This is a genomic window from Fundidesulfovibrio magnetotacticus, assembly GCF_013019105.1.
In the GTDB taxonomy this organism is placed as follows: domain Bacteria; phylum Desulfobacterota; class Desulfovibrionia; order Desulfovibrionales; family Desulfovibrionaceae; genus Fundidesulfovibrio; species Fundidesulfovibrio magnetotacticus.
Genome location: NZ_BLTE01000003.1, coordinates 113,873 through 226,151 on the forward strand (window position 1 = coordinate 113,873; position 112,279 = coordinate 226,151).

General features: G+C 66.9%; 99 protein-coding genes (2 of these 99 cut by a window edge). 40 read left to right on the forward strand and 59 right to left on the reverse strand.

What is annotated here, in order from left to right; all coding sequences use genetic code 11:
- A protein-coding gene (locus NNJEOMEG_RS04855) for a CobD/CbiB family cobalamin biosynthesis protein (protein ID WP_173081877.1) crosses the window boundary here: on the forward strand, positions 1 to 384 show its final stretch. 711 nt of this gene lie to the left of the window's left edge; the window shows 384 of its 1,095 coding nt (coding positions 712–1,095); the start codon falls outside the window, past its left edge; the stop codon is at positions 382 to 384.
- 90 nt (positions 385 to 474) lie between these two features.
- The gene (locus tag NNJEOMEG_RS04860; protein WP_173081879.1) at positions 475 to 684 is read left to right on the forward strand and encodes a cold-shock protein; all 210 of its coding nucleotides are present in this window, start codon (positions 475 to 477) and stop codon (positions 682 to 684) included.
- Between the two features lie 145 nt (positions 685 to 829).
- Here NNJEOMEG_RS04860 and proC read toward each other — a convergent pair whose 3' ends face one another.
- From proC to NNJEOMEG_RS04890, 6 genes are all read right to left on the reverse strand, one after another.
- On the reverse strand, positions 830 to 1,627 hold the full coding sequence (gene proC / locus NNJEOMEG_RS04865; RefSeq protein WP_173081881.1) for a pyrroline-5-carboxylate reductase: 798 nt from the start codon (positions 1,625 to 1,627) through the stop codon (positions 830 to 832).
- A 4-nt stretch (positions 1,628 to 1,631) separates the two neighbouring features.
- A complete protein-coding gene (ndk, locus tag NNJEOMEG_RS04870) occupies positions 1,632 to 2,048 on the reverse strand; it encodes a nucleoside-diphosphate kinase (protein WP_173081883.1) in 417 nt (138 codons plus the stop codon).
- A gap of 146 nt (positions 2,049 to 2,194) precedes the next feature.
- Positions 2,195 to 2,989 (reverse strand): ABC transporter ATP-binding protein, encoded by a 795-nt coding sequence (locus tag NNJEOMEG_RS04875; protein WP_173081885.1) that lies wholly within the window; start codon positions 2,987 to 2,989, stop codon positions 2,195 to 2,197.
- On the reverse strand, positions 2,989 to 3,885 hold the full coding sequence (locus NNJEOMEG_RS04880) for an ABC transporter permease (protein WP_173081887.1): 897 nt from the start codon (positions 3,883 to 3,885) through the stop codon (positions 2,989 to 2,991). The genes NNJEOMEG_RS04875 and NNJEOMEG_RS04880 overlap by 1 nt, the downstream gene beginning before the upstream one ends.
- Positions 3,886 to 4,008: 123 nt before the next feature.
- Entirely contained in the window at positions 4,009 to 5,220 is a 1,212-nt protein-coding gene (locus NNJEOMEG_RS04885) for a hypothetical protein (protein WP_173081889.1), read from the reverse strand.
- 155 nt (positions 5,221 to 5,375) lie between these two features.
- Positions 5,376 to 6,326, reverse strand: coding sequence for an ABC transporter substrate-binding protein (locus NNJEOMEG_RS04890; RefSeq protein WP_173081891.1), 951 nt, complete (start codon positions 6,324 to 6,326; stop codon positions 5,376 to 5,378).
- A 152-nt stretch (positions 6,327 to 6,478) separates the two neighbouring features.
- Between NNJEOMEG_RS04890 and NNJEOMEG_RS04895 the strand changes: the two genes are divergently transcribed.
- A complete protein-coding gene (locus tag NNJEOMEG_RS04895; protein ID WP_173081893.1) occupies positions 6,479 to 7,420 on the forward strand; it encodes a magnesium transporter CorA family protein in 942 nt (313 codons plus the stop codon).
- Between the two features lie 134 nt (positions 7,421 to 7,554).
- Here NNJEOMEG_RS04895 and NNJEOMEG_RS04900 read toward each other — a convergent pair whose 3' ends face one another.
- The 11 genes from NNJEOMEG_RS04900 to queF all read right to left on the reverse strand — a co-directional run bounded on the left by NNJEOMEG_RS04900 (position 7,555) and on the right by queF (position 16,885).
- Entirely contained in the window at positions 7,555 to 8,292 is a 738-nt protein-coding gene (locus tag NNJEOMEG_RS04900; RefSeq protein ID WP_173081895.1) for a substrate-binding periplasmic protein, read from the reverse strand.
- Between the two features lie 180 nt (positions 8,293 to 8,472).
- Positions 8,473 to 8,868 carry a hypothetical protein gene (locus NNJEOMEG_RS04905; RefSeq protein WP_173081897.1) on the reverse strand — a complete coding sequence of 132 codons (396 nt, stop codon included), beginning with the start codon at positions 8,866 to 8,868 and terminating at the stop codon, positions 8,473 to 8,475.
- 91 nt (positions 8,869 to 8,959) lie between these two features.
- A complete protein-coding gene (locus NNJEOMEG_RS04910) occupies positions 8,960 to 10,186 on the reverse strand; it encodes a bifunctional nucleoside/nucleotide kinase/histidine phosphatase family protein (protein ID WP_173081899.1) in 1,227 nt (408 codons plus the stop codon).
- 4 nt (positions 10,187 to 10,190) lie between these two features.
- Entirely contained in the window at positions 10,191 to 11,117 is a 927-nt protein-coding gene (epsC, locus tag NNJEOMEG_RS04915; RefSeq protein WP_235956839.1) for a serine O-acetyltransferase EpsC, read from the reverse strand.
- The gene (gene cysK, locus NNJEOMEG_RS04920) at positions 11,114 to 12,052 is read right to left on the reverse strand and encodes a cysteine synthase A (RefSeq protein ID WP_173081901.1); all 939 of its coding nucleotides are present in this window, start codon (positions 12,050 to 12,052) and stop codon (positions 11,114 to 11,116) included. The genes epsC and cysK overlap by 4 nt, the downstream gene beginning before the upstream one ends.
- Positions 12,053 to 12,054: 2 nt before the next feature.
- Positions 12,055 to 12,183, reverse strand: coding sequence for a hypothetical protein (locus NNJEOMEG_RS20905; RefSeq protein WP_268885676.1), 129 nt, complete (start codon positions 12,181 to 12,183; stop codon positions 12,055 to 12,057).
- A gap of 4 nt (positions 12,184 to 12,187) precedes the next feature.
- On the reverse strand, positions 12,188 to 12,982 hold the full coding sequence (locus NNJEOMEG_RS04925) for a DUF1847 domain-containing protein (RefSeq protein ID WP_173081903.1): 795 nt from the start codon (positions 12,980 to 12,982) through the stop codon (positions 12,188 to 12,190).
- 76 nt (positions 12,983 to 13,058) lie between these two features.
- Positions 13,059 to 14,243: a cysteine desulfurase NifS gene (gene nifS, locus NNJEOMEG_RS04930; protein WP_173081905.1), complete on the reverse strand. Its 1,185-nt coding sequence runs from the start codon at positions 14,241 to 14,243 to the stop codon at positions 13,059 to 13,061.
- A gap of 1 nt (position 14,244) precedes the next feature.
- Positions 14,245 to 15,093: a Fe-S cluster assembly protein NifU gene (nifU, locus tag NNJEOMEG_RS04935; RefSeq protein ID WP_173081907.1), complete on the reverse strand. Its 849-nt coding sequence runs from the start codon at positions 15,091 to 15,093 to the stop codon at positions 14,245 to 14,247.
- A 186-nt stretch (positions 15,094 to 15,279) separates the two neighbouring features.
- Positions 15,280 to 16,260 (reverse strand): hypothetical protein, encoded by a 981-nt coding sequence (locus tag NNJEOMEG_RS04940; protein ID WP_173081909.1) that lies wholly within the window; start codon positions 16,258 to 16,260, stop codon positions 15,280 to 15,282.
- Positions 16,261 to 16,468: 208 nt separating this feature from the next.
- Positions 16,469 to 16,885: a preQ(1) synthase gene (gene queF, locus NNJEOMEG_RS04945; protein WP_173081911.1), complete on the reverse strand. Its 417-nt coding sequence runs from the start codon at positions 16,883 to 16,885 to the stop codon at positions 16,469 to 16,471.
- Between the two features lie 93 nt (positions 16,886 to 16,978).
- Here queF and NNJEOMEG_RS04950 point away from each other — a divergent pair, with 93 nt between their 5' ends.
- Both NNJEOMEG_RS04950 and queC read left to right on the forward strand, forming a co-directional pair.
- Positions 16,979 to 17,617, forward strand: a complete 639-nt coding sequence (locus NNJEOMEG_RS04950; RefSeq protein WP_173081913.1) for a 7-carboxy-7-deazaguanine synthase QueE — start codon at positions 16,979 to 16,981, stop codon at positions 17,615 to 17,617.
- A 237-nt stretch (positions 17,618 to 17,854) separates the two neighbouring features.
- A complete protein-coding gene (gene queC, locus NNJEOMEG_RS04955) occupies positions 17,855 to 18,541 on the forward strand; it encodes a 7-cyano-7-deazaguanine synthase QueC (protein WP_173081915.1) in 687 nt (228 codons plus the stop codon).
- 23 nt (positions 18,542 to 18,564) lie between these two features.
- Here queC and NNJEOMEG_RS04960 read toward each other — a convergent pair whose 3' ends face one another.
- Positions 18,565 to 20,124 (reverse strand): P-loop ATPase, Sll1717 family, encoded by a 1,560-nt coding sequence (locus tag NNJEOMEG_RS04960; protein WP_173081917.1) that lies wholly within the window; start codon positions 20,122 to 20,124, stop codon positions 18,565 to 18,567.
- Positions 20,125 to 20,849: 725 nt separating this feature from the next.
- Between NNJEOMEG_RS04960 and NNJEOMEG_RS04965 the strand changes: the two genes are divergently transcribed.
- Genes NNJEOMEG_RS04965 through NNJEOMEG_RS04975 form a run of 3 tightly spaced genes read left to right on the forward strand, consistent with a single transcriptional unit; the run spans position 20,850 to position 23,874 of the window.
- Entirely contained in the window at positions 20,850 to 21,722 is an 873-nt protein-coding gene (locus NNJEOMEG_RS04965; RefSeq protein ID WP_173081919.1) for a hypothetical protein, read from the forward strand.
- 29 nt (positions 21,723 to 21,751) lie between these two features.
- Entirely contained in the window at positions 21,752 to 22,849 is a 1,098-nt protein-coding gene (locus tag NNJEOMEG_RS04970) for a linear amide C-N hydrolase (RefSeq protein WP_173081921.1), read from the forward strand.
- Between the two features lie 47 nt (positions 22,850 to 22,896).
- Positions 22,897 to 23,874, forward strand: coding sequence for a SphA family protein (locus NNJEOMEG_RS04975; protein WP_173081923.1), 978 nt, complete (start codon positions 22,897 to 22,899; stop codon positions 23,872 to 23,874).
- An 81-nt stretch (positions 23,875 to 23,955) separates the two neighbouring features.
- Here the strand turns inward: NNJEOMEG_RS04975 and NNJEOMEG_RS04980 are convergent, their stop codons facing one another.
- From NNJEOMEG_RS04980 to miaB, 8 genes are all read right to left on the reverse strand, one after another.
- Complete coding sequence (locus tag NNJEOMEG_RS04980) at positions 23,956 to 24,753, reverse strand: hypothetical protein (RefSeq protein WP_173081925.1); 798 nt, start codon at positions 24,751 to 24,753, stop codon at positions 23,956 to 23,958.
- A complete protein-coding gene (locus NNJEOMEG_RS04985; protein WP_173081927.1) occupies positions 24,750 to 26,393 on the reverse strand; it encodes a sensor domain-containing diguanylate cyclase in 1,644 nt (547 codons plus the stop codon). Before NNJEOMEG_RS04985 ends, NNJEOMEG_RS04980 begins: the two co-directional genes overlap by 4 nt.
- 159 nt (positions 26,394 to 26,552) lie before the next feature.
- Positions 26,553 to 27,308, reverse strand: coding sequence for a hypothetical protein (locus NNJEOMEG_RS04990; RefSeq protein ID WP_173081929.1), 756 nt, complete (start codon positions 27,306 to 27,308; stop codon positions 26,553 to 26,555).
- On the reverse strand, positions 27,305 to 28,342 hold the full coding sequence (gene gluQRS / locus NNJEOMEG_RS04995) for a tRNA glutamyl-Q(34) synthetase GluQRS (protein WP_235956840.1): 1,038 nt from the start codon (positions 28,340 to 28,342) through the stop codon (positions 27,305 to 27,307). The genes NNJEOMEG_RS04990 and gluQRS overlap by 4 nt, the downstream gene beginning before the upstream one ends.
- Positions 28,339 to 29,112 (reverse strand): M15 family metallopeptidase, encoded by a 774-nt coding sequence (locus tag NNJEOMEG_RS05000; protein ID WP_173081931.1) that lies wholly within the window; start codon positions 29,110 to 29,112, stop codon positions 28,339 to 28,341. Before NNJEOMEG_RS05000 ends, gluQRS begins: the two co-directional genes overlap by 4 nt.
- Positions 29,109 to 29,792, reverse strand: a complete 684-nt coding sequence (locus NNJEOMEG_RS05005) for a histidinol phosphate phosphatase domain-containing protein (RefSeq protein WP_173081932.1) — start codon at positions 29,790 to 29,792, stop codon at positions 29,109 to 29,111. Before NNJEOMEG_RS05005 ends, NNJEOMEG_RS05000 begins: the two co-directional genes overlap by 4 nt.
- A 7-nt stretch (positions 29,793 to 29,799) precedes the next feature.
- Entirely contained in the window at positions 29,800 to 30,285 is a 486-nt protein-coding gene (locus NNJEOMEG_RS05010; RefSeq protein WP_173081934.1) for a bifunctional nuclease family protein, read from the reverse strand.
- On the reverse strand, positions 30,282 to 31,613 hold the full coding sequence (gene miaB, locus NNJEOMEG_RS05015; protein WP_173081936.1) for a tRNA (N6-isopentenyl adenosine(37)-C2)-methylthiotransferase MiaB: 1,332 nt from the start codon (positions 31,611 to 31,613) through the stop codon (positions 30,282 to 30,284). Before miaB ends, NNJEOMEG_RS05010 begins: the two co-directional genes overlap by 4 nt.
- A 142-nt stretch (positions 31,614 to 31,755) precedes the next feature.
- Here miaB and NNJEOMEG_RS05020 point away from each other — a divergent pair, with 142 nt between their 5' ends.
- Positions 31,756 to 32,427: a DUF47 domain-containing protein gene (locus NNJEOMEG_RS05020; protein WP_173081938.1), complete on the forward strand. Its 672-nt coding sequence runs from the start codon at positions 31,756 to 31,758 to the stop codon at positions 32,425 to 32,427.
- A gap of 176 nt (positions 32,428 to 32,603) precedes the next feature.
- Here NNJEOMEG_RS05020 and NNJEOMEG_RS05025 read toward each other — a convergent pair whose 3' ends face one another.
- The 8 genes from NNJEOMEG_RS05025 to NNJEOMEG_RS05060 form a co-directional block, all read right to left on the reverse strand.
- On the reverse strand, positions 32,604 to 33,611 hold the full coding sequence (locus tag NNJEOMEG_RS05025; protein WP_173081940.1) for an inorganic phosphate transporter: 1,008 nt from the start codon (positions 33,609 to 33,611) through the stop codon (positions 32,604 to 32,606).
- Positions 33,604 to 34,242: a DUF47 domain-containing protein gene (locus NNJEOMEG_RS05030; RefSeq protein WP_173081942.1), complete on the reverse strand. Its 639-nt coding sequence runs from the start codon at positions 34,240 to 34,242 to the stop codon at positions 33,604 to 33,606. Before NNJEOMEG_RS05030 ends, NNJEOMEG_RS05025 begins: the two co-directional genes overlap by 8 nt.
- Positions 34,243 to 34,260: 18 nt before the next feature.
- Positions 34,261 to 35,598, reverse strand: a complete 1,338-nt coding sequence (locus tag NNJEOMEG_RS05035) for a histidine kinase dimerization/phospho-acceptor domain-containing protein (protein ID WP_173081944.1) — start codon at positions 35,596 to 35,598, stop codon at positions 34,261 to 34,263.
- Positions 35,599 to 35,750: 152 nt separating this feature from the next.
- Positions 35,751 to 36,413 (reverse strand): adenylyl-sulfate kinase, encoded by a 663-nt coding sequence (locus NNJEOMEG_RS05040; protein WP_173081946.1) that lies wholly within the window; start codon positions 36,411 to 36,413, stop codon positions 35,751 to 35,753.
- The gene (locus tag NNJEOMEG_RS05045) at positions 36,410 to 37,534 is read right to left on the reverse strand and encodes a phosphotransferase family protein (protein ID WP_173081948.1); all 1,125 of its coding nucleotides are present in this window, start codon (positions 37,532 to 37,534) and stop codon (positions 36,410 to 36,412) included. Before NNJEOMEG_RS05045 ends, NNJEOMEG_RS05040 begins: the two co-directional genes overlap by 4 nt.
- Before the next feature lie 65 nt (positions 37,535 to 37,599).
- Positions 37,600 to 38,535, reverse strand: a complete 936-nt coding sequence (locus NNJEOMEG_RS05050) for a carbohydrate kinase family protein (protein WP_173081950.1) — start codon at positions 38,533 to 38,535, stop codon at positions 37,600 to 37,602.
- On the reverse strand, positions 38,535 to 38,882 hold the full coding sequence (gene cutA / locus NNJEOMEG_RS05055) for a divalent-cation tolerance protein CutA (protein WP_235956841.1): 348 nt from the start codon (positions 38,880 to 38,882) through the stop codon (positions 38,535 to 38,537). The genes NNJEOMEG_RS05050 and cutA overlap by 1 nt, the downstream gene beginning before the upstream one ends.
- Positions 38,873 to 39,148: a hypothetical protein gene (locus NNJEOMEG_RS05060; protein WP_173081952.1), complete on the reverse strand. Its 276-nt coding sequence runs from the start codon at positions 39,146 to 39,148 to the stop codon at positions 38,873 to 38,875. The genes cutA and NNJEOMEG_RS05060 overlap by 10 nt, the downstream gene beginning before the upstream one ends.
- Before the next feature lie 108 nt (positions 39,149 to 39,256).
- On the opposite strand from NNJEOMEG_RS05060, the gene NNJEOMEG_RS05065 reads away from it, so the two are divergent.
- From NNJEOMEG_RS05065 to NNJEOMEG_RS05080, 4 genes are all read left to right on the forward strand, one after another.
- Complete coding sequence (locus NNJEOMEG_RS05065) at positions 39,257 to 39,904, forward strand: endonuclease III domain-containing protein (protein WP_173081954.1); 648 nt, start codon at positions 39,257 to 39,259, stop codon at positions 39,902 to 39,904.
- Positions 39,871 to 40,914: a murein hydrolase activator EnvC family protein gene (locus NNJEOMEG_RS05070; protein WP_173081956.1), complete on the forward strand. Its 1,044-nt coding sequence runs from the start codon at positions 39,871 to 39,873 to the stop codon at positions 40,912 to 40,914. The genes NNJEOMEG_RS05065 and NNJEOMEG_RS05070 overlap by 34 nt, the downstream gene beginning before the upstream one ends.
- A gap of 73 nt (positions 40,915 to 40,987) precedes the next feature.
- On the forward strand, positions 40,988 to 42,286 hold the full coding sequence (locus NNJEOMEG_RS05075) for a S41 family peptidase (RefSeq protein ID WP_173081957.1): 1,299 nt from the start codon (positions 40,988 to 40,990) through the stop codon (positions 42,284 to 42,286).
- A gap of 1 nt (position 42,287) precedes the next feature.
- Positions 42,288 to 43,214: a divergent polysaccharide deacetylase family protein gene (locus NNJEOMEG_RS05080; protein WP_173081958.1), complete on the forward strand. Its 927-nt coding sequence runs from the start codon at positions 42,288 to 42,290 to the stop codon at positions 43,212 to 43,214.
- 750 nt (positions 43,215 to 43,964) lie between these two features.
- Here NNJEOMEG_RS05080 and NNJEOMEG_RS05085 read toward each other — a convergent pair.
- The gene (locus NNJEOMEG_RS05085) at positions 43,965 to 45,404 is read right to left on the reverse strand and encodes an outer membrane homotrimeric porin (RefSeq protein ID WP_173082194.1); all 1,440 of its coding nucleotides are present in this window, start codon (positions 45,402 to 45,404) and stop codon (positions 43,965 to 43,967) included.
- A gap of 701 nt (positions 45,405 to 46,105) precedes the next feature.
- A complete protein-coding gene (locus NNJEOMEG_RS05090) occupies positions 46,106 to 46,828 on the reverse strand; it encodes a carbonic anhydrase (protein ID WP_173081959.1) in 723 nt (240 codons plus the stop codon).
- 261 nt (positions 46,829 to 47,089) lie between these two features.
- Here NNJEOMEG_RS05090 and NNJEOMEG_RS05095 point away from each other — a divergent pair, with 261 nt between their 5' ends.
- Positions 47,090 to 47,320, forward strand: coding sequence for a hypothetical protein (locus NNJEOMEG_RS05095; RefSeq protein ID WP_173081960.1), 231 nt, complete (start codon positions 47,090 to 47,092; stop codon positions 47,318 to 47,320).
- A 106-nt stretch (positions 47,321 to 47,426) separates the two neighbouring features.
- Here NNJEOMEG_RS05095 and NNJEOMEG_RS05100 read toward each other — a convergent pair whose 3' ends face one another.
- From NNJEOMEG_RS05100 to NNJEOMEG_RS05110, 3 genes are all read right to left on the reverse strand, one after another.
- Positions 47,427 to 50,570, reverse strand: a complete 3,144-nt coding sequence (locus NNJEOMEG_RS05100; RefSeq protein WP_173081961.1) for an efflux RND transporter permease subunit — start codon at positions 50,568 to 50,570, stop codon at positions 47,427 to 47,429.
- A gap of 9 nt (positions 50,571 to 50,579) precedes the next feature.
- A complete protein-coding gene (locus NNJEOMEG_RS05105) occupies positions 50,580 to 51,704 on the reverse strand; it encodes an efflux RND transporter periplasmic adaptor subunit (RefSeq protein WP_173081962.1) in 1,125 nt (374 codons plus the stop codon).
- 104 nt (positions 51,705 to 51,808) lie between these two features.
- On the reverse strand, positions 51,809 to 53,395 hold the full coding sequence (locus tag NNJEOMEG_RS05110; RefSeq protein ID WP_173081964.1) for an efflux transporter outer membrane subunit: 1,587 nt from the start codon (positions 53,393 to 53,395) through the stop codon (positions 51,809 to 51,811).
- A 164-nt stretch (positions 53,396 to 53,559) separates the two neighbouring features.
- Between NNJEOMEG_RS05110 and NNJEOMEG_RS05115 the strand changes: the two genes are divergently transcribed.
- From NNJEOMEG_RS05115 to NNJEOMEG_RS05135, 5 genes are all read left to right on the forward strand, one after another.
- Complete coding sequence (locus NNJEOMEG_RS05115) at positions 53,560 to 54,399, forward strand: hypothetical protein (RefSeq protein ID WP_173081966.1); 840 nt, start codon at positions 53,560 to 53,562, stop codon at positions 54,397 to 54,399.
- Positions 54,400 to 54,458: 59 nt separating this feature from the next.
- The gene (locus tag NNJEOMEG_RS05120) at positions 54,459 to 55,226 is read left to right on the forward strand and encodes a LytR/AlgR family response regulator transcription factor (RefSeq protein WP_173081968.1); all 768 of its coding nucleotides are present in this window, start codon (positions 54,459 to 54,461) and stop codon (positions 55,224 to 55,226) included.
- Entirely contained in the window at positions 55,223 to 56,935 is a 1,713-nt protein-coding gene (locus tag NNJEOMEG_RS05125) for a LytS/YhcK type 5TM receptor domain-containing protein (protein WP_235956842.1), read from the forward strand. The genes NNJEOMEG_RS05120 and NNJEOMEG_RS05125 overlap by 4 nt, the downstream gene beginning before the upstream one ends.
- A 135-nt stretch (positions 56,936 to 57,070) precedes the next feature.
- Positions 57,071 to 58,882 (forward strand): carbon starvation CstA family protein, encoded by a 1,812-nt coding sequence (locus NNJEOMEG_RS05130; protein ID WP_173081970.1) that lies wholly within the window; start codon positions 57,071 to 57,073, stop codon positions 58,880 to 58,882.
- A gap of 528 nt (positions 58,883 to 59,410) precedes the next feature.
- Positions 59,411 to 59,866: a DUF805 domain-containing protein gene (locus tag NNJEOMEG_RS05135; protein ID WP_173081972.1), complete on the forward strand. Its 456-nt coding sequence runs from the start codon at positions 59,411 to 59,413 to the stop codon at positions 59,864 to 59,866.
- Positions 59,867 to 60,201: 335 nt separating this feature from the next.
- Here the strand turns inward: NNJEOMEG_RS05135 and NNJEOMEG_RS05140 are convergent, their stop codons facing one another.
- From NNJEOMEG_RS05140 to NNJEOMEG_RS05165, 6 genes are all read right to left on the reverse strand, one after another.
- Positions 60,202 to 62,373 carry a malate synthase G gene (locus NNJEOMEG_RS05140; protein WP_173081974.1) on the reverse strand — a complete coding sequence of 724 codons (2,172 nt, stop codon included), beginning with the start codon at positions 62,371 to 62,373 and terminating at the stop codon, positions 60,202 to 60,204.
- A complete protein-coding gene (locus NNJEOMEG_RS05145; RefSeq protein ID WP_173081976.1) occupies positions 62,370 to 63,197 on the reverse strand; it encodes an IclR family transcriptional regulator in 828 nt (275 codons plus the stop codon). Before NNJEOMEG_RS05145 ends, NNJEOMEG_RS05140 begins: the two co-directional genes overlap by 4 nt.
- A 164-nt stretch (positions 63,198 to 63,361) precedes the next feature.
- Positions 63,362 to 66,736, reverse strand: coding sequence for a PAS domain S-box protein (locus NNJEOMEG_RS05150; RefSeq protein WP_173081978.1), 3,375 nt, complete (start codon positions 66,734 to 66,736; stop codon positions 63,362 to 63,364).
- The gene (locus NNJEOMEG_RS05155; RefSeq protein WP_173081980.1) at positions 66,733 to 69,246 is read right to left on the reverse strand and encodes a transporter substrate-binding domain-containing protein; all 2,514 of its coding nucleotides are present in this window, start codon (positions 69,244 to 69,246) and stop codon (positions 66,733 to 66,735) included. The genes NNJEOMEG_RS05150 and NNJEOMEG_RS05155 overlap by 4 nt, the downstream gene beginning before the upstream one ends.
- A 71-nt stretch (positions 69,247 to 69,317) precedes the next feature.
- Complete coding sequence (locus tag NNJEOMEG_RS05160) at positions 69,318 to 69,713, reverse strand: response regulator (protein ID WP_173081982.1); 396 nt, start codon at positions 69,711 to 69,713, stop codon at positions 69,318 to 69,320.
- Positions 69,714 to 69,717: 4 nt separating this feature from the next.
- Positions 69,718 to 72,051, reverse strand: a complete 2,334-nt coding sequence (locus NNJEOMEG_RS05165) for an ATP-binding protein (RefSeq protein ID WP_173081984.1) — start codon at positions 72,049 to 72,051, stop codon at positions 69,718 to 69,720.
- 76 nt (positions 72,052 to 72,127) lie between these two features.
- Between NNJEOMEG_RS05165 and NNJEOMEG_RS05170 the strand changes: the two genes are divergently transcribed.
- Both NNJEOMEG_RS05170 and phoU read left to right on the forward strand, forming a co-directional pair.
- Positions 72,128 to 72,877: a hypothetical protein gene (locus tag NNJEOMEG_RS05170; RefSeq protein ID WP_173081986.1), complete on the forward strand. Its 750-nt coding sequence runs from the start codon at positions 72,128 to 72,130 to the stop codon at positions 72,875 to 72,877.
- Between the two features lie 32 nt (positions 72,878 to 72,909).
- Entirely contained in the window at positions 72,910 to 73,575 is a 666-nt protein-coding gene (gene phoU, locus NNJEOMEG_RS05175; protein ID WP_173081988.1) for a phosphate signaling complex protein PhoU, read from the forward strand.
- A 3-nt stretch (positions 73,576 to 73,578) separates the two neighbouring features.
- Here the strand turns inward: phoU and NNJEOMEG_RS05180 are convergent, their stop codons facing one another.
- On the reverse strand, positions 73,579 to 74,676 hold the full coding sequence (locus tag NNJEOMEG_RS05180) for a DUF362 domain-containing protein (RefSeq protein ID WP_173081990.1): 1,098 nt from the start codon (positions 74,674 to 74,676) through the stop codon (positions 73,579 to 73,581).
- 177 nt (positions 74,677 to 74,853) lie between these two features.
- Here NNJEOMEG_RS05180 and buk point away from each other — a divergent pair, with 177 nt between their 5' ends.
- Together buk and NNJEOMEG_RS05190 are read left to right on the forward strand one after the other, a co-directional pair.
- Positions 74,854 to 75,933 (forward strand): butyrate kinase, encoded by a 1,080-nt coding sequence (buk, locus tag NNJEOMEG_RS05185; protein ID WP_173081992.1) that lies wholly within the window; start codon positions 74,854 to 74,856, stop codon positions 75,931 to 75,933.
- Between the two features lie 70 nt (positions 75,934 to 76,003).
- Positions 76,004 to 77,272 carry a hypothetical protein gene (locus NNJEOMEG_RS05190; RefSeq protein ID WP_173081994.1) on the forward strand — a complete coding sequence of 423 codons (1,269 nt, stop codon included), beginning with the start codon at positions 76,004 to 76,006 and terminating at the stop codon, positions 77,270 to 77,272.
- A 12-nt stretch (positions 77,273 to 77,284) separates the two neighbouring features.
- Here NNJEOMEG_RS05190 and NNJEOMEG_RS05195 read toward each other — a convergent pair whose 3' ends face one another.
- The 3 genes from NNJEOMEG_RS05195 to NNJEOMEG_RS05205 form a co-directional block, all read right to left on the reverse strand.
- Complete coding sequence (locus tag NNJEOMEG_RS05195; protein WP_173081996.1) at positions 77,285 to 77,899, reverse strand: PM0109 family protein; 615 nt, start codon at positions 77,897 to 77,899, stop codon at positions 77,285 to 77,287.
- Complete coding sequence (locus NNJEOMEG_RS05200; protein ID WP_173081998.1) at positions 77,896 to 78,732, reverse strand: hypothetical protein; 837 nt, start codon at positions 78,730 to 78,732, stop codon at positions 77,896 to 77,898. Before NNJEOMEG_RS05200 ends, NNJEOMEG_RS05195 begins: the two co-directional genes overlap by 4 nt.
- Positions 78,733 to 79,069: 337 nt before the next feature.
- The gene (locus NNJEOMEG_RS05205; protein WP_173082000.1) at positions 79,070 to 80,995 is read right to left on the reverse strand and encodes a DEAD/DEAH box helicase; all 1,926 of its coding nucleotides are present in this window, start codon (positions 80,993 to 80,995) and stop codon (positions 79,070 to 79,072) included.
- A 39-nt stretch (positions 80,996 to 81,034) separates the two neighbouring features.
- Between NNJEOMEG_RS05205 and NNJEOMEG_RS20310 the strand changes: the two genes are divergently transcribed.
- The 5 genes from NNJEOMEG_RS20310 to NNJEOMEG_RS05230 all read left to right on the forward strand — a co-directional run bounded on the left by NNJEOMEG_RS20310 (position 81,035) and on the right by NNJEOMEG_RS05230 (position 86,932).
- Positions 81,035 to 81,523, forward strand: coding sequence for a type II toxin-antitoxin system HicB family antitoxin (locus tag NNJEOMEG_RS20310; RefSeq protein ID WP_217270480.1), 489 nt, complete (start codon positions 81,035 to 81,037; stop codon positions 81,521 to 81,523).
- Positions 81,520 to 81,705, forward strand: a complete 186-nt coding sequence (locus NNJEOMEG_RS05215) for an addiction module toxin, HicA family (RefSeq protein ID WP_173082002.1) — start codon at positions 81,520 to 81,522, stop codon at positions 81,703 to 81,705. The genes NNJEOMEG_RS20310 and NNJEOMEG_RS05215 overlap by 4 nt, the downstream gene beginning before the upstream one ends.
- A 108-nt stretch (positions 81,706 to 81,813) precedes the next feature.
- Entirely contained in the window at positions 81,814 to 82,440 is a 627-nt protein-coding gene (gene upp, locus NNJEOMEG_RS05220) for a uracil phosphoribosyltransferase (RefSeq protein WP_173082004.1), read from the forward strand.
- A 15-nt stretch (positions 82,441 to 82,455) separates the two neighbouring features.
- The gene (locus tag NNJEOMEG_RS05225) at positions 82,456 to 83,706 is read left to right on the forward strand and encodes a uracil-xanthine permease family protein (RefSeq protein WP_173082007.1); all 1,251 of its coding nucleotides are present in this window, start codon (positions 82,456 to 82,458) and stop codon (positions 83,704 to 83,706) included.
- A 295-nt stretch (positions 83,707 to 84,001) separates the two neighbouring features.
- Positions 84,002 to 86,932 (forward strand): response regulator, encoded by a 2,931-nt coding sequence (locus tag NNJEOMEG_RS05230; RefSeq protein WP_173082008.1) that lies wholly within the window; start codon positions 84,002 to 84,004, stop codon positions 86,930 to 86,932.
- 402 nt (positions 86,933 to 87,334) lie between these two features.
- On the opposite strand, the gene NNJEOMEG_RS05235 is transcribed toward NNJEOMEG_RS05230, so the two are convergent.
- Together NNJEOMEG_RS05235 and gpt are read right to left on the reverse strand one after the other, a co-directional pair.
- Positions 87,335 to 87,826, reverse strand: coding sequence for a DinB family protein (locus NNJEOMEG_RS05235; protein WP_173082009.1), 492 nt, complete (start codon positions 87,824 to 87,826; stop codon positions 87,335 to 87,337).
- Between the two features lie 141 nt (positions 87,827 to 87,967).
- A complete protein-coding gene (gpt, locus tag NNJEOMEG_RS05240) occupies positions 87,968 to 88,462 on the reverse strand; it encodes a xanthine phosphoribosyltransferase (protein ID WP_173082010.1) in 495 nt (164 codons plus the stop codon).
- A gap of 317 nt (positions 88,463 to 88,779) precedes the next feature.
- Between gpt and NNJEOMEG_RS05245 the strand changes: the two genes are divergently transcribed.
- Complete coding sequence (locus NNJEOMEG_RS05245; RefSeq protein ID WP_217270481.1) at positions 88,780 to 90,078, forward strand: EAL and HDOD domain-containing protein; 1,299 nt, start codon at positions 88,780 to 88,782, stop codon at positions 90,076 to 90,078.
- Positions 90,079 to 90,227: 149 nt separating this feature from the next.
- On the opposite strand, the gene NNJEOMEG_RS05250 is transcribed toward NNJEOMEG_RS05245, so the two are convergent.
- The 6 genes from NNJEOMEG_RS05250 to NNJEOMEG_RS05275 all read right to left on the reverse strand — a co-directional run bounded on the left by NNJEOMEG_RS05250 (position 90,228) and on the right by NNJEOMEG_RS05275 (position 96,573).
- Positions 90,228 to 91,652, reverse strand: coding sequence for a sigma-54-dependent transcriptional regulator (locus NNJEOMEG_RS05250; protein ID WP_173082012.1), 1,425 nt, complete (start codon positions 91,650 to 91,652; stop codon positions 90,228 to 90,230).
- Positions 91,645 to 94,029 (reverse strand): c-type heme family protein, encoded by a 2,385-nt coding sequence (locus NNJEOMEG_RS05255; protein ID WP_173082013.1) that lies wholly within the window; start codon positions 94,027 to 94,029, stop codon positions 91,645 to 91,647. Before NNJEOMEG_RS05255 ends, NNJEOMEG_RS05250 begins: the two co-directional genes overlap by 8 nt.
- A 137-nt stretch (positions 94,030 to 94,166) precedes the next feature.
- Positions 94,167 to 94,610: a universal stress protein gene (locus NNJEOMEG_RS05260; RefSeq protein WP_173082014.1), complete on the reverse strand. Its 444-nt coding sequence runs from the start codon at positions 94,608 to 94,610 to the stop codon at positions 94,167 to 94,169.
- The gene (locus NNJEOMEG_RS05265; RefSeq protein ID WP_173082015.1) at positions 94,610 to 95,008 is read right to left on the reverse strand and encodes a biotin/lipoyl-binding protein; all 399 of its coding nucleotides are present in this window, start codon (positions 95,006 to 95,008) and stop codon (positions 94,610 to 94,612) included. The genes NNJEOMEG_RS05260 and NNJEOMEG_RS05265 overlap by 1 nt, the downstream gene beginning before the upstream one ends.
- A gap of 13 nt (positions 95,009 to 95,021) precedes the next feature.
- Positions 95,022 to 96,137: a YeiH family protein gene (locus tag NNJEOMEG_RS05270; RefSeq protein WP_173082017.1), complete on the reverse strand. Its 1,116-nt coding sequence runs from the start codon at positions 96,135 to 96,137 to the stop codon at positions 95,022 to 95,024.
- Between the two features lie 13 nt (positions 96,138 to 96,150).
- Positions 96,151 to 96,573: a universal stress protein gene (locus NNJEOMEG_RS05275; protein ID WP_173082019.1), complete on the reverse strand. Its 423-nt coding sequence runs from the start codon at positions 96,571 to 96,573 to the stop codon at positions 96,151 to 96,153.
- Between the two features lie 351 nt (positions 96,574 to 96,924).
- On the opposite strand from NNJEOMEG_RS05275, the gene NNJEOMEG_RS05280 reads away from it, so the two are divergent.
- The 7 genes from NNJEOMEG_RS05280 (at position 96,925) to NNJEOMEG_RS05310 (ending at position 106,688) form a co-directional block, all read left to right on the forward strand.
- Positions 96,925 to 99,762, forward strand: coding sequence for a bifunctional diguanylate cyclase/phosphodiesterase (locus tag NNJEOMEG_RS05280; RefSeq protein ID WP_173082021.1), 2,838 nt, complete (start codon positions 96,925 to 96,927; stop codon positions 99,760 to 99,762).
- A gap of 171 nt (positions 99,763 to 99,933) precedes the next feature.
- Positions 99,934 to 100,386, forward strand: a complete 453-nt coding sequence (locus NNJEOMEG_RS05285) for a CreA family protein (RefSeq protein WP_173082023.1) — start codon at positions 99,934 to 99,936, stop codon at positions 100,384 to 100,386.
- 421 nt (positions 100,387 to 100,807) lie between these two features.
- Complete coding sequence (locus NNJEOMEG_RS05290) at positions 100,808 to 102,358, forward strand: ABC transporter substrate-binding protein (RefSeq protein ID WP_173082025.1); 1,551 nt, start codon at positions 100,808 to 100,810, stop codon at positions 102,356 to 102,358.
- A gap of 428 nt (positions 102,359 to 102,786) precedes the next feature.
- Positions 102,787 to 103,764, forward strand: coding sequence for an ABC transporter permease (locus tag NNJEOMEG_RS05295; protein ID WP_173082027.1), 978 nt, complete (start codon positions 102,787 to 102,789; stop codon positions 103,762 to 103,764).
- A 1-nt stretch (position 103,765) separates the two neighbouring features.
- On the forward strand, positions 103,766 to 104,698 hold the full coding sequence (locus NNJEOMEG_RS05300; protein ID WP_173082029.1) for an ABC transporter permease: 933 nt from the start codon (positions 103,766 to 103,768) through the stop codon (positions 104,696 to 104,698).
- A gap of 5 nt (positions 104,699 to 104,703) precedes the next feature.
- Entirely contained in the window at positions 104,704 to 105,684 is a 981-nt protein-coding gene (locus NNJEOMEG_RS05305) for an ABC transporter ATP-binding protein (RefSeq protein ID WP_173082031.1), read from the forward strand.
- Positions 105,681 to 106,688 carry an ABC transporter ATP-binding protein gene (locus NNJEOMEG_RS05310; RefSeq protein WP_173082033.1) on the forward strand — a complete coding sequence of 336 codons (1,008 nt, stop codon included), beginning with the start codon at positions 105,681 to 105,683 and terminating at the stop codon, positions 106,686 to 106,688. The genes NNJEOMEG_RS05305 and NNJEOMEG_RS05310 overlap by 4 nt, the downstream gene beginning before the upstream one ends.
- A 127-nt stretch (positions 106,689 to 106,815) precedes the next feature.
- On the opposite strand, the gene NNJEOMEG_RS05315 is transcribed toward NNJEOMEG_RS05310, so the two are convergent.
- Both NNJEOMEG_RS05315 and NNJEOMEG_RS05320 read right to left on the reverse strand, forming a co-directional pair.
- Entirely contained in the window at positions 106,816 to 108,081 is a 1,266-nt protein-coding gene (locus tag NNJEOMEG_RS05315; protein WP_173082035.1) for an EAL and HDOD domain-containing protein, read from the reverse strand.
- Positions 108,082 to 108,216: 135 nt separating this feature from the next.
- Entirely contained in the window at positions 108,217 to 109,284 is a 1,068-nt protein-coding gene (locus NNJEOMEG_RS05320) for a M20 family metallopeptidase (protein ID WP_173082037.1), read from the reverse strand.
- 224 nt (positions 109,285 to 109,508) lie between these two features.
- Here NNJEOMEG_RS05320 and NNJEOMEG_RS05325 point away from each other — a divergent pair, with 224 nt between their 5' ends.
- From NNJEOMEG_RS05325 to NNJEOMEG_RS05340, 4 genes are all read left to right on the forward strand, one after another.
- Entirely contained in the window at positions 109,509 to 110,012 is a 504-nt protein-coding gene (locus tag NNJEOMEG_RS05325; RefSeq protein WP_173082039.1) for a hypothetical protein, read from the forward strand.
- A 138-nt stretch (positions 110,013 to 110,150) separates the two neighbouring features.
- On the forward strand, positions 110,151 to 110,633 hold the full coding sequence (gene greA, locus NNJEOMEG_RS05330; protein WP_173082041.1) for a transcription elongation factor GreA: 483 nt from the start codon (positions 110,151 to 110,153) through the stop codon (positions 110,631 to 110,633).
- A gap of 260 nt (positions 110,634 to 110,893) precedes the next feature.
- Entirely contained in the window at positions 110,894 to 111,682 is a 789-nt protein-coding gene (locus NNJEOMEG_RS05335) for an amino acid ABC transporter substrate-binding protein (RefSeq protein ID WP_173082043.1), read from the forward strand.
- 286 nt (positions 111,683 to 111,968) lie between these two features.
- A protein-coding gene (locus tag NNJEOMEG_RS05340; protein WP_173082045.1) for an amino acid ABC transporter permease crosses the window boundary here: on the forward strand, positions 111,969 to 112,279 show its 5' end (the start). It continues 739 nt past the right edge of the window; only the first 311 of its 1,050 coding nucleotides appear in the window; the start codon lies at positions 111,969 to 111,971; the stop codon falls past the right edge of the window.

Here is a 112,279-nt window from a genome sequence, read left to right on the forward strand (position 1 = left end):
CGCTTCAAGGACCTGGGCTGGGCAGGCGCGCGCGCCGACGATCTGCTGGCCTTCGTGCCCGCTCGGCTCTCCGCCGGGCTCCTGCTGGTGTGCGGCGCGGCCATGGGGCTACGCTGGGCGGACGCCCTGCGCCACACGCGGCGGGATGCGGCGCGCATGCAAAGCCCCAACGCGGGCTGGCCCATGGCCGCCTCCGCCTGGCTGTGCGGGGCCGCCATGGGAGGGCCGGCGGTTTATCATGGCAGGCTTGTTATCAAGCCGATACTGGGCCTGCATGGTAGCAATTGGGACGCTGATCGCGCCGCAACGCTCATTACACTCGTGAAACGGGCGGGATTCTGCATGCTTGTTTCATGGGTTATGATCACCCTCCTCCTTTCATGAGTTTTTTCGTGTAACCCTACTCTTGCAAAAAGAGGATATCCTGTGCAATAGGTACAGAAGGGATCAAGAGTTTTAAGGGAGGGCAGATTTATGGCACTCGAAGGTACCGTGAAGTGGTTTAGCGACAAAAAGGGCTACGGCTTCATCACCCGCGAGGGGGAGGATGACATTTTCGTCCACTACTCGTCCATCCAGGGCGACGGCTTCCGCACCCTGCGCGAAGGCGAGAAGGTGGAGTTCGAGATGGTCACCGGCGAGCGGGGCATGAAAGCGACCAATGTCGTGAAGGCCGATTCCTGATCGGAACGGCCGCGAGGAAAACGGGGAAACCCCGCCGGAGGCGACTCCGGCGGGGTTTTTTTGTTGTCCGGCGTGTCCCCCCCCCCGCGGCGGGGACGTTTGCTGGGGCAGGTGCCGCGCGTCGTGCGCGGCCCTGCGGCGGTTGCTATCTGCCCAGCTCTTCGCTGCGCTTTTTGGCCTTGTCCACGGCGTCCAGGATGGAGGCGCGCACGGCCATGCGGTCCATGTGGGCCAGGGCCGCGATGGTGGTTCCCGCGGGGGAGGTGACCATCTCGCGCAGGATGCTCGGATGGGTCATGCTTTCGCGGGCAAGGCGCAGGGAGCCTTCGAAGAGCTCCGCAACGATGGAGGCGGACTGGGGCCGCGAGAGCCCCGCGTGCACGCTGGCCTCGATGAGCGCCTCCATGAAGTAGAACACGTAGGCAGGTCCGGAGCCCGCCACGGCGGTAAAGGCGTCGAAGGCCTTCTCTTCGAGCACGTGGACGCTGCCCACGGTCCCGAAGATGCGCTGCACCATCTGCTTCTGTTGGGCGGTGAGGTGCGGGTGGTCCAGGCACACGGCCGAGACGCCGCCGCCTACCAGGGCAGGGGTGTTGGGCATCACGCGGACCACGGGGCAGGCTTCGCCGCTCCAGGCCGTGAGCTGGGCCGTGGTCACCCCCGCCGCGATGGAGATCAGGCACTTGTCCGCCGTGAGGGCGGGGTGGATGTCGGTGAGCACCGCCTTCATCTGCTGGGGCTTGACGCAGAGCACCACGTAGTCGGCCTGTGCCACCGCGTCGTGCATGGTGTCGGCCGCGCCCAGGGCGCACTGGGCGCACAGGGCGTTCAACTTCTCGCGATCCAGGTCGAACCCGGCGAGGCGGATGCCTTCCGCGCCGGAGAGGCCCTTGATCAGGGCCGCGCCCATGTTGCCCGTGCCGATGAAGGAGATGGCGGCCATGGCCTTAGCCCACCATTTCCATGGCGTTGAAGAAGAAGGAGATCTCGAAGGCGGCGGTCTCGGGCGCATCGGAGCCGTGTACGGAGTTTTCCTGCTTGGAAACGGCGAACACCTTGCGGATGGTGCCTTCGGCGGCCTGGGTGGGGTCGGTGGCCCCCATGAGCTCGCGGTAGCGCTTGATGGCGTCGTCGCCGGCCAGCACCACGGCCACGATGGGGCCGGAGGCCATGTATTCGGTAAGCTCCCCGAAGAAGGGGCGCTCGCGGTGCACGTGGTAGAATCCTTCGGCCTGGCGCTTGTCGAGCTGGAGCATCTTGAGGGCCATCACCTTGAGGCCGGCCTTTTCGACCATGAAAAGGATCGAGCCGATCAGGTTGCGGCGCACGGCGTCGGGCTTGATGAGGCAGAGAGTCAGTTCCATCGGGACCTTCCTGGGTTGGAGGTTCGCTTCGTCCAACCCCTGGTCCGGGACGCCCGTCCCACGCGGACGGAAGCCCTGCGGCCCCCCACCGGGGCCTTGCCCGACGCGCCGGGCACACCCCTGCCCGAATGCGCGCGCCCGGCCGGTCAGACCAGGAGCATCTTGTCCGAGGAGAACGCCTCGCCCTTGAGGGTGTAGAAGCGTTCCAGCAAGTCCTCAACGTTGAAGCGGCTTTTCTCCTCGCCCGCGATGTCCAGGATCACGCGTCCCTGGTGCATCATGATCAGGCGGTTGCCCAGCCGCAGGGCCTGGTTCATGTTGTGCGTGACCATGAGCGTGGTCAGTCCGTGATCGCGCACGAGGCGTTCGGTGAGCTCCAGCACCTGGGCTGCGGTCTTGGGGTCCAGGGCGGCGGTGTGCTCGTCCAGCAGGAGGATGTCCGGGCGCACCATGGTGGCCATGACCATGGTCAGCGACTGGCGCTGCCCGCCCGAGAGCAGGCCAACCTTGTCGGTGAGGCGGTTTTCCAGGCCCAGGCCGATCTCGGCCAGGAGTTCTTGGAAGCGCTGCCGGTCGCGGGATTTCACTCCGGGGACCAGCCTGCGCGCGCGTCCGCGCCGGTCGGCCAGGGCCAGGTTCTCCTCGATGGAGAGCGAGGCCGCCGAGCCCATGAGCGGGTCCTGGAAGACGCGGCCGATGTGGCTGGCGCGCCGGTGTTCGGGCCAGGAGGTGATGTCCCGGCCTTTGAGGGTGATGGCGCCGTGGTCGGGCAGGAAGGCCCCGGCCACGCAGTTGAGCGTGGTGGACTTGCCCGCGCCGTTGGAGCCGATCACGGTGATGAAGTCGCCCTCGGCGATGTCCAGGTTCACGCCGTCGAGGGCCAGCACCTCGCTGACGGTCCCCTTGTGGAAGCGTTTGGTGATGTCCTTGAGGGCGAGCATCAGGCCCCCGTCATGCGGGAGACGGCCCGCCGGAACCTGGGGAAGGTGAGCGCCGCCACCACCACCAGGGCCGTGATGAGGTTCAGGTCGCTGGGGGCGAAGGAGAAGGAGCCCACCTTGAGCGACAAAGCCAGGGCGATGGCCAGGCGGTAGGCCACGGAGCCCAGCACGGCGGCCAGGATCATGCGGCCCACGCGGCCCTTGCCCAGGAGCGTCTCGCCGATGATCACCGAGGCCAGCCCCGCCACGATGGTGCCCACGCCCATGTTCACGTCGGCGGAGCCCTGGTTCTGGGCCACCAGCGCGCCGCACAAGGCCACCATGGCGTTGGAGAGGCCCACGCCCAGCACGATCATGTTGCCGGTGTTCACGCCCAGGGCGGTGATCATGCGCGGGTTGTCGCCCGTGGCCAACATGGCCTGGCCCAGTTCCGTGCGGGTGAACCAGACCATTGCCAGGGCGGCCAGGGTGGTAGCGGCCGCGAAGAGCAGCGGGGCGGCCATCCAGGAGGGCATGCCCAGCGCGGCCAGGGGGTCTAGCACGGTGGGCTTGCCCAGCAGGGTGAAGTTGGGTTTGCCCATGATGCGGATGTTGATGGAATACAGGGCGATCATCACCAGGATGGAGGAGAGCAGGTGCAGGATGCGCAGGCGGGTGTTGAGAAGCCCCGTGACGGCTCCCGCGCAGAACCCGGCCAGCGTGGCGGGCACGAGCGAGAGGAAGGGGTCGAGCCCCGCGCCGATGCACACCGAGGAGACGGCCGCTCCCAGCGGGAGGGAGCCGTCCACGGTGAGGTCCGGGAAGTCCAGGATGCGGAAGGTGAGGTACACCCCCAGCACCATGAGCCCGAACACGAAGCCCTGTTCGAGCGCGCCGATGAATGCGTAGAAAGACATGGGGTCGGTCTCCGGGTTCGGCCGGTGTGGCCTCGAAAACCCCGGAGAAATGCACCGAAACGGCAGGAAAGTAAAGCGGGGCGGCGTGGAAAGCCCGGTTCTCCGGGCGCCCCGGCGGCAGGGTCAGGGGATGAGAGCCCTGAGAGCGTTCTGGAACTTGTCTCCGGCCAGGCCGCAGAGGGTCCCAAGGATCAGAGCGCTGCGCCAGTTCAGGCCCATGGTGATCTTGTCTTTGAAGCTGGTGTACTCGTAGACATTGAAAACGATGAACGCCAGAAGCATGGATGTGAGAAGCATGGTGGCATTGGTCGTCAATTCGACGGTGTTCGCCGAGAGCAGGGCAGCACAACTCTGGAGGACCTCCCGGAGAGCAACGAACGACTTCTCTTTGATGAACAGGCCTGCTGCGCTGAAGAGAACGGCCATCAAGGAGAGGACCAGAGGCACCGGGCTGATGATGGCCCCGGTTTCGCAATAGACCCGTTTAGCGGCGAATTTCTTGAGCTTTTTCACGCGCATTTCGTCGTCCAGCGGCTCCTCCCTGCAGGTGTCGGGAGCGGGGTCCGCCGGATCTGTCTTTGGCGACGGTGGTGAGGGCGTTTCCTGCTGCCCTGCCGCCTCGGTTGCGGGCTCTTCAGGAGCGGGGGCGTCCGGGCGTGGCGAGTCGCCGAGGGTGTCCTCCACGTACAGGCAGGTCACCCCCAGCAATTCCTGACGGGACTCGAACGGGTTGCGGCGGAAAAGGACGTGGATGGCCTGCGTGTGTTCCTTGCCCGGATCGATCCGGAAGATGGGTTTCATCTGGCGGGCGATGTACTTTTCCGTTTCTCCAAGTTCCTCGATGGCTTTTGCCAACACCGTCATCGAGGGCGTCAGGCATTTCACCTTGTCGCAGGCCGCAACCTCCTCTGCCAGGAGCTTGTAGATTGTCAACGCTGAATCATAGCCTGTGATGCAGATGTCCGGAAGGCAATCCTTGCGAAAGAGTGTTTCGATTTTGCGGAAACATATAGGAGTGTCGAATATTATGCTGTTGTTAGAGGTTTTGTTGATATAATCGATGTGTTTGAAAAGGAGTTTGGACGTAGAGGCGACGTAGGCCAGCAGGCGCTTCTGCTTGTCCTGGGCTGCGAGATAGAATGCGTCTCGCTTGTTGTCGATAACCGTGGCCTTTTTGGAGTGTCCATGTTGGATTCTGTAAACGAGGACAGGCTTTTCACAGTTATTCTTCAGAGTGAGCCTGAATATGCGTAACGATCTGCGGATGTCCGTTTCCACGTCCTGAGCGGAGATGTCCAGTGCGCCTGTCGGAAGAGGCATTTTTTCGGTAGGCATTCCGAACCGCCTTTTCATGGTTTGATCGTTTCGTCTATGACATCTCGGTAGAGTCTTGGTAACGGGAAGTCAAGGGTCGGGATGGTGTATTCCGATAAAAAAGCCCGGGAAGCTCTCGCTCCCCGGGCTTGAAGGCTCTGGGCCTGGAAAAAAAACTACTCGTACTTCTTCACGGCCTTGGCGACCACGTCGGCGGGCACTTCCACGCCCTGCGCCTTGGCGGCCTTGAGGTTCAGGTGCACGTCCAGGTTCGTCAGCGATTCCACGGGAACCTCGGCGGGCTTGGCCCCGTCCAGCACCTTGCGGGCCAGGCGCGCCGTCTGTTTGCCCATGGCGTAGTAGTCCACGGCCAGGGCCGCCACCGCACCCTTGGCCACGGACTCGTTGTCCGAGCTGAACAGGGGCAGCTTGTTCTCCTCGCAGACCTTCACCAGCGACTCGAAGGCGCTCACCACGGTGTTGTCCAGGGGCACGTAGACGGCGTCCACCTTGCCCACGAGGCTCTTGGCGGCCTGGAACACGCCGCCGGAGTTGGTCACCGTGGCTTCCACCACGGCGAGGCCCAGCTTCGCGGCGGCAGCCTTGGCCGCCTCCACCTGGCTCACGGAGTTGGCCTCGCCCGCATTGTACACGATGCCCAGGCGCGCGGCCTTGGGGACCAGCGTCTTGATGAGCTCCAGCTGCTTCTCCACGGGGGGCATGTCGGTCATGCCCGTGAGGTTGCCGCCGGGGGCCTGCATGGACTTCACCAGGCCCGCGCCCACGGGGTCGGACACGGCGGTGAACACCACGGGGATGCCCTTGATCTTCTGGGCGCTCACCAGAGCGCCCGGGGTGGCGATGGCCAGCACCAGATCGGGCTTTTCGTCCAGCATCTGCTGGGCGATCTGCACGTTGGTGGCAGGGTTGCCCTGGGCGATGTGCACGTTGAACTTCACGTCCACGCCCATGGCCTTGAACTCGTCCATGAAGCCCTTGCGGGCGTTGTCCAGCGCGGGGTGTTCCACGATCTGGGTGATGGAGATCACTTTCTGCTGGGCCAGGGCGGAGCCGGCCGCCAAGCCGAGGACGGCCAGGGCCGCCGCCAGGAAGAGTATGCGTTTCATGCGCGCTCCTTGCTTACAAAATCCTTACAGGCGCGCGGCTCATAGCACATCGGAGACCCCGGCGCAACCGTGCCGCGCGGGCTTAACACGTTCGTAACCCAGGCGAGGCATACTTTCCGGCCTGCTTTGTCCGAAAGCAACCGGAGGTAGCCATGCTGAGCGTCCACGGCGAGACCGCCCACGATGCGCCCGTCCAGGGGCCGCGCTGGATCAACCTGGTGGATCCGAGCCCCGAGGAGATGCGCCGGCTCCTGGAGCTGGAACCCCTGGACGAGGCCTTCATCGGCCATGCCCTGGACCAGCACGAGTGTCCGCGCATCGAGGTGGACCACGAGAGCACCATGGTGGTTGTGCGCGCCCCCTACCTGGAGACCCGCCACGGGGACCGCCGCCATTCCACCGTGCCCATCGGCGTGATCCTCACGCCCACGGGGCTCACCACCATCTGCAAGGTCCACGACCAGGCCATCCAGGAGCGCCTGCGCTCCGGACTGCCCCCGGGCGGGCAGATGCGCGCGGAGCGCCGCCTGTGCCACATCGTCAAGGAGGTCTCGCTCCTGTTCATGCTCTATCTCAAAGAGATCTCGGCCGAAATCCAGGAACTGGAGCACGACCTGGCCGACACCCGCACCAACGAGGACCTCAAGCAGCTCCTGACGCTCCAGAAATCCGTCACGTATTTTCATTCCGCGCTCAAAACCAACGACTTCATCATCGACCGCATCCTGCGCAAGGGGTTGGCGGTGGGCAACGCGGGCAGGCTCAACTTCACCGAGGACGAGGAGGACGTGCTGGACTATGCCCTCACCGAGACGCGCCAGGGCATCTATATGTCCAAGATTTTCACGGAGGTGCTTTCCTCCATCGCCAACGTCACGTCCTCCATCATTTCCAACAGCGTCAACCAGATCATGAAGGTGCTCACCTCCATGACCGTGATCATCATGATCCCCACCTTCGTCACCAGCCTCTACGGCATGAACGTGGAACTGCCCTTCCAGCACGACGCGCTGGCCTTCCTCATCGTGGCAGCCATGGGCGGCGCGCTCACGGCGGGGGTGATCTGGGTGATGAAGCTGCGCCGAATCCTGTAGGAAGGACGCCCGGCAGCGCGCCGCGCCTGTGGCGGCGAGCCGGGCAAGCACGGCGGGCCGGGCGAGCGGGCTGGGCAGGGCGAGCAAATGGGCCGGACGTGCGGGGCAGGCCGGGTCGAACCGGCGGGGGCGCGTCAGTGGGCCTTGAACACGCCGGGGAACCAGCGTTCGCGCAGGGCCTGGAGGGTTCCGTCCTCGCGCATGGCCGCGAAGGCCTCGCGCCAGGCGCGCACCACGGCGGGGTCGGTGCCTTTGGAGAAGGCCAGGCCCACGTCCACGGTCTTGAAGGAGAGCACCTTCAAGATGCGTCTGCCCTCCGGCCCCGCCAGTTCGCGCACGTCGGGGAGACTGATGTTGGTGGTGGCCAGGAGGTCGATGCGTCCGGCCAGGAGCTTGCGGATGTTGGCGATCTGGTCCGTGGCCGGTTCCAGGTTGGTGAAGCCCTGGGCGCTGAGGTACTGTTCCCGGGCGTCCTTGGGGTAGGTGCCGATGCTGCCCACGCGCCGGGCGTCTTCGAGCGAGGCCAGCCGCGGGGCCTTGCCTTCCACGGCGCAGAAAATCCATTCCAGCGACAGGAAGGGGTCGAGCCATTCGAAGAGCGCTTCGCGTTCCGGAAGGCGCGTGATGGGCAGGATGAGCACCCCAGGCTCGCGCTGGGCCATGGCGTAGGCCCTGGCCCAGGGATAGACGCCGATAGGGGACGCGTCGCCGGTGCGCCGTTGCAGTTCGCGCACGATGTCCACGCCCAGGCCCCAGAGCACGCCGTTCTCCTCCACCACCATGCGGGGCGCGGCCTCGCTAACGATGGTCAGCGCGGACGCCTGGACGCAGCAGAGGTGCAGGACGGCCAGCACGGCAAGAACGGAACGCATGATAACTCCAAGGGTGAGCGGATACGGCCTGTTCTCTATTTCATCAAAAAGGAGGGGGAGGCAAGCCCCGCGTGGTCGGCGGGGAGGGCGGCCGCGCGGACCCTGTTTCCCGGGCGCAAACGAAGAGGCCGCCCGGGGTCTTCCCCCGGACGGCCTCGCGAAGAGTGGCGGCGGGCCGCGCTACTTGGCCAGATCCTGCTGGATGGACTTGAGGGTCTCCTCCACCTTGGCCAGGCGTTCCTGGTAGGAGGCGTCCAGCTGGGTCTTCAGCTGGGTGGCCTTGGTGGTCATCTCGCCCACCACGCCCTGGGCGATCATCTTGCGGGCCAATTCCCTGGGCGCGTTGGAGGCCTCGGCCACCTTGGTCTCCATGGCGGCGATGCGGCCTTCGTAGGCGGTCATTTTGGCCGAGTACTTGCCTTCCAGGGCCAGGTACACGGCCGCAGCCACCAGAATGGCCACCAGCGCGAGCATGATGCCCGTGCGGGCGGAGTTGCTGGCCGGGGTGTCCGGCTCGACGTTCTCAGAGCCCTGCATCTCCCTGATGGCGTCCACGCGTTTTTCCAATCCGAGCATGTCTTCCTCCTGAGTAGCCCCCCGCTTTCCTATGGCACGCCCCCGCCCGGCGGGCAACAAGTTTCCGCCGGGGGGGGATAAGGAACCGCGATCATCCGAATTTGACCAGCTCGAACACCTTGCGCGAGGGGGTGGACACGATGTGGAAGTAGCGGTCCTGCGGGATGTAGATGTGGGGCACGTCCTCCGTGCGCCGGTAGAGGAAGTGGGAGAGGATGGTCCGGTTCACGGCCTGGTGGCCGACGATCATGATGTTCTCGGCGTTGCCCGAGAGGTAGAGGGCCTTGCGCACGCCGCGCTCCACGCGCTCCCGCAGGGTGGCGTAGCCCTCGCCCCGGGGGTAGACGTAGCCGTATTTGTCGCGGGTGCGCTCTTCGTGCACCTCGGGCATGTCCCGGGCGATCTCGGCGTAGGTCATGTTCTCGCAGACGCCCGCGTCGATCTCGTCGAGTTCGGGCAGGGGGATCACCAGACAGTCCTCGCGGCCCCGGCAGAGCAGTTCGGCCATCTGGAGGGTGCGCTTGCGCGTGCTGGTGAACACGTAGGGCAGGGGGGTCTCCCGGAAGTGCCAGGCCAGGGACTGGGCCTGCACGAGCCCCTTTGCCGTGAGGTCGGAGTCGCCGCCGATGCGGTTCTCCAGGTTGTGGAAGGTTTCGCCGTGGCGGGCCAGGTAGAGGTTTCGCACCCAGTCGGAGACCAGGAGGTCGCGCACGAGGCGGTAGTGGGGCAGCACGGCCTGGACGCGCTCGCGTTCGATGGAGTTGTCCAGGGTGTTGAGCACCACGAAGTTCTCCACGCCGCCGTCCAGGGGGGCGCGGATGCGCTCGTAGTAGCGGATGCGTTCGCGGAAGCAGTCCTGGGCCTCCTTGGTGTCCATGTGGGCGAACTCGGGCAGCTGGGCCTTGCGGGCGATGCTGGCGGCCTGGAGCTCCGGGTCGCGGTTGACGCACTCCAGGAAGAACACGGGCCAGCGCCCCAGCTTTTCCAGGATGGTCCGGCGGCGCTTCTCCGAGACGTTGGTGGCGTCCAGCACGGCCACCTCGCCGCCGGACTCCAGGAAGGCGGCGGCGCGCTCCATGTTCACGCGGGCGAAGTTCTCGCGCAGGGCCGCGCCCTCGGCGTTGTCCGGGGCGTAGAAGGACGCGCAGGAGGTGTCCTGCCCCTGGCACATGGAGCGGCGCACGTCGCCGTTGTTGAAAAGCCCCACCGTGACGCCCTCGGCCTCCAGGCACTGGCGCAGCTTGGCCGCCACGGTGGACTTCCCCGAGGCCGGCAGACCCACCATGGCCACCACGAGCTTGTTGGCGCTGCTGCCCATGGCGTCAGCCCTTCTCGTCGGGGCTGGCCTTCATCACCCTGGCTCCGGGCGGCACGTCGGAGGTGACCCACACGTTGGCCCCGATCACCGCGCCCTTGCCGACGGTGATGCGCCCGAGCACGGTGGCCCCGGAATAGATGATCACGTCGTCCTCCACGATGGGGTGGCGCGCCAGGCCCTTCACGGGGTTGCCGAAGTCGTCCTTGGGGAAGCTCTTGGCCCCCAGGGTGACGCCCTGGTAGAGGCGCACGTTGTCTCCGATCACGCAGGTCTCGCCCACCACCACGCCGGTGCCGTGGTCGATGAAGAAGCGCTTGCCGATGCTCGCGCCGGGGTGGATGTCGATGCCCGTGGCCGAGTGGGCCATCTCGGTGATGATGCGCGGGATGATGTCCACGCCCAGCCTGTGCAGTTCGTGGGCCACGCGCTGGTGGATGAGCGCCGTCACCGAGGGGTAGCAGAAGATGGTCTCGCCGGGGCTCTTGGCGGCCGGGTCGCCGTCGTAGGCGGCCTGCACGTCCAGCACGAGCTTCTCGCGCACGTCGGGCACGGCGCGCAGGAAGGCGGTGGCCTTCTCCATGGCCTGCTCCTCGCAGCCGGTGCAGGCCTTGTTCTCGCCCACGCACACGAAGCAGAAGCCGCGCTTGATCTGGTCGGCCAGCTTGCGGAACACCACGTCGAGGTTGGCCCCGGTGTGGTAGGCCAGGGTGTCGGGGGTCACTTCCGAGTCGCCGTAGTAGCCGGGGAAGAGCACGGACTTGAGGCGGTCCATGATCTCCGAGAGCGTCTCCAGCGAGGGCATGGGCGAATCGGTGAGCTTGCGGCAGGCGAAGGCCTGATAGGACGAGGGGGCGCACAGGCGCTCCACCACGCCGGAAATGACGTCCTTGGGCGGGCTCAGGCTGGCCAGCACGTGGCGTTCGTGCGTCACGAGGCTTCCTCCATGGCGGTGAACAGGGCGGTGCTCAGGTAGCGCTCGCCCGTGTCGCAGACGATGAATACGATGGTTTTTCCCTTGTTTCCAGGTCGCTTGGCCAGCTCCAGGGCGGCGTGGCAGTTGGCCCCCGAGGAGATGCCGCAGAGGATGCCCTCCTCGCGCAGGAGCCTGCGGGCCATGGCCAGGGCCTCCTCGTTGCGCACCTGCAGCACCTCGTCCACCAGGGAGAGGTCCAGCACGTCTGGCTTGAAGCCCGCGCCGATGCCCTGGATCATGTGCGGTCCGGGCTGCCCGCCCGAGAGCACGGGCGAGGCCTGGGGCTCCACGGCCACGGCCTTGAAACCGGCCTTGCGCGGCTTGAGCGCGCGGGCCACGCCCGTGAGCGTGCCCCCCGTGCCCACCCCGGCCACGAAGATGTCCAGCGCGCCGTCCGTGTCGGCCCAGAGCTCCTCGGCCGTGGTGAGCACGTGGGCCTCGGGGTTGGCCGGGTTCTCGAACTGCATGGGCATGAAGGCCTTGGGCTCGCTGGCCACGATCTCCCGGGCCTTCTCGATGGCCCCCTTCATGCCGAGTTTGGCGTCGGTGAGCACCAGTTTCGCCCCGAAGCCCTTGAGCAGCGTGCGGCGCTCCAGGCTCATGGACTCGGGCATGGTGAGCACCAGCCGGTAGCCGCGCACGGCGCACACGAAGGCCAGGCCGATGCCCGTGTTGCCGCTGGTGGGCTCCACCACCAGGGTGTCGGCGTCCAGCAGGCCCCGGCGTTCGGCGTCCAGGATCATGTTGCGCGCGATGCGGTCCTTCACCGAAAAACAGGGATTGGCCGATTCGAGCTTGGCCACCAGCGAGGCCTCAAGCCCCGCCCCGATGCGGTTCAGGCGCACCAGGGGCGTGCCCCCCACCAGCTCCAGCATGTCTCGGGCGATGTTCATGGTCAGGCTCCCGGCCCCCGCGCGGGGGCCACGGTTGCGGTGATTCTGGGAGAGCGCGGGGCCTTGGCGCGGTCCAGGCGCTTCAGGAGCAAGGCGGCGTGGTCGCCGCAGGTGACGTGCAGGGCGCTCAAGCGGTCACTCCAGGGGGTGCTTGAGGTAGCGGTAGTAGGCGTCGATCTGGTGCACGGCGGCCAGGGGGTTGTGGCCCAGGAGGCGGTCCTTGACGGCCAGCACGGTGCAGGGGGCCTTGGCCTCCTTGAGCAGGAGCGAGTCGTGCCCCACGCACAGGCCCAGGAGCACGTTGAACTGGCTGCCCGAGGCGTCCAGGGCGCGGGCCTGGAACACGGGGTTGCACATGGTCTCGCGGGCTGCATTGGGGTCCACCTGGTCGCAGGCTTCCAGGCCCAGGGCGCTTTTGGGCGCGGCCCCGGCCTTGCAGGCCACCGAGGCGACGCGGAAGCCGTTGGTCTCGAAGACGCGGTGCACCACCTCGGCCTCCTTGCGCAGGCCGATGCAGAAGGCCAGGCCCAGGGTTTGATAGCCCATGCGCCGGGCGAATTCCACGATCTCCACGATGCGCGGCTTGAGGGGCCGCACGGCCGCATAGCCCTCCTGGCGTCCGGCGTAACCTTCCGCCTCCTGGAGCGAGGCTTGGCGGGCGAACTCCAGGTGTTCGGGCGAGAGGGTGGCCTCCAGGGCCTCCCCGGCCTTCTGGCGCAGGCGAAGCGAGGGGCAGTTGGCCGGGGCCTTGCCTTTGGCGTCGCGGCAGTAGCGCGCGGACCAGTCATGGGGGCACAGGGCGCAGGCAGGCAGGGGGGAGGCGGGTTGGTCTTCTGGGGCGTGGTCGGGCACGGGGTACTCCTCGCGGTCGGGAGGCGCGGGTCGTCTCGCGGCGTGGGCGGCGGCGCGGACCGCTCCGGGGCCGCTCATTGAACGCCCCCTCCGGGAGGCGCGGGCTCGGGCGAGCCTACACCTCCCGGGCGGGATAATCCAGCGCGGACGGCCGCTAGCAGGTGCAGGCCGGGGCCTCTCCCTCCTGGCGCTTGAAGGGCGAGATCTCGCGCAGGCGCGCGATGATCTTCGGCAGTTCGGCCAACACGGTGTCCACCTCCGCGTCGGTGTTGAAGCGCGAGAGGCTGAAGCGGATGGAGCCGTGGGCGTAGGTGAAGGGCACGCCCATGGCCCGCAGCACATGGGAGGGCTCCAGGGAGCCCGAGGTGCAGGCCGAGCCGGAGCTGGCGCAGATGCCGAAGGCGTCCATCATGAGCAGGATGGCCTCTCCCTCCACGTACTGGAAGGAGATGTTGGTGGTGTTGGGCAGGCGCGAGGCCGTGGAGCCGTTGACCCGCGCCTCCGGGATGGCGGCCAGGAGCCCCGCCTCCAGTCGGTCGCGCAGGGCCTTCACGGCGGAGTTCTCGTGGGCGATGTTGGCCTGGGCGATCTCGCAGGCCTTGCCCAGCCCGATGATGCCCGTGGTGTTCTCGGTGCCCGCGCGGCGTCCGTGCTCCTGGTGTCCGCCCAGCATGAAGGGGCGGTACTGGACGCCCTTGCGCACGAAGAGCGCTCCCACGCCCTTGGGGGCGTGCACCTTGTGGCCGGAGACGGCCAGGAAGTCCACGGGCAGGGTCTTCAGGTCGATGGGTATCTTGCCCAGCACCTGCACGGCGTCGGTGTGCACGAGCGCGCCGCGCTCCTTGGCGATGCGGGCGATCTCGTGGATGGGGAAGACCGCGCCGGTCTCGTTGTTGGCCCACATCACGGAGACCAGGGCGGTGTCGGGGCGCAGGGAGTCTCGCAGTTCGTCCAGGTCGAGCATGCCTTCGTGGTCCACGCCCAGGTAGGTGGCCTCGTAGCCCTTGCGCTCCAGGTGCTTGACCACGTTGAGCACGGCGGGGTGTTCCACGCGGGTGGTGATGATGTGGCGCTTCTCGGGCTGGGAGGCCAGGGCGGAGCGGATGGCGGTGTTGTCGCCCTCGGTGCCGCAGGCGTTGAAGACCACCTCGCCGGGCGCGCAGCCCAGGGCCTGGGCCACGCGCTCGCGGGCCTGGGAGAGCTCGCGCCCCACGGAGCCGCCGAAGGCGTGCATGCTGGAGGGGTTGCCGTAGCGCTCGGAGAAGAAGGGAAGCATCTCCTCCAGCACGGCGGGGTCCACGCGGGTGGTGGCGTTGTTGTCCAGGTAGATCACGGCCATGTCAGCGCACCTCCTGCACGGTGATGTCTTGCTCCACGGCCTCTCGCAGCCGCTTTTCCACGAACTGCTTGAGGGTAACCTGGCTGGACTTGCAGGAGGAGCACGCGCCGCGCAGTTTCACGAGCACGGTCTTGCCGTCCACGTCCACCAGTTCGATGTCGCCGCCGTCCTTCTGGAGGCTGGGGGCTATCTCCTCCTCGATGGTCTTGGACACAAGCTTCATGCGCTGCATGTTGGTGAGCCCGGCGGGCTTGGCGGGGGCGATCTCCAGGGGTTTCAATTCCTTCTTCTGGCCCTTGGCCTCGGCCAGGATGTCGGCCAGCCTGTCCAGGCACTTGCCGCAGCCGCCGCCGGCCTTGGTGAAATCGGTGATCTCCTCCACGGTGGAGAGGTTGTTCTCCGCGATGGCGCGGCGGATGGTCTGGTCTGTGACGCCGAAGCATTCGCAGACCACCTCTCCCTCCTCGTGGGGGGCTACGGGCAGGCCGCGCAGGTTGGCCACGGCAGCCTCCAGGGCCTCCTTGCCCATGACGGAGCAGTGCATCTTCTCCTTGGGCAGGCCGCCCAGGAACTGGGCGATGTCCTGGTTGGAGACCTCCAGGGCCTCGTCCACGGTCTTGCCCTTGATCATCTCCGTGAGGGCCGAGGAGGAGGCGATGGCGCTGGCGCAGCCGAAGGTCTGGAACTTGGCGTCCACGATGCGCTCGTTCTCGTCGAGCTTGAGAAAGAGCTTGAGGGCGTCGCCGCAGGCCAGCGAGCCCACCTCGCCCACGCAGTCGGCGTCGGGGATTTCACCGACGTTCCGGGGATTGATGAAGTGCTCGCGCACCTTGTCCGTATATTCCCACATGGCGTTTCTCCTTGGGATTGGCCGGGGCTGCCCTCGGCGTGAAACAATACCATAATACGCGCAATTGCGTTTCGGAAGGGGGAAATTCGAAAGGGATCGCGCGACCCGCGTCCGGATCGCGCGGGAAACGTCCGGGCTTCAGGCTGCGGATTTCACGTCCCGGCGGAATGGATGGCCGCAGACTTCCTATTTAGCCTGGGCCTCACGGATGCTCACCACTACGTCCGTTCCCTTGAGGATGAAGTCGGCAAGCTTCAGGCGCCAAGCGGACAGCACCGTCTCGCCCGTGGTCGTTCCTTTGTCCAACTCAGATTTGTAGGCCCGCACGTAGCCCTCCACCACATCGTGGTGGGTATTCGAGAGGTCCAGAAAGAGGAACGTCTCGCCTGGACGGTAGGCCTCGAAGGGCTTGGCGAACGTCACCAGGAACGGTCCTTGGTTCCTCTTCAACGCCCTGGTCACCTCAGAATCGGAGCAGACTTTGGACAGTTTCTGGACCACCCTGTGCGCGGCCTGCCCATCGTAGCGTTCCTTAAGGCTTTCGCCGGTTTGGCCCTTCATGGACCGAACCGGAACGCAGAAGGCGTTCATGGTGGCGTGGTCCGGGTCGTACGCCGTTGCGCCTGGTTTGAGCAGATACCCATCTCGATCCAGTATCTGAAGCAGTTGCACCGTGTTTGCGCATTTGGCTTCCTTGTCCTTGCACGCATCCAGATTCAGCGTGGAGAAAACGTAGGTGTAGAGTCCGAAGTCCGCCTTCGGATCTACGCGGTTCACGAATTCAAGAACGCCGTGGGACTCGGCTTTCGGGAACGCTCCGGTTGCCGTGACCAGTATTTCCTTTGAGATGCGCACGGACGGAGCCTGTTCGCTCGCCAGGTCCAGGCTGCCGAGGATGGGTTGTGTGCGCGGTTGGCAGGCCGTCATCCCGAGGAGGCCCAGGCCCGTCAGGGTAAGGACCATTGTCTTCTCCACGCCCCGGAGTCTTCTCGCGAAACGGATCGCTAAGTGCAGCAAACCGCCGAGCAGCACGGAAGCGCTGATCACCGAGGATGTAGGATCCCAGTCGTCGCGCAACCACTGGACGCCCAGATAGGTCAGCAAACAGCAGGCAAGAAGGGCGGGGGACTGTCCAAGAAGTTTCGTTATGTCGAATTTGCTGCTCATAATGACTCCTGCGTTGGAACGATTATGATGCGCTCAGTCGATTGTTTGGCTCGCGGAGTTTGGCATGGATCGGCAGGGCGGTCCATTCGAATATGCGGCATGCTGAATGGCTTCCCGTGCGCGAAGCCAACGCATACGGCCGGACGAAAGCGTCCGGCCGTCATGGCGGGAGTTCTTGGTCGGAGCCCCTGAGGGAGCGTGGTGCGTCCTACCCGATGTGGCTGGCCTCCACCACGATGCCGATGCCGCCGCGCGGGCGGAAATTGCCGGTGACGGTCATGCGCCGGGGGCGCAGGGCCTCCACCAGGTCGTCGAGGATGCGGTTGGTGAGGGTCTCCATGAAGGAGGGCTCGCTGCGGTAGCTGAAGAGGTAGAGCTTGAGCGACTTGGACTCCACGCAGCGCTTGCCCGGCACGTAGGCGATGGTGACGGTGCCGAAGTCCGGCTGGCCGGTCATGGGGCAGAGGCTTGTGAACTCCTCGGTGACGAAGGTGACAAGGTAGTCGCGCTCGGGAAAGCGGTTGGGGAAGGTTTCCAGGAGCCCGGGGTTCACGCGGTCGGGGTATTCTGTGCCCGCCTTGCCCAGGTGGGTGAGGCCGGAAGTGTCGTCTTTCTCGATGATCATGGATGCTGCTCCTATGGCTGGGTGCGGCGGGTTTTGACGCCGCCGGGGTTCTGGATTAGGCTTTCGGCCCCTGATCGTCAAATGGGGTGCGCCATGTCCCTCGAAGTCTGCGAGATCTTTCATTCCATCCAGGGCGAGTCCACCCACGCCGGACGTCCCTGCGTGTTCGTGCGCCTTTCGGGCTGCAACCTGCGTTGCGCGTGGTGCGACACGCCCTATTCATGGTTGCCGGGGAGCATCATGGAGCCGGGCGAGGTGGTGGCGGCCGTGGCCGCCCACGGCTGCGGGCTGGTGGAGATCACCGGGGGCGAGCCCCTCACCCAGCCTGGCACGCCCGCCCTGGCCGCGCTCCTGCTGGAGCGCGGCTTCGAGGTGCTGGTGGAGACCAACGGAAGCCTGCCGGTGCGGTCGCTGGACGATCGGGTGGCGGCCATCATCGACGTGAAGTGCCCCTCCAGCGGCATGCACGGGCGTATGGACCGCTCCAACTGGGAGCGCCCGCGCCCGCGCGACGAACTGAAGTTCGTGCTGGCCGACCGCGTGGACTACGACTACGCCGTGGAGGTGTTGCGCGCGTTGCCGCGCGGCGCGCGCCCCGTGGTGTTCTCGCCGGTGCTCGCGCGGCTGGACCCGGCGGAACTGGCCGCCTGGATGCTTGCGGACAGGCTGGAGGCCAGGTTGGGCCTGCAGCTGCACAAGATGATCTGGCATCCCGAGGCCCGGGGGGTCTGAGGGGGACGCGTCGGGCGCATCCCGGCGGTCCCTGCCCGATGGACGCCGCCGACCGATCGGAAGACGATCGTCGGCGTCCCCCGGCCAGGGACCACGCGGACACGCCCGACGGGTCAGGCCGGAGCTGGGCGTGTTGCGAGATGCGCAATAAGTCGCTAACAATCTGAATAATAGGTAAAATTTGGTTCCTGCGCGGCGCAGCCGCGCCGAGCAGAGACGAACCGTCGAGGAGACACCGTGAAGAACGCCATCGTCCTGTTTTCCGGGGGGCTCGACTCCTCCACCTGCCTGGCCATCGCCAAGGCCCAGGGCTTCCGGGCCTACGCCCTGAGCTTCCGCTACGGCCAGCGCCACGAGGTGGAGCTGGAGGCCGCGCGGCGCGTGGCCGCTCACCTGGGCGCGGCCGGGCACCTGGTGCTGGACGTGCCCCTGGGGACCATCGGAGGCTCGGCCCTCACGGCGGACATCGACGTGCCCAAGGACCGCGACGTCTCCCACATGGACGAGGGCATCCCCGTCACCTACGTGCCCGCGCGCAACACGGTGTTCCTCTCGCTGGCCCTGGCCTGGGCCGAGGTGCTGCCCTCGGCGGACCTGTTCATCGGGGTGAACGCCCTGGACTACTCGGGCTACCCGGACTGCCGCCCGGAGTTCGTGGCGGCCTTCGAGGCCATGGCCAACCTGGCCACGCGCGAGGCCGTGGAGGGCCGCCTGAAGATCAGCGTCCACGCGCCGCTCATGCGCTGGCACAAGTCGCGCATCATCGAGGAAGGGATGAAGCTGGGCGTGGACTACGGCCTCACCCACAGCTGCTACGACCCCACCCCCCAGGGCCTGGCCTGCGGCCGCTGCGACTCCTGCCTGCTGCGCAAGAAGGGCTTCGAGGAAGCGGGGGTGAAGGACCCGACGCGGTATAGCGAATGATGATGTGTGACGGTTGAATCGAATTATTCGCGAGAAAAATAGCGTTGCAAGGATTTGTGTATGCAGAAGGCCATATCTAGCTTGATTCCGTATGGTGCGTCGCTTGGCTCTCTGTATTTATAGTATACATTCGGCGTGTTATTGTCTGTTTTTTTGTCAATGTTGCCAATCATAGAGTAACCAAATAGTAGTTCAAGTGCACGTTTTGTATCGCCAGAATAGCCACAGCGTCGAGCAGTAAGTTCAAAATCGCTAAGAGTGAAGATACCTTTTTCATGGCCTCTTGATAGTTCTTTGAGTGTGTTCATTAAGGCTTCGATTTGTTCTCTGGAATAGAATGCAACGAGTTCGTTCTTAGTTTCGGTCATTAGCTTTGTGCAGTACCAACCGATTAATTTTTTAAGGTGCTGTAGTTGCAGGGGGAAACTTGTTTTTAAATTCTTAACTCCGTCAAACAGCAAGATCATATCTCTCGGTCGGCAGAATGTTATGTCAATAATGTCTTTGAGTAGCCCGTAGTCCGTTGGGCTGTCTCCCGCAAAAGACAGCCATGCGTCATCATCCCAATGTATATTTAGTTTCGAAAATGCATTGGAGAGTCTTTTGTCGATAAATCGTTTTATTGGTAGTGCCCCAATGTTTTTGTAGAACGTTTCGCGGTCATACCAGTGCAGGTGGATTCCGTATGAATGGATTATTTTCGACATATCTGCCTCTGATGTGTTGAGTGAGTATATTATGTCATCTCTTAGTAGCACTACTATTTTCCCTTGTAGATTGTTTTTTGAGAAAAAATTATTGTTGTAGTCTTTGACTACCCTGAGTAAGTCTGCTAAGCTCGTTCTGTCGATGTCGCTGTTGATGGTAAAGTTAATGTCTAGGTCGTCAAAAAATACATAGTATGAGTTTTCATGCCTGCGGGATATATCCGATGATAAAATGTCAAGCACTGCCTTCTTGAGGCTTGGTAATATTTTGTAGAATGGAGCACGAGCCTCCTGTACGTCCATTCGGGTTTTGTATTTTGCTGTCATGAATCGTTTTAGATATTCAACTCCGATGTCAAATGTACTGCTTTTTGATGTTTTAACGATTTCTGCGCCTAATTTGTCAATGAATCCCGAGTTTTTTTCGTAGAATTTTTTGAGTTCCCCGTATTCTTTGTCGTCTGCCAGTGCTTCGTTGTTGAATATGAATTCGAGTAGTGTTATTAGTATTACCCACTCGAATAGATGGTATAGGCTGAAGGCTGGTTTGTCTTTTGTTTCTAAAACTGAACGATATAGCCCGATCAGATCGTGTCTGACAAATGAGGCAAAGCTCTCAGCGTCGTCGTCAGCCTTTGCACAAATGTATTCAGCAATGGCACTTTTCCCAGAGCCTTTGCGTCCAATTATAATAAATCTTTCCGTGTTAAGTAGGGGCAGTACCCCCAGAAAGTCTTCGAATACATCAAGTAGCCTTACGGTTGACTCTAGAGTTGCTTCCGCTTCGGCTTCGGGTGATCCGAATACAAATTTATCCGTTGGATGTTGTAGGCCTACCGACTTTGTCTGGCTTGCAAGTTTGCTCAATAGGCTCATAGTTTACTCCAGTTTTTTGTATTTATAAATATTTCTGGTTAGTCGGTCAAATGTTTCGTGTTATATGGTGGTGTGCGTGTGGATATCGATATAAAGTGATGTGATTTTTGTGTTGATAGGGCGACTCCTTCGCCCATGATAATCCGCAGCAGCTTGGTGGGATAATTGGGGTAGCTTATTACGATTTAATCGTCGCCCTCGGCCAACACGATGCCCAAAACCATGGTTTGCATGGCCACTCAGACTGAACAAACTCTACGCCCCGGGTTGGATCGGTCACTCGCCACGGTTTCTAGGCTAAGTAGTTCAACGTCTCCCGATATACAGGCGCAAGGGCGTAGACACGCTTGAATAATAAATCCTCCTCGCTTAGCCCAAGCTTTCAGGCTCTGGCGTGAACGCCGGGTGTCGGGGGGCGGCCGCTGCGCCGGATTCCCCCTGCCTCGTCCAGCCCAAGTTAGCAGCAATCCTGCGGCGTGCTGGACATCCTTTGTCGTTTCCGGTTACCCTTTCCAGTGATGGGCTTAGTATGACTGCATGGACGCGGCGTATTGTCTCGATGCCGTGCAATCGATGGCCTGGACGAGCTTCCGCTTCCGCAGTGCCCAACGCAACGCGCTTCATCGTGTTGGCTTCGTGAGGCGCGCACGGTACCGGGACCTGGGCAACAAACCGGAATCCCTGGGCGCACGAATCGTTCGAGACACAAAGGGTTGGTCGCTTCCATGGCCAAAGGCATCTTCCTAGCCGTTCTGCTTTCCCTCTGCATCCTGTCAGCCTCTGTTTCCGCTCAGGACCGGTCCAAGGCCCCCGAAGGCGGGCGCGACCTCCAGGCCCTGAACCAGCAGGCCTCCAACCCCGTGGGCGATCTGTGGATGATCGCCAACCAGTTCAACTTCAACCTCCTCCAGAGCGACAAGGTCCGCGCCTTCCGGGACCCGCAGCTCCAGTTCAACTGGAACTTCCAGCCGGTGCTCACCTTCGAGCCCAACGACGACTTCCGGCTGGTGGCCCGTCCGGTGATCCCGCTCTACGTCTCGCCCTATGCCGGCGGGCGCGACCGCGTGGACAGCGTGGGCGGCCTGGGCGACGCTGAACTGATGGTCATGCTCACCCCCGGCGGTTCCAAGTCCTCTGGATTCATCTTCGGCGCTGGCCCCACGGCCATCTTCCCCACGGCCACCGACAAACACCTGGGGAACGGCAAGTGGCAGCTCGGACCGGCGGCGGCCGCCCTCTACATGAACGACAAATGGGTGGTGGGCATCTTCCCGCAGCACTGGTGGTCCTACGCGGGCGACGCCAAACGCAAGGACGTGAGCCTGACCAAGGCCCAGTACTTCATCTGGTACTCCCCCGCGCCCACGTGGCAGGTGGGCATGTCGCCCAACATCCTGGTGGACTGGATGCAGCCCAAGGCCCAGGACCGCTGGACCGTGCCGGTGGGGCTTGGCGTCTCCAAGATGACCATGCTGGGCAGCCTGCCCGTCAAGTTCAGCGTGGAGGCCGACTACTCCGTGGTCCGGCCCAGCAACATCCCCGGCAACGAATGGACGTTCAAGTTCACCGTGACGCCCATCCTTCCCAAATTGTTCTGAACCGTCGCCTTCGGCACAAGGAGTCCATCATGAAGCGAGGCCTGTTCCTGTTCTGCTGCCTGGTCGCCGCCGTGTTCGCGTGGCAGGGCGCGTCCTACTCCTGCACCAGCATCCGCCTGAAGACGGAGGCGAACGATGTGGTCTACGCGCGCACCATGGAGTTCGCGAGCTTCAAGTCCGGCGTCTCCGTGGTGCCCAAGGGATTCAAATACCAGGGAACGCTCCCGGACGGATCGCAGAAGGGCATGCGCTGGACCGTGAAGTACGGCTTCGTCGGTATGAACTACGAGGGCGTGCCCGTCGTCTCCGACGGCATGAACGAGAAGGGTCTGGTGGTCGGCAGCCTCTACATTCCTGGCTACGTGAAATACCAGCCGTATTCCTCTGGCAGCGCCTCGTCCACCATGGCCCAGTACGAGCTCAACACCTGGCTCCTCTCGGCCTTCGCCACCGTGGAGGAGGTCCGCAAGGGCATCGGCGCTGCGCGGGTCTGCCAGGGCCCCATGGGCCAGACCGGGGCCACCCCCCTGCACTTCACCGTGCACGACGCCACGGGCGCGAGCCTCGTGATCGAATACGTGGACGGCGCGCTCCGTCTGCACGACAACCCCATCGGCGTGCTGACCAACGCGCCCAACTTCGACTGGATGATCCAGAACCTGAGCAACTACGTGAACCTCTCGCCCGACAACGCCGCGGGCGCGACCTTCAGCGGCGTGAACGTCACCCCCTTCAGCCAGGGGTCCGGCCTGCACGGGCTGCCGGGCGACTTCACCTCCCCCAGCCGGTTCGTGCGCATGGTGGCGCTCACCCAGTCCACCGTGCCGGTCAAGACCGTGGACGCGGGCATCGCCCTGGCCATGACGGTGATCAACAACGTGGACATCCCCATCGGGGCCGTTCGCCAGAAGACCGACACGGGCGTCGTGCTGGAAGTCACGGATTGGGCCGTGGTGGCGGACCTCTCCCGCAAGCGCTACTACTACCGCACCTACGAGAACAAGAACTGGCGCTACGTGGATCTGGCCAAGGCCCTCGCGGGCGCGAAGACGGTGATGAACATCTCCATCGACACCCCGGCCGACTATCCCGAAGTGTCCGCTTCGGCCAGGCCCATGCAGCCGTGAGGCCCGGCGTGTCGCGAGTCCAGAATACCAAGGGGGATGCGAAACAGATGAACAGGTCACGCAAGGGATTTTCGAGGCTTCTCCGGGCGGCGTTCGCCGTGGCGGCGGCGCTGGGGCTGCTCGCGTCCGCGCGGACGCCCGTGCTGGCCACCGAGGGCGGCACGAGCCACTACATCCAGGGCTCCTACGGCGACTTCCTCATGGGGTTCATCCCCGCCGAGGGATTCTACGTCCGCAACGACTTCATCTACCTGGCCCAGAGCATGAGCCAGACATTCCACGGCGGCAGGATCTACAGCAAGGTCAACGCCTACACCTCCATCGACCTCCTCAAGCTGAGCTACGTGGCGGAAGTGCCAGCCATGGGCGGCTATCTCGGCCTGGCCGCCGGCGTGCCCATCATCGTAAACACCAACGTGGGGGGCTCCCTCAACATCCAGGACCAGCGCAACCGGCGGCAGTATTCCAAGACCGGGGACGGCGACAGGGGCGGCCTCTCCGACGTCTTCCTGGCCCCCCTGGCGGCCTGGAACTTCGGCGAGTGCCACCTGGTGGTCATGCCCACCGTGTTCTTCCCCACCGGCTACTACGACAAGAAGGTGCTCACCAACCTGGGCATGAACTACTACACCTTCGACGCCAACATGGCGTTCACGTGGCTCAACGCCAAGGGGTACGAGTTCTCTTTCAACGCCGGGTACATGATCAATTCGCGGAACACCGCCACCCGTTACACCTCCGGCAACCAGTTCCACCTGGACTGGACGGCGGCCTACCACTACGATCAGCGCCTGGCTTTCGGGCTGGTGGGCTACGTGGTGGCCCAGACCACGCCGGATTCGGGGCCGGGGGCGAGCCTCGGGGCGTTCTATTCCTCCAGCGCGGGCCTGGGGCCGATCCTCAGCTACACGGCCTCCATCGGCGGCAAGGACGTGAGCTTCATCGCCAAATGGCTCTGCGACGTGGGCGCGGAGAACCGCATGACCGGTAACGCAGTGTACGCCTCCGTGGCCGCCAAGTTCTGAGGCGGCGCGCCCGGGGCGGGCGGCTGGGCGCAAACCTGCGCATCGTGCCTTCAGGGACAACATCGACGGGGGGCTGCCGGTTCAGGCCGGGAGCCCCCCGTAAAGCGTGCTGATGAAGTCCTTGGCCATGTCCAGGAGCAGGGGCTCGTCCGGGAAGTCGATGCGCGTCTTCACGAAGTGATCCCCGGCGCGGGCCAGCACGATGCCCGAGGCCTGGGCTTCGCGGCCCCGAAGGCTGAAGAAGCTCGCCGCCACCGGGTCGGTCTGGGTAACGCCCCAGTCGCGCGCCAGGGCGTCCGGGCCGTGCAGGTCCAGCACTTCCCGCCGCGCGCGGTCCAGCTCATCCAGAAGCGTTTCGCCCCCGGGGCCGCGAGGCTCCCGGGCCGGGTAGACCGACACCGTGGCCCGGGACGCGGGCGTGGAGTACTCCACGGCGCACCCCAGCTCCAGGGCCAGGTGCGTCCGGTCCGCGTGGCCGTCGTAGTGGTAGAAGCCGATCTCGTAGGGGAAGGGCATGCCCGCCAGGGGGTCGCGCCACATCTCCCGGTTGTCCCGCGCGCGGGCCGAGGGGGCGTTGACCCGCAGGAAGTGGTAGCTCTCTTCGGTTCGTCCCACGCGCTCGGGTTCCAGCGTGAAAGCCAGGATCGGGCGGCGCACCAGGAGCGCGTCCCCGTGGCGCTCCGTGCGCGCCTCCCGCATGCGCCAGACGACGCCGCGCCCGCGTCCCAGCAGGCGCAGGCAGGCGATCTCCGTGGCGTCGGCCGCGTCGTCCGCGGCGTCCAGCACGTGGATGGGGTCCTCCCGGGACGCGCCGCGACCGCCGCCGATGTTGAGGTCGATCCCGAAGGCTGCCTGGAAGGCGGCGCGCAAGGCCGTCACGCCGCCTTCTCCCGCCCGGGCGGTTCGTCGCCGCAGAATCCGTCCGTGTGCGCCGCGACGCTGCGGTTGCGGCCGGCGCGCTTGGCCGCGTAGAGGGCGTCGTCGGCCTGGCGGTAGAGTTCCTGCGCGTCCGCAGCGCTGTCACCGAGGCACGCCGTCCCGGCGCTCACCGTCACCTGGACCCTCTCCGCGCCGTGCTCCACCTGGCAGGCCTCCACCGCCAGGCGGATCTTTTCCGCCACGGCCAGGCCCGCTTCGCCGGGCGTTTCCGGCGCGAGCACCGCGAACTCCTCCCCGCCCACGCGGTAGACGAGATCCGTGGAGCGCAGCGCGGCGCGCGCGGCCAGAGCCACGGCATGGAGCACCTCGTCGCCCGCCACGTGGCCGAGGCGGTCATTCACGGCCTTGAAGTGGTCGATGTCGAAAAGCACCAGCGAGAGCGGGCGCTCGTGGCGCCTGGCGAGCTTCACCTGATGCTCCAGGTCGGCGTTGAACTTGCGGCGGTTGAAGAGCCCGGTGAGGGCGTCCGTGTTGGCGCTGGCCAGGAGCAGGTCGTCTTTGGCGGCGACTTCGCGCGCCATGTCCATGAAGCGGCTGCCCAGCCTGCCGATCTCGTCGTCGCCGAAGTTCTCGGGCAGCAGGCAGGCGTCGCCTGCGGCCAGGCTTTCCATCATCCCGCCCAGGGAGTGCAGCCGGTCCACGAGCACCCGCTTGTAGAGCACGTAGCCCCCGGCCAGGCCCAGCAGGATGGAGAAGCCCGTCACGGCGTAGATGAGCAGGGCGGCGCGGTCCACGGGGCCGGCGAAGGTGTCGCGCGGCAGCTCCAGCAGCACGAAAAGGTAGGGCTCGCGCTCCTCGGGCAGCGTGAAGCGCGCGTAGAAGTAGACCTTCTCCACGCCGTCGGACCCCGTGCGCTCGAAGCACCCGCGCCGGTCGCCCCGGTTGAGCAGCGCGTAGAAGTCGCCCCGCATGGACGAACCCACCTGGTAGACTTCGCTAGCCTCCGGAGAGCGCAGGAGCAGCACGCCGTTGGCGTCGTACACGCCCACGGCGGCCCCATCTGGCAGGGCCACGTCGCGGAATACCTCGCGGTATTGGTTGAGGTTCAGGGCCACGGCCGCCACACCGGCGAAGGTCCCCGCGTCGTCCTGCACGGGAAACGCGAAGTGCAGCACGGGCACGCCCGTGATGCGCCCCAGGGCGTACTCCCCGGCGCTGAAGCCGCCGCTATCACGGGCGGCCCGGAAATAGCGCCGCTCCTCCACATTGACGCCTGCGGGGTCCGGCACGCCCGAGGCGATCACCCTGCCCTCAGGGTCCGTCAGGAAGATGTTGCTCAGGTAGCCTTCACGGCGGTGCAGGCGTCGGAAGGTCTCTTCGATGCGGCCCGTGTCGGCCTGGCGCACCTCGGGCAGCACCGAAACCACCTCCAGGATTTCCCGGATCTCGGTGACGAGCATGTTCTGGTAGATCTCGAAGCCGCGCACCGTGCGGTCCAGCTTGTCCCGGGCGTCCTGGAGACCACGGTCGTGGAGGGCCATGTTGAGATAGACGATGGAACCCATGGCAGGCAGAAACACCAGCACCAGCAGGCCGACGATCTTGGTGAGCAGCTTGTTGCGGGCCTTGCAGGACAGCATGGTCGCCCCCGGAATGACCGGAGTTGCCCCTGCCGGGAAGCCGGGTCCGGCAGGCGGGCGGCCGTACGCGCCGCCCCTTTCGGTAAGAATAACGCCTCGCGCGGCCTGCGTCAAATGGCAGGTATCACTACTATTTCGAGCGGCACTTGGCCCCGCTGCCTACTTGACGATGAACCCCAGGGTCTTCAGGCGTTTTCCCCATCGGCTCCAGGCCCCGGTGGACATGGAGAGGTTTTTCGCGTGCTGGTCGTATTCGGCGAGCACGTTGGTCTCGATGGAGCAGCGGCGGTCGTGGTTGGTGTGCGAGAGCGTCAGCTCGAAGCGGCCGTGGCCCAGCTCGCGGAACTTCTCCACCACGAAGACGTGCCCCGTGGCCATGCGGTGGCGGATGTTGTCGTCGAGGATGAACACGGCCCCCGCCGAGGGGATCTGGCGCGTCTGGCCGTGCAGGTCCGCGCAGCGGTACCAGCCGATGGGCGAGAGCTCCGCGTTGCCCCGGCAGCTCATGTCTCCGGTGCGGCAGCGGGCGTAGGGCAGGCTCTGGGGCTCGCAGCGGCCGCGGATGGTCTGGGGGCGCAAACGGTAGCAATGCTGGGCGCCGCCTTTCTCCAGGGCCGGGTCCACTGCCGGAGCAGGAGTCTTGGCCTGGGGCGCGTCGATAAGCTCCTTCTCGGGCATCTCCGCCGCCGGGGCCTTCGTGCGGCCTTCGGTCTTGGAGGGCGCGGGCTTCTTCCTGGGCTTCGCGGCCTTGTCGGAGGGCTCCTGCCTGGCCGACTTGGCGGCCTTGGCGTCAGGCTGCCCGGCCGCCCAGGCGGCGCTTCCCGAGGACGGATGGGCCGCAAGCGGGACGAGGGCCGCCGTGAACAGGCACAGCGCCGCGAGCCGGAGGCCCCGGGCGAGGGGGGATCGGGTCATGTCATGTCCTCCATCCAGTTTTCGGGGACCACCACCGGGCCGGTCGGCAGGGGGCGGAAGCTGAAGCCGTCGGCCAGCTCCCGGGGGGAGGCCTTGCGCGGCCGGTCCAGGAGCCCGGCGCGCCAGGCCAGCCAGCCCGTCACCGTCTCGGGGGGGACGCCCCTGGCGCGCAACTCGCCCAGGTCCGTGTCGCCCCGGCGCTTGGAGAGCCTGCGTCCGTCGGGGTCCACCAGCAGGGGCACATGGGCGTAGGCCGGGGGCGTGCCGCCCAGGAGCCCGTGCAGGAGAATCTGGCGGCCCGTGGAGTCCAGAAGGTCCGCCCCGCGCACCACCTCGGTGACGCGGTGGTCCATGTCGTCCACGCTCACGGCCAGCTGGTAGGCGTGCACCCCGTCGGAGCGGCGCACCACGAAGTCTCCGCACTGCGCCGCAAGGTCCTGCATCTGGGGGCCCAACACCAGATCCTCGAAGGCGATGCGCGCCTCTCCGGCGCGCAGGCGCAGGGCGGCCCCCCGGCCCAGCTCGCGCTTGGCCGCCCGGCGCGCCCCCGTCAGGCGCAGGCACGTGCCCGCGTAGACAGGCTCGGCATCGCCCGCGTGTGGGGCCTGGGTGACGCCGCGCAGCTCCGCGCGGGTGCAGAAGCAGGGATAGGTGAGCCCCCGGGCCGTGAGGGCCTCCAGGCGCTGCCGGTAGACGGCGCGGCGTTCGCTCTGGCGGTAGGGGCCGAAGGGGCCGCCCTTACCGGGGCCTTCGTCCCAGTCCAGGCCCAGCCAGGCCAGGTCCTCCAGGATGAGGGCGGCGAAGTGTTCCTTGGAGCGCTCCGGGTCCAGGTCTTCCATGCGCAGGACCACGGCCCCGCCCTTGGAGCGCGCCGAGAGCCAGGCCAGCAGGGCGGTCCAGGCGTTGCCCAGGTGCATGCGCCCCGAGGGGCTGGGCGCGAAGCGTCCGCGCGGCGTGGTCGCGGGGGAGGGCGCTTCCCCGGGTACGGCTTCGGGGGCGGCCGGCGGAGGATCGTCCGGGGAGGCCGGGCTCACCGGGCTTCCCTGGCCTTGGTGATGAGTTCCGGGCGGTACTCGAAGTGCATGATGTCGTACTCGGCCCACTTGCCGCCCCAGACAAAGCCGTGGCGCTCGAAGATTTCCACGGCCTCGGCGGGGAAGGCCGTGCGCTGGGCCAGGGGGTCGCCCCTGCCGGACCAGCGCCAGTAGCCATTGACCTTGGAGTTCAGGTCGATGGCGGCCCCGAAGGAGTGCATGGAGAGCCGTTCGGTTCCGGCGATGGGCCGCCAGGCGAAGGTCCCCGAGAGGGGCAGCAGGCGTCCCCGGGCCTCGGGATGGGCGGCCAGCCAGGCCGAGAGGTCGCGGTCCACGCGTTCCAGGGCCTGGGCGGCCCCGTTGCGGCCGTTGAAGAGCACTCGGTGGCCCAGGAAGGTCACGGGCACGAGGGCGGCCTTCACCTCCTGGGCGGTATGGCCGTAGGCGGCCTTGAAGAGGGCCGTGACGCGGCGGCGTCCCGGATGGATGCCCGGGGCGGGTTCGGCCGTGACGCGCTCCAGGGGGTAGGGCTGGGCGAGCATGTCTTCCAGGTCGGGGGCGTCCAGGGCCTGCTCGGCGTCCTTGGCGCGTCCGTCGTCGTAGGGCAGGCGCACGCCGTCGGAGAGCACGAGGCCGTCTTGCTCCACGGAGCGCACGGCGTCGGGGTAGCCGCGGCGCAGCAGCTCCAGGTCTTCCCGCGGCCCGGCTAGGGCGGGCGCGGCCGCCAGCAGCAGGAGGAGGCAGAGCCGGATGGCCGGGCGCAGGCTCACGGATGGGCTTGGGCCTTGCCGGAGACCCCCCGGAGAAGCACGCGCGAGACGATGCGCCGGGCGTTCTCCTCGGCGGCCTCCAGTTCCTCGGGGGTGAGGCCCGCGCCCAGGGCGATCCTGCGGCGCATGTCCTGGGAAACGAGGTCTCCGGGGGCGTGGGCGTCGTTGTCGATCACCAGGGGCGCGCCGAAGCGGCGGGCCAGGGCGGCCACGTGGCCGTTGGTGAGGCTGTGGCCTTTGCGGGTGGTTATCTCCAGGTGCACGCCCTTTTCGGCGGCGAGGCGGGCGTCTGTCTCGGTGAGCAGCCCCGGGTGGGCCAGCACGTCCGCGCCGCCTTCGATGGCGGCCAGGTTGGCGCCTCGGGCCACGGGCTCCACGATGGTCTCGCCGTGCACCACCACGACCATGGCCCCCAGGTCCCTCGCCTGGGCGATGAGCCCGGGGATGAGCGGGGGCGGGCAGTGGGTGAGCTCCACGCCCACGAGCACGTCGATGTCCAGGAAGGGGCCGGTCTCCTGGACGAAGCGGCGCATGTTCTCGAGGATCAGGCGCATGTTGGAGGGGTCGGCGTGGTCGGTGATGCAGATGGCGCGGTACCCGGCCTGGGCGGCGCGTCGCGCGAGTTCGGCGGGGATGAGCGCGCCGTCGGAGAAGGTGGTGTGGGTGTGCAGGTCGATCATGGGGTTGTCACATTTTGTATTTTGTTTCGTCGGGGTTGAACCCTTCGAGCACGGCGGTCCATTTGTCCTCGCCGCCGGTGTCGATGCCTGGCTGGGGCTTGGAGGACAACAGCGCCTCCACCACGCCGGGGTCCACCAGGATGGGGCAGCCGGCGCGCAGGGCCAGGGCCACGGCGTCGGAGGGCCGGGCGTCGATCTCCAGGGTCTTGCCGCCCTGGTCCACGGTGATGATGGCGTAGAAGGTTCCGTCGCGCAGCTCCGTGACGGACACGGCGCGCACCGAGCCGCCCATCAGGTGGATGGCGGCCAGGAGCAGGTCGTGGGTCATGGGCCGGGGGAGCTTCACGTCGTTGAGCGTGAGCGAGATGGCCATGGCCTCCATGGCCCCGATCCAGATGGGCACGGTGGTGGTGTCGGCCGGGTCCTTGAGGATGAGCACGGGGGCCTGGGTGTCCTCGTCCAGGGCCAGGCCGAAGACTTTCATTTCCATCATGGGATCGCCTCCCCCCAAAGGGAATGCTTCTTGGACTGGGTGATGCGCACGGGCGCGATGCTCCCCACCAGCCGTTCCCCGTCGGGGGCGAAAAAGTTCACCACGCGCCCGGAGGCGTCGCGTCCGCGCCAGGCGGGCTCGCCCGTGGCCCTGCGTTCGCCGGGCCCCTCCACGAGCACCTGGGCCACGCTGCCGGTCAACCGGGCCAGCATGGCCTCCTGCTGTTCATTTTGCAAGGCCTGAAGCACGGCAAGGCGTCGCGCCTTCTCGGTGTCGGAGAGCTTGGGCTCCATCCTGGCTGCGGCCACGCCGGGGCGGTCGCAGTACATGAAAGAGAAGGAGCACTCGAACCCGGCGCGGCGGATCAGCTCCAGGGTGGCCTGGAAGTCCTCCTCGGTCTCGCCGGGGAAGCCCACGATGAGGTCGGTGGTGAGCAGGATGTCCGGGCGCGCGGCGCGCAGGGCCTCCACCTTGGCCATGTACTCGGCCGAGGTGTAGCGCCGCCCCATGCGCCCAAGCACCGCGTCGGAGCCCGACTGGGCGGGCAGGTGCAGGCTGGGGCACAGCTGGGGCAGCTCCCCGAAGGCGGCGATGACTCCGGGATCCAGGTCCTTGGGGTGGGAGGTGGTGAAGCGCAGACGCCTGATCCCCTCGATGGACGCCACGGCGCGCAAAAGCTCCGGGAAGCCGGGCGCGCCGGGCTCCAGGTCCTTGCCGTAGCTGTTGACGTTCTGGCCCAGGAGCGTGATCTCCAGCACTCCCGAGCGCGCCAGGGCGCGGCATTCCTCCAGAATGCCCTCGAAGGCGCGCGACTTCTGGCGGCCGCGCACGTAGGGCACGATGCAGTAGGCGCAGTAGTTGTCGCAGCCCTGCATGATGGTCACGAAGGCCGAGGGCCTGGGGGCCGTCTCCGGCAGAGCCGGGTCGCGTTCGGTGTAGGAGTCGGAGAAATCCAGGAGCGAGAGCCGAAGCCTGGGATTCTCGGCCAGCCGGGCCAGGGCCTGGGGGGCCTGGGGGATGCCGTCGGTGCCGAAGACCAGGCGCACGAAGGGGAAACGGTTCCACAGGGACGTGCCCACCTGCTGGGCCACGCAGCCGCCCACGGCGCAGAACACCGAGGGGTCTCGCTCCAGGTGGGCGGCCAGCCTGCCCAGTTGGCTGTAGAGCTTGAGTTCGGGCTTCTCGCGCACCGAGCAGGTGTTCACCACGAACACCCGGGCCTCGTCCTCGGGAACCTCCTCCCAGCCCATGGCCGTGAGCGACCGGCCAAGCCAGCCGGAATCGGCCACGTTCATCTGGCAGCCGAAGGTGATGACGTGAAACTTCATCCTGGGATGGTAAACCACGCGGGCCACGCGGTAAAGACCGCCCAGGCGTCAACCCGCCGCAGGAGTCCGGGCGGCTTGTCTTCCGGCCGCGATTTCCTTACGGAACAGTTTCGTAACAATTCGACGAAACTGCGAGGCCCGCATGTTCCTCTCCCGGCTCATGGTGCGCGTCACCGGCAAAAGCTGCCTGCCCGGCCTGCTCGAACACTACGCCCCCGTGGCCAAGGCCGTGCTCGTGGTGGAGGCCGCCCTCAAGGAATACGCCGAGCAGGGGCACGGCGTGGCCTTCCAGACCCTGTGCTCCCAGATCGACGCCCTGGAGGGCCAGGCCGACAAGATCAAGCGGCGCATCCGCAACCACCTGCCCAGGGACTTCTTCATGGAAGTCGACAAGGTGCTCTTCCTCAACTACACGCGCAGCCAGGACAACATCCTGGACTCGGCCCAGGACGCCATGGGCTGGCTGGGCATGCGCCGCGTGGACCTGCCGAAGGAGCACCTGGACCGCGCCCGCGAGCTGGGCCGCGAGGCCTGCCGGAGCATCGAGCTGCTGGGCCCCGCGCTCCAGGACACCGTGGACCTGATCCAGGGCCGGACCTCCGACCGCTCCGCCGTGAAGGACCGCCACCACCAGGTGCGCCTGCAGCACCACAAGACGGCCAAGCTGGCCCGCGCCGCGCTGCGCGGGGCCTACGAGGCCGACGCCGACTTCCGCGACGTGCACGTGTTCGAGAAACTCGTGGAACACCTGGGCGATATGAGCCACAACGCCGAGGGCTCGGCGGACATCCTGCGCGCCATGATCGCCCGCTAGCAGCCGGTTGAAAAATCCTCGCTGGCCGCGTTGCAGCAAAAAGCCAAACCCTCGCGTATGAAGAATACGCGTCGGGCTTGGCTTTTTCCTGCGCCTTGCCAGCGAGTTTTTTGAACCGGCTGCAGGAGTCGACGTTTCCGGTGTGCGGCCCGGGAGCGCTCCTGCGCCCGGCCCGGCTAGCCGATCCCCAGCAGGTCCAGCAGCACGAAGCACAGGGCCGCCACCAGCCCGGAGGCCGGGATGGTGAGCACCCAGGCCACCACGAGGTTTCCGGCCACGCCCCAGCGCACGGCCGAGAAACGCTTGGAGGCCCCCACGCCGATCACCGCGGTGGAGATGGTGTGGGTGGTGGAAATGGGCGCGCCCATGGCCGAGGCCCCCAGGATCACGGCCGAGGCGGCCGTTTCGGCGGCGAAGCCGTGCACGGGCTCCAGCTTGAAGATCTTGTGCCCCATGGTCTTCACGATCTTCCAGCCGCCCATGGCCGTGCCCAGGCCCATGGCCAGGGCGCAGCTGAGCTTCACCCAGAAGGGGATGGCCACGCCCTCCTGCACCCCGAAGATCACCAGGGCCAGGGTGATGATGCCCATGGTCTTCTGGGCGTCGTTGAGCCCGTGGCTGGTGGCCATGAAGGCCGAGGAGAGGATCTGCAGCTTCTTGAAGGCCGTGTTCACCGTGTGCGGGTGGGCCTTCACGAACATCCAGGTGAGGGCCACCATGATCAGGTAGCCGCAGGCGAAGCCCGCCAGGGGCGAGAGCACCAGCGGCAGCACCACCTTCTTCAGGATGGAGGCGTAGCTGGGGGCGTCCCAGCCGCCGTAGGCCACCGCCGCGCCCATGAGCCCGCCGATGAGCGCGTGGGACGACGACGAGGGGATGCCCAGCCACCACGTGAGCAGGTTCCAGAAGATGGCCCCGAACAGGGCCGAGAGCACCAGGATGCGGCACCCCGTGACCATGGCCGGGTTCACGATGCCCGAGCCCACGGTCTGGGCCACCTCGGTGCCCAGGAAGGCCCCCAGGAGGTTGAGCGCGGCGGCCATGAGCACGGCCGTGCGCGGCGAAAGCACCTTGGTGGACACCACCGTGGCGATGGCGTTGGCCGAGTCGTGCGCGCCGTTGGTGAAGTCGAAAACCAGGGCCACCAGCACGATGAAGGCCAGGAGGAGGGAGAACTCATGCATGTTTGAGGAGCACCCCTTCGAGCACGTCGCTCAAGCGTTCGGCCCGCTCCACGGCCTGCTCGATACGCCCGTAGACGTGGTTCCACTTGATGATGTGCAGCACGGTGGCCATCTCGCCGTCCAGGTGCGGCGGCTGCTCGTAGAGCTCGCCCAGGCCCACCATCATGAGCATCTCGCACTCGTACTTGTGGTTTTTGATCACCTCGATGTGTTCGTGGGCCTGCTTGCCCTTGGAGAGCTTGTCGAGCACCTGCCCGGCCTCCTCCACCATGATCTTGAGCGAATGCACGATGCGCCTCGAGGGGTAGAGCACCTCGCCGCAGCCCAGGAAGCCGATGCGCAGCGCGGCGGCCTTGATGATGTTGATCAGGGCCTCCTGCGTGATGTTGATCTGGTGGATGTCCTCGCGGTCGATGGGCGTGATGAACGTGGAGGAGAGTTCCAGCGCGATGTTGCGCGAGATGGTGTTGGCCTCGGCCTCGATGATGTTGATGCGCGTGCAGCGGTCTTCCACGTCCTCGAAGTCGTGGAAGATGTCGTCGAGGATGCCGGCCACCTTGATGAGCTTGCGGTTCTGCTCCTTGAAGAGCGTGAAGAATTTGACTTCCTTGGGGAAGAGGGTGAAACCCATGGAGTCTCCGTGGTTTGGTTAGTGGGTTTTGGGGGCGTCGTGGAGCGCTTCGGCCTGGGGCGAGGCGCGGTCCAGCAGCTGGGTGACCACCGCGCCCATGTCCTTGCTGCGCTTGAGGATGGTGCCGAGCATGGCCCGGCCCTGTTCCGGATCTTCCGGAGGTGAGTCGATGAGCGTGGCCGCGTAGCCCTGGATGCTGGTGAGGGGCGTGCGCAGCTGGTGCGAGGCGTCGATGACGAACTCCCGCAGGATGCGCTCGGCGTTCTTCATCGAGGAAACGTCGTGCAGCACCAGGATCAGGCGGCGCTGCCCCTTGGCCGTGGAGTAGGGCGCCAGGTCGGCGTCGGCGAAGTGGCCGCCGCCCAGGTCGGCCAGGAGGCGACGCGCAGAGGGCGATGCCTTGGCCAGCTCCTCGCGCGCGGCCTCGTGCACGTCCAGGCCCAGGCCCGCCTCCAGCACGTGGCGTCCCGAGAGATCGGCCTCGGGGCGGCCCAGCAGCGCGCCCAGGCCCCGGTTGTGGGCCAGGATCATGCCGTTCTGGTCCAGCACGGCCACGCCGTCGGTCATTTTGGCCAGCACGGCCTCGTACTGGGCCTGGGTGTCGTGGAGGCTGCGGCCCTGCCTGCGGGCGCGCTTGGCCAGGGTGTTGATGGAATCCACCAGGGGCTTGAACTCCGAGCCGGGGCAGACGCGGATTTTGCCGTCGGGGGCGTCGGCCTCGCGGCCCAGTTCGTCCACCACCTGGCTGAACTCGCGCAGCTTGCCCTGGGTGCTGCGCACCACGAAGAGGGCCAGGCCCGCCGCGCACAGGGCCATGGCGGCCACAACGGCCAGGAAGCGGCCCCGCGCCTCGGAGAGCAGGCTCTCCACCGAGGAGTAGGGCGCGGCGATGCGCAACACCCCGGGGGGCAGCCCGGCCAGGCCATCGCAGCGCCGGGCCATGTAGAGCATCCGGGTCTGGAGCGTGGAGCTGTAGCGCGTGGCCTTGCCGAAGCCCTCGGCCAGGGCCTGCACGATCTCGGGACGGGTGGAGTGGTCCTCCATCTTCTCGGCCTCGGAGGCCGAGAGCCCGGATTCGGCCAGCACCTTGCCCCCGGCCACGTAGGTGACGCGCACGCCCAGGCGGCGCGACACTTCGGCGGCGTAGGCGCGGAACTGCTCCACCCCGGCGTAGGGGGCCTTCTGGCTCACGAGCCAGAGGGCCACGTCCAGGGTGTTGGCCTCGCGGGCCTCGAACTCGCGCACGAGGTCGGCGTCGGCCTTGTAGGTGGTCTGGTAGAAGATGAAAACGGCCGCCCCGGTCAGGAGCGCCAGGGCCGCCAGCAAAAGACGGGCGAAATAGGAGCGGTTTTCCACGGGGGGCCTCCGTGCGGGGGCTTCGCGTTGCCGATGCGAGCCGACGGCCTCGGGGCCGTCGCGGAATCGTCACGCCATCGTAACGCGAGACGGCGCTCCATACCAGGAAGAAGTGCGGGTGAAAAGCCTCGCGAGGCTTGCGGAGAGCGATTCTATCGGCGGTGGACGGGGTCGGGCCACCACCCCTCGAAACGCTCGAGCACCTTGTCGCGCAGGGCCGCAACGTCGGCCCGGTCGGCCTCCAGCACCAGTTCTGCGCCGGGGTCCTCCTCGAAGGGCACGTCCACCCCGATCACCTGGCCCAGGCCTGGGAAGTCCCTGCCCGTCACCTTGCGCGCCATGGCCTTGGCGTAGAGTCCGGCCATCACGCGCCCTTCCGGCCGCGCGGCCTCCCGGGCCATGGCCGTGGCCGGGCGGCAGCGCAGGTGCACCTCGGCGAAGCGCCCGATGCGCTCGCGCGCCGCGCGGCGCATGGCCAGTTTCGGGCCGCTGGCGTCCAGGAGCACCAGCGCGCCCCGGGCGGCAAGCTCCGCAGCCTCCTCCACGAAGAGGGCGTAGGCCAGCTCGCGTTCCTCGTCGGTATACGTGAGCCGGGGCGTGTAGACCTTTCGCCGGACGTCCATCTGGAGGAGTTCCGCCTCCACGCCGCGCGCGGCCAGGGCCTCGCGCACGGCCAGGGCCAGGGTGGACTTGCCCGAGCCCGGCAGCCCCGTGAACCAGAGGGCCGTCCCGGACCGGGCGGTAAGAGGCCCCTGGGGCCTTCGGTCCTCGCGCTGGGGCACATCCTCGCGAGCCGTCTCCGTTTTGTTTTTCATGACAGATACTTGTTTACGCCGCGCCAGTCGAAGCGCTCGTCTTCGAGCACGCGCTCCATGAAGTGAAGGAGCCCCGCGCGCACGGGTTCGGGGTGCCGAGGATACCACTGGGGCGAGGCGATCACCAGGCCCCGGAACACGTAGAAGGGGGCGATCACCTCCAGGATTTCCTCGTCGCCGGTGCGCTCCAGGTAGGTCTCCCAGAAGGCGGCGTGCAGGCGCTCGAAGTCGCCCTCCAGGCGCGGCGCGCCGGTCTGGTTGCTGAGACCGAAGAGCACGAAGTTGAGGCTCATGGTGGCCACGTCGTCGGCGGGTTCCCCGAATTCGCCCCGGCTGCGGTCCAGCACGGAGAAGTCCGGCGCGCCGCCCGCGCCGCGCACCAGCACGTTCCAGGGGTGGAAATCGCCGTGCACAACGCTCAGGCGATGGACGTAGCGCCTGAGCTTCCAGCGCCAGTCCACCACGCGGCGCTCCAGGGCCTGGAAGCGTTCGGGCGGGAAGAGGGGCCAGGGGTGCGGGTAGGCGTCCACCAGCCCCATGATGCACTCCGAGGCGCCGAGGAGGTTGCGCACGCGGCGCAGGTAGAGGTCCGCGTCGGAGGCCTTTTCGGCGTGGATTTCTGCCAGCCAGGCGGCGAAGCTCCGGGCCATCTCCAGGTCGGCCTCGCGCGCGCCCTCGCGGCCTACGCGCTCCAGGTCCAGGTAGTAGTCGCGGCCTTCCACGAACTCCGTGAGGAGGAAGAACTCCTTGGGCTGGGAGACGGCGTGCATGCGGTCCTGGGCGTCGAAGTAGCCCAGGCCCAGGGACCGGACGTGGCGCGGCAGGCGCGCGGCGGTCTCGTGCTGGAACATGAGGATGGCGGCGCGGTCCCAGTAGTACTGGTGGCCGTATTTGTCGCCGCGCATCACCGAGAGCACGGCGGCGCGCCGCTTCCCGGCGGCGGTGAACTCGATGCGCAGGGGCTTGCCGTAGCCGAAATCCTTCATGCCCTGCGCGCCCGGCTGGCCGATCTCGCCCAGCCAGGTGACGCGGGCGTCCTCGCCGAACACCTGGCGCAGGTAGGCCTGGATGCCCGCCGAACTCATGCGCAGGGGGGTCTTCTCCTCGGTGCCGGTCCGCATGGGTGGCCTCCGTGCCGCGCCGGTGGGGCGGGCCGCGCGACGCACGCCGCGCGGCCCGGGCTGGCTTATTCGGGCTTGCCGAAGTTCTCTTCGTAGCGCGCCCAGAACGCTTCCTGGGTGAAGGCGTGCTCCTGGGTGCCGTGCTGCTCCACGCAGTAGGCCGCGCACACCGCGCCCATGCGGGCGGCCACGGGCAGGGGCCTGCCCTGGGCGATTCCGCGCATCAGGCCCGCGCGGAAGGAGTCGCCCGCGCCGGTGGGGTCGGCCACCTTGGCCACCCGCGCGGCCGGGACGGCCGTCTCCTGGCCCTTCTCGTTGATCAGGCAGCCCTTCTCGCCCAGGGTGGTGATGAGCGTGCCCACCCGGTGCAGGAGCATCTCCTTGCCGAGTCCGGTGGCCTTGAGGATCAGCTCCAGCTCGTAGTCGTTGGTGATCAGGTAGTCCGCGCCGGTGAGCATCTCCTGGAGCTCTTCGCCGGAGAAGGCCGTGATGTTCTGGCCGGGGTCGAAGAAGAAGGGGATGCCCAGTTCCTTGAACCGTGCGCTGTAGTGCTTCATGTCCGAGAGGCAGCCGGGGGCCACGATGCCCAGGGTCCGGGCGGGGTCGAGCCCGTCGGGGGCGAAGCCCGCCGGGGTGCGCATGGCCCCTGGGTTGAAGGCGGTGATCTGGTTGTCGGCCTGGTCGGTGGTGATGTAGGCCCCGGCGGTGAAGTCGTCGGGCACGCGCCTGATGCCCTGCATGGTCAGGCCGTGCTTGGCCAGCCAGGCGGCGTAGGGCTCGAAGTCCTTGCCCACCGAGGAGACGATGGTGGGGCTGTCGCCCAGAAGGCTCAGGGAGTAGGCGATGTTGCCGGCCGTGCCGCCGAACTTCTCCTGCAGGCCCTCCAGCACGAAGCACACCGAGAGCACGTGCAGCTTGTCGGGCAGGATGTGGTCGGAGAAGCGGCCGGGGAAGGACATGATCCGGTCGTAGGCCAGCGACCCGAAGACGAGGATGCGCATCAAGGCTCCTTGGGAGGTTGCGGACCGGTCTCGGCGGCGATCCAGTCCAGGAAAGCGGGGTTGCCGGCCGCCACCGGCAGGGCCACGACGCAGGGGACCTCGTAGGAGTGCAGCTCCCGGACCCGCTCCACCGCGCGCTGGGCCAGTTCCGCCCGGGTCTTGGCCACGAAAAGGGCCTCGGGTTCGTCCTGCACCTTGCCCTCCCACCAGTAGAGGGAGCGCACGCCGTCCAGGACGTTGGCGCAGGCCGCCAGGCGCTCCTCCACCAGGGCGCGCGCGATGCGCAGGGCCTCTTCGCGGCTCCCCGCCGTGACGTAGAGGGCCACGAACTCCACGGCTACTCGCACACCGGCTTGGCCCCGGCGGACTGGGCGGCCAGCCACTCGGCCAGGGCGGGGCGCTGGTCCTGGGCCACCTGCGCGCCCTTGGAGGCCATGCGTTCCACGGTGGCCAGCCAGGCGGCCTTGTCCTTGCCGCCGAGCGCGGCGCACACCTTCTTGACGCTGTGGCACTTGCCGCAGGCCTCCAGGACGGTCTTGCCGGGGTCCTGGGCCAGGGCGGGGAGGGCCAGAGTCAGCACGAGGGCCAGTGCGGCCGGGAAGGTACGTGTCATAGCTGGGTCTCCTTGAAAAGGGGTGTCTTGGAACGTTCATACACGAGGCCTCCGAATTTGCAACGCGGGGGCCTTGCCCGCCGGGCGCGCCCTGGCTAGAAGAGGGGCATGTCCCGCCGGGAGACCCTTCACGCCTGCTACGACGCCCTGCTCGCCGCCCACGGCCACCGGGCTTGGTGGCCCGCGCGCACGCCTTTCGAGGTGTGCGTGGGGGCGGTGCTCACCCAGAACACCTCCTGGAAGGGCGTGGAAAAGGCCATCGAAAACCTGGACGCAGCCGGGGCCCTCGCCCCCCGCGTGCTGCGTTCCCTGGACCCGGCACGCGTGGAGGCGCTCATCCGTCCCGCCGGCCATTTCCGGGTGAAGACGCGCAGGCTCGCCAACCTCCTGGAATACCTCGACGCAGCCTGCGGCTTCGACTTCGACGCCCTGGCCGCCCGTCCCATGGACGCCGTGCGCGGGGAACTCCTGGAAGTCAAGGGCGTTGGGCCGGAGACGGCCGACTGCATCCTGTGCTACGCCCTGGGCATGCCGAGCTTCGTGGTGGACGCCTACACCCGGCGCATCCTCTCGCGCCACGGGCTCGTCCCCGAGGACATCGACTACCACGAGCTGCGCGACTACTTCATGGACGTGCTCGACCCCGACACGGCCCTCTTCAACGACTTCCACGCCCAGCTGGTGCGCGTGGGCAACCTTTACTGCAAGGCACGGTCCCCCCGGTGCGACGTCTGTCCCCTCTCCTTCATGCGCTGATCCTGGCCCTGGCGCTGTCGGCCCCCGCCCGGGCCCGCCCGCCCCAGCCCCCGGAACCCACTCCCGCCGAGCGCGCCCAGTCCGCCGAGGTGGAGAAAACCTGGGGCAACATCTCCTTTCTCCAGCAGCGCCTGGCCAGCCAGAAGGCCCGTCTGGCCGCCCTGGACGAGGAGGCCCGACGCCTGGACCGCGAACGCAAGTCCATGGAGGAGGTGATCGAGGCCCTGGGGCGGCGCATCACCGGGATGCTCCCAGGGCTGTGGCAGATGGACGTGCGCCTCAAGGGCATCCTGGACGCCACCGTCGCCCCCTGGGACGAGGCCGACCGGGGTCTCTCCTGGATGGGCGCGGTCTACGCGCAGGCCCGGCGCGAGATGGCCGAATTCAAGGACCGCAACGTGGAGCTGGCCGCCACCCTCACGCGCATCGCCCGTCTGGCCCCCGAGACCCAGGCCCTGGCCGCCCAGGCCGAGAAGACCAAGGACACCCTGCTGGCCGAGCGTCTGGCTTTGCTGCGCGAACTCGCCACCCCGCGCCGCGAGAAGCTCGCCCCGCGCGAGCAGCTGGAACGCGTGCTCGAACAGGCCAGCCTCGCCGAATTCGACCCCCAGGGCGCGCGGGAGAATCCCTTCACGCCGGACGGCCTGGTCAGTTCGCCCGCGCAGGGGCGCGTCAGCTCCACCTTCGCCCCCGAGGCCAATCCGCCCCGCGTGGGAGTGGGCGTCTCCACCCCGGCGGGCGAGAAGGTGCGCGCCGTGCACTCCGGGCGCGTGGCCTTCGCGGGCGAGATCAAGGGGCTGGGGCGCGTCGCCGTGGTCGAGCACGGGCGCGACACCCGCAGCGTCTACACGGGTCTCGCCTCCGTGGACGTGAAGCCCGGGCAGGACGTGGCCCAGGGTGACGTGCTGGGTCAGGCGGGCGAGGCTCCCTCCGGCGGCCCAGGCATGTCTTTTGAATTGCGTTTTGGGTTGAAACCCATTAACCCCAGCCGATGGTTTCCGGCCAGCTGATCCGCTGACCGGAATCCGCGCTTTTCCACGCTGGCGGCCACCCCCCTACCGGGCGGCCGCGGGAGGCTCGTCCATGTCCCGACTGAACAAGGTCCTTACCGCATTTCTCCTGGCCGCGATTCTCTGCTGCGCGGGCCTCGCCCTGGCGCAGCAGCAGCAACAGCAGGAGGACCGCTTCGGCCCCCTCAAGCGCTTCAGCCAGGTGCTCGATTTGGTGGAAACCAACTACGTCAAGGATGTGACCCGCAAGGACCTCATCGACGGGGCCATCGTGGGCATGCTCCAGCAGCTGGACCCGCACTCCACCTTCCTCACCAAGGAAGACTTCAAGGAGATGCAGGTCTCCACCTCCGGCGAGTTCTCGGGCATCGGCATCGAGATCAGCGTCGAGAACGGCCGCATCACCGTCATCTCCCCCATCGACGACACCCCCGCCGACAAGGCCGGGCTGCGCGCGGGCGACGTGATTGTGGAGATCGAAGGCCAGACCACCCAGGACATGACCCTCATGGACGCCGTGCAGCGCATCCGCGGCCCCAAGGGCAAGCCCGTGAGCCTCACCGTGGTGCACAAGGGCTCCAACAAGCCGGAAAAACTGCGCATCGTGCGTGAAGCCATCCCCATCGTCTCCGTGAAGACCACGGAGCTCGAACCCGGCTACCTCCTCGTGCGCATCACCCGCTTCAACGAGAACACCACCAACGAACTCAAGGAAGCCGTCAAGAACGCCACCAAGGAGCGCCCCCTCCTGGGCCTCATCCTCGACCTGCGCAACAACCCCGGCGGGCTCCTCGACCAGGCCGTGAGCGTCTCCGACTTCTTCCTCACCAAGGGCCGCATCGTCACCATCAAGGGACGCCGCGACGAACAGCGCAAGGACTTCGACTCCAAAAAGGACGGCGCCGAACCCGCCGTGCCCGTCACCGTGCTCATCAACGCGGGCTCGGCCTCGGCCTCCGAGATCGTGGCCGGCGCCCTCCAGGACAACCGCCGCGCCCTGCTCGTGGGCGACAAGACTTTCGGCAAGGGCTCCGTCCAGACCGTCATCCCCCTCTCCGACGGCTCCGGGGTCAAGCTCACCACCGCGCTCTATTACACGCCCAGCGGCCGCTCCATCCAGGCCGAAGGCATCGAACCCGACTTCAAGGTGCCCCTCCAGGAACCCGACAAGGAGAAGGACCTCTTCGCGCAGGGCCATCAGGTCCGCGAACGCGACCTCTCCAGACACCTGGACAACCTCTCGCGCAAGAAGAAGTCCGCCGAAGGCGGCGACCCCAAGCTCAAGATCAAGGAGCTCATGGAGCGCGACAACCAGCTCAAACTGGCCCTGGAACTCCTCAAGTACGCCCCGGTGGCCTCGGCCGGAAACTGACGTGCCCCCCAGACGCCCCGCCACCCAGACGAACCGGCGGCGCGCAGCGAAACCCAAGCGCGGCCGGGTCAGCACCCCGGCCGCGCTTGTTTTTATCGCGGGCGTGGCCGCCTCGCTGATCATCCTTTTCTTCGTCTACGCCTTCTACATGCTCCCGGCGAAGCAGGAGGCCTCCAAACCCGCCCCCGCCAAGCCGACGCAGACCGAAAAGGCAGCCGCCGTCGCGCAGCAGCCAGACCCAGCGCCAGCACCTCCAGCAACCCCAGGGCAGCCCCGCCTCGTCATCGTCATCGACGATCTGGGCCAAAGCCTGGAACCCGCGCGCGACCTGCTGGACCTTGCCCTGCCCGTCACCTTCTCCATCCTCCCCAACCTGCCCGCCACCACCGAGACCGACGAGCTGGCCGCCAAGGCCGGCATGGAGGTCATCCTCCACCAGCCCATGGAAGCCGCCACCCAGCCCCGCGAAGAACGCGGAACCCTCAAGCCCTCCATGAGCGTCCCCGAGGTTGCCGCCACCCTGGCCGCGCACCTCGCGCAACTCCCCCATGCCGCCGGCGTCAGCAACCACACCGGCTCCAAGGCCACCGAAGATCCCGTGCTCATGGCAGCCGTCATGACCGCCCTCAAGGACAGGAAGCTCTTCTTCCTCGATTCCCTCACCACCTCCAAGAGCGCCGCGCAGGCCCAGGCCGGCCGTCTGAACGTCCCCTTCCTGGCCCGCAACGTCTTCCTGGACGCCGAACGCGGGCAGCAGGCCGCGCTGCTCCAGCTGGCCCAGGCCGAGAAAGAGGCCAAAGCCAAAGGCCGCGCCATCGCCATCGGCCACCCCTACCCCGAGACCATTGCCGCCCTTTCCACCTGGAGCATCCGGCGCGACAAGAGCGTGAAGCTCGTCACGCTGGGAAGCCTCCTCAAGGCCAATTAGACGTACAGTACGCTACAGGGCGCGTCCGGCGAGCTGCTGAAGCGTTGGAGGGGACACCCGCACCTGCCTGCAGGTGTTTCGCGTGGTCGCCCGGTGCGTCCATGGATGATGGGGTATTCGACGGGGATGCCTCCGGCGGGCAAAGATGGCACTGCCCTCTCTGCACACTCCCGGCAGGGCGCTGCCCTGCACCCGCTGGGGGGATTATCCCCCCCCAGACCCCGCAATTGCTTCGCGGGTTTCACCGTGTACGCCGGAGACGGACGCTCGCCAGGAGCAGCCCCCCGCCGGGAACACCATCTCCGCACGCGGAGAGGATCAAGGCAATTGTTGTGGATATCTTGAGGGCTCTTGATTCCGCTCGCCGAGAAACGCCACGTGACCCAAGGCCGGAACCCTGCCGCTTTGGCTGATATGACGGCCGAAGTGCGGAGCAGACGACCCGTCGATGTCGGATTCCATGAAAACCGAGAAGCAGTGAGGGAGGGCAGAGGGTAAGCCCCGTCGCCCTCCAGTGGCCCTGTCATCGTCTGAGCGGTCGCTGCACGGAGCCGTGCCCCTCGCATTCGCGAGGCGCAGTCGGAGACGGGAGGATGTACCCTTAGACCGCCGGAGGCCCTTCTTCGTCACCAACTGCGCACAGGGCTCAGCGTGCAGACCGTGTTCGCGTAGCTGCGGCGTAGGGGTGAGTGCAAAAGAAAACGGCCGGGACTTTCGTCCCGGCCGTATGGCGTGTCCGGCTGGCCCTTTTTAGAAGCGGTACTGCAGGCCGAAGGCAACCTTGAAGGCGTCGCCGTTCTTGGCCATGTTGGCAACGCGGCGGGTCCAAACGGAGTTCTCGAAGTCACCGTGGGACCAACCGGCTTCCACGATGGCGGCCAGGTTTTCGTAGATGTTGTACTGGTGGTCGAAGTTGATGGCGACCACGTATTCGTTCTGGGTCAGGTCGCGGCCCATCTGCACGTAGTTGCCGTTACCCCAGAGGGCGCGGGCGTTGCGCAGAGCAACGGAGGAGTTGGTGCCGCGAGCGTAGGTGAAGGTCAGGCGATGGGTCAGGTCCTGGATGAAGGAGATCTTGTTCAGGGAGAACACGAGGCCCCAGGAGCCGACGGGGTTCACGCCCATGTAGCCGCGGGTGTAAGCCTGCGAGGAGTCGAAGAGGAAGGAGGTCGAGGGACCCCAGTACCCCATGACGGTGGGCATACGCTCGGAGCCGTTGCGGGTGGAGCTGTCTTCACCAGTGGACCACCAGAAGGTCAGCTGGGGGGTGAGGATGTCCAGGCCGGTGTACTCGGCGGCCACGTCGAACCAGAAACCGCCGCGCTTGCTCTTGCCGCGATCGCTGTTGTTGCCGGTGCCGTAGATCACGTCGGCGTAGAACTTGAAGGGATCCAGCGCGGTGACGGCGAAGGAGCCGCCAACCCACCAGAACACGTTCTGGGCATTGGACAGGCCGGCGGGGGCAAGGGCGGTGCCGGCGGAGAACAGGTTGGAGGCCAGGGTGGCGCCCGCGTTGCCAGCGCCGGTGGCGTAGTTGGCGTTGCGGCCAGCGACGGCCATCATGCCCCAGGGAGTGGCCTTGAAGCCGTCCAGGGTGATGGGCAGGGCCAGCACGAAGGCGTCGAACTCGTCAGGCACCTGGGTGGTGGTGGGGTCCATGTCGCGGTTGGTGTCCAGCAGACGGGTGTAGCCGGCGATGATCTTGAACTGCTCGGCCACGGGGATGGTGACGATGGCGGCGGCGGAGCGCGAACCACCGAACACGGGGTTGCCGTTCATCAGGGCTTCGGAGGAGATGGGCAGACCCCAGTCCTGCATGCCGATGCTGAACTCAACGTCGGTGCCGGGCCACTTGAACTGCAGGTAAGCCTGGTACACGTCGATGGCGACGGCCGGGTTGTCCACAGTGTAGGTGCCGTTACCCCAGGGGGTGTTGTTGGCGCGGATGCCGAAGCGGAACTTCAGGCCTTCGTTGGCGATGAAGTCGGTGCGCAGGCGGAAACGCTGCCAAATGGCGAATTCGTCCATGGTGCGGTTGGCGTTGGTGTTCCAACCGGTGTAGTTCTGCTTGGCGAAGAAGGTGCCGTGGATACGGGCGTCGCCGGTCATCTTCACCTCGGTGGCGGCGGAGGCGATAGCCACGCAGCCGAACACCATGGCGAGGACCAGAGCCAGGGTAAAGCGCTTCATCATCTTTCTCCTTTGGCTTTGAAAGGGTTGCCGGACTTGACCGGGGCGGGGCCGCTTACCAGGGAGGCCCTTTCCCGATTTGCCATGGCCCTTTTACTAAACCCAAGGCGAGAGGTGCGCAAGTGGAAAATGAGGTTTTTTTGACTCTCGTATAAAATTTTTTACGGTCGAAAAAATTGTACCCGGTCGAGCTGGCCGGCACGCGGCGCGATGTTGCGCGAGCCCGTCACGGCCGGGAGAAGGCGGTCGCGCTGGCCGGGCATCGCAGGATGGCGCGCCTTGTCGGCTGTGGCGGCGTCGGAAGGGTGCGGGCAGAGATAGGCAGGCCGGACCGCTAGTCATTGCGCCCCAAGGAGCGCTGGCCGGGTGTGGTGGGAAGTAGAGGGCTCAGGGCCGGGAACGGGCGGAGGCAGAAGCAAAATTCCTGTCGCGGCGCTCCGGGCGGACGGCGGTCCTGCCGCCGGTTGCGGCTCCTGCCTGGGCCGCCTGTCAAAACGCGTCGGGAGGCGTGGAAACGGGGAGGCCTGGGCCTCCCCCAGTTTGATGACAACCCCCGAAGCGGGATTTGTGAGATACGTTTACGGGCGGCAAAGCCGCCCTGCTCCAGGCTGCGCTTCGCGCATGGCTGCTGAAAAGCCGCAAAGCCGACTTTATCAGCAGCCTCGGGGAGGCCTGGGCCTCCCCGCCGCTGGAGAACGATGCTATTTGGCCCCGCCGGTCAGGGCCACGAGTTCCGCCTGCTTGGGGTGTTCGCCCAGCCAGTTCACCTTGCCGGACTCGATGTCGTAGATGGCGCCCACGACCTTCACGTTGCCCGCCTTGACCATGTCGCGCATCATGGGGCTCTGCTTGAAGAGATCTTCGATGGACTGCCAGGTGTTGGCCTCGATGGCCTTGTTGGCCAGGGCTTCGCCGGTCAGGCCGGGGTTCTCGGCCTTCACGCGGGTGACGGGGGGCACGATGTTGGCCACCAGGGCGGGGATGTTGCCGTGGGCCTCGCCGCCGCCGAGCACGGCGTTCACCGCGCCGCACTTGGTGTGGCCGAGCACCACCAGCAGGTTGGAGCCCAGGTGGTCCGCGCCGTATTCGATGGTGCCCGCGCCGTCGAAGTAGGTGACGTTGCCGGCCACGCGCACCACGAAGAGGTCGCCCACGCCCGTGTCGAACACCAGTTCGAGGGGCACGCGGCTGTCGGCGCAGCCCAGGATGGTGGCGAAGGGCTTCTGGCCTTCCTTGGCGGTCATGGTGCGGCGGAAGGGGTCCTGATTGGGGTGGATGAGCTTGGCGGCCGAGAAGCGCTCGTTGCCGCGCTGCAGGCGTTCGAGGGCCTGGTCCGGGGTGAGGGTGGGCTTGGGCGCAGAGGCCAGGGCCATGGCCGCGCACAGGGCCAGGATCAAGGCGGCGATGAACGAAACGCGTTTCATGGGCAGTCTCCTCCGAAAGTGTTGTGTAGTAGCTCACTATCCTTCACAAATGGATTTTCGTCAAACGTAGCGGGCTGCGCAATGCGCTGACAGCGAATAAACCCGTGGCATGAGCGTCCCGGACAGCGGGAGGGAGTTCGTATGGCGTTGAAATTGCTGGATACGCTGAAGCAGGTGCTGGGCGCGGGGACTCCCGCCGCATCGGCTCCTGCGGTCGGGAACCTGGGGGAAGTTGCCCTGTCCGCGTGCGATCTGGAGGATGTGGACGCGTCGCTTGCGCGCCGCATGCGCCAGGGGGAGATCCTGGAACTGCGCCCCCGGGACGGCCGCGCGACGGCGTGGCGGGGGGAGCGCGCGGTAGGAGCGTTGCCCCAGGTGGAATCCGAGCGGGTGCTGGGCCTGCTGTCGGGCGGGGCGCGCCTGGGCTGTCGGGTGGTGCTGGCCGATCCTGCCGGAGGCGTGGTGCGGGTGCGGCTGTCGGTGCTCATGTAGGGCTGGTGGCCATGGACCGGCCGGGCAACCCGGAGGCGTGCACGGATCACGATGCATAACGCCCCGGCCGCCGAAGCCGCCGGGGCGCTGGTGCGCGCAAAGGGGGCTAGTGTTGTGGCTGGCCGCCGTCGTCGTGGGCCGCCGGGGGCGGCGTCAGGCGTTCGCTGAAGGTCTGGATGAGCACGTAGAACACGGGCACCACGAGCACGGCCAGCAGGGTGGAGGCGATCATGCCGCCGAACACGGCCGTGCCCACGGCCTGCTGGCTGGCCCCGCCCGCGCCCGAGGCGAAGAGCAGGGGCACCACGCCCAGGATGAAGGCGAAGCTGGTCATGAGGATGGGGCGGAAACGCAGCCTGGCGGCCTCCACGGCGGCCTCGGCGATGGGGCGGCCCTTCATGCGCAGCTCGCGCGCGAACTCCACGATGAGGATGGCGTTCTTGGAGGCCAGGGCGATGAGCAGCACCACGCCGATCTGGGTGTAGACGTTGTTGTCCATGCCGCGGATGTAGACGGCCACGGCCGTGCCCAGAAGGGCCAGGGGCACCACCAGGATCACCGAGGTGGGCAGTATCCAGCTCTCGTACTGGGCGCAGAGCACCAGATAGACCAGCAGGATGGCCAGGGCGAAGATGAAGTAGGCCTGGGAGCCCACGCGCTTCTCCTGGAAGCTCATGCCGGTCCACTCGAAGCCCATGGAGGAGGGAAGCTTGTCGGCGGCCATCTGCTCCATGACGGTGAGGGCCTGGCCGGAGCTGAAGCCCGGCGCGGACGAGCCGTAGATGGAGGCGGCGGTGTAGAGGTTGTAGCGGGTGAGGATGGGCGGGCCGATGATGTCGCGCGCCGAGACCATGGCCCCCAGGGGGACCATGTTGCCCTGGACGTTGGGCACCTGGAGGAGACCGATGTCCTTGGCGCGCAGGCGGAACATGGTGTCGGCCTGGACGCGCACCTGGTAGACCCGGCCGAACTTGTTGAAGTCGTTGACGTAGGCCGATCCCAGATAGGTCTGCAGGGTATTGAAGAGGTTGGGGATGGGCACGCCGTAGGTGAGCGCCTGGGTGCGGTTCACGTCGAGCCAAATCTGGGGTGTGGAGGCGTTGAAGAGCACGCTCACGCCCTCCAGGGAGGACTGGGTGCGCCCGGCGATCATCATGGAGCGCGTGGCCCCTTCCAGGGCCTTGGGTCCCAGGTTGCCCTTGTCCTGCACCACCATTTCGAAGCCGCCCGCCTGGCCGAGGCCCTGGATGGCGGGGGGAACCATCACGAAGCCCATGGCCTCCTGCATTCCGGAGAGGCCTGCCTGGATGTGCCCGACGATGGCCTGCTGGTCCTCGTTCTTGGCGCGCTTGCTCCAGTCCTTGTAGACGGGGAACACGGCGATGCAGTTGGGCTGCGAGACGTTGTCCATGATGGAGAGACCGCCGAAGGTGACCCAGTTGTCCAGGCCCGGGGTGGATTGCAGGATGGCGTTGACCTTCTGGTTCACCAGGGCGGTGCGCGCCAGGGAGGAGCCCGGCGGCAGCTGCACGGAGACCACGCAGTAGCCCTGGTCCTCCTCGGGGAGGAAGCCCGTGGGCAGCTGCATGAAGAACCAGAGCGTGGCGGCCACGAGCCCGGCGTAGCCGATCATCACCAGTCGGGAGTGGCCCACCATGAAGCGCACGGCGTGCTCGTAGAGTGCCTCGAACTTGCCGTAGACGAGGTTGAAGCCCCGGAAGAACGCGTTGGGCTCGGTGGTGCGCGGTTTGAGCCACAAGGCGCACTGGGTGGGCTTGAGCGTGGCCGCGTTGATGGCCGAGATCACGGCCGTGGAGGCGATGACCAGGGCGAACTGCCGGTAGAGCTGGCCCGTGATGCCCGGCAGAAAGGCCGCGGGCAAAAACACCGCCGTGAGCACCAGGGTGATGCCGATGATCGGCCCGAAAAGCTCGGACATGGCCAGGATGGCGGCGTCGTGGGAGTTCTTGCCGTGCTCCATGTGGTGCATGGCCCCTTCCACCACGATGATGGCGTCGTCCACCACGATGCCGATGGCCAGGATGATGCCGAAGAGGGTGATGAGGTTCACCGAAAAGCCAAGGCCCGCCATGGCCACGAACGCGCCCAGGATGGTGACGGGAACGGTGGTGGCGGGCACGAGCATGGCCCGCCAGTTCTGCAGGAAGACCATGATCACCACGAGCACCAGCACGGCGGCCTCGAAGAGGGTGTGGTAGACCTGCTCGATGGCCTTGTTCACGAAGCGGGTGGTGTCGAAGGGGATGGAGTATTCCAGGCCCGGGGGGAAGTCGCGGGCGAGTTCCTTCATCTTGGCCTTGATCTTGTCGGCCACGTCGATGGCGTTGGCTCCGGGCAGCAGGTAGGTGGCCATGCAGGTGGCGGGCTGGCCGTCCTTCTGGCCGAAGACGGAGTAGGTCTTTGCGCCCAGCTCCACACGGCCCACGTCGCGCACGCGCACGATGCGCCCGGTCTGGTCGAAGCTCGATTTGACGATGATGTCCTCGAACTGCGTCACGTCCTCCAGGCGTCCCAGGGTCTGGATGGTGAGCTGGAACACCTGGTCGGGCGGGGTGGGGGCCTGGCCGATCATGCCCGAGGCCACCTGGACGTTCTGGTTGGAGATGGCGTTGACCACGTCCTGGGCGGCCAGCCCCAGGGACTTGAGCTTGTCGGGGTCCAGCCAGATGCGCATGCCGTATTCGTCGGCGCCGTAGATGTTCACCGCGCCCACGCCGTTGATGCGCGAGATTTCGTCCTTGATGCGCAGGTAGGCGTAGTTGGAGAGGAAGAGGTCGTCGAAGCGCTTGTCGGGCGATTCCAGGGTGACCACCAGGAGGATGGCCGTGGACTGCTTGTTCACGGTGAGGCCCTGGCGCTGCACGTCCTGGGGCAGACGCGGGATGGCCACGTTGGCGCGGTTCTGGACGAGCACGGTGGCGATGTCCAGGTCGGTGCCCACCTCGAAGGTGATGTTCAACTGGTAGGAGCCGTCGGAGGAGGACTTGGAGGACATGTAGAGCATGTTCTCCACGCCGTTGATCTGCTGCTCCAGGGGGGCCGCCACGGTTTCCGCCACCACCTCGGGGCTCGCGCCCGGGTAGGACGTGGAGACCTGCACCGTGGGCGGCGTGATCTCCGGATACTGGGCCACGGGCAGGCGCATGAGCGACACCGCGCCCAGGAGCATCATGACCACGGCGATCACGTTGGCCAGGACGGGGCGCTCGATGAAGAACTTGGAGAACATGGCGGCCTGCTATTTCTTGGCTTCGGAGGGGTTCACCGGAGCGCCCGGGCGGGCCATCTGCAACCCCGTGACGATGACCGACTCGCCGCCCTCCAGGCCCTTGTCGATCACGCGCAGGCCGTTGACGGCCTGGCCCACGGTGACCGGCTGCTGGCGTACCACGTTCTTTTCGCCCACCACCAGCACGTAGTGGCCCACCTGGTCCACGCCCACCGCGCCCTCGGGCACGGTGAGGGCGTCGCGGCTCTCCAGGGGCGCGCGCAGGCGCACGAAGAGGCCGGCGAAGAGCTTGCGCTCCGGGTTGGGGTAGATGGCGCGCAGGAGCAGGGTTCCGGTCTGGGGGTCCACGCCCAGGTCGTAGTAGTCCAGGTGGCCGCGGATGGGGTAGCCGGTCTGGTCGGAGAGGCCCATTTCGATGGTCACGCGCTCGTCGGGCACGTCCTTGGGGGTGTGGTATTTCTGGATGCGCAGGAGGTCGCGCTCGGACATGGAGAAGTAGGCGTAGATGGGGTCTTCCTTGATGACGGTGGCCAGCACGGTGGCCTGCCCGCCGGAGCCCACCAGGTTGCCCGCGTCCACCATGCGGCGGCTGACGCGGCCGTCGAAGGGGGCGGTCACCTGGGTGTAGCCCAGGTTGATGCGCGCGATGTCCAGGCTGGCCTTGGCCGATTCCAGGTCCGCCTTGGCGGAGTCGTGCTCGCGCTGCCACTTCACCACTTCGGTGTCGGGTCCGGCGCGTTCGGCGAAGAGCTTCTTGGCGCGGGCCAATTCGGTGACGGCCTGGGTGAGCCGGGCCTTGGCGGAGTCCACGTCGGCCTGAGCGCGTTCCACCTTGGCCTGGTAGGGCGCTGGTTCGATGACGAAGAGCAGCTGGCCCTTCTTCACGTCCTGGCCGTCGGCGAACTTGATCTGCTGGAGGAATCCCTCCACGCGGGCGGTGAGGTTCACGGTCTGCACGGCCTGGGTGTTGCCGGTGAATTCCAGGTAGTCCACCACGCGCTGGCGCACGGGCTTGGCCACGGTCACCTCCGGCGGCGGCGGCGGGACGTAGGCGTTTCGGCCGTCGCAGGCCGCGAGGGCGGCCAGGGTCAGGGCGGCTAAGAGGGCCGCGAGGGGCGTGGCGATCTGGCGCATGCGTGGGGTCCTTGCGCCGGCGGGGGGCTTTTCGGCCCGTCCCTCCGGCCGGATGCATCGGTTTCGGGTTGGCGCGCCCGGGTACGTCTGGCGCGCACGCCTCGTCAGAAATCTGGGACGTAGCGTCCGGGTCCGGCCTTGGCCGGGTCATCCTGCTTCGCGGGGCTTTCGCCCAGCAGGGAGCCCCACCATGTGCGCCGTTTCATCTCGTCCTGGATGTCCTTGGGCACGGCGGGTTCGGGGCGCTCCTGCCAGCCGCCGCCCAGGGCGCGGTAGAGGCCCGTGAGGCCCAGCACGATCTCTCCCCGGGCCTGGGCCCAGGCGTTCTGCTGGGTCAGCTGGTCCTGCTGGGCCACGATGACGGTGGTGAAGTCGGTCTTGCCTTCGCGGTACTGCAGGAAGGCCAGCTCCGCGCCGCGCTTGGCGGCCTCGGCGGCCAGGGCCAGGCGCCCGGCCTTGACCCGGGACTGCTGGAACTCCGAGAGGCCGTCCTCGGCCTCCTTGAGGGCGGTGATCACGGCGTTGGAGTAAAGAAGCAGGGCCTCCTGGAACTTGGCGTCCTGGAGGCGCACGTTGTTCACGATGCGCCCGTAGTTGAAGAGGTTCCAGGTGAAGCTGGGGCCGAACCCGGCGGTGAAGCTCTGGGGCGCGAGCAGCTCCGCCAGGGAGAACACGCCCATGTTGGAGGAGAGCCAGCCCACGTTGCCGGTGAGGCTGAACGACGGGAAGAGATCGGCCTTGGCCACGCCGATGGAGGCGCACTGGGCCGCCGCGCGGAACTCGGCGGCGCGGATGTCCGGGCGACGCCGCAAGAGTTCGGCCGGGATGCCCACGCCCACCTGGTCCGGGGCGCGGGGGATGGAGGAGGTCTTGTTCAGGACGGCGGCCAGGTCCGAGGGGGGCATGCCCAGGAGCGCCGAGAGGGCGTGGCGTCCCTTCTGGATGTTTTTCTCCAGCACGGGGATGGTGGCCAGGGTGGATTCGAGCAGGGTCTTGGCCTGCATCACGTCGCGTTCGCTGGTGGCCCCCAGGCGGAAGCGCACGTCGGCGATGTCCAGGGCCTCGGTCTGCAGAACCACGTTCTCGCGGGCGATGCGCAGCTGCTCCTCGCTGACGCGCAGCAGGACGTAGGTGCTGGCCACGTCGGCGGTGAGGCTCGCCAGGGCGTTGTCGTAGTCGGCCACGCTGGCGGCCAGGGTCGCCTCGGCGGACTCCACGGCGCGGCGGTACTTGCCCCAGAAGTCCAGCTCCCAGGCGGCTGAGAACCCGGCGTTGTTCTGCCAGAAGCCCAGCTGGACGCCCGAGTCGTTGGGAGGCTGGGGCGAGGTGGGGGCGCGCTGGCTGGCCTCGGTGAAGGAATAGCCGCCCTGGGCCTGCTGGGTCTGGGGGAAGAGGCGTCCCACGGAGACGCCCAACTGGGCCCTGGCCTGGAGGATGCGCACTCCGGCGATGTGCAGGGGGATGTTCCGGGCGCGGGCCATGGTCGTGAGCTCGTCCAGGGCCGGGTCGGAGAGGAGCTTCCACCAGTCGTCGGCCACGGGAAGGTCGGCGGTGGCGGTCTTGCGTTCGGCTTCCATCCATGCCGGGGGCGCGGACGCTTCGGGCTTGCGGAAGTCCGGGCCGACCTTCATGCAGCCGCCGAGGACCAGCGGGGCCAGGAGCAGGAGAAGAATGCGCGCGCGTGGGGGCATGGTCCGTCCAATTGAGATTTCTGATGCTGCTTTCTTTTTCTAGCACAGGTGGCATGGGGTGAGGCAAGGGCAAATAACGGCTTCGCACGGTTTGACGCCACGCGCGGCCCCGGGTATGGAGTGGAAAGGGAGAGAACCGGTCCCTTCAAGACAAAGGAGGCCCCATGCGAGGTTTCGGCTCCGTACGCCGCGCGCTGCTGCTCCTGGCGCTGGTCTTCGCCCTGGCGTCGCCCTCCCGGGGCGCATCGCTCCAGGACGCGACCCTCGCCGTCTACAACGGCCTCTACGCCCAGGCCGTGTTGTCCGCCCAGGCTGATCTCGCGCACCTCAAGGAGCCGCCATCGGCCGCGTCCCTCTGGGACATCGACGCCGACGATCCCCGCATTCTGTGGAGCGGAACGCCGGGGCAAAGCCTCGTGCAGGTGACCACCTTCACCAAGGGCGTCTACTACCAGTCCTTCCGGTCCGGCCAGACCATCACGGCCGGGGCCGACCTCTGGGTGCTACCCGCCCCCCAGATGAAGACCGAGGTGCCCGAGGAGGACCCCCTCACCGCCGCGCTCAATCCCCGGCTGGCCACCGCCATGTACCTGGGCCTGCCCCCGACCAGCGCCAACGACTCCGTGGCCACCTTCTGGGCCAGCCCCGACGTGCTCTTGCGCCCCGCCGTGGACAACGCCATCGACCGCCACGACCTGCCCGCCTCCTACTCCCTGACCCTCCAGACCGTCCCCGCGGCCTCCCGGGCGCTCACGCCCGCCGAGGCCCCGGCCCCGGGTTTTTCGCCGACCTCCAACTACGTGGAGTGGTTCCAGGAGCGCCAGAGCGCCATCTTCGACTTCTCCGTCAAGGGCGGCCCCTACCCCTGGACGGGCCTGGGCTACACCTACGACTGGAACCCCGTCGCGCCGGACGTGGTGGGCGGCAGCGAGTTCGTCGCGCCCAAGGGCAGCCCGCTGGTTTTCGTCTCGCTCACGCCCGTGGCCGATTACTACAAGAAATAGGGCGCGCCCGGCGCTTTACAGCGCCGGCGAAGGCGGGTAGCCGGGGACCTGGAGCGCCCATGAACGTTCAAGTCCTCATCGTCGATGACGAGGCCCCGGCCCGCGACGAGCTGGCCTACCTCCTCGAAGCCCACCCGGACCTGCGCGTGAGCCAGGCCGCCACGGCCCAGGCCGCCCTGGAACACCTGCGCCAGCGCGGCGCGGACCTCGTGTTCCAGGACATCCAGATGCCCGGCCAGGACGGCTTCCACGTGCTCGCCGAAGCCCAGGCGCTGCCCCATCCGCCGCTCTTCGTCTTCGTGACGGCCTTCGACCAGCACGCCATCCGCGCCTTCGAGGAGAACGCGGCGGACTATCTGCTCAAGCCCGTGTCGCCCAGGCGGCTGGAGAAGAGCCTGGAACGCGTGCGCAGGCTCCTGGAGGAGCCCTGCCGCAACCCCTGGCAGGACACGTTGGAACGCCTGCTGGCCTCCCGGGGGCGCGCGTCCCTTCCCCGGCTGGCCGTTGAGCAGGGCGGGCGCGTGGCCATGATCCCGCTGGCGCGGGTGGTTCTCGTGGAGGCCGAGGAGAAGAAGGTGTTCGCGCTCACGGACCAGGGCCGCTTCGTCTGCCACTGCCTGAACACCCTGGGCCGCGCGGCCGAGCGCCTGGAGGGGCTGCCCTTCTTCCAGGCCAACAGGGCGCAGCTCGTCAACGTGGAGCGCATCGCGGAGTTCTCGCCCTGGTTCGGGGGCAAGTACCTGGTGGTAATGAACGACCAGGCGCGCACCGAGGTGACCGTGAGCCGCAACCGCGCCCGCGAATTCAAGCAGAGGGTGGGCATTTGAACACGCTGATCAATCCCGAGGTTCCCGAACTCTTCCTGAACCTCTCGCAACGCTTCGGCCTCCTGCTGGCGGGCGGCTTCGCCATCATGACGGTCACCTCCATCGACAAGCTGGGGCCTCGGCGCGACAGGCCCCTGTGGGCCACGCTGCTGCTGGTGGCGATGTTCGGCGTGTTCGGAGTGCTGGGCACCTACACGGGCAACGCGGTGTTCAAGTCCTTCGCCAACCTGCGGGCCATGGTGGTGGTGACGGCCGGGCTGTTCGGCGGCCCGGGCGTGGGCTTCGGCGTGGGGTTCATCGCCGGGGCGCACCGCTATCTCATCGACATCGGAGGCTTCTCGGCCCTGCCCTGCGGGCTGGCCACGCTCATCGAGGGCACGGCGGCCGGGCTCGTGGCCGCGCGCCTCACGGGCAACCGCCTGGACTGGCGGCTGGCCATGGGCCTGTGTCTGGCGGGCGAGACCCTGCACATGGGCCTGGTGCTCGCCTTCTCCCAGCCCCTCTCCGAGGCCGTGGCCCTGGTGCGCGTGATCGCCCTGCCCATGATCGTCTTCAACTCCCTGGGCGCGGCCCTCTTCGTGAAGGCCCTGGACCTCCAGATGCGTTTCCGCCAGGCCCAGAACCGCGACCTGGCCCGGCAGATCCTCTCCATCGCCAACCAGACCGTGGCCCACCTGCGCGCCGGGCTCACCGCCGGGACGGCCCGGGCCACCGCGGACATCATCCTGCGCGAGGCCCAGGTGGCCGCCGTGGCCGTCACCTCGGGCCAGACCATCCTGGCCCACGTGGGCGAGGGCCAGGACCACCACCTCTCCGGGGGCATGGTGCGCACGGCTGCCACGCGCCGGGTGATCGAATCCGGCGAGCCCCTCTTCGTGCGCGACCGCCAGGGCATCGACTGCTCCCAGCGCGGCTGCCCCCTCTCCGAGGCCATCATCGTGCCCCTGCGCAAGGGATCGGCGATCCTGGGCTGCCTGAAGATCTACGGCACCGGCAGACGCCCCCTGGACGAGACGCTCTTCGGGTTGGCCAAGGGACTGGCCGATCTCTTCTCCACCCAGCTGGAGCTGGAGGACATCGGCATCAAGAACCAGCTCCTGGCCCAGGCCGAGATCGGCCGCCTCCAGGCCCAGATCAACCCGCACTTTCTTTTCAATTCGCTCAACACCATCGCCAGCTTCTGCCGCACGGCCCCGGCCCAGGCCCGGGAGCTGCTCCTGGACCTCTCGCGCTACATGCGCCGCAACCTGGATTCCAGCCGGGGGCTCATCCGCCTCTGCGACGAGGTGGACCAGACCCGGGCCTATCTGGCCATCGAGCAGGCCCGCTTCGGCGAGCGCATCCGCGCCGAAATCGACCTGGCGCCCGGCGCGCAGGATTGCCTCGTGCCGCCCCTGATCATCCAGCCCCTGGTGGAGAACGCCGTGCGCCACGGCATCCTTTGCAAGGAGGAGGGGGGGGTGGTGCGCCTGCGCGCCCGGCGCGAAAACGGAGAGCTGCTGGTGGAGGTGGCCGACGACGGCGCGGGCATGGACGCCGCCCAGGTGTTCGCCATCCAGACCCGAGGCGGCGCGGAGTCGCTCTCCGAGGGCGTGGGCGCGCGCAACTCCAACCAGCGCCTCGTGCAGCTCTACGGCCCGGCCCACGCCCTGCGCGTGGAAAGCGCCCCGGGCGCGGGAACCAGCATCAGCCTGAGGATTCCGCAGTAGCATCTCGCGCCGCCGGGCGCTTCATCCCTCCCATCCGCTCTTTCATTCCCCTGATCGTCCCTTTCGCGCGCAAACCGGGGCGCGTCGCGCCCGGAGCGTGCATGCAGGGACCATCTCAAGCGGAGGAGGTCCGGCATGAACGCTCTGACCCTGGTGTTTGCGTCCCTCTGCCTCTTCGCCATCGGCTACCGCTTCTACGGCTTGTTCATAGCCAGGAAGGTGCTGGGGGCGAACGAGGCCAGGCTCACCCCGGCCATCAAGATGGCCGACGGCGTGGATTATGTGGAAACCAACAAATACGTGCTCTTCGGGCACCATTTCGCGGCCATCGCCGCCGCCGGGCCGCTGCTCGGGCCCGTGCTGGCCGCCCAGTTCGGCTATCTGCCGGGCGCTTTGTGGATCCTGGTGGGCTGCGTGTTCGCCGGGGCCGTGCACGACATGGTGGTGCTCTTCGCCTCGGTGCGCCACAAGGGCCAGAGCCTGGCCTACATCGCCACCCAGGAGGTGGACAAGTTCACCGGGTCGGTGGCCTCCTTCGCGGTGCTGTTCATCCTCATCCTCACGCTGGCGGGCCTCTCCATCGCCTGCGTGAACGCCATGCACGACAGCGCCTGGGCCACCTTCACCGTGTTCGCCACCATCCCCATCGCCATCTTCATGGGCCTCTACCTGCAGTACATCCGCCCCGGAGACGTGCGCGGCATGTCGCTCATCGGCGTGGCGCTGCTGGTGGCGGCCGTTGTGGGCGGCAACTGGGTGGCCCATCAGCCCGCCCTGGCGGCCGTGTTCACGCTCTCCAAGCCCGCGCTTTCCCTGGCCGTGCCCATCTACGGCGTGGCCGCGTCCATTCTGCCGGTGTGGCTGTTGCTGTGCCCGCGCGACTACCTCTCCACGTATCTCAAGATCGGCACCATCGCCATGCTGGCCATCGGCATCTTCTGGGTGCGCCCGGACCTCCAGATGGACGCCGTGACCAAGTTCTTCTCCGGCGGCGGCCCCATCATCCCCGGTCCGGTGTTCCCCTTCCTGTTCATCACCATCGCCTGCGGCGCGGTGTCCGGCTTCCACGCCATCATCGCCACGGGCACCACGCCCAAGATGCTCGATTCCGAGCGCAACCTGCTCTTCGTGGGTTACGGGGCCATGCTCACCGAGGGCTTCGTGGCCATCATGGCGCTCATCGCGGCTTGCACCATGGTCCCGGCGGACTATTTCGCCATCAACTCGGCCCCGGCCGTGTTCGAGAAGCTGGGCATGACCACCGTGCACCTCAACGACATCGCCGTGGCCGTGGGCGAAAAGCTCCAGGGCCGTCCCGGCGGCGCCGTGTCCCTGGCCGTGGGCATGGCCCAGATCTTCGCGGCCATTCCCCTGATGGAGAAGCTTGTGGCCTACTGGTACCACTTCGCCATCATGTTCGAGGCCGTGTTCATCCTCACGGCCATCGACGCGGGCACCCGCGTGGGCCGCTTCTTCCTGCAGGAGATGATCGGCCAGGTGGCTCCGCGCTTCAACGACAAGCGCTGGTGGCCGGGCGTCATCCTCACCTCCTTCCTGTTCACCTTCTCGTGGGGTTATCTGGTCTACACCGGCGACATCTCCACCATCTGGCCCCTGTTCGGCATGTCCAACCAGCTGCTGGCCTCGGTGGGCCTGATCATCGGCACGGTGATGATCATCCGCATCGGCAAGGCCAAGTACGCCTGGATCACGGGCGTGCCCGGCGTGGCCCTGACCTGCATGACCATGTGGGCGGGCTACCTCTCGGTGATGAACAACTTCCTGCCCAAGGGTCTGTATCTGCTCTCCACGCTGGCCGTGGTGGTGATGGTGCTCATGAGCATCGTGATCGTGGGCGCGGTGCGGCGCGTGTCGAGCCTGCTCAAGATCCAGAAGACCGTGCCCGACCAGTACGGCGAGGCCGTGCTGGAAGTGGTGCCCGAGTAACAAGGCGCTCATCCCCGCAAGGGGGTTCCTCCAGGGCCGCCGGACGCAAGTCCGGCGGCCTTTCGTTGTTTGGCGAGGCCTGGCATGTTGCTAAAGTGGTGCGTTTCCCTCACCGAGCCGGTGTCCGTTGTTGCTGTGAAGCGGATATACTCCCGGGTGAGAGCCTTTGCGCGTCCCTCGCCGGGCGGCATCCCGTCAATCCGCCGATCATGCGCGCCACTTGTAGAACGTCCCGCCGGATATCGCGTTCTTCCTGCCCAGATCAGCCACGGCTGCGCCAGCCTCGTCCTGCTTGAGGACCACAAAGGTATGCTCTTCGGTGCAACGGCTCATTGTTATGATCGCTACCTCCTTGGCTGAAGTCACGAACATCGGCGCGGTATCAGTTGGAGGAATGGTTGGTGGATGCTGAAACTGGTATTCCGTCTCGGGACTCGCGAGGCGTATGCTCTCTAGTTGGTGATGGGTGTCGATTGACGGAAAGAAATAATATGTGGTATGCTATGAAAAATAATTAGGAGGGTGACCATGAATCTTGGAAGTGTACTTTTTAGCCCATCCGGAAGAATTTCAAGGGAGCCATTTTGGGTTGGTTTTTGTTGTGTCTTCATTGTTGGTTGGATTGCTAGCGAACTAAAAAATGAAACGATGGCTTTGTTTATGTTTATTTTGACTCTTTATATGAGTATATCGGTCTACGGGAAGAGGTTGCATGACCTTGGCAAATCGTCATGGAACCAGCTTAATCCCCTTGTGTTTAGTGTGGCCTCTGTAGTGTTTGGCGGAATATTCTCAGATTTTTTTATAGATAAAAACCCTGCTGTTGCGATAGTTTTGTTTGGTTCTGCCTTGTTGCTTCCGTCATTGATATACATAGCTTACGCCCTTATGGTTGGGCTGCCTGCTGGTATGCCAGGGGATAACAAGTATGGTCCTAATCCTCTTGAGAAAACTGCCGTATCGGCAGGTGCAGGGAATGGTTGATAGATTCAATAATACTCTGCGTATACTTGGAATGCCATGCTGTGTGTCTCGAGTGGGCACGGACTGTCGAGACGTTGTAGACGTGAGAGCATAAAAAAGCATCATTGCCACAGCGAGAGTAGTCGCTGGACACAGCATCCCTGGTTCTGCAGATTATTGGACGCTTTGTCTGCCTAGTCGGTTTGCGCCTCGCTCGTCTTGTGAAGTCCTCCAACGAAGGCGGCGTAGGGGGGCTGTAAGTTGAGAACGGCCTCACTTCATGGATACAAAAAAGAAGGCCGCCGGACCCACGCCCGGCGGCCTCCTTCATTCCATCTTTCCTTCGTCAGTCCCGACTAAATCTGTCCGAACTTCCTCTTCGCCTCGATGCGCTTGGCGTGCAGGATGGGCTCGGTGTAGCCGCTGGGCTGGGCGCGGCCCTGGAGCACCAGCGCGCACGCGGCCTGGAAGGCCACGGAGTTCTCGAAGTCCGGGGCCATGTTCCGGTAGGCCGGGTCGCCCGCGTTCTGGCGGTCCACCACGGCGGCCATGCGCTTGAGCGTCTCGATCACCTGTTCCTCCGAGCACACGCCGTGGCGCAGCCAGTTGGCCAGGTACTGGCTGGAGATGCGCAGGGTGGCGCGGTCCTCCATCAGGCCCACGTCGCTCAAGTCGGGCACCTTGGAGCAGCCGATGCCCTGTTCCACCCAGCGCACCACGTAGCCGAGGATGCCCTGGGCGTTGTTGTCGAGTTCGCGCTGCACCTGTTCGGCCTTGAGCGAGCCCTTTTCCATGAGGGGGATGGTCAGAAGGTCCGCGAGCTTTGCCCGGCGCTTGCCGATCATGCCCTGCTGAACCTCGAGCACGTTCACGAAGTGGTAGTGCATGGCGTGCAGCGTGGCGGCCGTGGGCGAGGGCACCCACGCCGTGTTGGCCCCGCTCAGGGGGTGGCCGATCTTCACCTCCACCATCTCGGCCATCATGTCGGGCTTGGCCCACATGCCCTTGCCCACCTGGGCCTTGCCCGAGAGCCCGCAGGCCAGGCCCACGTCCACGTTCCAGTCCTCGTAGGCCTTGATCCAGGCGGCCTGGCGCATGGCGTCCTTGCCCACCATGGGGCCTGCCTCCATGCTGGTGTGGATTTCGTCGCCGGTGCGGTCCAGGAAGCCGGTGTTGATGAAGATCAGGCGCTCGCGCGCGGCGCGGATGCACTCCTTGAGGTTCACGGTGGTGCGCCGCTCCTCGTCCATGATGCCGATCTTCATGGTGTTGGGCGCAAGGCCCAGGGCCTTTTCCACCGCGCCGAAGAGCTCCGCCGTGAAGGCGACCTCCTCGGGGCCGTGCATCTTGGGCTTCACGATGTACACCGACCCGGCGCGGCTGTTGCGGAGCTGGCCCAGGCCCTTGATGTCGTGGATGGCCAGCAGGCCCGTGACCATGGCGTCCAGGATGCCTTCCGGGATTTCCGCGCCGTCCTTGAGCACCGCGCTGGTGGTCATCAGGTGTCCCACGTTGCGCACCAGGAGCAGGCTGCGCCCGGGCAGGCTGAAGGCCTTGGCGTCGGGGCCGAAATAGGCGCGGTCCGGGTTCAGGCGGCGCTCCACGGTCTTGCCTGCCTTGGCGAAGCTGGCGCTGAGGCTGCCGTCGAAGAGCCCCAGGATGTTGGCGTAGGCCTGGGCCTTGTCGGGGCCGTCCACGCAGGCCACCGAGTCCTCGCAGTCGAGGATGGTGGTCACGGCGGACTCGAGGACCACGTCCTTCACTCCGGCAGGGTGGGCCTTGCCCACGGGGTGCGCGCGGTCGATGCGGATCTCGCAGTGCAGGCCGTGGTTGGCCAGGAGGATCACCGAAGGCTCGGGCGCGCCCACGTAACCCTTTAACAGCGACGCATCGGCCAGGCCGGTGGACCCGCCGCCCGTCAGGCCCACCACGAGCTTCCCGCCCTCGACCTTGTAGGACGCGGCCTGGGCGTGGGAGCCCTCGGCCAGGGGGAAGGCCTTGTCCAGGAACTGGGCGGCCCGGGCCACCACGGCCTCGCCGCGCTTGGGGTTGTAGGCGAGGCCCTTCTCCAGGCCGGGGCCTTCGGGGATCACGTCCGTGCCGTAGAGGGCGTCGTAGAGGCTGCCCCAACGGGCGTTGGCCGCGTTGAGGGCGTAGCGCGCGTTGGTGACGGGCACCACCAGCTGCGGACCGGCCACGCGGGAGATTTCGGGGTCGACGCCCGTGGTCTCGATGGCGAAGTCCGGCCCCTCGGGGACCAGGTAGCCGATCTCGCGCAGGAAGGCCTCGTAGGCGGCGGGGTCGTGGGGCTGCCCGGCGCGGTCCTGGTGCCAGGAGTCGAGGGCCTGCTGCAGGGCGTCGCGCCGGGCCAGCAGTTCGCGGTTGCGCGGGGCCAGGCGGTCCAGGATGTCCGACAGGGACTTCCAGAAGCCCGGGGCGTCCACGCCGGTCCCCTGGCAGGCCTTGGCGACGAGCTCGGCCAGGGGTTTGGACACGTCGAGACCGGAGATGTGAACACGCTCGCTCATGGATTGCTCCTCTTGGAAGGGTGGGGTTGGTGGCGGGGCTCCGGCGTCCCGGAGTCCCGCGGCTGGTGTTGCGGCCCGGGGGCGTGGCCCATCTGGGCGGAAATGTCGGCGGCGACGCGGATCACCAGCGCGCCCAGTTCGGGAAGGCGTTCGGGGGTGAGCCGGGCGCTGGGGCCGGAGACGCTCAGGGCGCCGGCCGGGAGCCCTCCGGCCTGGCGAATGAGGGCGGCGGCGCAGCGCACGCCGGTCTCCATCTCCTCGTCGTCCACGGCGTATCCCTGGCGGCGCACGGCTTCCAGCTCCCGGAGGAAGGCGCCGGGGTTCAGGATGGTGCGCGGCGTGCGCGCCGCGCGCGGGGAGGACTCGAAACATGCCATGGCCTTGTCCGAGTCCAGGGAGGCCAGGTAGGCCTTGCCCACCCCGGAGCAGGAGAGGGGCACGCGCGCGCCCACGCGGGTGAACAGGCGCAGCATGGAGCGTGTGGCGCACTCCTGCTCCACGTAGACGGCCTCGTCGGCGTCGAAGACCACCAGGTTGACGGCCTCGCCAGTCTCGCGGGCCAGGGCCTCCATGAAGGGGCGGGCGGCGGCGGCCAGGTCCAGTTCGGCGCGTACGCGCGCGCCCAGCTCCAGCAGGCGGATGGAGAGGCGGTAGTCCCGCGAGCCGGGTTCCTGGCGCACATAGCGCCAGGAGGCCAGCACGGCGAGCAGGCGGTGCACGGTGGAGGGCGGCATGCCCGTGGCCCGGGCCAGTTCGCCCACTCCTGCGCGGCCTCGCGCGGCCAGGGCATCCAGCAGGACGAGGGCCTTGTCCAGGGAGGTCATGCGTTTGTTCCATTATATGGAATCGATGTCGCCATACTTGGAATCGTAAGGCAAGGGGCTGGCGGGGTCAAGCAATCACCCCGGGCGGGTAGACTTGCAGCGCGAGGCGGGCCTGTGAAGAGGTGGCCCCGACGGGGCGGAGCGGTCCGTCCGGTCGCGCCGGATCAGGCCAGGGGCAGCCGGACGATGAAGCGCGCGCCCTTGCCCGGGCGCGAGACGGCCTCCACGGTCCCGCCGTGGTTGTTCACCACGATGAAGTAGGAGACCGAGAGACCCAAGCCCGTGCCCTCTCCCACGGGCTTGGTGGTGAAGAAAGGCTCGAAGATGCGCTTGCGCACGTCTTCGGTCATGCCCGGGCCGTTGTCCTCGATGTCCACGCGGGCGAAGTTCCCCTCCCGTGCGGTGGTCAGGGTGATGGCCGGTTCGGGGGTGTCGCGCATGGCCTGCGCGGCGTTGGCCAGGAGGTTCATGAGCACCTGCTGGATCTGGTTTTCCTTGCAGGGCACGGGGGGCAGTTGTGGGTCGTAGCGGCGTTCGATGCGGATGTTGCGGAAGTCGTACTTCTTTTTCAGGTCGTAGTCCGTGGCGCAGAGTTCGAGGGCCTTGTCCAGGAGCTGGCCGAGGTCGGCCAGAGGCCTGCTCTGGTCGCCGGTGCGGCTGAATTCGAGCATGGTGGCCACGATGGAGGCGGCGCGGCTTCCGGCGTCCCGCACGGAGTCGAGGAAGTGGAGCACGTCGCGCGCTTCCATGTAGCGTCGGATGCCTTCCAGGGTGCACCCCGCGTTTGATGCGGCCTCGGCATTGGCGGAGATGTCCTCGGTGAGGCGGCGGCGGATGATCTGCACGTTCTGGAGGATGCCCGAGAGGGGGTTGTTGATCTCGTGGGCCATGCCTGCGGCAAGCCCGCCCACGCTCATCATCTTCTCGGTCTGCACCATGAGCTCGCGCACCTTGTTGCGCTCGGTGATGTCGCGGGAGATGCCGAACATGCCGTTGACGCGGCCCTGCTCGTCGCGCACCGGGCCCTTGGTGGAGAGGAAGATGCGCTCCCCATCCGCCGTGGAGAGCGTTTCCTCGTATTGTCTCGAATCGGCCATGGCCATGATGGACTGGTCGTGTTCCATGATCCGGCGGGCCTCCTCGGGCGGGAAGAGGTCCGCGTCGTCGTGGCCCAGCACCTCGTGTAGGGTGCGCCCCAGGACGCGGGCGGTCTCGGAGTTGGCCAGCACGTAGACGCCCTGGAAGTTCTTGACGAAAACGGCGTCGCTGGTGCCCTCCACCACGGAATGCAGGAGGTTTTTCTGGCGGGCGAGCTCCTCCTCGGCCATCCGGCGCTCGGTGATGTCGATGCCGATGCCGCCCAGCAGCTCGCCCCCGGAGCGCGTGGGGATGGCGAACTTGTGCGTTTCGAAGCAGCGCTCGCGGCCGTGGGAGTCCTGGAAGGTTTCCACCACGCGGCGGTATTTGCTCGCCATGGCCATGCGGTCGTCCTCGTCGATGCGCCGGGCCACCTCGGGCGGGAAGAGTTCGTCGCTGGTCTTGCCCAGGGGAGCCTCCCAGCCGAAGAGGTCCTTGAGGTAGGAGTTGACGAAGAGGGTGCGGCCGTCGGCGTCCTTGATGAACACGGCGGCCAGGAGCCATTCCATGAAGAGATGGAAGCGCTCTTCGCTCTCGCGCAGGGCTTCCTCGGCCTGGCGGCGCTCGGTGATGTCGATGTTGATGCCCAGGATGCCAAGGATGTCTCCGCCCTCGCGGATGGGGGCCACGAGGGAGTGGTAGATGCCCTCCCGACCGTCCGCGGTGACGTAGCGTCGTTCGCCCTCCACCAGTTCGCCCGTAAGCACGCGGCGGTTCACGTCCTGCCAGACGAACTGCACGGCCTTGTCCACGCCGTTCTCGTCGGCCGTGGCGGCGCCGAGGTTCCCCCAGAGGCGCACGGATTCGTCGCTTTGCATGATCACGCGGTCTTGCGGGTCGCGCGCCCAGAAGTCGAAGGGGAGGTTGCGCAGCATGGCGCGCAGCAGGGCGTCCTTGCGGGCCAGGGCCTCTTCCACGAGTTTGCGGCCGGTCACGTCGCGGTAGACCGAGAGCACGTGGGGCGGGCCGTCGTCCAGGAGCACGGAGCGGCCCGACACGTCGAGCCAGCGGGTCTGGCCGTCCTTGCGCAGGATGCGGAAGGCGTAACGGGCTTCCAGGATGAGCCCGGCGGCGCGGTCGGCCAGCTTGGAGCGCACCAGGGCGCGGTCGTCGGGGTGGATGATGCCGAAGATGCGCTGGGAGTCCATGGCGTAGACCTCTTCGGCTGTGTAGCCGGTGAGGTCCGCGAAGGCCTGGTTGACCAGCGTGAGCCGGGGCGGGTCGCCCTCCATGATGGAGATGGCGTCCAGGGACTGCTCGAAGAGGTTGCGGTAGCGGGTTTCGCTTTCGAACAGGGCGTGGGCGGCGCGGTCGCGTTCGTCCTGGCGCTGCTGGATGAGCCCCGCCATGGCGTCCAGGGCGGCGGCGAGGCGTCCCAGGTCGGAGGGGCCGTGGCGCTGGCCGGTCCTGGCTTGCAGGTCGCCCTGGCCGATGCGCCCGGCGGTGTCGGCCAGGCGGTTGAGACGGCGTCCGATCACGATGTCGCCCAGTGTCCAGGCCAGGACCAGGGCCAGGGCGGCGGCGGCCGCCAGCAGCGCGAGGTTCTTGCGGGTGGCCTGGCGGGCCTGGGCCAGGGCCTGTTCCAGGGGGATGCCGATCATCACGGTCATGTAGGGCGCGCCGCCCGGGATCAGGCGCAGGCGTTTGAAGGCGTAGAAGCGCTCCGTGGCGTCGGAGCCTTTGAGGCGCACCACGCCTTCATCCGGTCCGGCCGAGACGGCCTGCCAGACCTCCTGGCGGATGGGCCTTCCCAGGGGGTTGGTGGCGGCCTGGGGAGAGAAGAAGATTCGCAGCCCCTTGTGGTCGGTGATGCCCAGGATGGAGCCGGGCGGTAATTTCAGCTGCTGGGTGAGTTCCTCGTAGGTTGAAAGGCGCAGGGCGGCCACCAGCAGGCCCACGGGGCGTCCCAGGGGGTCCAGCACGGGGTAGGCGAAAGGGAAGACGGGTTCGTAGGCCGTGCGGCTGACGACGTACTCCCCGGCCGAGAAGCCGCGCTGGGCCAAGGCCTCCTGGAAATGCTTGCGGTCGGAGAGGTTCACGCGCTCGAAGGGCAGGGCCGAGGCCCGGATGTTTCCTTCGGGGTCGGTGAGCAGGATGTTCACGTAACTGGGGTTTGCAGCCAAAAGCCTCGAAAAAATAGAGGAACTTGCATCGGCTTCGCCGTGTTGCACCTCGGGCATGACGGCCAGCGACCCCAGAAGCTGGCGTGTTGCCGCGGTAAGTCGCTCCTGGATTTCACCGATGGACACGGCCGCGCGCAGGGCGTTGCGCGAGGCGTCTTCGGTGAGATGGTCGTGCAGGACCGCCCCGTCGTGCAGGATGATGCCCAGGGCGGGGGCGATGGCGGCCAGCACCACCAGCAGCAGGCTCGTACGCACGGAGAGGTCGTGGGGGCGTCTCACGGGGAGTGCTCTCTTGAGATCGAAAAGGGCAGGCGGATCACGAAGCGCGCGCCGCCTCCGGGGGGGGACTCCACCTCGATGGAACCGGAATGGTTGGCCGTGACGATGAAGTAGCACACGGCCAGCCCGAGCCCCGTACCCTTGCCGGGGGCCTTGGTGCTGAAGAAGGGGTCGAAGGCCTTGCGGCGTTGCAACTCATCCATGCCGGGGCCGTTGTCCTGGATCTCGATGCGGGCCATGCCCCCTTCGGAGCACACGCTGACGACGATGCGCGCGGGCTCTTGCGTCCGGTTCGGGTCGTTCAGGGCCTGGGCCGCGTTGCGCAGCACGTTCACGGCCACCTGTTCGATCTGCCCGGCCACGCAGGGGACGGGGGGCATGCCCGGCTCGTACTGGCGGAGGATTTCGATGCGGGCGAAATCGCAGCGTCCGGTCTGCCCGCATTCGGCGGCGCAGTGGGCCAGGGCTCTGTCCAGGATGTCCGCGAGGCTCACGGGCTCCTTGCCCGCGCCGGAGCGCCGCGCGAAATCGAGCATGTCCGCCACGATGGCCGAGGCCCTGGCCCCGGCCTCCCGCGCCCCGCGCAGAAGCAGGGGGATTTCACGGGCCTCCAGGTAGCCCCTCACCGAGCCCAGGGTGCATCCGGCCTGGCGGGCGGCCTGTTCGTCGGCCTGGCCCCGTCCTTCCATGCGCCGCAGCACCACCTGGATGCTCTGGAGCATGCTGGCCAGGGGATTGTTGATCTCGTGGGCCATGCCCGCCGCCAGGCCGCCCACGGAGAGCATCTTCTCGGACTGGATCATCATTTCCTGCATGCGCGCGCGCTCGGTGACGTCGGCTGTAATCACCAGAAGGAAGGCCCCGTCCGCCAGCCCCACGCGGGCGAAGGTGCAGGAGGCCACGGCCGGGCGTCCGCCGGGGCGGGGGGGGCGCACGTCCAGGCTCAGGGGACCCTCCCCGGCCATGACGCGTTCGGCCAGGGCGCGCGCGTCCTCCTTGTCCCATGCGCCCACCTGGCCGAAGCCCGGCGGCGGCGTGCACCCGGGCGGCAGCCCCAGGATCTGCGCCGCGCGCCGGTTGGAGAGCACGCAGGCCCCGGTGTCGGGCTCGAACACCTGGATGCCCACGGGCGAATGTTCCAGGATGGCCTCGTTGAAGGCCAGGGCCTTGCGCAGGGCCTCCTCGGCCTGCTTGCGCGCGGTGATGTCCGCGTGGGTTCCGAGAACGCGCAGGGGCTTGCCCTCGGGCGTGCGGGCCATCACCTTGCCGCGCGAGAGAATCCAGCGGTAGGAGCCGTCGCGGCAGGCCATGCGCAGTTCCATGGAGATCACGGGGCGCTTGCCTTCCATGTGTTCGCGCACGTGCTCCAGGGCGAGGTCCAGATCGTCGCGGTGCACGCGGGTGCGCCAGTCGTCGAAGCTGTCGCCCACTTCGTGGTCGGCGTAGCCCAACTGCGATTTCCAGCGCGAGGAGAAATAAACCTTGTCGTTGATGACGTTCCAGTCCCACACGCCGTCGTCGGAGCCTTCCAGGGCGAACTGCCAGCGCTCCTCGCTGCGGGCGAGCTCCTCAACGAGGCGGGCCAGTTCGGCGGTCTTGGCGCGCACCCTGCGCCGCAGGGCCAGGTTGAAGCAGGCCAGCGCCAGCACCAGGGCGGCGGCCACTCCCAGGGCGATGGCGGCCATGCGCCACATGCGGGGATCGGTAAGGGGCGTGCCGAGCCATTTGCGGTCCAGGGCTTCGCGCTCCTGGGGGGTGAAGGCCGCGAAGCCCCCCTCCACCAGGGCCAGCAGGTCGTCGCGGCCCTTGTGCACGGCCCGGTGGAACTCGCCGGTGTAGAGGGTGAAGGCGTAGCGGAACTGGCCGCTCAGGTTGTATTTGGCCAGGTAGTAGAGGGCGGGGGGCTTGTCCACGGTGAAGACCTTCACCTCGCCGCGCCCGGCGGCCAGGATGAGTGCCTCGTAGCTGGGGTATTCGCGCACGGCGGCGATGCCCGCGCGGGCCAGGATGGCCAGGGAGGCGTCCCCGGCCTTGGCCCCAACCTCGAACCCCTTGAGCGACTCCACGCCCGTGATGCCGCTCACGCTCTCGTGGTGGAAGACGGGGACCTCCAGCGTGGCGTAGGGCTTGGTGAAATCGTAGAGTTTGGCGCGCTGGTCGTTGTAAAAGATGGTGTCGATGACGTCGGCGCCGCCCTGGCGCATGATCTGCTGGGCCTTGTCCCAGTCGGTGGCGATCACCTCGGCCTTGACTCCGGTCTTTTGCGACCACAGCTCCCAGGCGTCCGGCAGCAGCCCCTGGATGCGCCCGTCCTCGGCGCGAAAGATGTAGGGGGGGTAGTTGTCGTCGATCACCACGGTGATGGACGCGGGCCGATGGGAGGCCCGGGCCGGGGCCGCGGCGTCCGGGGTGAGGGACGCCAGCAGCGCCAGCAGGACGGCCAGAAAGACCGTCCAGGCCGCGAGGGCTCGGCGCTTGGGCGTCACGAGGGCGTGCCTGTTTGTGAGCATGGAGTACATTATTGGCGAAAACCCGGCGATGTTCAACCCGAAACCCGGAAAGCGGCGCATGCCGCGGACGATCAGTGCCGGGGAGCGGCGGCCCCCCGGGCGATCAGGCGTTCGATGGTCCTGGCGATGATTTCGGGGTCCTCGCAGGGCTTGTTGAAGATTTCCTCCGGCGTGACCCCGGCGTTGGCCAGGTCCCCGGGGATTTCGTAGTTCCATGAGCCGGTATAGATCACGAACTTGAGCTGGGGGCGCATGCGGCTGGCCTTGGCGATGAATTCGTTGCCGGTCATGCCGGGCAGGCGGATGTCCACGGTGCAGGCGTCCACCTTTTCGCGCAGGAGCATCTCCAGGGCGTCTTCGGCGCAGATGGCCGTGAGCACGGTGAAGCCGTAATCCTCGAAGCAGTCTCGCAGGTTGCTGCGCAGCTGGGGTTCGTCGTCGATGACGAGCACGACGGGTTCGGCCATGGCGCTAGGCCCTCCCTCGCGGCAGGCGGACGGTGAAGGTGGTGCCCTCTCCGGGTTCCGAGCACACGTCCAGCGCGCCGCCGTAGGAGTTGGTGACGATGAAATAGGAGACCGATAGGCCAAGCCCCGTGCCTTCGCCCACCTTCTTGGTGGTGAAGAAGGGCTCCATGACGCGCCGGCAGGTCTTTTCGTCCATGCCGGGGCCGTTGTCGCGGATTTCGGCCACGATGTCCTCTCCGTCCACGCGCACGTCGAAGCGCACCTCGGGCTCCTGGCCTTCCGGGTAGCGTTTGGAGGCCATGGCCTGGCAGGCGTTCTTGACGATGTTCAGAAACACCTGGACCAGTTCGGTTTCCACGAAGTGTCCCGAGGGGTCCTGGGCGGAGTCGTCGTAGGTGAAGCGCACCTTCTTGATGTCGTAGTCTTTCTTGAGGTCCCAGTCGGACTGGGCCAGTTCCACGGCCTTGTCCAGCAGGGCGCGCACGCGCAGGGGGGCGCGCTGGGTTCCCCGGGGGCGGCTGAAGTTGAGCATGGAGCGCACGATGCGCGCGGCGCGGTGTCCGGCGTCCACGATGTCGGCCAGGTAGGAGGGGATGTGGCGCGCCTCCAGGTAGGCGTGCACGGCGGTGAGGGCCACCCCGGCCTGGGCGGCGGCGGCCTCGTTGGCGGGCAGACCCGGGGAGATGCGGCGCAGGGCGTTCTGGGCCGAGTGCACGATGATGCCCAGGGGGTTGTTGATCTCATGGGCCATGCCCGCGGCCAGTCCGCCCAGGGAGACCATCTTCTCCGACTGGATGACCATGTCTTCCATGCGCTTGCGCGCCGAGATGTCGGAGAAGACCACCATGCCCGCGATGATTTCGCCGTGGCGGTTGCGGATGGGGCGTCCCGAGAGCAGGATCCAGGATTCCAGGCCGTCGTGGCGCGTGACGCGCATCTCCACGTTGTCGATTTCCGCGCCGTCCACGATGGTCCGGGGCAGGGCCAGTTCGGAGGTCTTGTAGGGTTCGCCGTCGGGGCGGCGGCAGATCCAGTCGATATCGCCCTCGCGCAGGTAGCTGGCGTTCTGTCCGGCTTCGGAGCGGATGCCCATGATGCGTACGGCCTCGGGGTTGGCCATGGCCAGGGTCACGTCGGGGGCCTCGGCCACCATGATGCCCGCCGGGCTCTGGTCGATGATGGCCGAGAGCATGGCCTGGGCGCGTTCCAGGTTGCGTTCCGCGCGCCTGCGGGCCAGCACGCTGAACGAGAGGGCCACGATGGCCCCGGCCATGATCGCCATGGAGGCCACCACCACGGGGATGGCCTGGCGGTGGCGATCCAGCAGGCTCACGGGCTCGTTGACCAGCAGGCTGTCCCGGGGCAGGACGCTCGTGGGCACGCCGAAGCGGCGCAGCTGGTCGTGGTCGAACATGGTCAGGGTGGGCGGGGTGCGCGTCACGGGGATGTCGCGTTCGCCCGAGAGCACGCGCAGGGCCAGGCGTCCGGCCTCGCGGCCCTGGAGCTTGCCCGAGAGCACGCTGCCGCCGAAGGCCCCCTTGCCCATGAGGAAGTCCCACATGACGAACACCGGCACGGAGCAGGCCGCCGAGAGGATGTCCACGGCGAAGTCCGGGTAGATGCGCCCCGCGCGGTCGCGTCCGAAGCTGCCCAGCAGCAGGATGGCCTCGCCGGACTGTTCGGGGCCGCAGAAGCGGAAGGTCTCCTCCAGGGAGGCGTTGTCCAGGAACACCACCTCGAAGCGGCCCTGGAAGGCGCGCGCGGCGGTGACGATCTCGCGGCGTTCGGCCAGGCCGCTCTCGGTGTCCTCCAAGAGGCAGTAGACGCGTTTGAGGTCCGGGAAAACGGTGAGCGCGGCCTTGAGCGAGCCTTCGGCGTCCATCTCCTCGGTGACGCCCGTCACCTGGCCATGGCCGGCGATCAGGGCGTCGGTGAAGCCGTTGAGGCCGCAGAACACGATGGGGGCGTCCCCGAAGAGGTCGGCCCGGTGGTTCAGGGCGAAGAGCAGGGCGGCGTTGTCGGAGGTGATGATCACGTCGAAGCGGCGCCCCGCGTGCTTGAGGGCCAGGGCCTGGGCCAGGGTGTCCAGGTTCTCCTTGCTGGGGAAGCGCTTCCAGTCCAGGAACTCCACGTAGGGCTCGAAGTTGGGGTCCTGGCGGCGGAACTCGGCGAGCACGCCGGCCTGGATCTCGTCGGTCCAGGGGAAGCCCGCGTGGTAGGAGTGCAGCAGGAGCACCTTGCCGGAGAACGCGGCGGCGTGCTCCGACCGGGCGACTTGCGCGGGGAGGCAGCACAGGACTACAAGGAGCCAGGCGAGGGCTTGTGCGACGGCTTTCAACGCGTGCTCCCGGCTGGAGGGTTCTCTGGTTTCCGCAAGCATATCCAAGTTTTTTCGCGATGTCATCCGACGGGGCGTGTTGCGCGGCGTTTCGGTGGGGCAGGGCGCGGAGCAGGCCCCCGGCTCGGGCATGCTCCCACTGCGCGAACTTCTGAAGCCGGAGGAGCGCTTCGTGGCGCTCCTGGGCTCGGGCGGCAAGACGGCCCTGATGCGCGCCCTGGCGCGGCAGATGGCCGGATGGGGCGAGCGCGTGCTCCTGGCGGCCTCCGAGGGTTCGCCCCTGCCGGGTCGCAACGTCTTCCTCACGGCCCGGGGCGGGCGGCCCCCGGCCTACACCATGCTCACCCTGGCCCGGGACGCGCACCCCGAAACCGGCCTGGCCCAGGCCCTGGACCCGGACGAGATCCCCGACGTGGCCGGGCGCTTCGGGGCGCACAGGGTGTTCGTGGAGCTGGGCGCCTCGGGGGGCAGGCCACTGCCCTCGGGGCCGTTCGCGCCCGCGCCCGAATGGGCCGGGGTGGTGGTGGCGGTGCTGGGCCTGGACGCCCTGGGCATGCCCCTGGACGAGGCCTCGGCCGATCCCCTGGCCCTGGGACTCTCGGCCGGTCTCTCCCCCGGGAACGCCGTGGACGCCCGGACCCTGGAGGCCGTGGCCGCCGCGCTGTTGGCGGGCGCGCCGCCCGGGGCCAGACGGGTGGTCTTCCTCAACAAGGCCTGCGTGCACGCCCTGCCCGGCAGCGCCCTGGCGGCGGCTCCCGCCGGGGACGTGGAATTCCTGGCGGGCTCCGCGCTGCGGGGTTGGTTCTTGAACCGCGGAGGCGTTTGACGTAACGGTCGGCGCGGGGGACTGGAGAACGCATGCACAACGAATTCGATGATGAACTGCTCAGGCTGCGGGTGCTCATGGGCGAAATGACGGCCAGGGCCGGGGAGTCGCTGGAAAAGGCCCTGCGCTCGGTGCGGGAGCGCCAAGCCGCTCCGGCCCAGGAATGCATGGACAACGACGACGTCGTGGACTCCCTCGAATGCCGCGCCGAGAGGCTTTGCCTGCGCCTGCTGGCCCTGCGCCAGCCCGTGGCCCGGGACCTGCGGCTGCTGGTGGGGTCCATGCGCGTGGCATCCAACCTGGAGCGCATCGCGGACGAGGCCGTGAACATCGCGGAGCGCAGCCTCGTGCTGCTGGAGAGCCCGGCGCACGCGGACACCCCCGCTCTGTGGACCATGACCGGGGCCTGCCTGGAGCTCTACGCCGCCACGCGCCGCGCCTGGACCGAGGGCTCGGCGGAGCTGGCCAGCGCGGTGCGCAAGGAGAACCTGGCCGTGCACGGGCTCCACGTGAAGGCCTTCCGGGAGCTTTCCGCACTGATGGTCGCCGGACCCGAGGCCATGGAGCGCTCCATGCAGCTCTCCTTCGTGGCCTATTCGGTCAAACGCGTCTGCGACCGCTGCGCCAACGTGGCCGAGAGCGTGGGCTTCATCGTGGACGGGCGCGACCTCAAGCACGCCGGGTGCGCCGGGGCCTAGGCCTCAGCGCCCCGCGCACCCCGGGCACTGGGCGGCCTTGAGGGCGATGGCCTTCTCCGGGCACATTTCCTGGCAGCAGTAGCAGGCGATGCAGGCCTGCGCGTCCACCACGGGCAGGCCGTCCTCCATTGCGAGGGCCTGGGCCGGGCACTGGGCCGCGCAGGTGCCGCAGCCGGTGCAGGCGGCGGCGTCCACCACGGGGCGGGCCAGGGCGCGTTCCTCCAGGATGCGGCGCAGGCCGTCGGCGTGGCCCTGGGCCGCGTCGTCCAGGGGCGGGTGGCGGAAGCCTTCCAGCAGCAGGAGTTCGCCGTCGAGCTCCACGTCGGCGTGGTCGAAGGAACCCAGGCCCAGATCCCGGGCGCGGACCAGGAAGGGCAGGCGGGCCGGGTCGATGCCCATCATGCGCGCCATCACCGCATCCAGGGCCACGGACGAGTCCGAGGCCAGCACGCGGCCCACCCAGCGCAGGTCCTTGGAGGCGGGGCCGTTGCCCTGCATGCCCAGCACGGCGTCCATGATCACCAGGTCGGGCGCGCGCAGGCGGAAGACGTCCGTGACCACGTGGTGGAAGCGCTCATGACCCCCGGCCAGGCGGTGCAGCTGGGCCTTCTGCGCCCCGGGCAGGATGCCGTAGCTGTTCTTGATGGCCCCCGTGATGCCCGTGAGCCCGTGGGTCTTGAACTTGGGCACGCTGATGAACACGTCGGATTCCATCACCGCGCGCGAAACCTGAAGCCTGCCGCCGTATCCCTCGGCAAAGGGGACTTCCACGGCGTCCTGGCCGATGTTGCGGTAGTGGCCGCGTGCGGCCTCCATGAGCCCGCAGCGCTCGAAACTGGCCTCGTTGGCCCCGTAGCCGTGCAGGCCGGGGTTGTCGCCAACGGTGACGCAGGCCGGGCCATGCTCCTCCACGCAGCGCACCACGGCCTCCAACACGGCCGGATGGGTGGTGACGGCCTCTTCTGGGCGGGCAGGGCGCAGCACGTTGGGCTTGATCATCACCTTCGCCCCGGCCAGGGGCAGGGGGAACAGCTCGAAGGCGCGGCGCACGGCGTCCTGGCAGTCCTGGTAGTCGGCGGCGCGGGTCATCACGATAGGCATGGCGTGGGCCTCCTTGGGGTGCGGCGGCGCAGCATACCCCCGGGAGGCGGACCTGCCAAGGGGCGCGGGGATCGCCGCAGCCAGGCCCCGTCCCGTCTTCGGCGTAGCCCGAGGCCTGGCCGGGGGGGGCTCGGCCCGGGCGTTGACCGCGCGGCCCGTTTGCACCACACTGCGTCCATGGCTCCCGCGCGCATCCTGGCCGTGAACCCCGGCTCCACCTCCACCAAGGCAGCCCTCTTCGAGGACGGGGCGCTCGTGCGCTCCGTGGAGGCAGGGCATCCCGCCGGGGAACTGGCCCGCTTCGCGCGCGTAGTCGATCAATTGCCCGCGCGCATGGCCGCCCTGGACGCCCTCCTGGGCGAGACAGGCCCCCTGGAGATGGTCATCGGGCGCGGCGGCTTCCTGGCCCCGCTGCCCGGCGGGGTCTGGGCCGTGGACGAGGCCATGCTCGCGGAGCTGCGCCTGGCCCCGCGCGGCGAGCACGCCAGCAACCTGGGGGCCTTCATGGCCCGGGAATACGCGCTCCGCGCCGGGTGCCCGGCCGTGATCGCGGACCCGCCCGTCACCGACGAGATGGAGGACGCGGCACGGGTCACGGGGCTGCCCGGGGTGGAGCGCCGGGTGATCTTCCACGCCCTGAGCCAGCGCGGCGCGGCCCGCGAGGCTGCGCGCCGCCTGGGCCTGGACTACGCGTCCGCCCGGCTGGCCGTGGCCCACCTGGGCGGGGGCGTCTCGGTGGGCGCGCACCGCCTGGGCCGCGTCGTGGACGTGACCAACGCCATCGACGGCGAGGGGCCGCTCTCGCCCCAACGCTCCGGGGCCGTGCCCCTGCTGCCGGTCCTGGACCTGATCGAGCGCGGTGAGCGCTCTCCGGCCGACCTGCGCCGCCAGATCGTGAGCGGCGGCGGGCTCCTGGGGCTTTTGGGCACGGACGACCCGCGGGCCGCCCAGGCGGCCATGGAGGCGGGCGACGCCCGCTCGGGCCTGGTGCTGCGCGCCCTGGCCTACGGCGTGGCCAGGGCGTTGTGGTCCACGGGCGCGGCCCTGGAGGGCAGGCCCGACGCGGTGGTGCTCACGGGCGGCATGGCCCGGTCCGCCTGGCTGACGGGAGAGATCGGCCGACTCACGCAGGCCCTGGCCCCGCTGGTGACCGTCACGGGCCTTGAGGAGCTGGAGGCCATGGCCCGCTGGGCGGAGCTGGCCCTCTCGGGGCAGGCCACCGTGCGCTCCTACCCGCCGGGAACGGGCGGCGGTTGACGCAGGCCCCGCTCCTTCGCTATCCGAAGCATCGGCCCTCCCGGGCACACTCCAGCGAGAAGGACCCCCGATGCCCCGGCCTCGCGCCTCCAGCCACCCGCTCCTCCTTCTCGCCCTGGCCTTTCTCCTTTGCCCGTTGTCGGCGCTGGCCGCCAAGCTCTCCGAAGCCTTCGAGACCCCCTACAACCTGAGCGCCTCGCGCATCCTGCCCCCGGAGCTGCTCTCCGGGCCGCACCATCGCGTGGAAGAGCAGGTGGAGAACGACGGCTACATGAACACCTACCGGGTGCGTTCGCGCTACGGGCCCTACCGCGTGGTCTCCACGGCGCTGCTGGCCGTGCGCGTGCGCGAGTTCGAGGCCATGGCCGCCATGGACAAGGTGGCCGGGGGCGAGCAGTTCGGCAAGAGCGTGCTGGAGGGGGGCGAGAGCGTGCTCAAGGGCGTGGCCAACCTGGTCACCTCGCCGGTGGAGACCCTGGAGAGCGCCGCCTCGGGCGTGGGCAAGCTCTTCGCGCGCGCCGAGGAAGGCATCTCCGGCAGCCCGCCAAGCAACCACGAGGACTCCACGGGGGCCAAACTCACGGGCTTCGCCTCGACGCGGCGCGCCCTGGCCGTGGCCTTCGGGGTGGACCCCTACACCACCAACGAGCCCCTGCGGAAGCGCCTCTCGGACCTGGCCGCCGCCGGGTACACCGGGCAGCTGACCTCCATGGGCCTGAAAGCGCTGATACCCGGAGGCGTGGGGCTGGCGGTGTCGGGCGTCTCCAGCGTGAACTGGCTGGGCGAGGTGGACCTGGCCCAGCCCCCGAGCGACCTGCGCATGAAGAACCGCGCGGACCTGGAGCGCCTGAAGACGCCTTCGGGACCGGCCACCGCCTTCATGGACAACCGTGAGTACACGCCCACCCAGCAGACCCTCACGGTGCGCGCCCTTTCGGCCATGGGCGGCCCGGGCGGGCTGGACGTGTTCCTGCGCCTGGCCGCCTCCACCGAAAACCAGGACCAGGCCCTGTTCCGCACGCGCATGGCCCGCATGTACGCGGGCTACGCCCGCAAGGTGGACGCCCTCAAGGGCTTCGTGGCCCTGGGGCGGCTGGCCGGGGCCAAGGCGGCCTCTGGCAGGCTGGTGCTCTGCTTCCCCCTGGACCACCTCTGCTGGACCCCCGACGTGGCCCGCCTGGCCACGGACATCGAGGCCGGGCGCGAGCGCGTGGGCGCGGGGCCGGTGGAGCTGTGGGTGACGGGCACGGTGAGCCAGAAGGTGCGCTCTCTCTTCGCGGCCAGGGGCTGGACCGTGCACGAAAAGGCCGGAAAGGAGCTCCTGGACGAGGATTTCTGAGGCGCGCCCACTTCAGACGGGCTGGCCCAGTTTCGCCGAGGCGCGCTCCCTCATGGCCGCCACGGCCTTACGTGCCGACGCCTTGTCGCCAAGGTCCTCCAGGTTCAGGGCGTCGGCGTAAATCTTATAGCCCGGCAGGGATTTGTGTGCGGCCAACTCGCCGCGTCGGGGATAGTCGGAGCTTCGCCAGACGCTGTAAAACCAGTTCCTGTCCTCACCGTCCGGATCGCTGCACGCGTAGAAATAGAAGCGCAGTTCGCTCGCGCTTTTGTCCACGGGGGCCTCGGGCTCTTTGTCCAGGCCGTTGCCCGTGTCGCTGCGCACCCAGACGTCGATGAGCAGGTCGCCGGCCTCGTGCTGGTGGATCGGGTCCTGCTGCTGCCCGGCTGGCTTGATCCAGAGAACGGAGATGTCGTTGAAGGGCAGGAAGCGACGCCCGGCGTCGTCGCTCAGTTCCAGCCTGTCGAAGCCGCGCGGCACGGCGTTGCGGTAGTTCTGGTGGTAGGTGGTCGCGCCCAGCTCCTTGCGGACGAACGCCAGGAGTTCGACGAGGTGCTGCTGGTAGTCGGCCAGCAGGCGGTAGGCGGTGCGCACGTTCAGCAGGGCGTCGGTCAGGGAAGTGCTCATGAGGTGGTGCTCCAGGTGATTTTCGGAAAGGCCGAGATGGTCAGCGCAGGCGGGTCGAACCGGGACAAGGGGCGGAGCGTCGCGGAGGGTTGCTCCGGCATCGGGGGCGGGACAGGCCCGGAGTCCGGCGCGAAGAGACCCCGGGGAAAGGAAGCGGCGCGGACCTCAAGCGGTTCGAGCCCATCCAGCCAGCGCATCGCCTGGAGGCGTACGCCGTGCCAGTCGTAGACCTTGGCGATGTCGCCCAGCAGCCTCCGGAGGGGCCCCCCTTCGTCCTGCGCGGCTTCCACGGACAGCCTCAGGGCCTGGAACACCTGCCTCCAGCTGCGACAGGCCAGTTCAAACCCGCCGTCCATCCGGGGCAGGCAGGCGTCCACGGCGTCGCGCAGCTCCAATTCCCAGACAGCGTCGTCCTCGTCGGCGTGCCCTCCCACGGCCAGGAGCACCGTGTCCGGGCGCAGCCTGCCTTCGTTCCATCCGGCGGTCAGCTCCCGGGCCAGTTGCTCGGCCATCTGCTGCGGCACGCCGTCGCGGCGCTTGGCCTCCACGAGGATGTCCCTTTCGGTGCAATCCAGCACCACATCAGGCTCCACGCCGCGTTGCCCCGTGGACCACATGGGCCAGAACTCGGCCTCGTTGAGCGTGCCCGCCGGATGGTCCAGGCCCAGCAGGCGGTCCAGGAAGTCCGCGAACACGTCGTCGGGGAGATAGCCCAGCCGCTCGAAGACCGTGGCGGTGAGAATGTCTTCCGCGCCCACGGCCTCGGAGGAGTCCCAGCCGCCGCCGGAGAGGCCCGTGCCGCGCCGCTTGCCCTGGATGACGGCGGTCAGCACGGGAGGGATATCCTGGAGGATGCGATGTGGGAGGTCGAGGCGGCCGACCGGGAAGACGCGGCGCAAGGGGGGGCGGAGCGTTGGCGCATGGGGACGGACTCCTTTCCCCTGCGTGCGGACGGCGGGGGGGCTATGAACCAAGGGCCGTCTGGCCCATGAGGCCGCAGACGGGGTCTGCAGTCCCGCGCGTGGCGCAGCCTGGAGCAGGGCGGCTTTGCCGCCTGCGAACGGCTCCGGCGAATCCCCTCTTAGGGGTGGCGCAACGAAAAAAGGGCCGTGAGGCCCTTTTTTCGTTACATCAAAACCCTGCGGGAGTCACCCCGCCGGGCGTCGAGCGCTAGGCGCTCTGGCCGCCGCCGCGGCGCGTGCCCCGGCGGTTGCCCTGGCCCGCGCGGGGGCCGTTGCCGGAGGCTTCCTTGCGGCGCTTGTCCTGGTAGCGGTTGGCGTTGCCCGCCACCTCGGTGGCGCGGCCGTAGAACCCGCCGCCCCCGTGGGCGTTGCCCTGGTCCCCGGACTGGCTTCCGGCGCGCCTGACGCCCCGTCCGGCGTTGCGGTTCCCGGCGTGGTTGCCGTCGTAGTCGCCGTGGATGCGCGGCTGGGGCGGCTGCACCATCACGAAGTTGTCCTGGCCCAGCCAGCCGCTCACGAGACTGTGGGAAGCGGCCTCGGTGTTGTAGTTCTTTTCCTGGGCGTCGTCCGCGGACGCTGCGGCCATCACGCCGCCCTGGCGGGTGATGTTGCCCTCCACGCCGCCCTGGCGGGGCTTGCCGCCCTGGCCCTGGCGGACGGGCATGCGGTTGCCGATGGAATCCTCGTCGATGCCCTGGGCCTGGACGGGAGCCTGCGGGCGGGGCCGGGCCTTGGGAGCCGCGGCCTGGGCGCGGGGCTCGGCGGCCTGGCGCGTTCCGGGCTGGGCGGCCATGCCTCCCTGGCGGGGCGCCCTGGCGGGTTCTCCGCCCTGGCGCACGCCGGACTGGCCCTGACGGGCGGGTTCACCGCCCTGGCGCACGCCCGGTTTGGCGGCCATGCCGCCCTGGCGGGCGGGCTGGGAGGCCTGGGGCCTGGGGGCGCGGGCCTGTCCGCGTCCGGGCAGGGGAGGGCGCTGGAATTCGGTGTCGCGGTCGGGGGCTACCGCGCCGTAGTCGAAGCCTTCCACCTTGCGGCGCTCGATGGCCTTGCCCAGCAGGCGCTCGATGGCCCGCACCATGGAGGTGTCCTCGTGGGTGATCAGGGAGTGGGCCTGACCCTCGCGCTCGGCGCGGCCGGTGCGGCCCACGCGGTGGGTGTAGGTCTCGGGGGTGTCGGGCAGGTCGTAGTTGATCACGTGGGCCACGCGGGAAACGTCGATGCCCCGGGCGGCGATGTCGGTGGCCACCAGCACGGAATAGCGGCCGTCGCGGAAACCGTCCATGGCCTTCTGGCGCTGGTTCTGGGAGAGGTTGCCCTGGATGCAGGCGGCCTGGTGTCCCTGGCGGCAGAGCTGTTCGGCCAGGCGCTTGGCGCGGTGCTTGGTGCGCGCGAAGACGAGCACGGAGCCGTCGTCCGCTTTGCCCAGCAGGTTGAGCAGCAGCTTGGTCTTGAGGTGCTGGGGCACGGGGTAGAGGCGCTGCTCGATGGTCTGGGCGGGCTTGGCGTGGCCGATCTTCACCAGGGCCGGGTCCTTGAGGGTCTCGCCCGCCAGGCCGCGGATGGATTCGGGCATGGTGGCCGAGAAGAGCAGGGTCTGGCGCTCGGCGGGGAGCTTGGCCAGGATCTTGCGGATGTCGGGGAGGAAGCCCATGTCGAACATGTGGTCGGCTTCGTCGAGCACCAGGACCTCCACGCTGGAGAGGTTGGCGTTGCCCTGGTTGAGGTGGTCCAGGAGCCTGCCGGGGCAGGCCACCAGGATGTCCGCGCCCCGGCGCAGGTTGGCGGCCTGGGGGGAAAGGCTCACGCCGCCGTAGACGGTGGCGGTGCGCATGCGCATTCCGGCGGTGTAGTCCTTGGCGCTCTGGGCGATCTGTTCGGCCAGTTCGCGGGTGGGGGCCACCACCAGGCAGCGGGCGGAGCCGCGCAAGGGCTTGGGCTCGCGCAGGAAGCGGTCGATGATGGGGAGCAGGAAGGCGGCGGTCTTGCCGGTGCCGGTCTGGGCCAGGCCCATCACGTCGCGGCGCTGCTTGACGTGGGGGATGGCTTCACGCTGGATGGGGGTGGGGGTTTCGTAGCCCAGCTTGGCGACGTTGGCGAGAATGGAGGCATGGAGATCGAAATCGTCGAATTGCAATGGATATCCTTGGGTTCGCGTTGACGGCGAAGAGCTGGCGTGACGCGCTTTGCTGCTTTCGCGGTCAGGAAGGCTCTCACGGGGAAACTGGTGGTGCGGCAGGTGCAGTCTGGTTGGGATGGGCGGGGCTTGCAGCTGGCCTCCGCCTCGCAGGCAGTCATGCCGGAGCGCTTGGATGCGCTGACACCCCATGTAAGCCTTTCGGGGGGCATGTCAAGCGTCGTGAACGGGGCGGGCGTTTTTTCGGAAGCGCGCGGGATGACTTTTCCGGGCACGGTGTTAATCGAGGGTTCTATCGCTTGCAGGGATATGTCCATGAAAAATGAATACACCGCCGTTATCCGGCAGGACGGCGACTGGTGGATCGGCTGTGTGGAGGAAATCCCTGGCGTGAACTGCCAGGAACCCACCCGCGAGCAACTGCTCGAGACGCTGCGCGAGACGCTGCGCGAGGCCATCGAGTTCAACCGCATTGATGCGCGCCATGCAGCCGGGTCAGGCTTCACCAGCGCATTGATCCGCGCGTGAAGCGCGTTCAACTCCTCAAGCATCTCCCCCGCCAGGGGTGCGAACTGCTCCGCGAGGGAGGCAGGCACTCCTGGCGGCTGAACTCCGCCACGGGCAGGCGCTCCGCCGTGCCCCGGCACACCGAGATCTCCGACCTGCTGGCACGAAAGATCTGCCGCGACCTGGGAGTGGACGAGCCCTGACGCGCTTACGACGATCCCCGCGCGCGCACCCCCTTGACCTCTACCCTTTCAGTCGGCAAAATTCCAAAGTTTTGCGCGTTTGACAAATCACCAACCAAGGAGGGGGGCATGCCGGTAACCGTGGTCGATCATCCCCTGGTGCGGCACAAGCTGGGCATTCTGCGTCAGGACGGCGTGAGCACCAAGAGCTTCCGCGACCTGGCCGGGGAAGTGGCCAGGCTTCTGACCTACGAGGCCACCAAGGACCTCAAGACCGAGAAGAAGACCGTGCAGGGCTGGGCCGGCTCCGTGGAAGTGGAGCAGATCAAGGGCAAGAAGATCACCGTGGTGCCCATCCTGCGCGCGGGTCTGGGCATGATGGACGGCGTGCTGGACATGATCCCCGGGGCCAAGGTCTCGGTGGTGGGCATGTACCGCAACGAGGAGACCCTGGCCCCCGTGCAGTATTACGTGAAGCTGGCCAAGGAGATCCAGAAACGCACGGCGCTCATCCTGGACCCCATGCTGGCCACGGGCGGCACGCTCATCGCCACCATCGACCTGCTCAAGGAAGCGGGCTGCAAGAAGATCAAGGGCCTCTTCCTGGTGGCCGCCCCCGAGGGCCTGGCCAAGCTGGAGGCCGCGCACCCCGACGTGCACGTCTACGTGGCAGCCATCGACGAGCGCCTCAACGAGGTGGGCTACATCCTGCCCGGGCTCGGCGACGCGGGCGACAAGATTTTCGGAACCAAATAAAGGAGCGCTCCCCCCATGGCCCTGGCTTCCAACAATCCCGACTACGTGCTGCGCCTGCGGGACTTCCCCGTGGGAGCGCAGATGCTCTTCGTGGCCTTCGGCGCGCTGGTGCTCGTGCCGCTGCTCACCGGGCTCGACCCCAACGTGGCCCTCTTCACCGCGGGCGTGGGCACCCTGATCTATCAGGTGCTCACCAAGTTCCAGATTCCCATCTTCCTGGGATCGTCCTTCGCCTTCATCGCCCCCATCATGCTCTGCACGCAGCGCTACGGCGCGTCGGCCTCCCTGGGCGCGCTGGCCATGGTGGGGCTGGTGTACGTGGCGGTGGCGCTGATCATCAAGGCCAAGGGCACGGCGTTTCTTCTGCGTCTGCTGCCCCACGTGGTGACGGGTCCGGTGATCATGGTCATCGGCCTGATCCTGGCCCCGGTGGGCGTGTTCATGGCCATGGGCAAGACCGGCGACGGGGCCAAGGTGCTCTATCCCGAGAACCAGGCCCTGGTGATCTCCATGATCTCCCTGGCCGTGACGGTGCTGGTGGCCATCCGGGGCCGGGGCATCCTGAAACTGATCCCCATCCTCTGCGGCATCGCGGCGGGCTACTGCGCGAGCCTGGTGGCGGGCATCGTGGACTTCGCCCCCGTGGCGGCCGCGCCGTGGTTCAAGATGCCCAGCTTCACCGCGCCCACGTTCAGCGTGGAGGCCATGCTGATCATCGTGCCCGTGGCCATCGCGCCCATCATCGAGCACATCGGCTCGGTGCTGGCCATCGGCTCCGTGACGGGCAAGAACTACATCGACCAGCCCGGCGTGCACCGCTCGCTCCTGGGCGACGGCGTGGCCACCAGCCTGGCGGGCTTCCTGGGCGGGCCGCCGCTGACCACCTACGCCGAGGTGACGGGCGCGGTGTCGCTCATCAAGATCTACAACCCGGCGCTCATGACCTGGGGCGCGGTGACGGCCGTGGGCCTGGCGTTCATCGGCAAGCTGGGGGCGCTTCTGCAGACCATCCCGGCCCCCGTCATGGGCGGGATCATGCTGCTCTTGTTCGGGGCCATCATGGTGGTGGGCTTGAACTCGCTGGTGCAGGACGGCCAGGACCTGATGAAGCCGCGCAACATGGTGATCGTGGCGCTCATCGTGGTGCTGGGCATGGGCAAGATGAGCTTCTCGTTCTGGGGCGTGCACCTGGAAGGCATCGGCCTGGCGGGCGTCGCGGGCGTGCTGCTCAACGTGATCCTGCCGAGAGACCGGGCCGAAGACTGACGAACCGGACCGGATAAGACAAGAACAAGGCAATGAAGAAGGCCCGCCGCGAGGAGTCGCGGCGGGCCTTTTTTTTTGAAGTGACTGGGATGATGCAAAATGTACAGTCTGAGTTATCCCAGGGGCTTCTATGGTCCTCCAACTCCGAACTAACAAATTTCCATCTGTTCTGGAGTGAGAGATTGCCTTGAAACTGGTTGGCATGGTATAAAAGAGGAGTCTGTATTTTGGGCAGGAGCCATCAGCAAACGGATGACATAGATGCCTTGAACAAACCGCCGCAAAGGATTTCAATATGATGGTTTGGCATGTATTTCGATTTATCGTGTATATTGTAGTTGTGCAATCTGTGTTTACGATCCACAGTCATTCTGTGGCTTATGGCTCTTCGGTCAGGCAGGTAAAAAGGTTTGAATTGAATGCGGACGAAAGTGAGTTTATTAAAAATTTGCAACCGCTTAGAGTCATGGTAGATGACAATTTCATCCCAATATCGTATTATGATGTTCCAAATAAATTGTATAAAGGTATCAGCGTTGACCTGTTTGTGAGCATGGCTCAAGGCATTGGCCTTAAATATCAATTTATACATGTTGAAGGGATGCTTTGGTCTGAAAAAGTTGAGTTGTTTAATAAGGGGGATGTCGATGTACTTTTGCCTGTTAGCATCAATGACCAGCGTTCGGCGAGGGGAATTTTTACTAGTACGTATTATAATTCACATTATGGATGTATTTCAAAAAAGACACGGCATGTCAAGATTAACAGTCTAGATGATTTGTCGTGCTACTCAGTCGGAGTGGTTAAGGAGTCGGCGATAGTGCCACTTGTTCAGTCGATTGTTGACCAAGCGCGAATAGTTGTTTTCCCTGGGCAGGAGGAGCTTTATAGTGGAATTAGGAACGGTGTTGTTGATGTTGGGCTGCAAAACATCAATGTTTTCCTGGAGGACCGTTCAAATCTTGAATACTTTGATATTGAACTAATGTATACTGTCAAAGAATTTCCAAGAAAGTATTCTTATTATTTGACAAAAACGGATCAACACAAAATTCTTGCAGAAATTTTCAGCCGCTACATTGACAGCGTAGACTGCAGCGAGTTGGTGGCTTCATATGAGCGGGGCGAGGATGAGTTGATTTTGCGCTATATGGAACAGAAAAGCCAGGGAAGGGTGCTGATTGCGCTCATGGCGGGGGCGTTGATTCTTCTTGCGCTTATTAGTGTTGCATATGCAAATCATCGGAAGATGACGTCAATACTTTCTGCGACGTTGAAACAAGTGCAGTCGCAACAGGAAGTAATTTTGGACAGTGAGCACAGGCATCGCGTAATATTCGAAAATTCGCCCCTTGGAATGATTCGATTCTCAAATGATGGAACAATACTCGATTGCAACGACAAGTTCGTTGAGTTGATGGGGTCGACTCGGGCCGATTTGATAGGTTTTAATACGGCAAGGCAGAGCACTCTAAAAATGCGTGAAGCGATTGGAAGAGCTTTGTCTGGCGAGTGCGCTACATATGAGGATATTTATGTTTCAGTGACCGGCAACAAGGAAACCGCTTTACGCGTAATTTTCAATCCTGTTCGGCATGAGGCTCCGACAGAGGTTATCGCAACTCTTGAAGATGTCTCCAAGCGTCGAGAAGCAGAGGAGGCGCTTAAGATTAGCGAGGAGCGGTATCGTTCGTTGTTTACAGCTCAACTTGATGCATTCGCTTTACATGAAATCATTCTGGGTGCTGATGGGCATCCCGTGGACTACCGTTTTCTGGCTATGAACCCAGCATTTGAATCAATTACTGGACTTAAGATTGAAAATGTGCTGGGTCGAACAGTTATGGAGGTGCTCCCAAATACTGAAAGCTATTGGGTTGATCTTTACGGAAAAGTGGCGATGGAAGGTGCCCCTCTGAGAATAGAAAATTACAGCAAGGCACTAAACCGTCATTTCGAAGTTAGTGCTTACTCTCCGCAGAGAGGACAGTTCGCGGTGGTTTTTCGAGATGTAACGGACCAACATAACGCTAGTCTTGAGCTTGTAAAGGCAAAGGAAGCGGCAGAGAACGCAAATACATCAAAGTCTGAATTCTTGGCAAATATGAGCCATGAAATCCGTACGCCCCTAAATGGTGTGCTAGGCATGCTTCAGCTTCTAGAAAACACTAACCTTGATGAAGAGCAAAGTGAATATCTGCTTGCTGCTGTACAGTCTTCCAGGCGTTTGACCCTGCTTCTCTCGGACATCCTCGATCTTTCGCGGATCGAAGCAGGTAAACTCGTCATTCAGAACTTGGTTTTCACCGTGGGAAATCTTAGAGATTCTGTTTTGGATCTGTTCGCCATTCCTGCCAAAGAAAAGAATCTGTCGCTACAGTTCTCCATTGATGACCAGACGCCATCGAGTCTTATTGGCGATGAGGTCCGCCTGCGTCAGGTTCTCTTTAATCTTGTAGGCAATGCCATAAAATTTACTGACAAAGGGTTTGTTGCAGTAGACATAAGGCTTATTCAAGTGCAGAAGCCGGCCAAGGTGCGATTGCTATTTTCCGTGAGTGATAGTGGCATTGGTATCCCAGATAGTATGTTAAGAAATATTTTTGAACCCTTTACCCAGGGTGAGGATACATACACGCGGCGCTTCCAGGGCGCTGGTTTAGGCCTCTCTATAGTATTTAAACTTGTAAATATGATGGGTGGCGTTCTCTCGATTGACAACAATGTTGACGGTGGTACAACAATATATTTAAGTCTTCCTTTCGCTATGCCTCATGGCGCAGATCAAGCCACTAGACAGTCATTATCTGTTGCCGTGCAACCAGTTAGAATCCCCATGCGGATTCTTTTGGCTGAAGATGACAGGGTGAGCCAGCTCGCCGCAAAGCGAATGCTGGAAAAAACGGGATACACTGTCTTCACTGCGCAAGATGGTCTTGAAGCCTTAAAATTGCTTGCTGAGAATGATTTTGACATGGTTTTCATGGATATCCAGATGCCCAATATGGATGGAGTGGAGGCGACGAAGACAATTCGAAACGCTTCACGTTTCGGAACAAGGTCTAAGATTCCAATAATCGCAATGACAGCGTATGCCATGGCCGGAGACAAAGATAAGTTCCTGGCTGCGGGAATGGATGACTACATTGCTAAGCCCGTCGAGAAGGCTACTCTAATCGAAGTGATTGAACGTGTGATGGCTAACCGTCGTGAGAACGTTGTGTGATAAGGAGGACTGCACAAGCACCGCTCGCTCCTGACTGGATGATTAGCTGCTCCCGTCCGTGCCGACCACCTCAATCACCCTCTTTCCTCGTCACCTGTTCCCCAGAATAACACCCCCACCATCACCCACTCCACCCCTTCATACCCCGCCTCACCCCTCCAGCGCTCCGCCCCTGACGGCGCAGGCCTCTCCCCAGCTCCCTTCCAAAGCCAGTTCCACTGTTTCCTGGACGTTCTCCAGGGCCTCTTCCAGCAAATCCCCGCCGTGTTGCAGCCCGGGATGTTCAACAGCGTCACGCCGCAGGCCTTGCCGGGTTCGATGAAGAGCACGGCGGGGGAGAGCGTGCGGGCTCCTTGCCGGGGTGCGTGCCCTGGCAAAGCAGAGTGCTCGTAGCCGCCCCGCTCAGGCCTTCCCAGCCAGCACCTCGCGCAGGTGCTCGATGTGCGAGCCCACGTGGTAGCTGCCCAGGCCGGAGATGAAGGCCCCCAGGGTGGGGTATTCTCCCAGGGGGGAAGCCTTGAGCAGGGGGATGCGCGCCGTGCGGGCCAGCTGCTCCGGGGTGAGCGTGGCCACGAAGGCGGCCGCGCGTTCGTATTCCGCCCGCGTCTCGTCCACCAGACGCGCCAGGGGCATGGCCGCCCGCTCCGGCGTGAACCAGGTGGTTTCGGGCACGAGCTCGATGGTGGGGGTGTCCTCGTCCAGGAAGCGCCGCAGCATCCGCACATGGACGTCGGGCTCCGGCCCCAGCAGGTGGGAGACGATCTCCTTGGGCGTCCAACGGCCCTCGGGCGCGCGGGACGCGGCGGCCTCGTCCAGGCCGACGCAGGCCGTGACCAGTTCTTCCAGGGTGTCGCGGATTTCCTGGGCCAGCTCTTCTCCGGTCTTGCTCGTCATGGCGGTCGCCTCCAAGGACATGCCCTCGGGCATGGGATGTGACGCCACTCTACCGGGTTCTCCGGGACGCGTAAACAGACGGGGGGGCTTCGACCGTTCGTCGGGCGCGATCCGGCGGGGCCGTCTCGTGCCGGGGCGGCCTCAGCCGTCGTTCTTCGCCGTCTTCACGATGGGCTGGATGAACTGGGGCTCGGAGTCCCAGGGGAAGAGGATCCAGGTGTCCTGGCTCACCTCGGTGATGTAGGCGTCCACCAGGGGGCGTCCCTCGGGCTTGGCGTACACCGTGGCGAAGTGCGCCTTGGGCAGCATCTCGCGCACGCGCTTGGCCGTGCGCCCGGTGTCCACCAGGTCGTCGATCAGCAGCCACCCCTCGCCGTCGCCCTCCACGCCCTTGAGCACCTGCACAGTCTCGCCCTGGCTCTGCCAGTCGTAGCTGGCCACGCACACCGTGTCGATGAGCCGGATGTCCAGTTCGCGCGCCACGATGGCCGCCGGGATCAGCCCGCCCTTGGTGATGGCGTAGATGCCCTTCCAGGGGCCGAGCCCCATGAGCCGCCAGGACAGCGCCTTGCTGTCGCGGTGCAACTGGTCCCAACTGACGGGATACATGCGGTGGTAACGGTCGTTGTCGGACATGGCGCGCCTCCTCGCCCCGTGCGGGCAAGGGCTAGTTAGGGCAAGCCCGGCCCGCGCGCAAGGGGGCGCGTTCGCCCGGCGGTTTTCGGCCTGCTCCGTGCGCAGTGCACTCAGGTGGAGGGCGGCTTCCCCCCACGCAAGCGGCCCACGCAAGCACCATCCGGGAGGGGTGTCTTCATGCAGAGTGCGGTGAGTGCGCCCGCGGCCGATTCTCGCTTGATTCCAAAGCAAGGAAAGACTAGTATCAGGATTGATACACAACTGTCTGATTTGACACACGATGTTTGTCCGGACAACCGGGCGTGGGGCTTGCCATCATGATTGAAGAGAACCAGGAAGAAGCAGGGGCCTGCTTCCTTTCCAGACATCCCGTTTTCGACAAGACGAAAAAGGTCCACGCCTACGAGGTGGTGGCACGCTCCGTGCTTGTCTCCGACGATCCCTCCCACGTGGACGTGGACGCCTTCTCCTGGATGGTCAGCGACGGCGCGGGGGAACTCCAGCTGCTCCTGGAAGACTCCGAGCGCCTGATGATCTTCGTGCCCGACCCCATGCTCGACGCCCCCGAGGTGCACCTGCTGCCCATGGACTACTGCGAGCTGGTGGTCAGCCCCCAGGAGACCGAACGCGGGAACCTCGAGGAACTCCTCGCCTTCTACCAGGACTACGGCTACTCCCTGGCCCTGCGCTTCGCGGGCTCCTGCCAAGAGCACGGTCATCTTTTGAAATACGCCTCAACGGTGATCCTGGACCTGGCCACCCTCACGCCCATGGAGCTGGCCAAGGAACGCAAGTTCCTCAAAGGCTTCAAGGTGCGGGCCATGCTGGACCACGTGGACTCCTGGGAGGCCTTCGCGGGCTCCAAGGCCCTGGGGTTCGACCTCTTCCAGGGGGCCTTCTTCGGCAGGCCCGAGGTGGTGAAGGGCAAGAAGCTCTCCGCCAACTCGCTCACGCGCATGGAGTTGATGGGCAAACTGCTGGACGAGAACTCCTCCTACAAGGACATGGCGGCCATCATCGCCAAGGATCCGCTGCTCTCCTACCGCCTACTCAAGTACGTGAACTCCCCGGGCGTGGGCCTGGGCCGCACCGTAAGCTCCATCGAGCACGCCGTGGCCATCCTGGGCGACACCGCCTTCAAGCACTGGGCCATGATGGCCCTGGTGGCCAGCCTGGACGCCACCGCCAAGGGCGAGGAACTGGCCTACCTCTCCCTGCACCGCGCCAGCTTCCTGGAAAAGATGGCCGGGCGCGCCAAGGCCTCGCCCGTGCCCCCCAAGACCATGTTCCTGCTGGGCCTGTTCTCCCTGCTGGACGCCATGCTGGGCCAGCCCATGGCCGAACTGGTGGCCTCCATGCCCATGGACCCGCGCATCAAGGCCGCCCTCTCCGGCGAGAGGAACTCCCTCGGCCCCTGGCTGGACCTGGTGAACTGCGTGGACCAGAACCGCTGGTGCGACGTGGGCGTGATCCTCTCCGAGCAGAAGGTGAGCCACATCGGCGCGGCCAGGGACTATCTGGAGGCCTCGCGCTGGGCCAGGGAGTGCTTCCGCTCCGGGCTCAAGGACAAACTGGTCGAAGCCCCCGGGCACAAGCAGGCCGATCAGGCGGGCTGATCCTTCCAGGCGCCCGGCGCAGCGCGCCGGGAGCGCGGCTTCGCCGGATGGGGAGCCGGTGGGCGCAGCCCCGGCGCAGGCGCAGGGCGGGCGGGATGCCGTAGCCCCCGCGCCCTCCGCGACGCCCGCGGGCTGCCTAGGCGGAGGGCTTACTCGTCGGCGTATTCCCCGGCCGGACGGAAGCGCGCGGCGTCCACGCCCAGGCGCTTGAGAATCTTCTGCAGAGACACCCGCTCCAGCCCCGAAAGCCTCGCGGCCTGGGTCACGTTGCCGCGCGTGCGTTCCATGAGCCCCAGCACGTAGGAGCGGGTGAAGTCGTCCAGCACGCGCTCCTTGGCCTCCAGGTAGTTGCCGTAGCCCGTGGCCGCGCCGGGGTTTTTCGCCTGGGCGTCCAGCAGGCGCACCTGGGCCTCGGTGATGTAGGGGCCGCTGGAAAACACCGCCGCGCGCCGCACGAAGTTCAAGAGTTCCCGCACGTTGCCCGGCCAGTTCCTGGCCTTGATGAAGTCCAGGGCGTCGGGGGTCAGCTCCTTTTCTCCGGTCTCCAGTTCCTCGCAGGTGCGCGCCAGGAAGTGTCTGGCCAGCAGGGGGATGTCCTGGGAGCGCTCGCGCAGGGGCGGCACGTGGAGGGTGAGCACGTTGAGGCGGTAGTAGAGGTCCTCCCGGAACTCCCCGGCGGCCATGCGCGCCTCCAGGCGGCGGTTGGTGGAGGCCAGGATGCGGGCGTCCACGCGGATGGCCTCGCTGCCGCCCACGGGGCGCACCTCCTTCTCCTGGAGCGCGCGCAGGAGCTTGGGCTGCACGTGGGTGGGCATGTCGCCGATCTCGTCCAGGTGCAGGGTGGAGCCGTCGGCGGCCAGGAAGAGCCCTTGCCGGGCCTGGGCCGCGCCGGTGAAGGCCCCCTTCACGTGGCCGAAGAGCTCGCTCTCCAGCAGGTGTTCGGGCACGGCCGTGCAGTTGAGGCTGACCATGGTGTTGGCCCCGCGCCGCGAGAGCGCGTGGATGGTGCGCGCCACCAGCTCCTTGCCCGAGCCCGATTCGCCCTGGATGAGCACGGTGTAGTCGTTCTGGGCCACGGCCTGGATTTCGCCCAGCAGCCTGCGCATGGCCGGGCTCTCGCCGATGATGGACTGGCCGCGCGGGCACGCTCCGGCGGCCTGGCGCAGCCGTCTGTTTTCGCGCATGAGCGCGGCGCGGTCCAGGGCGCGGGCCACGCAGCGGAAGAGCACGTCCTGGTCCACGGGCTTGGCCAGGAAGTCGTAGGCCCCGCTTTTCAGGGCCTTCACGGCGGCCTCCACGCTGCCGTAGCCGGTGAGCATCACCACGGTGAGGGCGGGCGCCACGGTGAGGGCCTGCTCCAGCAGGGCGAAGCCGTCCTGGCCGGGCATGCGCACGTCGGTGATCATCAGGGCGCAGGGCCGCTCCTGCAGGGCCTCCAGGGCCTTGGCGGCGCTGTCGCGCACGAGCACGGTGTGGGCGGGGAAGCCCTTCTGGAGGAGCCGGGCGATGCCCTTGGCGAAGGTGGCCTCGTCGTCCACCACCAGGATGGCGTCGCTGGAGAAGTCTTCAGTCATCGGGTGTCTCCGGGGCCAGGGGCAGGCGGATGGCGAACACGGCACCGCCGTCGTTGCTCACGTCCACGGCGCCGTCGAGGTCTCGCACGAGGCCGTAGACCACGGCCAGCCCCAGGCCGGTGCCCTTGCCCACGCTCTTGGTGGTGAAGAAGGGGTCGAAGATGCGCCGCAGGTGTTCCTCCGGGATGCCCGGGCCGTTGTCGGCCACGGTGAGCACCACCTCGGAGGCCCCGGCGTCGAGCCGCGCGCCGATGCGCACCAGCCCCTGCCCGGCGTCGCCCGCCTCCTCGATGGCGTCCAGGGCGTTGAGCAGCAGGTTGGTGAGGATCTGCTCCAGGGCCGAGGAACTGGCCAGCACGGGGGGCAGGTCCGGCGGCAGCGAGACCTCGATGGCCGTGGCGCTGCGCAGGGCCTTGCCCCGGAACACCCGTGCGATGAACTCCACCGACTCGGCCAGGCTGGCCGCGCCCTGGGCCTCGTGCCGGGGGCGGGCGAAACGCATGAGGTCCTCCAGCACCTTGCGGGCCTGGAGGGTGTGGCGGATGATGATGTCCAGGTCCTGGGCGTGGGGGCTCTGGCCGTCGTCCCAGAGCAGGCGGGCGTAGCAGAGGATCACGCCCAGGGGGTTGTTGATCTCGTGGGCCATGCCCGCGGCCAGGAGGCTCATGGCCATGGATTTCTCGCTCTGTTGGAGCTTGGCGAGCATGGTCTTTTCGGCGGTGTTGTCGCGGGCGTAGACGATGGCCCGGCCGGAGCCGGCCAGGCGGTCCATGGGGTAGGCGCGCAGGGTGAGGGAACGCCCGTCGGGCAGCACGGCCTCCCGGGCGATGGCCTCGCCCCGGCCGCTGGCGCACTCGGCGGCCAGCGCGGCGAAGCCCATCGCGCCGGAGCCTCCGCCCAGGCCGGAGAGGAGCGTCTGGGCGCCCTCGTTGGCGTGGAGCACCTCGCCGGTGCTGGAGATGAGGAAGAGGGGGTCCGCGATGCCCTCGAAGATGGACTCCAGCACGGCCTTCTGGCGCAGCACGTTCTCCATGGCCTCCAGGTTCTCCAGGGCGATGGAGAGCTGGCGGCCCACGGCCTTGAACACCTCGCGCCCGGGGCCTTCCAGGGTGGTCTGGCCGTCCCAGCCCATCCAGAGGCCGCCGCGCACCGACCCGGCCGAGAGCACGGGTGCCCAGGCCTGGCCGGGGGAGAAGACGCTTTCGCCCTCCAGGAGCCTGCCCTGCTGATCGGGGTTGGGGCAGCGGGCCGCGCCCTGGGGCCAGGCGTGGACGTTCATGGAGTAGAAGCAGCAGAACCCGGCGGCGCGCGCCTCGAAGCGCCCGGCCACGGCGCGCAGGGCCTCGTCGAGCAGCCGCGCGCGGTCGGCCCCTTTCACGAAAAGTTCCAGCACGTGGAGAAACAGGGCCACGTCCGCGCCCCGGGCCTCGGCCTCGGCGGTGGCCTGGGCGGTGCGGGCGGCCACCTTGGCCTCCAGGTTGGCGGCGTAGTCGCGCAGTTGTTCCTTTGCGTCGCGCAGGTGGTCGGCGAAGCGCTCCATGTCTTCGATCATGCCCTCTATCTCGTCGCGTTCGCGGCGCGGGGCGTTGTCCAGGGTGCGCCCGGCCTCGGCGGGAAAGCGCGAACGCATGAGCGCGGCCAGGCGGCCGATGTTCACCACGGTCATGCGGTCGAAGAAGAGGTGGTTGACGCCGATGATGAGCAGCGTCCCCATGGCGAAGACCAGGATGTAGTTGAACACGGCGCGGTTGATGGCCGCGGCCTCGCTCTCCACGGGCATGATGATGCTGTCGAGCCCTGCCACCTCGCCTTCGACGCGTCCGAAGCCGCGCTGGTCGCCGTAGCGGGCAAGGAGCACCTTGGGCGCGTCGGCGGGTCTGCCGTGGCAGGAGAGGCAGGCTTCCTCGAAGACCACGGGGCGCGCGGTCATGAAGTATTCTTCGCCGTTCTCGGTGTAGTAGCGGCTGATCTGCGTCTCGTCGGGGTTTTCGCGGAAGTGGGCGATGAGCTGGGCCTCGCGGGGGTCCGCGCCGTATTCGGGGTTGCGCGGGTCCAGCGCAACGCGGCGGTAGGTGTACTTGTCCTTGGCGGTGTTCAGGTCCGAGAGCACCTTGCGGGTGACGTAGGAGGTGGACATGGCCTCGATCACGAACGAGTCCGGCGGCAGGGTCTCGTACATGGTGGGGCGCAGGGTCTCGCGGACGTAGGTCTGGATGGCCAGCACGTGGGAGAGCACCATCTGGGCCTTGTCGGCCACTTCGGTCTCCAGGAGCACGCGCAGATAGTGGTTGAGCGAGACGCCGAAAACCAGGCCGATGCCCAGGGTCACGGCCAGGAGCCGGATGACGAGCATGGTCTTGAGCTTGGCTTTCTTCATGGGGCCTCTGGCCGGGCCGGGCAGGCCCGGCCCAGCAATAGGTGCCGGTCCGGGGGGGTGTCAACCGCGCGGTCCGGCGGTCTCGGGCGGTCCGGGGGCGCGCCGGTCCGGTTGGTTCCGGTCCGGCGCGCCGCCGCTCAGATGTCGTGGGGGGGCGTCTTCACCAGAAGGAGCGAGCAGGGCAGCTTGCCCAGGAGGTCGCGGGCGGTGTCGCGCACGGTGGCGGTGCCGCGCCAGAAGGGGTGGGCCATCACGAGCAGGTCGTAGCCGCCCGTCTCGGCTTCCTTGAGGATCTCCTCGCGCACCACGCCGTTGGCCAGTTTGACCTCCAGGGGCAGGTCGCCCGCGCGGGCGCGCAGTTCGGCCGCCAGGCGCTCGGAGTCCTTGATGTCCTCCTGGCCTGCGTATTCGATGTAGGCCCCGCGCACGGTGGAGCCCGAGAGCCAGTCGTGCCCGGTGTAGTCGCTCCAGTTGCCGTCGAGCACGAACAGGGCCGTGAGGGCCGCGCCGCGTTCGCGGCACAGCCTCACGGCCTCGTCCATGGCCTGGGTGGATTCGTCCAGGGCCAGGAGCACGCGCATTACGGCAGGGTCCCCTTCACGTGCTCCACCACCAGCAGCGCGTTGCCGCGCTTCATGGAGTCGCCGGGCTTCTTCTTGAGCTCCAGCACCTTGCCGGGGGTCTTGGACTTGAAGGTCTCCTTGGCCACGGTCTCCTGGACCTCGCCCTGCACGTACTTCTTCTTCTTCACTTCGTAGACGTAGAGGGGCTGGCCTTCTGAGATGGTGTCGCCCACGGCGACCTTCATCTCCAGGAGCTTGCCCTCGGCCGGGGCGTTGATGGACACCTTGCTCAGGAAGAAGGCCATGTAGACCAGGACGAACACCACCACCAGGGCGGCGAAGGCGCACGCGCCCAGGTCCTCGTGCCGGTCGGTCTTGAAGACGGTGAGTTTCTGTTTCTTCTCTGCGGCGGACATGTGCGGTCCCTCCCTAGAAAGGCGCGTCTTTGGAGATGAAGTAGAGGGTCATGAAGAGGGCAAGGACGTACTTTGTGGTGCCGGCGACCAGGCCCACGATGAGCGGCTTGCCGCCCGCGGCCTTGATCTCGCCGAAGTCGATGTACGCGCCCAGGCCCACCATGCCGATGCCGAAGATCCACTGCATCAGGGTGCGCAGGAGGTGCGAGGTCTCGGAGCCTTCCTGGCCCAGGAGGCCGAGGGAGGACAGGACCGTCATGCCGACGAAGCCCAGCACGAAGATGGGGAACTTGGACTTGAGGATCTCCAGAAGGCTGATGTTCTGCCCGCCGGCCTCTTCCTTGTTGCCGCTCCAGTACCAGACGGTGATCACGAACACCACGAAGGGGATGATGATCACGCGCATCACGTTCCACAGCTCGCCGTAGGCCACGGCGGTGCCGGGGGCCACGATGGGGTTGAAGGCCAGGCAGGAAGCCAGCACCTGGCCGGAGTTCAGGATGCCCGTGCCCACCCAGACGCCGTACTGGTAGTCGGAGAATTTCAGGAGGTTGCCCAGGAAGGGGGAGATGAACATGGTCATCACGCCGAAGCCCAGGATGGTGGCGATGGCCAGGGCCACCTCGGCGGGCTTGGCCTTCACGCCGGGGCTGGTGGCCACGGCGGCGGAGACGCCGCACACGCCGCAGGCCGCGCCCATGACGCCCACCAGGGAGCGGTCCATCTTGAGGATCTTGCCCAGCCACATCACGAAGATCACCGTGCCGAACACGAAGGCCGAGATGAGCAGCGCCGCCTGGAGGCCCAGCTTGGCCAGGCCGCCCAGGGTGTAGATGGAGCCCAGCATGATGACGCCGGTCTTGATGAACAGGCGCGTGGTGCGGAATCCGTCGGCCGCCCAGCTGGGGATGGTGCCCTTGAACAGCACGTTGCGGTAGAGCACGCCCATGATGATGGAGATGATGATGTAGTTGAGGTTCAGCACCCGCCCGAAAAACTCCGGGAAGCCGAACACGGTGAAGGGTTTGAGCCAACCCTCGAGCCACTGGGCGAAGAGGAACGTGGCGATCATCAGCGCCAGTCCGGGTACGATGGCCAGGAGCGCGCCGGCCCCGCGTTTGTCTTCCATTTCCTACGACTCCTTATTTGACGATGAGAACGTTGACGTCGGCAAGCTCGGCCACCCTCGAGGACACCGAGCCCAGGAGGAGCCTGGCTGCCCCGTGCCTGCCCACGCTGCCAATCACGATGAGATCCGCGCCGGTCTCCCGGGCGGCTTCGACGATCTGCTCCGGGGGGCGCCCGGCGCGCACCAGCACCTGGGCCTCGATCCCCTTGGCCTTGAGCGATTGCGCGGCCTTGCGCGCCCGGGCCTCCGCCTCGGCGGAGAGGGAGCGCGCCACCAGGGAGCACTCCTCGGGGGAAAGCTCCTCCGAGCCCATGCACACGTCCGGGGCCACTGTGACGATGGTGATGCCGCCCGAAAATTTCGAGGCGATCCTGGCCGCCTCTTCCAGCGCCTTGCCCGCCTGGGGCGAACCGTCGTGGGCCACGAGCACCTGCATCGTTATCCCTCCTTGCACCGTGTTGCGGAACGTCGCGCCGATTTTGCCGCGCCGGTCTTTTTGGCGTGGGGCGGCGCGCTGCATCAGCCGGGAGCCGGTGAGGCCAACCCCGCATTAGCACGAGACGTGCCAGCAGAGTGGCGAATAGGAAAGTCAGTTATTCCGGTGGTTATTCTTGGTACAGAGCACGGGAACCGCCAACGGCCGGGCTGTGGACGCCAACGCGCGTTAGCACCTGCCGCGCGCTGGCGTTTGATTTGACAGAAACGTTAAGATTGATCTTCGTCCGAGTTGTTCCTACAATCTGGTGGCGGATGGAGGCAGTGTGGGGCCCCATCCCGGGGAGAAGCGATGACGGGCGGGCAGACTTTCGATGCAGAGAACTTCCTGAGCCTCTTCGAGGAGGTTCCCGTGGCCGTGTGCCTTATCGACGCGGCCGACAGAGCCCTGAAGGTGAACAAGGCCTTCGAGCGCCTTTTCGGCTACCGCCGTGAGGAGATCGAGGGCCGTCCGCTGCTGGGGCTGGTGATCCCCCTCGGCCGCGAGAACGAGGTGGCCACCCTGGCCGAGGGCGTCCGCCGGGGGGGCAAGGGCCGCCTGGAGACCACCCGCAGGCGCAGCGACGGCAGCCACGTGCAGGTGGCCGTAACGCTCTTTCCGGCCTCCGGGCGCTCCGGCGAGGAGAGGTTCTTCGCCGTCTACAACGACCTCCAGGAACTGCGCGACGCCGAAAAGGACCTGCGCCGCGCCCAGGACAAATACCAGGCCTTTTTCGAGAACGCCGCCGAGGGCATCTTCCAGTCCACGCCCGGGGGCGGCTACATCGTCGTGAACCCTGCCCTGGCGCGCATCTACGGCTACAACTCGCCCGAGGACCTGATGAACTCGCTGCGAGACATCGAGCGCGAACTCTACGCGGACCCCGGGCGTCGCGACGACTTCATCCGCGCCATCACCGCCGCGGGGGAGGTGCGCGACTTCGAGTCGCGCGTGCGCCGCAAGGACGGCTCCGTCATCTGGATCAGCGAGAACGCGCGCGTGGTCCGCCGCCCGGACGGCAGCCTGGACTTCTTCGAAGGCACCGTCACCGACGTCACAGCCCGGCGCGAGGCCGAGGAGGCCCTCAAGGCCAGCAGCGAGCGCTACCGCTCCCTGGTGAAGTCGGCCTCCGACGGCATCCTCACCCTCAAGGACACGGCCGTGGTGAGCACCAACCTGCGCGCCCGCGAACTCTTCGGGTTCGACGAGGACGAAATCCCCGGGCTGTGCCTGGAGAACCTGCTGCCGCCCGTGCAGCCCGACGGACGTCCCTCGGGGCAGGTGGCCCGCGAACTCTTGGACAAGGCCCTGGCCGGAGCGCCCCAGAAGATCGAATGGGTGCACCAGCGCAAGGACGCCGCGTGGTTCCACGCCGAGGTCTCGCTCAACCGCTTCGACGCCCACGGCGAGACCTTCCTCACCGCCGTGGTGCGCGACATCTCGGAGCGCAAGCGCACCGAAGCCGCCCTGGAGCGCGAACGCGCCCACCTGAAGCTGCTCTTCGAGAGCTCCCCGCAGGCCATGGTGCTGCTCAGCCCTGAGGGCCGAGTGCTCAACGTGAACCCCGCCTTCACGCGCCTCTTCGGCTACCCCAGCGCGGACGTGGCGGGCGAGTTCAACCGCAACCTCATCGTGCCCGAACACCTGGCCGCCGAGGCCGCCAGCTTCAACGCCCAGGTGAACGCCGGGCGCTTCGTTTCCAAGGAGACCGTGCGCCGCGCCAAGAACGGCACGCTCATCCCCGTCTCGGTGCTGGGCTACCCCATCGAGCTGGGCGGGCGCATCGAGGGCATCTACTACATCTACGAGGACATCACCGAGCGCAAGAGCTTCGAGGACCAGCTCACCCACCAGGCCTTCCACGACGGGCTCACCGGCCTGCCCAACCGCAACCTCTTCACCGAGCGCCTCAACCGCGCCATGGAACGCTCCAAGCGGCGCATGGGCTACAACTTCGCCGTGCTGCTCCTGGACCTGGACCGCTTCAAGCGCATCAACGACTCCCTGGGACACCTGGCGGGGGACATCCTGCTCAAGGGCATCGCCCGGCGGCTGGAGTCCTGCGTTCGCTCCGTGGACACCGTGGCCCGCCTGGGCGGCGACGAGTTCGCCGTGCTCCTGGAGGAGTTCGCCACCTCCCGCGAGGTGATCGACGTGGCCGACCGCATCCGCCACGTGTTGGACAAGCCCTTCACCATCTCCGGCAACGAGGTCTACTGCGGGGCCAGCATCGGCATCGTGCTCAAGACCCAGGGCTACACCACCGCCGAGGACATCCTGCGCGACTCCGACATCGCCATGTACCGCTCCAAGGAGTCCGGCAAGGACCGCCTGGCCTTCACACGGCGCATGCACGCCCTGGCCGTGGAAAACCTGCGCATGGAGAACGAACTGCGTCAGGGCCTGAAAAACGGCGACCTGACCCTGCACTACCAGCCCATCTACTCCCTGCCCGGACGCGTGCTCCAGGGCTTCGAGGCCCTGGCGCGCTGGAAGCACCCCACCCTGGGCATGATCCCCCCGGCGCGCTTCATCCCCCTGGCCGAGGAGACGGGGCTCATCGAGCCCCTGGGCGAGTGGGCGCTGGCCGAGGCCATGCTGCGCCTGGGCCGCTGGCGGGAGCTGCTGCCCCAGGCCCGCTCGCTCTACATGACGGCCAACATCTCCAGCAAACAGTTCCGCCAGACGGACCTGGTGGAGTCCATCCGCCTCGGCCTTTCGGCCCACCATATCCCACCGCATCTGTTCAAGCTCGAGATCACCGAAAGCGTGATCATGCGCGACGCCAAGACCTCGGGCGACAAGCTGGGCAAGCTCAAGAACCTGGGCGTGCACCTGCTGGTGGACGACTTCGGCACCGGCTACTCCTCCCTCTCCTACCTGCAGCGCTTCCCCATCGACGGGCTCAAGATCGACCGCTCCTTCGTCTCCGGCCAGGGCGACGCCCGCGAGAACCGCGAGATCGTGCGCACCATCGTGTCGCTGGCGCGCAACCTGGAGCTGGACGTGGTGGCCGAGGGCGTGGAGACACGCGAACAGCTGGAGAGCGTGGCGGCCCTGGGCTGCCTCTCCGCCCAGGGCTACCTCTTCTCGCCGCCCGTGGACGCCGCCTCGGCCGAGCGCCTCATCCGCCTGGCCGGGCAGGGGTGAGGTGCGGCGGCTCCCGGAGAGCCGCCCCGGCAGGCTGGCCGACCGGTTCGCGCGCGGCGACGGCGCGGGGCCTTCGCGGGGGCCGCACGCGCGCAGGCAGCCCCGGGCCTCGACGCGGGAGCCGGAAGCGTCTATGACGTGCACACCGGCATCCCGCCGCAGGAGGTTTTCATGTCCGCACGCATCCTGACCATTCTGGCCCTCGCGATCCTCTTCGCCGCACCCGCCCAGGCCGAGGAGCTGGACTGCCTGACCACCGAGTGGAAGCTCCTGGGGGCCAACCACAAGGTGTGCGTCTACGCCTTCGACGACCCCGACGTGCCCTGCGTCACCTGCTACCTGAGCCAGGCCCGCAAGGGCGGGGTGTCCGGGGCCGTGGGCCTGGCGGAAGACCCCTCGGAATTCTCCCTGGAGTGCGTGCAGACCCGCCCCTGCGACATGCCCGACAAGCTGCCCAAGTCTCGCAAGGTGTTCTCCGAGGGCACGTCGCTGCTCTTCAAGGACACCGCCATCACCCGCATCGTGGACCCCAAGCGCAAGACGCTGGTCTACCTGGCCATCAGCCGCAAGGTCATCGACGGTTCGCCCAAGAACGCCATCTCCACGGTGGTGCTGCGCCCGTGAGCCTTCCCGGACCGACCGCCCACCCTGACGGGCGCGGGACGGGACGAGGGACGGCCCCGAGGGCGTCCTATCATACCGCGACGGGAGTGTTTCGTGCGGTTGTCTACGCAATTGCCGACACGGCCTCAGTAAACCGCTCGGACAGGGCGCGCGCCTGCCGCAGGCCTCTGAGCGGACCATTCGTGCCGGGGAGGGGGCGATTCAGTCGCCTGGGGGATCGGTCGTTTCTTTGGAGGAATCAATCCCTACCGAAAGGTGTGGTGTGCGAAGATCTCAACAAAAGAGTCAAACCTTCAAGGGGTTGGCCTGCGTCCCTTTCCAAGTGACGGCAAAAAGACTATCAGGAAACGTTTTTGGTCGCTCAGAGACGGATCAAACGGCCCCAGGCCGTCAACCACCTCAAACGACAGGAGATGATCGCATGAAGAAGTCCCTCGCCCTCCTGGCGGCGCTGGCGCTCGCGGGCCTCATGGCCGTCAACGCCCAGGCCAAGACCCTGAAACTGGCCCTCGACGCCGACCCCCCGCGCCTCGACTACATGAGCCAGCTCTCCGGCAACCTCCTGTCCTACGCCGAATGGGTCTTCGATCCCCTCGTCCGCTGGACCAAGGACATGAAGATCGAGAACCGCCTGGCCGAGAAGATCGAGCAGAAGGACCCCCTGACCCTGCGCGTCACCCTGCGCAAGGGCGTCACCTTCCATTCCGGCAACCCCATGACCGCCGCCGACGTGGTCTGGACCTTCGAGCGCGCCCGCAAGGCCCCGGACTGGAAGGCCCTCTACGACGCCTTCAAGGAAGCCAAGGCCATCGACGACAACACGGTGGAGTTCACCTTCAGCCGTCCCGAGCCCCTGGCGCTGAACCTGCTCACCTACATCTTCCCCATGGATTCCAAGTTCTACTCGGGCAAGGACGCCCAGGGCAAGGACAAGGACCTCATCTCCAAGACCGACCCCGTGTTCGCCAACTCCAACGCCTCCGGCACCGGCCCCTTCAAGGTGGTCTCCTACGAGCCCCAGGTGAAGATGGTGCTCGAGCGCAACACCGCCCACTGGGACAAGAAGACCAAGGGCAACGTCACCCAGGTGATCCTCACCCCCATCAAGAACCCCGGCACCCGCACCGCGGCCCTGCTCTCGGGCGACGTGGACTTCATCAACCCCGTCAACCCCCAGGACCAGGACCTCATCAAGCAGGACAAGAACCTCGCCCTGGTGAACATGGCCTCCACCCGCGTGATCACCATCGGCCTCAACCCCACCGCCCAGCCTGAGTTCAAGGACGTGCGCGTGCGCCAGGCCGTGATCGCCGCCGTGAACAACGCCGGCATCGTGGACAAGATCATGAACAAGCTCACCGTGCCCGCCAACCAGCTCTCGGCCAAGGGCATGTCCGGCTTCAACCCCGACCTCAAGCCCCGCTTCGACCTGGAGAAGGCCAAGAAGCTCATGAAGGAAGCCGGCTTCGAGAAGGGCTTCACCGTCACCATGATCGCCCCCAACAACCGCTACACCAACGACGACAAGATCGCCGAGGCCGTGGCGGGCATGCTGGCCAGGATCAACATCAAGGTCGATCTCAAGACCATGCCCATCGCCCAGTACTGGCCCGAGTTCCAGAAGCGCCAGGCCAGCCTGCAGATGGTCGGCTGGCACCCCGACACCGAGGACTCCGCCAACTTCTTCGAGTTCCTGCTCTTCTGCGAGAACAAGGAAAAGGGCTGGGGCGCCTACTCCGCCGGTTACTGCAACCCCAAACTCGACGAACTGGTCATGAGCGCCTCCACCGAGACCGACCTCAAGAAGCGCAACAAGATCCTTCAGGACGCCGAGAAGATGGCCTACGACGACGGGGCCACCATCACCCTGCACTTCGAACCCCTCTCCTGGGCCGCCAAGAAGAACGTGAAGCTGGACACCTGCATCAACCAGCAGAACTTCCTCTACCTGGGCGACCTGGTCATCGAGTAGACGACGCATCCGCCGCGGGGGCCTTGGGCCCCCGCGTTCTTTCCAGTTCCCGCCCGGGAGCCCGCTCCCGGGCCTGAACTGGGGGGCGCAAGCAAACGCGGCGCTCGTGTTGCGCCCGGCCCTGGACCAGCGGCCCGGGATCGGCTATTGGGCCACCGCGCCGGGGAAACCAACCCTTGGCGGAAGAGTTGAAGACGTTGTGTCCGTTCAGGTCCGCCCTGTCGGGTTCCGCATCCGGCCGGAACCCGACAGGGCGCACGGGAGCGGCCGCCGCCTGGGCTGGGCCGGGCAGGCCGGGCCTTGGGGCGCGCCGCCGCGCCGTAGGCAATCGTTCCAGGTCCCGCGCCGCGCGGGGCCATGCGCCTTCGGGCGCTTTCGTTCGCGCACCGGGCCGCGCCCGGAATCGGTGAGGGAGGTCACACGACGCCATGTTCGCGTTCTTCGTCCGCCGGGCGGGCCAGGCCATGCTGGTCATGGCCATCATCAGCCTGGTCTGCTTCGCCGTGCAGCACAAGATCGGCGACCCCATCCGCGACCTGCTCGGCGAGTCGGTCTCGGAGACGGAGCGCCAGGCCCTGCGCGTGAAGCTGGGCCTCGCCGACCCGCTGCCGCAGCAGTACCTGCGCTTCGTCACCAACGCCCTCAGGGGCGACCTGGGCATCTCCTACATGTTCGGCAAGCCCGCCCTGAGCGTTATCCTCCAGAAGTTCCCGGCCACGGCGGAGCTGGTTTTCTGCGCCGTGCTCTGGGTGCTGGCGCTCTCGCTGCCCCTGGGCATCTACGCGGCCATCCGGCCGCGCAGCGCGCTCACGCGGGTGATCATGGGGGCCTCCATCGTGGGCGTCTCCATCCCGGTGTTCCTCATAGCCATCATCATGATCTGGATCTTCGCCGTGTTCCTGGGCTGGCTGCCCTCCTTCGGGCGGGGCGAGACGGTCACGGTGCTGGGCTTCTGGTCCACGGGCCTGCTCACGTGGGACGGCCTGCGCCACATGGTGCTGCCCTCCATCTCGCTGGCCTCGCTCACGCTGCCGCTCTTCATCCGGCTCATCCGCTCCGAGATGATGGAGGTGCTCCAGAGCGAGTACGTCAAGTTTGCCTTCGCCAAGGGCCTGCCCCTGTGGCGCATCTATCTCGTGCACGCCTTCAAGAACACGCTGCTCCCCGTGATCACCGTGGGCGGCGTGCGCATAGGCACCATGCTCGCCTTCACCATCCTCACGGAGACGGTGTTCCAGTGGCAGGGCATGGGCTTCATCTTCCTCCAGGCCGTGGAGCGCGCGGACACCTCGCTCCTGGTGGCCTATCTGGTGGTGGTGGGGCTCATCTTCGTGGTGGTGAACACCGTGGTGGACCTGGTCTACGGCCTGGTGAACCCCATGGTCCGCGTGGCGGGGAGGAAATAGCGTGACCGTCAGCTGGAAAGCCTTCAAGGATTCGTGGTTTCTCTACCGCTTCCTGCGCGACCCCGTGGCCATGGGCTGCGCCCTGGTGCTCTTCTTCCTGTGCGCCGTGGCCCTGCTGGCGCCCGTGGCGGCCCCCCACGACGTGTACGACGCCATCAACATCGACGTGCTGGACGCCCGCACCCCGCCCGCCTGGACCGCCGAGGGCAGCTCCAACTTCCTCCTGGGCACCGACCAGCAGGGGCGCGACCTCCTCTCGGCCATGATCTACGGCATGCGCACCTCGCTGATCATCGGCCTGGGGGCCACCATGCTCCAGTGCCTGATCGGCGTGGTGCTCGGGCTCACGGCGGGCTACGCCGGGGGCAAGACCGACGCCTTCCTCATGCGCATGGCCGACGTGCAGCTCTCGTTCTCCACTCTCATGGTGGCCATCATCATCTCCGTGCTGGTGGACGTGCTGCTGGGCAGGCACTCCCTGGCCCTGCGCGAGCAGATGGCCGTGCCCATCCTGGTGCTGGTGATCGGCCTGGCCGAGTGGCCCCAGGTGGCGCGCACGGTGCGCGCCTCGGTGCTGGCGGAGAAGCGCAAGGAATACGTGGAGGCCGCCCGCGTGATCGGGCTTTCGCCCCTGCGCATCATGTTCCGCCACATCCTGCCCAACACGCTCTCGCCGGTGCTGGTCATCGCCACGGTGCAGGTGGCCGGGGCCATCATGAGCGAGGCGGCCCTCTCCTTCCTGGGCCTGGGCATGCCGGTGACGCGCCCGTCGCTGGGCTCGCTCATCAAGACGGGCTTCGAGTACATCTTCAGCGGGGCCTGGTGGATCACCGCCTTCCCCGGCGTGCTCCTGGTGGTGCTCATCCTGGTGATCAACCTCCTGGGCGACTGGCTGCGCGACTTCCTCAACCCCAAGCTCTACAAGAAGGGATAGCGGACATGGCGGACCAAACCCTTCTCAAGGTGGAAGACCTGGAGGTCACCTTCGCGCTGCGCGCGGGCGACTACCAGGCGGTCAAGGGAGTGAGCTTCCAGCTGGACCGGGGCGGACGCCTTGGTCTGGTGGGGGAATCCGGCGCGGGCAAGTCCATCACGGGGTTCTCCATCATCAACCTGATAAGCCCCCCGGGGCGCATCAGCGGGGGCCGGGTGCTCTTCGAGGGGCGAGACCTCTCCAAGCTCAGCCCCGAGGCCATGCGCTCCATCCGGGGAGACCGCGTGGCCATGATCTTCCAGGACCCCATGATGACGCTCAACCCCGTGCTCACCGTGGGCCAGCAGATGGTGGAGACCATCCGCGCCCACAGAAGCATCTCCCAGGCCGAGGCCGAGGCCCTGGCCGTGGCCAAGCTGGCCAAGGTGCACATTCCCTCTCCCGAGCGCAGGCTCCGGCAGTATCCCCACGAGTTCTCCGGCGGCATGCGCCAGCGCATCGTCATCGCCATCTCGCTTCTGGCCGACCCGGCCCTGATCATCGCGGACGAGCCCTCCACGGCCCTGGACGTGACCATCCAGGCCGAGATCATGGAATTGCTCCTGGAGCTTTGCGAGTCCGAGCGCATGGGGCTCATCCTCATCAGCCACGACCTGGGCGTGGTGAGCCAGGTGAGCCAGCGCATGGCCATCATGTACGCCGGGCACATCGTGGAGATGGGGCCCACCGAGGCCATCGTGCGCGCGCCGCGACACCCCTACACCCAGGGGCTGCTGGCGGCCCTGCCTGGGCTTCAGTCGCGCCGGGGCAGGCTCAACCAGATCCCCGGGGTGATGCCCGGGCTCACCAACATCCCGCCGGGCTGCCCCTTCCATCCGCGCTGCCAGAGCGCGAAGGACGTGTGCCGCACCGAGCTTCCGGCCCTGATCTCCAGGCGCGACCACGCCGTGGCCTGCCACCTGACCCGCGAGGAGGCCCAAGCATGAGCGCCCTGGTACGCATCGAGAACCTGGAGAAACGCTTCGACATCTCCGGCGGCTTCCTGGAACAGCTGAAGTTCGAGTCCGGCAGGGTGGTGCGCCGACGCACCGTGGTGAAGGCCGTCAACGGCGTGAGCTTCGAGATCGCCAAAGGCGAGACCCTCTCCGTGGTGGGCGAGTCGGGCTGCGGCAAGTCCACCCTGGCCCGGGCCGTGATCGGCCTGCACGCCCCCAGCGCGGGCGAGGTCTGGTTCGACGGCGAGCGCATCGACACCCTCACGCCCAAGGCCATGCGCCCTTACCGCAAACGCATGCAGATGGTCTTTCAGGACCCCTACGCCTCGCTCAACCCCCGGCTCACCGTGCGCTCCATCCTGGAAGAGCCCGTGCGCATGCACTTCCCAGGGCTCTCCGACGCCCAGGTGCGCGAGCGCGTGGCCCAGGTGATGCGCCAGGTGGGCCTGGACCCGGCCTGGGCGGGCAACTACCCCCACGAATTCTCCGGCGGCCAGCGCCAGCGCGTTTCCATCGCCCGCGCCCTGACCGTGGACCCGGACTTCATCGTGGCCGACGAACCCATCTCGGCCCTGGACGTGTCCATCCAGGCCCAGATCCTCAATCTCCTCATGGAGGCCCAGGACGAGCGCGGGCTCACCTACCTCTTCATCAGCCACGATCTCTCGGTGGTGCGCCACATCTCCACCCGCGTGGCCGTGATGTACCTGGGCTGCCTCTGCGAGTTGGCAGGGGCCGACGCCCTCTTCGAGGAGCCGCGCCACCCCTACACGCGGGCGCTGCTCTCGGCCATCCCGCGCCTGGGGGCGGACCCGGCCAAGCGCGTGCGCCTGACCGGGGAGATCCCCTCGCCCATCCACCTGCCCGGCGGCTGCGTGTTCCACGGCCGCTGCCCCAGCGCCCGCGAGCGCTGCCGGATGGACGTGCCCAAGGCCCTGGACGCGGGCGACGGCCGCCTCACCGCCTGCCACGGCGTGGAGGAGGGCTGGGTGTAGCGCGGCTGGCGCGCCCGGCTCGGCAAGCCTTTCAACGCGAAGCCCCCGCGCATCTTGCAAGATGCGCGGGGGCTTCGCCGTTGGGGTAACTCGCGTGCGCGCCCGGGGCAGTCCCGGGCGTCCGCCGCTAGATCTGGCTCATCAGGGCGTGGGTGTCCTCCCCGGCCTTGAGGTAGGCGTTGGCCGCCTGGCGCGGGGCGATGCCCAGGGCCTTGAAGAGCCCGCGCGCGTGGTCCCAGTCGTTGGCGTCGATGCGGTCCAGCAGAGCCACGTAGCGCGCCAGGGGCTCGCGCGGTTCGCGCAGCAGGGCCTTCTTGAGGGACTCGTCCAGGGGCATGTCGGCCAGGATGTCCTTCATTTTCATGTCCATGAGCCCGTCCACGTTGCGCAGAAGGCCCAGCAGGAAGAGCGTGTCCCCGGCCGTGCCGGGCGTCAGCCCCGCATCGGTCAGGCGGGAGAGGAAGAACGCCCCGTTGAGGGTGCGCAGGGAGAGCTCCCGGCCCCTGCCGCTGGGGTCCAGGTCCGAGAGCACGGCGGCGGTGGCCCACTTGCGGATGGCGTCGAGCCCGGCCAGGGAGGCCGCGCGCGCCAGGGAGTCGATCTTGCCGTCGAGCATGCAGAAGGCGGCCGAGTTCACGAACTGGAGCAGGCGCACGCTGAGGGCCTGGTCCGTGGAGAGGGCGTCCACCACTGCGCCCAGGCTCGCCTCCTCGTCGGAGAGCACCTTGAGCAGGCGCAGACGCGCCGCCTTGAGCGAGGGCAGCTTCTTCCCCGCGATCTCCTTGGGGTGCGAGAAGAAATAGCCCTGGAAGTAGTTGAAGCCCAGGAACCGGCAGCCCTCGAAGGCCTCCCAACTCTCGATGCGCGAGGCCACGAGCCCCCCGCGCCAGGCGCCCAGCTCCTTCTTCAGCCTGGCCACCTCGCGGCCGGTGGAGGAGTCCACGGGCACCTTGATGAAGTCCGCCAGGGGGACCATGCCGTTCTCCCTGGCCTTGCAGGTGGGGGTGAAGTTGTCCAGCAGGAAGCAGTAGCCCTTTTCCTTGAGTTCGTCGCAGGCCTTGAAGAAACGGTCGTCCGCCTGGATGTCGCTGGGCACCTCAAGGATGGTGCGCTCGGGAGGCAGCGCCAGCACGTAGCCCGAGAGGATGTTGTCGTAGCCCACGTTCACGGAGATTTTCTCGCGAGGACCAAGGCCCTTGGTGGCCAGGGCGAACCCGTCGGCGATCACTTGGTTGGTGGCGTCGTCGAAATCGGTGATCAGGGCGCAGACGTCGCCTTCGCATTTGCGGAACAGGAGCTCGTGCGCGAACACGTCCAGATCCTTGGAGAAAATGGGCTGTCGCGCCATGAACAGGTCCACGGCGTGGCCGGGACCATGGAATGTTCGATGCATGATGGCTCCCCAGGATGTAGCCGCCAGCCGAAAAGCCCCCCTCGGCGCTGGCGAATCGCCCCTTTAAGAGATTGCCTTGGGCGCTCGAAGCGGTCAAGCGGGAACTATTCCGACCGCCATGGGGGAGATGCGTGGCTACTTCGCGGGCACCGAGTCCAGGAAACGCGCCATGGAGGCCGTCAGCTCCTCTAGGGAGTCCAGGTGCAGGTATTCCCCGGCCGTATGCTGGGTGCCGTCGCCGCGCGCGCCCCAGACCGCTCCGGGGATGCCCCGCTCCGAGAGGAAGCGGGCGTCCGTGGCCCCGTGGGAGCGGCCGCGCTCCAGGCCCGGCACGCTGGCGTCGAGGAGGTCCAGCAGCGGGGAATCGCCGCCGTTGAACTGCACGCTCTGATTGGTCAGCTCCAGTTCGCCCCGCACGGCGGCGCGCACGGCGGCCTTGAGGGCCTCCGGGTCCTCGCGCTCGGTGTGGCGGATGTCCAGAAGCGCCCAGGCCTCGGCCGGGACCATGTTCACCACCGTGCCACCCTGGATCACGCCGATGTTCAGGGTCTTGTGCCAGTGGTCCGGGGCGTCGTCGGTGAAGAGGGCGCGCACGCGGGCCAGATCGGCCATGAGGGCCTCGATGGCGTTCCCGCCCATCCAGGGCCGCGCGCCGTGGGCCGCCTTGCCCCGGGCCGTGAGCCGGAAGCGGATCACGCCCTTCTGGAGCGTCACCAGGGTGCGCGGGCTGCCGCCGTCCAGGGCGATGCCCAGTTCGGCCTGGACGTGTTGCAGGGCGTGGCGCGCGCCGTTGCGGCCGCCGGTCTCCTCGTCGCCGGTGAGCAGCACGCCCAGGGGCATGGCCCCGCCTTGCCCCTTCTGGCGTTTCAGGAGGGCCATGGCCAGGGCCACGGCGTATTTGTCGTCGATGGCGCCCCGGCCGAAGAGCTTTCCGTCCTCCTCCCGGGGTTCGAAGAGGGCCGCGGGCGCGGCCACCACGTCGTAGTGGGCCATGAGCAGAACGCGGCAGCGCCCAGGCTCGGGCAGGGCCAGGATGGACTCCACGCCCTCGTGCTCCAGGCGCTCGAAGCCGATGCCCCAGGCGTCCAGAGTGGCGGCGATGTGGTCCGCGCAGGCCTTGCGCGCCCCCGGATCGGCGGCGGTGGAGGGGAAGCGGATGAGGGCCTTGGTCAGCTCGACGATTTCACGGGTAAGGGCGTCCATGGGCGGCAGTCTGACCAGAGGCCGGGCCTTCTGGCAAGCGCTTTTGCGGGGTGCCGCGCCGGAGCCGGTGGAGCGGGGCGGATACTTCTGGCCGGGCCAGCGCCTTTCGGTCAGGGCCTGGCGTGCGACCAATGCGCGGCCGTGGCCCTTCCGGCCCGGGGTTGCTCGCGGCGTGCGTCCGGTCTATCATGGCGCGGCGCCACCGCGCCAAGGAGGCCCGATCCATGGATCCCCGCGAAGCGGTTCACCGTCTGTACATCCACAAGCTGCTCTACCGGCGCGTCCTGGAGGCCCAGGACGGCCGCCAGGAGGCCATCAAGGAGCTTCTGGGGGCCGTTCGGCCGGACATGTCCGCCCAGGCCGCCGCCTGCGTGGCCGAGACCGTGCCGCCGCTCCTGCCGGAACTGCACCGCAAGTGGATCGGCCAGTTCGTGGACACCCTCCTGGGCACCGCCGACCCCCAGCAAGTGGCGGTCCTCTGCGACGGCACGGAGGAGAACAACGCCGCCCTGGCCCTGGCCTACGTGATGTTCCTTGAATCCGAGCGCATGGAGGCGGAGATCGCCAAGGATCTCGCCGGGATCGAAAGCCTGGACGGCGTGGGCCTGGCCGACGTGGCCGCCACGCTCTGCACCAGGCTTACGGCCGTGGAGGAGTCCCTCGTGGAGGAACGCCGCGCCAAAGCACGGGAATACCAGATGAAAACTGGGTCGAAAACGACCCATTGACCATCGTTCGCCCACGGCCTTGACCCCGGCCCGCTCGTGGGCTAGGAGGAAGGCGAAGCGTGCCCGGGACCGCGAGGTTCCGGGCAAGGCTTTTTTTATCTCACGCCTCCCCAGGGAGGCAAGCAGAGGGAACGCACCATGCAATCCATCCCCATCTCGATGCAGGGTTTCCGCCGCCTCGAAAGGGAGCTGGACGACCTCAAGAAGGAACGTCCGGCCGTCATCCAAGCCATCGCCGAGGCCCGTGAAGAAGGCGACCTGCGCGAAAACGCGGGCTACGACGCCGCCCGCGAACGCCAGGGAATGCTCGAGGCGCGCATCCGCTACATCGAGGGCCGCCTGGCCACCAGCCAGGTCATCGACCTGGCCACCCTGGACGGCGATCGCGTCACCTACGGCGCCACCGTGGAGATCGAGGACGTGGAAACCGGCGAGACCAAGACCTGGACTCTGCTCGGCCCCGACGAAAACGATCCCGCCAAGGGCTCCATCTCGCTCCTCTCGCCCGTGGGCCAGGCCATGCTGGGCAAGGAGGAGGGCGACGAGATCGTGGTGGACGCCCCGCGCGGCAAAATCCGCTACGAGATCGTCTCCGTCCGCTTCCTGGGCGTCTTGCCCTAGCGTCCCGCGACGCGACCCCAAGCCCCGGTCCTGCCGGGGCTTTTTCGTGCCGTTCCCCTGATCTCCGCCGCGCCCCCCGCAGGGCGCGGCCACGCCCCTGCAAAGGGGTGTCGTTGTTTCCCTTTGCGGATTATTTTTTCTGCAAGCGGAACAATTCCGCCTGCTTGCCACGGCCCGCGCCTTCTTATAGGAATACAAAGTTTGCCCGCGAAACCGCCCCGGGCGCGCGCCCGGAGCTTACAACCCCCGAGGAGGCTTGCATGAAACGGATCACGATTCTGGCCCTTGTCCTGCTGCTGTTCGGCGTCACCACCATGGCCCAGGCCGCCGACGGCTCCTGGGACCGCGTCAAGAAGGAAGGAAAGCTGGTCATCGGCCTGGACGACTCCTTCCCCCCCATGGGCTTCAAGAAGGACGACGGGAAGCTCGTCGGCTTCGACATCGACGCCGCCGAGGAACTGGGCAAGCGCCTGGGCATCCAGATCGTGTGGCAGCCCACCGCCTGGGACGGCGTGATCCTCTCGCTCGACTCCAAGAAGTTCGACTGCATCTGGAACGGCATGACCATCACCGAAGACCGCAAGGGCAAGGTGCTCTTCACCGATCCCTACATCATGGACGGCCAGATCGCCGTGGTGAAGGCCGGCAGCCCCGTGAAGGCCTTCGCCGACCTGGGCGGCAAGGTGCTGGGCGTGCAGAAGGGCTCCTCGGCCGTGGAAGCCGTGAAGAAGCTGCCCAAGGCCGCCTCCGAGGTGAAGGAATACGACGCCAACCCCAAGGCCTTCCTGGACCTCGACTCCGGCCGCCTCGCCGCCGTGGTGATCGACAACGTCTCCGGCCGCTACTTCGTGGCCACCAACCCCGGCAAGTACACCGTGCTCCCCGGCTTCATCACCAAGGAGCCCTTCGGCATCGCCTTCCGCAAGGGCGAAGCCGACCTCAAGGACATGATCCAGAAGACCCTGGGCGCCATGGTGGCCGACGGCACCATGGCCAAGATCAGCAAGAAGTGGTTCGGCGAGGACATCACCGACCCCAAGAAGTGGTAGTCTGACGCTCGTCGCACGTAGGCCCGTCCGGCCGGGGAGCAAGCGCTTCCCGGCCGGACTTCTTTCGGGCCTCGCCCCGAAAAATCCGCCCGGGGGGCTTGCCCCGGCGACCGCCGGAGGCTATCCCCTTGCGGCCGGGACGCTCCCGGCCCGCGCCGTGAGCCGTGAACGCCCCGCGCGGCGAGCCCCAGCAACCCGGAACACCACGACCATGCCGTCCTCACCACGTCGCCCATACGCCCCGCGCGCCCTCGCGGCGGCCCTCCCTCCCGGCGCGTCCTCGCGGATGGGGGAGCGCCCGTGCGTCCGCCGCGTCCTCGCGGCGGCCCTCCTGCTGACCCTCGCCCTGGCCCTGGCGTGTCTGCCCGTCCAGGCCGCCCCGGCATGGGCCCAGGCCCAGGCCTCCACCGAGGAACTCATGCGCCGGGGCCGCGACGCCATGGCCGAAGGCCGCCTCCAGGAGGCCATGGAGGCCTACGCCGCCGTGCCCTCGCCAGACAAGGCCCACGACGAGGGCGAGTACGCCTCGGCCCGCATGCAACTGGCCCGCCTGCGCCTGGCGGCCGGGGACCACGAGGGGGCCATGCAGGCCGCGCG

Excerpts from the sequence above, each read along its gene's own strand:
- NNJEOMEG_RS04860 (WP_173081879.1), top strand. The coding sequence starts at position 475 with ATGGCACTCGAAGGTACCGTGAAGTGGTTTAGCGACAAAAAGGGCTAC.
- proC (WP_173081881.1), bottom strand. The coding sequence starts at position 1,627 with ATGGCCGCCATCTCCTTCATCGGCACGGGCAACATGGGCGCGGCCCTG.
- ndk (WP_173081883.1), bottom strand. The coding sequence starts at position 2,048 with ATGGAACTGACTCTCTGCCTCATCAAGCCCGACGCCGTGCGCCGCAAC.
- NNJEOMEG_RS04875 (WP_173081885.1), bottom strand. The coding sequence starts at position 2,989 with ATGCTCGCCCTCAAGGACATCACCAAACGCTTCCACAAGGGGACCGTC.
- NNJEOMEG_RS04880 (WP_173081887.1), bottom strand. The coding sequence starts at position 3,885 with ATGTCTTTCTACGCATTCATCGGCGCGCTCGAACAGGGCTTCGTGTTC.
- NNJEOMEG_RS04885 (WP_173081889.1), bottom strand. The coding sequence starts at position 5,220 with ATGCCTACCGAAAAAATGCCTCTTCCGACAGGCGCACTGGACATCTCC.
- NNJEOMEG_RS04890 (WP_173081891.1), bottom strand. The coding sequence starts at position 6,326 with ATGAAACGCATACTCTTCCTGGCGGCGGCCCTGGCCGTCCTCGGCTTG.
- NNJEOMEG_RS04895 (WP_173081893.1), top strand. The coding sequence starts at position 6,479 with ATGCTGAGCGTCCACGGCGAGACCGCCCACGATGCGCCCGTCCAGGGG.
- NNJEOMEG_RS04900 (WP_173081895.1), bottom strand. The coding sequence starts at position 8,292 with ATGCGTTCCGTTCTTGCCGTGCTGGCCGTCCTGCACCTCTGCTGCGTC.
- NNJEOMEG_RS04905 (WP_173081897.1), bottom strand. The coding sequence starts at position 8,868 with ATGCTCGGATTGGAAAAACGCGTGGACGCCATCAGGGAGATGCAGGGC.
- NNJEOMEG_RS04910 (WP_173081899.1), bottom strand. The coding sequence starts at position 10,186 with ATGGGCAGCAGCGCCAACAAGCTCGTGGTGGCCATGGTGGGTCTGCCG.
- cysK (WP_173081901.1), bottom strand. The coding sequence starts at position 12,052 with ATGAACATCGCCCGAGACATGCTGGAGCTGGTGGGGGGCACGCCCCTG.
- NNJEOMEG_RS04925 (WP_173081903.1), bottom strand. The coding sequence starts at position 12,982 with ATGAGCGGCCCCGGAGCGGTCCGCGCCGCCGCCCACGCCGCGAGACGA.
- nifS (WP_173081905.1), bottom strand. The coding sequence starts at position 14,243 with ATGGCCGTGATCTACCTGGACAACAACGCCACCACCCGCGTGGACCCC.
- nifU (WP_173081907.1), bottom strand. The coding sequence starts at position 15,093 with ATGTGGGAATATACGGACAAGGTGCGCGAGCACTTCATCAATCCCCGG.
- NNJEOMEG_RS04940 (WP_173081909.1), bottom strand. The coding sequence starts at position 16,260 with ATGAGCAGCAAATTCGACATAACGAAACTTCTTGGACAGTCCCCCGCC.
- queF (WP_173081911.1), bottom strand. The coding sequence starts at position 16,885 with ATGATCATCGAGAAAGACGACACTTCCGGCCTCACCCACCTGGGCAAG.
- NNJEOMEG_RS04950 (WP_173081913.1), top strand. The coding sequence starts at position 16,979 with ATGTCCCTCGAAGTCTGCGAGATCTTTCATTCCATCCAGGGCGAGTCC.
- NNJEOMEG_RS04960 (WP_173081917.1), bottom strand. The coding sequence starts at position 20,124 with ATGAGCCTATTGAGCAAACTTGCAAGCCAGACAAAGTCGGTAGGCCTA.
- NNJEOMEG_RS04965 (WP_173081919.1), top strand. The coding sequence starts at position 20,850 with ATGGCCAAAGGCATCTTCCTAGCCGTTCTGCTTTCCCTCTGCATCCTG.
- NNJEOMEG_RS04970 (WP_173081921.1), top strand. The coding sequence starts at position 21,752 with ATGAAGCGAGGCCTGTTCCTGTTCTGCTGCCTGGTCGCCGCCGTGTTC.
- NNJEOMEG_RS04975 (WP_173081923.1), top strand. The coding sequence starts at position 22,897 with ATGAACAGGTCACGCAAGGGATTTTCGAGGCTTCTCCGGGCGGCGTTC.
- NNJEOMEG_RS04985 (WP_173081927.1), bottom strand. The coding sequence starts at position 26,393 with ATGCTGTCCTGCAAGGCCCGCAACAAGCTGCTCACCAAGATCGTCGGC.
- NNJEOMEG_RS04990 (WP_173081929.1), bottom strand. The coding sequence starts at position 27,308 with ATGACCCGATCCCCCCTCGCCCGGGGCCTCCGGCTCGCGGCGCTGTGC.
- NNJEOMEG_RS05005 (WP_173081932.1), bottom strand. The coding sequence starts at position 29,792 with ATGATCGACCTGCACACCCACACCACCTTCTCCGACGGCGCGCTCATC.
- NNJEOMEG_RS05010 (WP_173081934.1), bottom strand. The coding sequence starts at position 30,285 with ATGATGGAAATGAAAGTCTTCGGCCTGGCCCTGGACGAGGACACCCAG.
- miaB (WP_173081936.1), bottom strand. The coding sequence starts at position 31,613 with ATGAAGTTTCACGTCATCACCTTCGGCTGCCAGATGAACGTGGCCGAT.
- NNJEOMEG_RS05020 (WP_173081938.1), top strand. The coding sequence starts at position 31,756 with ATGTTCCTCTCCCGGCTCATGGTGCGCGTCACCGGCAAAAGCTGCCTG.
- NNJEOMEG_RS05025 (WP_173081940.1), bottom strand. The coding sequence starts at position 33,611 with ATGCATGAGTTCTCCCTCCTCCTGGCCTTCATCGTGCTGGTGGCCCTG.
- NNJEOMEG_RS05030 (WP_173081942.1), bottom strand. The coding sequence starts at position 34,242 with ATGGGTTTCACCCTCTTCCCCAAGGAAGTCAAATTCTTCACGCTCTTC.
- NNJEOMEG_RS05040 (WP_173081946.1), bottom strand. The coding sequence starts at position 36,413 with ATGAAAAACAAAACGGAGACGGCTCGCGAGGATGTGCCCCAGCGCGAG.
- NNJEOMEG_RS05045 (WP_173081948.1), bottom strand. The coding sequence starts at position 37,534 with ATGCGGACCGGCACCGAGGAGAAGACCCCCCTGCGCATGAGTTCGGCG.
- NNJEOMEG_RS05050 (WP_173081950.1), bottom strand. The coding sequence starts at position 38,535 with ATGCGCATCCTCGTCTTCGGGTCGCTGGCCTACGACCGGATCATGTCC.
- NNJEOMEG_RS05060 (WP_173081952.1), bottom strand. The coding sequence starts at position 39,148 with ATGACACGTACCTTCCCGGCCGCACTGGCCCTCGTGCTGACTCTGGCC.
- NNJEOMEG_RS05065 (WP_173081954.1), top strand. The coding sequence starts at position 39,257 with ATGTCCCGCCGGGAGACCCTTCACGCCTGCTACGACGCCCTGCTCGCC.
- NNJEOMEG_RS05075 (WP_173081957.1), top strand. The coding sequence starts at position 40,988 with ATGTCCCGACTGAACAAGGTCCTTACCGCATTTCTCCTGGCCGCGATT.
- NNJEOMEG_RS05085 (WP_173082194.1), bottom strand. The coding sequence starts at position 45,404 with ATGAAGCGCTTTACCCTGGCTCTGGTCCTCGCCATGGTGTTCGGCTGC.
- NNJEOMEG_RS05090 (WP_173081959.1), bottom strand. The coding sequence starts at position 46,828 with ATGAAACGCGTTTCGTTCATCGCCGCCTTGATCCTGGCCCTGTGCGCG.
- NNJEOMEG_RS05100 (WP_173081961.1), bottom strand. The coding sequence starts at position 50,570 with ATGTTCTCCAAGTTCTTCATCGAGCGCCCCGTCCTGGCCAACGTGATC.
- NNJEOMEG_RS05105 (WP_173081962.1), bottom strand. The coding sequence starts at position 51,704 with ATGCGCCAGATCGCCACGCCCCTCGCGGCCCTCTTAGCCGCCCTGACC.
- NNJEOMEG_RS05110 (WP_173081964.1), bottom strand. The coding sequence starts at position 53,395 with ATGCCCCCACGCGCGCGCATTCTTCTCCTGCTCCTGGCCCCGCTGGTC.
- NNJEOMEG_RS05115 (WP_173081966.1), top strand. The coding sequence starts at position 53,560 with ATGCGAGGTTTCGGCTCCGTACGCCGCGCGCTGCTGCTCCTGGCGCTG.
- NNJEOMEG_RS05120 (WP_173081968.1), top strand. The coding sequence starts at position 54,459 with ATGAACGTTCAAGTCCTCATCGTCGATGACGAGGCCCCGGCCCGCGAC.
- NNJEOMEG_RS05130 (WP_173081970.1), top strand. The coding sequence starts at position 57,071 with ATGAACGCTCTGACCCTGGTGTTTGCGTCCCTCTGCCTCTTCGCCATC.
- NNJEOMEG_RS05135 (WP_173081972.1), top strand. The coding sequence starts at position 59,411 with ATGAATCTTGGAAGTGTACTTTTTAGCCCATCCGGAAGAATTTCAAGG.
- NNJEOMEG_RS05140 (WP_173081974.1), bottom strand. The coding sequence starts at position 62,373 with ATGAGCGAGCGTGTTCACATCTCCGGTCTCGACGTGTCCAAACCCCTG.
- NNJEOMEG_RS05145 (WP_173081976.1), bottom strand. The coding sequence starts at position 63,197 with ATGACCTCCCTGGACAAGGCCCTCGTCCTGCTGGATGCCCTGGCCGCG.
- NNJEOMEG_RS05155 (WP_173081980.1), bottom strand. The coding sequence starts at position 69,246 with ATGCTCACAAACAGGCACGCCCTCGTGACGCCCAAGCGCCGAGCCCTC.
- NNJEOMEG_RS05160 (WP_173081982.1), bottom strand. The coding sequence starts at position 69,713 with ATGGCCGAACCCGTCGTGCTCGTCATCGACGACGAACCCCAGCTGCGC.
- phoU (WP_173081988.1), top strand. The coding sequence starts at position 72,910 with ATGCACAACGAATTCGATGATGAACTGCTCAGGCTGCGGGTGCTCATG.
- NNJEOMEG_RS05180 (WP_173081990.1), bottom strand. The coding sequence starts at position 74,676 with ATGCCTATCGTGATGACCCGCGCCGCCGACTACCAGGACTGCCAGGAC.
- buk (WP_173081992.1), top strand. The coding sequence starts at position 74,854 with ATGGCTCCCGCGCGCATCCTGGCCGTGAACCCCGGCTCCACCTCCACC.
- NNJEOMEG_RS05190 (WP_173081994.1), top strand. The coding sequence starts at position 76,004 with ATGCCCCGGCCTCGCGCCTCCAGCCACCCGCTCCTCCTTCTCGCCCTG.
- NNJEOMEG_RS05195 (WP_173081996.1), bottom strand. The coding sequence starts at position 77,899 with ATGAGCACTTCCCTGACCGACGCCCTGCTGAACGTGCGCACCGCCTAC.
- upp (WP_173082004.1), top strand. The coding sequence starts at position 81,814 with ATGCCGGTAACCGTGGTCGATCATCCCCTGGTGCGGCACAAGCTGGGC.
- NNJEOMEG_RS05225 (WP_173082007.1), top strand. The coding sequence starts at position 82,456 with ATGGCCCTGGCTTCCAACAATCCCGACTACGTGCTGCGCCTGCGGGAC.
- NNJEOMEG_RS05230 (WP_173082008.1), top strand. The coding sequence starts at position 84,002 with ATGATGGTTTGGCATGTATTTCGATTTATCGTGTATATTGTAGTTGTG.
- NNJEOMEG_RS05235 (WP_173082009.1), bottom strand. The coding sequence starts at position 87,826 with ATGACGAGCAAGACCGGAGAAGAGCTGGCCCAGGAAATCCGCGACACC.
- gpt (WP_173082010.1), bottom strand. The coding sequence starts at position 88,462 with ATGTCCGACAACGACCGTTACCACCGCATGTATCCCGTCAGTTGGGAC.
- NNJEOMEG_RS05245 (WP_217270481.1), top strand. The coding sequence starts at position 88,780 with ATGATTGAAGAGAACCAGGAAGAAGCAGGGGCCTGCTTCCTTTCCAGA.
- NNJEOMEG_RS05250 (WP_173082012.1), bottom strand. The coding sequence starts at position 91,652 with ATGACTGAAGACTTCTCCAGCGACGCCATCCTGGTGGTGGACGACGAG.
- NNJEOMEG_RS05255 (WP_173082013.1), bottom strand. The coding sequence starts at position 94,029 with ATGAAGAAAGCCAAGCTCAAGACCATGCTCGTCATCCGGCTCCTGGCC.
- NNJEOMEG_RS05260 (WP_173082014.1), bottom strand. The coding sequence starts at position 94,610 with ATGCGCGTGCTCCTGGCCCTGGACGAATCCACCCAGGCCATGGACGAG.
- NNJEOMEG_RS05265 (WP_173082015.1), bottom strand. The coding sequence starts at position 95,008 with ATGTCCGCCGCAGAGAAGAAACAGAAACTCACCGTCTTCAAGACCGAC.
- NNJEOMEG_RS05270 (WP_173082017.1), bottom strand. The coding sequence starts at position 96,137 with ATGGAAGACAAACGCGGGGCCGGCGCGCTCCTGGCCATCGTACCCGGA.
- NNJEOMEG_RS05275 (WP_173082019.1), bottom strand. The coding sequence starts at position 96,573 with ATGCAGGTGCTCGTGGCCCACGACGGTTCGCCCCAGGCGGGCAAGGCG.
- NNJEOMEG_RS05280 (WP_173082021.1), top strand. The coding sequence starts at position 96,925 with ATGACGGGCGGGCAGACTTTCGATGCAGAGAACTTCCTGAGCCTCTTC.
- NNJEOMEG_RS05285 (WP_173082023.1), top strand. The coding sequence starts at position 99,934 with ATGTCCGCACGCATCCTGACCATTCTGGCCCTCGCGATCCTCTTCGCC.
- NNJEOMEG_RS05290 (WP_173082025.1), top strand. The coding sequence starts at position 100,808 with ATGAAGAAGTCCCTCGCCCTCCTGGCGGCGCTGGCGCTCGCGGGCCTC.
- NNJEOMEG_RS05295 (WP_173082027.1), top strand. The coding sequence starts at position 102,787 with ATGTTCGCGTTCTTCGTCCGCCGGGCGGGCCAGGCCATGCTGGTCATG.
- NNJEOMEG_RS05305 (WP_173082031.1), top strand. The coding sequence starts at position 104,704 with ATGGCGGACCAAACCCTTCTCAAGGTGGAAGACCTGGAGGTCACCTTC.
- NNJEOMEG_RS05310 (WP_173082033.1), top strand. The coding sequence starts at position 105,681 with ATGAGCGCCCTGGTACGCATCGAGAACCTGGAGAAACGCTTCGACATC.
- NNJEOMEG_RS05315 (WP_173082035.1), bottom strand. The coding sequence starts at position 108,081 with ATGCATCGAACATTCCATGGTCCCGGCCACGCCGTGGACCTGTTCATG.
- NNJEOMEG_RS05320 (WP_173082037.1), bottom strand. The coding sequence starts at position 109,284 with ATGGACGCCCTTACCCGTGAAATCGTCGAGCTGACCAAGGCCCTCATC.
- NNJEOMEG_RS05325 (WP_173082039.1), top strand. The coding sequence starts at position 109,509 with ATGGATCCCCGCGAAGCGGTTCACCGTCTGTACATCCACAAGCTGCTC.
- greA (WP_173082041.1), top strand. The coding sequence starts at position 110,151 with ATGCAATCCATCCCCATCTCGATGCAGGGTTTCCGCCGCCTCGAAAGG.
- NNJEOMEG_RS05335 (WP_173082043.1), top strand. The coding sequence starts at position 110,894 with ATGAAACGGATCACGATTCTGGCCCTTGTCCTGCTGCTGTTCGGCGTC.